This is a genomic window from Vreelandella neptunia (assembly GCF_000712975.1).
In the GTDB taxonomy this organism is placed as follows: domain Bacteria; phylum Pseudomonadota; class Gammaproteobacteria; order Pseudomonadales; family Halomonadaceae; genus Vreelandella; species Vreelandella qaidamensis.
Genome location: NZ_JHQL01000002.1, coordinates 230,072 through 345,414, shown reverse-complemented (window position 1 = coordinate 345,414; position 115,343 = coordinate 230,072). Strand labels below are relative to the sequence as shown.

99 protein-coding genes and 1 pseudogene (2 of these 100 running past the window's edge) are annotated in these 115,343 nt (G+C 52.6%); 33 read left to right on the top strand and 67 right to left on the bottom strand.

The window, feature by feature from the left end; all coding sequences use genetic code 11:
* From CR46_RS0106220 to CR46_RS0106180, 9 genes are all read right to left on the bottom strand, one after another.
* Positions 1-437, bottom strand: partial view of a hypothetical protein gene (locus CR46_RS0106220; RefSeq protein WP_030070993.1) — the 5' portion only. The gene continues 61 nt to the left of window position 1, outside the view; only the first 437 of its 498 coding nucleotides appear in the window; its start codon is at positions 435-437; the stop codon falls past the left edge of the window.
* 56 nt (positions 438-493) lie between these two features.
* A complete protein-coding gene (locus tag CR46_RS0106215) occupies positions 494-1,216 on the bottom strand; it encodes a hypothetical protein (protein ID WP_030070992.1) in 723 nt (240 codons plus the stop codon).
* 12 nt (positions 1,217-1,228) lie between these two features.
* Positions 1,229-2,047 carry a CsgG/HfaB family protein gene (locus CR46_RS0106210; RefSeq protein WP_030070990.1) on the bottom strand — a complete coding sequence of 273 codons (819 nt, stop codon included), beginning with the start codon at positions 2,045-2,047 and terminating at the stop codon, positions 1,229-1,231.
* Between the two features lie 649 nt (positions 2,048-2,696).
* A complete protein-coding gene (locus CR46_RS0106205) occupies positions 2,697-3,128 on the bottom strand; it encodes a response regulator (RefSeq protein WP_030070988.1) in 432 nt (143 codons plus the stop codon).
* Between the two features lie 6 nt (positions 3,129-3,134).
* Positions 3,135-4,412 (bottom strand): sensor histidine kinase, encoded by a 1,278-nt coding sequence (locus CR46_RS0106200; RefSeq protein WP_198023699.1) that lies wholly within the window; start codon positions 4,410-4,412, stop codon positions 3,135-3,137.
* A gap of 64 nt (positions 4,413-4,476) precedes the next feature.
* Positions 4,477-7,467: a PAS domain-containing protein gene (locus CR46_RS17940; RefSeq protein WP_051690131.1), complete on the bottom strand. Its 2,991-nt coding sequence runs from the start codon at positions 7,465-7,467 to the stop codon at positions 4,477-4,479.
* Positions 7,468-7,506: 39 nt separating this feature from the next.
* A complete protein-coding gene (locus CR46_RS17710; RefSeq protein ID WP_051690130.1) occupies positions 7,507-8,835 on the bottom strand; it encodes a GGDEF domain-containing response regulator in 1,329 nt (442 codons plus the stop codon).
* 774 nt (positions 8,836-9,609) lie between these two features.
* Complete coding sequence (locus tag CR46_RS0106185; protein WP_030070979.1) at positions 9,610-10,575, bottom strand: SLAC1 anion channel family protein; 966 nt, start codon at positions 10,573-10,575, stop codon at positions 9,610-9,612.
* Positions 10,576-10,764: 189 nt separating this feature from the next.
* A complete protein-coding gene (locus CR46_RS0106180; RefSeq protein WP_030070977.1) occupies positions 10,765-11,238 on the bottom strand; it encodes a Dps family protein in 474 nt (157 codons plus the stop codon).
* Positions 11,239-11,938: 700 nt separating this feature from the next.
* Here CR46_RS0106180 and CR46_RS0106175 point away from each other — a divergent pair.
* From CR46_RS0106175 to CR46_RS0106165, 3 genes are all read left to right on the top strand, one after another.
* The gene (locus CR46_RS0106175) at positions 11,939-12,586 is read left to right on the top strand and encodes a peroxiredoxin (protein WP_030070975.1); all 648 of its coding nucleotides are present in this window, start codon (positions 11,939-11,941) and stop codon (positions 12,584-12,586) included.
* Between the two features lie 79 nt (positions 12,587-12,665).
* On the top strand, positions 12,666-13,574 hold the full coding sequence (locus CR46_RS0106170) for an MBL fold metallo-hydrolase (protein WP_030070973.1): 909 nt from the start codon (positions 12,666-12,668) through the stop codon (positions 13,572-13,574).
* A gap of 170 nt (positions 13,575-13,744) precedes the next feature.
* On the top strand, positions 13,745-15,211 hold the full coding sequence (locus tag CR46_RS0106165) for a dihydrolipoyl dehydrogenase (protein ID WP_030070972.1): 1,467 nt from the start codon (positions 13,745-13,747) through the stop codon (positions 15,209-15,211).
* A gap of 46 nt (positions 15,212-15,257) precedes the next feature.
* Here CR46_RS0106165 and CR46_RS17705 read toward each other — a convergent pair whose 3' ends face one another.
* The 5 genes from CR46_RS17705 to CR46_RS17700 form a co-directional block, all read right to left on the bottom strand.
* Positions 15,258-16,151 carry an alpha/beta hydrolase gene (locus CR46_RS17705; protein WP_051690129.1) on the bottom strand — a complete coding sequence of 298 codons (894 nt, stop codon included), beginning with the start codon at positions 16,149-16,151 and terminating at the stop codon, positions 15,258-15,260.
* A gap of 25 nt (positions 16,152-16,176) precedes the next feature.
* Positions 16,177-16,788, bottom strand: coding sequence for an ankyrin repeat domain-containing protein (locus tag CR46_RS0106155; protein WP_051690128.1), 612 nt, complete (start codon positions 16,786-16,788; stop codon positions 16,177-16,179).
* Positions 16,789-16,821: 33 nt separating this feature from the next.
* Complete coding sequence (cydB, locus tag CR46_RS0106150) at positions 16,822-17,820, bottom strand: cytochrome d ubiquinol oxidase subunit II (protein ID WP_030070965.1); 999 nt, start codon at positions 17,818-17,820, stop codon at positions 16,822-16,824.
* Positions 17,817-19,241, bottom strand: a complete 1,425-nt coding sequence (locus CR46_RS0106145; protein ID WP_030070963.1) for a cytochrome ubiquinol oxidase subunit I — start codon at positions 19,239-19,241, stop codon at positions 17,817-17,819. The genes cydB and CR46_RS0106145 overlap by 4 nt, the downstream gene beginning before the upstream one ends.
* A 437-nt stretch (positions 19,242-19,678) precedes the next feature.
* Positions 19,679-21,160, bottom strand: a complete 1,482-nt coding sequence (locus tag CR46_RS17700) for a PAS domain S-box protein (RefSeq protein ID WP_084180386.1) — start codon at positions 21,158-21,160, stop codon at positions 19,679-19,681.
* Positions 21,161-21,365: 205 nt separating this feature from the next.
* Between CR46_RS17700 and CR46_RS0106135 the strand changes: the two genes are divergently transcribed.
* The 3 genes and pseudogenes from CR46_RS0106135 to CR46_RS18530 form a co-directional block, all read left to right on the top strand.
* On the top strand, positions 21,366-21,800 hold the full coding sequence (locus CR46_RS0106135) for a hypothetical protein (protein ID WP_051690126.1): 435 nt from the start codon (positions 21,366-21,368) through the stop codon (positions 21,798-21,800).
* Between the two features lie 87 nt (positions 21,801-21,887).
* Positions 21,888-22,331 carry a copper chaperone PCu(A)C gene (locus CR46_RS0106130; RefSeq protein WP_030070958.1) on the top strand — a complete coding sequence of 148 codons (444 nt, stop codon included), beginning with the start codon at positions 21,888-21,890 and terminating at the stop codon, positions 22,329-22,331.
* A 117-nt stretch (positions 22,332-22,448) separates the two neighbouring features.
* A pseudogene (locus CR46_RS18530) lies at positions 22,449-22,616 on the top strand (IS3 family transposase); the annotation flags it as partial.
* 1,071 nt (positions 22,617-23,687) lie between these two features.
* Here CR46_RS18530 and CR46_RS0106125 read toward each other — a convergent pair.
* Positions 23,688-25,313: a BCCT family transporter gene (locus tag CR46_RS0106125; RefSeq protein ID WP_030070956.1), complete on the bottom strand. Its 1,626-nt coding sequence runs from the start codon at positions 25,311-25,313 to the stop codon at positions 23,688-23,690.
* Positions 25,314-25,619: 306 nt separating this feature from the next.
* Here CR46_RS0106125 and CR46_RS0106120 point away from each other — a divergent pair, with 306 nt between their 5' ends.
* Together CR46_RS0106120 and CR46_RS0106115 are read left to right on the top strand one after the other, a co-directional pair.
* Positions 25,620-26,522 (top strand): cobyrinic acid a,c-diamide synthase, encoded by a 903-nt coding sequence (locus CR46_RS0106120; protein WP_232222349.1) that lies wholly within the window; start codon positions 25,620-25,622, stop codon positions 26,520-26,522.
* Positions 26,523-26,659: 137 nt separating this feature from the next.
* Positions 26,660-27,832, top strand: a complete 1,173-nt coding sequence (locus tag CR46_RS0106115; RefSeq protein ID WP_030070952.1) for a toxic anion resistance protein — start codon at positions 26,660-26,662, stop codon at positions 27,830-27,832.
* Positions 27,833-27,882: 50 nt separating this feature from the next.
* On the opposite strand, the gene CR46_RS0106110 is transcribed toward CR46_RS0106115, so the two are convergent.
* Both CR46_RS0106110 and hppD read right to left on the bottom strand, forming a co-directional pair.
* Positions 27,883-28,260 carry a Rieske (2Fe-2S) protein gene (locus CR46_RS0106110; RefSeq protein WP_030070950.1) on the bottom strand — a complete coding sequence of 126 codons (378 nt, stop codon included), beginning with the start codon at positions 28,258-28,260 and terminating at the stop codon, positions 27,883-27,885.
* 62 nt (positions 28,261-28,322) lie between these two features.
* Positions 28,323-29,429 carry a 4-hydroxyphenylpyruvate dioxygenase gene (gene hppD, locus CR46_RS0106105; protein WP_030070948.1) on the bottom strand — a complete coding sequence of 369 codons (1,107 nt, stop codon included), beginning with the start codon at positions 29,427-29,429 and terminating at the stop codon, positions 28,323-28,325.
* 129 nt (positions 29,430-29,558) lie between these two features.
* Here hppD and CR46_RS0106100 point away from each other — a divergent pair, with 129 nt between their 5' ends.
* The 3 genes from CR46_RS0106100 to CR46_RS0106090 all read left to right on the top strand — a co-directional run bounded on the left by CR46_RS0106100 (position 29,559) and on the right by CR46_RS0106090 (position 33,512).
* Positions 29,559-30,035: an Lrp/AsnC family transcriptional regulator gene (locus tag CR46_RS0106100; RefSeq protein ID WP_030070947.1), complete on the top strand. Its 477-nt coding sequence runs from the start codon at positions 29,559-29,561 to the stop codon at positions 30,033-30,035.
* 86 nt (positions 30,036-30,121) lie between these two features.
* Complete coding sequence (locus CR46_RS0106095) at positions 30,122-31,684, top strand: sigma-54-dependent transcriptional regulator (RefSeq protein ID WP_030070945.1); 1,563 nt, start codon at positions 30,122-30,124, stop codon at positions 31,682-31,684.
* Between the two features lie 367 nt (positions 31,685-32,051).
* Positions 32,052-33,512: a sodium-dependent transporter gene (locus CR46_RS0106090; RefSeq protein ID WP_030070944.1), complete on the top strand. Its 1,461-nt coding sequence runs from the start codon at positions 32,052-32,054 to the stop codon at positions 33,510-33,512.
* Positions 33,513-33,578: 66 nt separating this feature from the next.
* Here the strand turns inward: CR46_RS0106090 and CR46_RS0106085 are convergent, their stop codons facing one another.
* Complete coding sequence (locus CR46_RS0106085; protein ID WP_030070943.1) at positions 33,579-34,025, bottom strand: DUF6455 family protein; 447 nt, start codon at positions 34,023-34,025, stop codon at positions 33,579-33,581.
* A 150-nt stretch (positions 34,026-34,175) separates the two neighbouring features.
* On the bottom strand, positions 34,176-34,961 hold the full coding sequence (locus CR46_RS0106080) for a helix-turn-helix transcriptional regulator (RefSeq protein WP_030070941.1): 786 nt from the start codon (positions 34,959-34,961) through the stop codon (positions 34,176-34,178).
* Between the two features lie 163 nt (positions 34,962-35,124).
* Here CR46_RS0106080 and CR46_RS0106075 point away from each other — a divergent pair, with 163 nt between their 5' ends.
* Both CR46_RS0106075 and CR46_RS0106070 read left to right on the top strand, forming a co-directional pair.
* Positions 35,125-36,804, top strand: coding sequence for an FAD-dependent monooxygenase (locus CR46_RS0106075; RefSeq protein ID WP_030070940.1), 1,680 nt, complete (start codon positions 35,125-35,127; stop codon positions 36,802-36,804).
* 5 nt (positions 36,805-36,809) lie between these two features.
* Positions 36,810-37,046 carry a hypothetical protein gene (locus CR46_RS0106070; protein ID WP_030070939.1) on the top strand — a complete coding sequence of 79 codons (237 nt, stop codon included), beginning with the start codon at positions 36,810-36,812 and terminating at the stop codon, positions 37,044-37,046.
* Between the two features lie 130 nt (positions 37,047-37,176).
* Here the strand turns inward: CR46_RS0106070 and CR46_RS0106065 are convergent, their stop codons facing one another.
* Positions 37,177-37,659 carry an Lrp/AsnC family transcriptional regulator gene (locus CR46_RS0106065; protein ID WP_030070938.1) on the bottom strand — a complete coding sequence of 161 codons (483 nt, stop codon included), beginning with the start codon at positions 37,657-37,659 and terminating at the stop codon, positions 37,177-37,179.
* A 177-nt stretch (positions 37,660-37,836) separates the two neighbouring features.
* On the opposite strand from CR46_RS0106065, the gene CR46_RS0106055 reads away from it, so the two are divergent.
* Positions 37,837-41,382 (top strand): indolepyruvate ferredoxin oxidoreductase family protein, encoded by a 3,546-nt coding sequence (locus tag CR46_RS0106055; protein WP_030070937.1) that lies wholly within the window; start codon positions 37,837-37,839, stop codon positions 41,380-41,382.
* A gap of 203 nt (positions 41,383-41,585) precedes the next feature.
* Here CR46_RS0106055 and CR46_RS0106050 read toward each other — a convergent pair whose 3' ends face one another.
* The 7 genes from CR46_RS0106050 to CR46_RS0106020 form a co-directional block, all read right to left on the bottom strand.
* The gene (locus CR46_RS0106050; protein WP_030070936.1) at positions 41,586-42,776 is read right to left on the bottom strand and encodes a multidrug effflux MFS transporter; all 1,191 of its coding nucleotides are present in this window, start codon (positions 42,774-42,776) and stop codon (positions 41,586-41,588) included.
* A 116-nt stretch (positions 42,777-42,892) separates the two neighbouring features.
* Entirely contained in the window at positions 42,893-43,537 is a 645-nt protein-coding gene (gene maiA / locus CR46_RS0106045) for a maleylacetoacetate isomerase (protein ID WP_030070935.1), read from the bottom strand.
* Positions 43,538-43,570: 33 nt separating this feature from the next.
* Positions 43,571-44,590 carry a fumarylacetoacetate hydrolase family protein gene (locus CR46_RS0106040; RefSeq protein ID WP_030070933.1) on the bottom strand — a complete coding sequence of 340 codons (1,020 nt, stop codon included), beginning with the start codon at positions 44,588-44,590 and terminating at the stop codon, positions 43,571-43,573.
* Positions 44,591-44,696: 106 nt separating this feature from the next.
* Positions 44,697-46,007, bottom strand: coding sequence for a homogentisate 1,2-dioxygenase (hmgA, locus tag CR46_RS0106035; RefSeq protein ID WP_030070931.1), 1,311 nt, complete (start codon positions 46,005-46,007; stop codon positions 44,697-44,699).
* A gap of 81 nt (positions 46,008-46,088) precedes the next feature.
* Positions 46,089-46,289, bottom strand: coding sequence for a DUF2783 domain-containing protein (locus CR46_RS0106030; RefSeq protein WP_030070929.1), 201 nt, complete (start codon positions 46,287-46,289; stop codon positions 46,089-46,091).
* Positions 46,276-48,006, bottom strand: coding sequence for an FAD-dependent oxidoreductase (locus CR46_RS0106025; RefSeq protein WP_030070927.1), 1,731 nt, complete (start codon positions 48,004-48,006; stop codon positions 46,276-46,278). Before CR46_RS0106025 ends, CR46_RS0106030 begins: the two co-directional genes overlap by 14 nt.
* A 73-nt stretch (positions 48,007-48,079) precedes the next feature.
* Positions 48,080-49,048, bottom strand: a complete 969-nt coding sequence (locus tag CR46_RS0106020) for an MBL fold metallo-hydrolase (RefSeq protein WP_030070925.1) — start codon at positions 49,046-49,048, stop codon at positions 48,080-48,082.
* A gap of 454 nt (positions 49,049-49,502) precedes the next feature.
* Between CR46_RS0106020 and CR46_RS0106015 the strand changes: the two genes are divergently transcribed.
* The 4 genes from CR46_RS0106015 (at position 49,503) to CR46_RS0106000 (ending at position 53,287) form a co-directional block, all read left to right on the top strand.
* A complete protein-coding gene (locus CR46_RS0106015; protein WP_030070923.1) occupies positions 49,503-49,991 on the top strand; it encodes a MarR family winged helix-turn-helix transcriptional regulator in 489 nt (162 codons plus the stop codon).
* A 361-nt stretch (positions 49,992-50,352) separates the two neighbouring features.
* Positions 50,353-51,426 carry a TRAP transporter substrate-binding protein gene (locus CR46_RS0106010; RefSeq protein ID WP_030070921.1) on the top strand — a complete coding sequence of 358 codons (1,074 nt, stop codon included), beginning with the start codon at positions 50,353-50,355 and terminating at the stop codon, positions 51,424-51,426.
* Positions 51,427-51,456: 30 nt separating this feature from the next.
* The gene (locus CR46_RS0106005; RefSeq protein ID WP_030070919.1) at positions 51,457-51,999 is read left to right on the top strand and encodes a TRAP transporter small permease; all 543 of its coding nucleotides are present in this window, start codon (positions 51,457-51,459) and stop codon (positions 51,997-51,999) included.
* On the top strand, positions 51,992-53,287 hold the full coding sequence (locus CR46_RS0106000; protein ID WP_030070918.1) for a TRAP transporter large permease: 1,296 nt from the start codon (positions 51,992-51,994) through the stop codon (positions 53,285-53,287). The genes CR46_RS0106005 and CR46_RS0106000 overlap by 8 nt, the downstream gene beginning before the upstream one ends.
* A gap of 114 nt (positions 53,288-53,401) precedes the next feature.
* Here CR46_RS0106000 and paaZ read toward each other — a convergent pair whose 3' ends face one another.
* From paaZ to paaF, 12 genes are all read right to left on the bottom strand, one after another.
* Positions 53,402-55,444 (bottom strand): phenylacetic acid degradation bifunctional protein PaaZ, encoded by a 2,043-nt coding sequence (paaZ, locus tag CR46_RS0105995; protein ID WP_030070916.1) that lies wholly within the window; start codon positions 55,442-55,444, stop codon positions 53,402-53,404.
* 97 nt (positions 55,445-55,541) lie between these two features.
* A complete protein-coding gene (gene paaE / locus CR46_RS0105990; RefSeq protein ID WP_030070914.1) occupies positions 55,542-56,624 on the bottom strand; it encodes a 1,2-phenylacetyl-CoA epoxidase subunit PaaE in 1,083 nt (360 codons plus the stop codon).
* A gap of 46 nt (positions 56,625-56,670) precedes the next feature.
* Positions 56,671-57,285: a 1,2-phenylacetyl-CoA epoxidase subunit PaaD gene (gene paaD, locus CR46_RS0105985; protein ID WP_232222348.1), complete on the bottom strand. Its 615-nt coding sequence runs from the start codon at positions 57,283-57,285 to the stop codon at positions 56,671-56,673.
* Positions 57,269-58,099, bottom strand: coding sequence for a 1,2-phenylacetyl-CoA epoxidase subunit PaaC (gene paaC, locus CR46_RS0105980; protein WP_051690124.1), 831 nt, complete (start codon positions 58,097-58,099; stop codon positions 57,269-57,271). Before paaC ends, paaD begins: the two co-directional genes overlap by 17 nt.
* Positions 58,100-58,113: 14 nt before the next feature.
* On the bottom strand, positions 58,114-58,395 hold the full coding sequence (gene paaB / locus CR46_RS0105975) for a 1,2-phenylacetyl-CoA epoxidase subunit PaaB (RefSeq protein ID WP_009723077.1): 282 nt from the start codon (positions 58,393-58,395) through the stop codon (positions 58,114-58,116).
* Positions 58,396-58,516: 121 nt separating this feature from the next.
* Positions 58,517-59,503 (bottom strand): 1,2-phenylacetyl-CoA epoxidase subunit PaaA, encoded by a 987-nt coding sequence (paaA, locus tag CR46_RS0105970; protein WP_030070903.1) that lies wholly within the window; start codon positions 59,501-59,503, stop codon positions 58,517-58,519.
* Positions 59,504-59,810: 307 nt separating this feature from the next.
* Positions 59,811-61,124, bottom strand: a complete 1,314-nt coding sequence (gene paaK / locus CR46_RS0105965) for a phenylacetate--CoA ligase PaaK (protein ID WP_030070902.1) — start codon at positions 61,122-61,124, stop codon at positions 59,811-59,813.
* 96 nt (positions 61,125-61,220) lie between these two features.
* Positions 61,221-62,426 carry a 3-oxoadipyl-CoA thiolase gene (gene pcaF / locus CR46_RS0105960; RefSeq protein ID WP_030070901.1) on the bottom strand — a complete coding sequence of 402 codons (1,206 nt, stop codon included), beginning with the start codon at positions 62,424-62,426 and terminating at the stop codon, positions 61,221-61,223.
* On the bottom strand, positions 62,423-62,905 hold the full coding sequence (gene paaI, locus CR46_RS0105955) for a hydroxyphenylacetyl-CoA thioesterase PaaI (RefSeq protein ID WP_030070900.1): 483 nt from the start codon (positions 62,903-62,905) through the stop codon (positions 62,423-62,425). Before paaI ends, pcaF begins: the two co-directional genes overlap by 4 nt.
* Positions 62,898-64,433 carry a 3-hydroxyacyl-CoA dehydrogenase PaaH gene (paaH, locus tag CR46_RS0105950; RefSeq protein WP_030070899.1) on the bottom strand — a complete coding sequence of 512 codons (1,536 nt, stop codon included), beginning with the start codon at positions 64,431-64,433 and terminating at the stop codon, positions 62,898-62,900. The genes paaI and paaH overlap by 8 nt, the downstream gene beginning before the upstream one ends.
* Before the next feature lies 1 nt (position 64,434).
* Positions 64,435-65,226: a 2-(1,2-epoxy-1,2-dihydrophenyl)acetyl-CoA isomerase PaaG gene (gene paaG, locus CR46_RS0105945; protein WP_009723071.1), complete on the bottom strand. Its 792-nt coding sequence runs from the start codon at positions 65,224-65,226 to the stop codon at positions 64,435-64,437.
* A gap of 16 nt (positions 65,227-65,242) precedes the next feature.
* Entirely contained in the window at positions 65,243-66,016 is a 774-nt protein-coding gene (gene paaF / locus CR46_RS0105940; protein WP_030070897.1) for a 2,3-dehydroadipyl-CoA hydratase PaaF, read from the bottom strand.
* A 368-nt stretch (positions 66,017-66,384) separates the two neighbouring features.
* Between paaF and paaN the strand changes: the two genes are divergently transcribed.
* Both paaN and paaY read left to right on the top strand, forming a co-directional pair.
* On the top strand, positions 66,385-68,061 hold the full coding sequence (paaN, locus tag CR46_RS0105935) for a phenylacetic acid degradation protein PaaN (RefSeq protein WP_030070895.1): 1,677 nt from the start codon (positions 66,385-66,387) through the stop codon (positions 68,059-68,061).
* Positions 68,062-68,072: 11 nt separating this feature from the next.
* Positions 68,073-68,678: a phenylacetic acid degradation protein PaaY gene (gene paaY, locus CR46_RS0105930; protein WP_030070893.1), complete on the top strand. Its 606-nt coding sequence runs from the start codon at positions 68,073-68,075 to the stop codon at positions 68,676-68,678.
* A gap of 163 nt (positions 68,679-68,841) precedes the next feature.
* On the opposite strand, the gene paaX is transcribed toward paaY, so the two are convergent.
* The gene (gene paaX, locus CR46_RS0105925; protein WP_030070891.1) at positions 68,842-69,768 is read right to left on the bottom strand and encodes a phenylacetic acid degradation operon negative regulatory protein PaaX; all 927 of its coding nucleotides are present in this window, start codon (positions 69,766-69,768) and stop codon (positions 68,842-68,844) included.
* A gap of 520 nt (positions 69,769-70,288) precedes the next feature.
* On the opposite strand from paaX, the gene CR46_RS0105915 reads away from it, so the two are divergent.
* The 3 genes from CR46_RS0105915 (at position 70,289) to CR46_RS0105905 (ending at position 72,036) form a co-directional block, all read left to right on the top strand.
* Positions 70,289-70,816 (top strand): AmiS/UreI family transporter, encoded by a 528-nt coding sequence (locus CR46_RS0105915; RefSeq protein ID WP_232222347.1) that lies wholly within the window; start codon positions 70,289-70,291, stop codon positions 70,814-70,816.
* Positions 70,817-71,032: 216 nt separating this feature from the next.
* Positions 71,033-71,416, top strand: coding sequence for a histone-like nucleoid-structuring protein, MvaT/MvaU family (locus tag CR46_RS0105910; RefSeq protein ID WP_030070887.1), 384 nt, complete (start codon positions 71,033-71,035; stop codon positions 71,414-71,416).
* Between the two features lie 191 nt (positions 71,417-71,607).
* Positions 71,608-72,036 (top strand): DUF1090 domain-containing protein, encoded by a 429-nt coding sequence (locus tag CR46_RS0105905; protein WP_030070885.1) that lies wholly within the window; start codon positions 71,608-71,610, stop codon positions 72,034-72,036.
* A 38-nt stretch (positions 72,037-72,074) separates the two neighbouring features.
* Here the strand turns inward: CR46_RS0105905 and CR46_RS0105900 are convergent, their stop codons facing one another.
* The 9 genes from CR46_RS0105900 to CR46_RS0105860 form a co-directional block, all read right to left on the bottom strand.
* Complete coding sequence (locus tag CR46_RS0105900) at positions 72,075-72,422, bottom strand: carboxymuconolactone decarboxylase family protein (RefSeq protein WP_030070883.1); 348 nt, start codon at positions 72,420-72,422, stop codon at positions 72,075-72,077.
* Between the two features lie 163 nt (positions 72,423-72,585).
* Positions 72,586-75,696 carry an efflux RND transporter permease subunit gene (locus CR46_RS0105895; protein WP_030070881.1) on the bottom strand — a complete coding sequence of 1,037 codons (3,111 nt, stop codon included), beginning with the start codon at positions 75,694-75,696 and terminating at the stop codon, positions 72,586-72,588.
* Positions 75,693-76,940: an efflux RND transporter periplasmic adaptor subunit gene (locus tag CR46_RS0105890; RefSeq protein WP_030070879.1), complete on the bottom strand. Its 1,248-nt coding sequence runs from the start codon at positions 76,938-76,940 to the stop codon at positions 75,693-75,695. The genes CR46_RS0105895 and CR46_RS0105890 overlap by 4 nt, the downstream gene beginning before the upstream one ends.
* Positions 76,941-77,069: 129 nt before the next feature.
* The gene (locus CR46_RS0105885; protein ID WP_030070877.1) at positions 77,070-77,738 is read right to left on the bottom strand and encodes an aspartate/glutamate racemase family protein; all 669 of its coding nucleotides are present in this window, start codon (positions 77,736-77,738) and stop codon (positions 77,070-77,072) included.
* 18 nt (positions 77,739-77,756) lie between these two features.
* Entirely contained in the window at positions 77,757-79,043 is a 1,287-nt protein-coding gene (locus CR46_RS0105880) for a TRAP transporter large permease (RefSeq protein WP_030070875.1), read from the bottom strand.
* Positions 79,043-79,555 (bottom strand): TRAP transporter small permease, encoded by a 513-nt coding sequence (locus tag CR46_RS0105875; protein ID WP_030070873.1) that lies wholly within the window; start codon positions 79,553-79,555, stop codon positions 79,043-79,045. Before CR46_RS0105875 ends, CR46_RS0105880 begins: the two co-directional genes overlap by 1 nt.
* Before the next feature lie 10 nt (positions 79,556-79,565).
* A complete protein-coding gene (locus tag CR46_RS0105870; protein ID WP_030070871.1) occupies positions 79,566-80,576 on the bottom strand; it encodes a TRAP transporter substrate-binding protein in 1,011 nt (336 codons plus the stop codon).
* Between the two features lie 210 nt (positions 80,577-80,786).
* The gene (locus CR46_RS0105865) at positions 80,787-81,635 is read right to left on the bottom strand and encodes a MurR/RpiR family transcriptional regulator (RefSeq protein WP_030070869.1); all 849 of its coding nucleotides are present in this window, start codon (positions 81,633-81,635) and stop codon (positions 80,787-80,789) included.
* 385 nt (positions 81,636-82,020) lie between these two features.
* Positions 82,021-82,947, bottom strand: coding sequence for a YihY/virulence factor BrkB family protein (locus tag CR46_RS0105860; RefSeq protein WP_030070867.1), 927 nt, complete (start codon positions 82,945-82,947; stop codon positions 82,021-82,023).
* Between the two features lie 431 nt (positions 82,948-83,378).
* Here CR46_RS0105860 and CR46_RS0105855 point away from each other — a divergent pair, with 431 nt between their 5' ends.
* Positions 83,379-84,305, top strand: a complete 927-nt coding sequence (locus CR46_RS0105855; RefSeq protein ID WP_030070865.1) for a LysR family transcriptional regulator — start codon at positions 83,379-83,381, stop codon at positions 84,303-84,305.
* Here CR46_RS0105855 and CR46_RS0105850 read toward each other — a convergent pair.
* The 13 genes from CR46_RS0105850 to CR46_RS0105790 all read right to left on the bottom strand — a co-directional run bounded on the left by CR46_RS0105850 (position 84,298) and on the right by CR46_RS0105790 (position 97,907).
* The gene (locus tag CR46_RS0105850) at positions 84,298-85,068 is read right to left on the bottom strand and encodes a M15 family metallopeptidase (protein ID WP_084180384.1); all 771 of its coding nucleotides are present in this window, start codon (positions 85,066-85,068) and stop codon (positions 84,298-84,300) included. The two genes, CR46_RS0105855 and CR46_RS0105850, sit on opposite strands and share 8 nt — an antisense overlap.
* Before the next feature lie 5 nt (positions 85,069-85,073).
* Positions 85,074-86,351 carry a TRAP transporter large permease gene (locus CR46_RS0105845; RefSeq protein WP_030070860.1) on the bottom strand — a complete coding sequence of 426 codons (1,278 nt, stop codon included), beginning with the start codon at positions 86,349-86,351 and terminating at the stop codon, positions 85,074-85,076.
* Entirely contained in the window at positions 86,351-86,869 is a 519-nt protein-coding gene (locus tag CR46_RS0105840; protein WP_051690123.1) for a TRAP transporter small permease, read from the bottom strand. The genes CR46_RS0105845 and CR46_RS0105840 overlap by 1 nt, the downstream gene beginning before the upstream one ends.
* 95 nt (positions 86,870-86,964) lie before the next feature.
* Positions 86,965-87,996, bottom strand: coding sequence for a TRAP transporter substrate-binding protein DctP (dctP, locus tag CR46_RS0105835; protein WP_030070857.1), 1,032 nt, complete (start codon positions 87,994-87,996; stop codon positions 86,965-86,967).
* Between the two features lie 326 nt (positions 87,997-88,322).
* Entirely contained in the window at positions 88,323-90,398 is a 2,076-nt protein-coding gene (locus CR46_RS0105830) for a TonB-dependent siderophore receptor (RefSeq protein ID WP_030070854.1), read from the bottom strand.
* Between the two features lie 120 nt (positions 90,399-90,518).
* A complete protein-coding gene (locus CR46_RS0105825; RefSeq protein ID WP_030070852.1) occupies positions 90,519-91,463 on the bottom strand; it encodes a helix-turn-helix transcriptional regulator in 945 nt (314 codons plus the stop codon).
* A gap of 189 nt (positions 91,464-91,652) precedes the next feature.
* A complete protein-coding gene (speB, locus tag CR46_RS0105820; RefSeq protein ID WP_084180382.1) occupies positions 91,653-92,699 on the bottom strand; it encodes an agmatinase in 1,047 nt (348 codons plus the stop codon).
* A 12-nt stretch (positions 92,700-92,711) separates the two neighbouring features.
* Positions 92,712-94,001 carry a M20 family metallo-hydrolase gene (locus CR46_RS0105815; protein ID WP_030070848.1) on the bottom strand — a complete coding sequence of 430 codons (1,290 nt, stop codon included), beginning with the start codon at positions 93,999-94,001 and terminating at the stop codon, positions 92,712-92,714.
* 49 nt (positions 94,002-94,050) lie between these two features.
* Positions 94,051-94,770, bottom strand: a complete 720-nt coding sequence (locus tag CR46_RS0105810; RefSeq protein ID WP_051690122.1) for a DUF1989 domain-containing protein — start codon at positions 94,768-94,770, stop codon at positions 94,051-94,053.
* Positions 94,771-94,800: 30 nt separating this feature from the next.
* A complete protein-coding gene (locus CR46_RS0105805) occupies positions 94,801-95,619 on the bottom strand; it encodes an amino acid ABC transporter ATP-binding protein (RefSeq protein WP_084180380.1) in 819 nt (272 codons plus the stop codon).
* The gene (locus tag CR46_RS0105800) at positions 95,606-96,304 is read right to left on the bottom strand and encodes an amino acid ABC transporter permease (RefSeq protein ID WP_051690121.1); all 699 of its coding nucleotides are present in this window, start codon (positions 96,302-96,304) and stop codon (positions 95,606-95,608) included. Before CR46_RS0105800 ends, CR46_RS0105805 begins: the two co-directional genes overlap by 14 nt.
* Before the next feature lie 13 nt (positions 96,305-96,317).
* The gene (locus CR46_RS0105795) at positions 96,318-96,974 is read right to left on the bottom strand and encodes an amino acid ABC transporter permease (protein WP_030070840.1); all 657 of its coding nucleotides are present in this window, start codon (positions 96,972-96,974) and stop codon (positions 96,318-96,320) included.
* Between the two features lie 105 nt (positions 96,975-97,079).
* Complete coding sequence (locus tag CR46_RS0105790) at positions 97,080-97,907, bottom strand: transporter substrate-binding domain-containing protein (RefSeq protein ID WP_030070838.1); 828 nt, start codon at positions 97,905-97,907, stop codon at positions 97,080-97,082.
* A gap of 158 nt (positions 97,908-98,065) precedes the next feature.
* Here CR46_RS0105790 and CR46_RS0105785 point away from each other — a divergent pair, with 158 nt between their 5' ends.
* Complete coding sequence (locus CR46_RS0105785; protein WP_051690120.1) at positions 98,066-99,028, top strand: LysR family transcriptional regulator; 963 nt, start codon at positions 98,066-98,068, stop codon at positions 99,026-99,028.
* Positions 99,029-99,044: 16 nt separating this feature from the next.
* On the opposite strand, the gene CR46_RS0105780 is transcribed toward CR46_RS0105785, so the two are convergent.
* Complete coding sequence (locus CR46_RS0105780) at positions 99,045-101,048, bottom strand: M1 family metallopeptidase (protein WP_030070833.1); 2,004 nt, start codon at positions 101,046-101,048, stop codon at positions 99,045-99,047.
* A 172-nt stretch (positions 101,049-101,220) separates the two neighbouring features.
* On the opposite strand from CR46_RS0105780, the gene CR46_RS0105775 reads away from it, so the two are divergent.
* The 5 genes from CR46_RS0105775 to CR46_RS0105755 all read left to right on the top strand — a co-directional run bounded on the left by CR46_RS0105775 (position 101,221) and on the right by CR46_RS0105755 (position 106,524).
* Entirely contained in the window at positions 101,221-101,580 is a 360-nt protein-coding gene (locus CR46_RS0105775) for a hypothetical protein (protein WP_030070831.1), read from the top strand.
* A gap of 560 nt (positions 101,581-102,140) precedes the next feature.
* Positions 102,141-102,347: a cold-shock protein gene (locus CR46_RS0105770; RefSeq protein ID WP_030070829.1), complete on the top strand. Its 207-nt coding sequence runs from the start codon at positions 102,141-102,143 to the stop codon at positions 102,345-102,347.
* Positions 102,348-102,660: 313 nt separating this feature from the next.
* A complete protein-coding gene (locus tag CR46_RS0105765; RefSeq protein ID WP_030070826.1) occupies positions 102,661-103,971 on the top strand; it encodes an MFS transporter in 1,311 nt (436 codons plus the stop codon).
* A gap of 512 nt (positions 103,972-104,483) precedes the next feature.
* The gene (locus tag CR46_RS0105760) at positions 104,484-106,256 is read left to right on the top strand and encodes an ABC transporter transmembrane domain-containing protein (RefSeq protein WP_030070824.1); all 1,773 of its coding nucleotides are present in this window, start codon (positions 104,484-104,486) and stop codon (positions 106,254-106,256) included.
* Between the two features lie 37 nt (positions 106,257-106,293).
* A complete protein-coding gene (locus CR46_RS0105755; RefSeq protein WP_030070821.1) occupies positions 106,294-106,524 on the top strand; it encodes a hypothetical protein in 231 nt (76 codons plus the stop codon).
* 9 nt (positions 106,525-106,533) lie between these two features.
* Here CR46_RS0105755 and CR46_RS0105750 read toward each other — a convergent pair whose 3' ends face one another.
* Both CR46_RS0105750 and mapR read right to left on the bottom strand, forming a co-directional pair.
* Positions 106,534-107,385: a diguanylate cyclase domain-containing protein gene (locus CR46_RS0105750; protein ID WP_030070819.1), complete on the bottom strand. Its 852-nt coding sequence runs from the start codon at positions 107,383-107,385 to the stop codon at positions 106,534-106,536.
* 337 nt (positions 107,386-107,722) lie between these two features.
* The gene (gene mapR, locus CR46_RS0105745) at positions 107,723-109,132 is read right to left on the bottom strand and encodes a GntR family transcriptional regulator MpaR (RefSeq protein ID WP_030070817.1); all 1,410 of its coding nucleotides are present in this window, start codon (positions 109,130-109,132) and stop codon (positions 107,723-107,725) included.
* Positions 109,133-109,434: 302 nt separating this feature from the next.
* Here mapR and ccoG point away from each other — a divergent pair, with 302 nt between their 5' ends.
* The 3 genes from ccoG to CR46_RS0105730 all read left to right on the top strand — a co-directional run bounded on the left by ccoG (position 109,435) and on the right by CR46_RS0105730 (position 113,840).
* Entirely contained in the window at positions 109,435-110,931 is a 1,497-nt protein-coding gene (ccoG, locus tag CR46_RS0105740) for a cytochrome c oxidase accessory protein CcoG (protein WP_035536352.1), read from the top strand.
* A gap of 174 nt (positions 110,932-111,105) precedes the next feature.
* Positions 111,106-112,848, top strand: a complete 1,743-nt coding sequence (locus tag CR46_RS0105735; RefSeq protein WP_030070815.1) for a GGDEF and EAL domain-containing protein — start codon at positions 111,106-111,108, stop codon at positions 112,846-112,848.
* A gap of 182 nt (positions 112,849-113,030) precedes the next feature.
* On the top strand, positions 113,031-113,840 hold the full coding sequence (locus CR46_RS0105730) for an alpha/beta fold hydrolase (protein WP_030070813.1): 810 nt from the start codon (positions 113,031-113,033) through the stop codon (positions 113,838-113,840).
* Positions 113,841-113,862: 22 nt separating this feature from the next.
* Here the strand turns inward: CR46_RS0105730 and CR46_RS0105725 are convergent, their stop codons facing one another.
* Positions 113,863-115,236, bottom strand: a complete 1,374-nt coding sequence (locus CR46_RS0105725) for a heavy metal sensor histidine kinase (protein WP_030070811.1) — start codon at positions 115,234-115,236, stop codon at positions 113,863-113,865.
* On the bottom strand, positions 115,236-115,343 hold the 3' portion of the coding sequence (locus CR46_RS0105720; RefSeq protein WP_030070809.1) for a heavy metal response regulator transcription factor. Its footprint extends 564 nt past the window's final position; only the last 108 of its 672 coding nucleotides appear in the window; its start codon lies beyond the right edge, outside the window; its stop codon occupies positions 115,236-115,238. Before CR46_RS0105720 ends, CR46_RS0105725 begins: the two co-directional genes overlap by 1 nt.

Genomic DNA, 115,343 nt, shown 5'->3' with positions numbered 1-115,343 from the left:
AAGTTTCTTATTTTGGATAAAGAGTTTGCTTCTGCTTTGTTGGTTTGGTGATTTTCTGTCATGATTAATCCTTCTGCTCCATCGCCAAGAGTCATTTCAATCTGCTGCCAGTTACCCACAGCAATTGAGGTAGATGAATTTACAATAATAGTATCTTCCGAGGAATCAGCGGCCACTGGTTCAAGGCCTGCAACGGTATTCTGTCGGTTAGCGGCAGGCGCGTTGTTATTTCTTTCACGGGCTTGCCTCCAACGTGCCTCCTGTAAAATTAGCGAGCTTTGAGTATTGGCTCGCTCTGGAAAGTCATAGGGATATGGCCCTATCAGCGGGTCACGGTCTCTTGCTTCTAGTGAATGGCCAAACGCTAAGAGGAGCATTAGCCCAGCACTCAGCATAACCGCGGTCTGAGCTTGTTTTTTTCCAGAGAAACGTTGCATGATGTTGTCTCCTCGGCGCCCATGCGCGGCATAGGCGCCTTTGGTGGTGTTTAAGCTCAGAAGTTTCCATCCACTTTAACGGATAGGTTATTGCCCACAGAGGTGGCGGCCGAAGAGACCGAGGGCACCGTAGTGCCTGCCATGCCAGTGATGCCGCTAAATAGCACCGCGTCCACCGTTGACGTGCTGGTTACAAGGGCTACGGAGAGCTGTTCGTTGTTAGCAATGGCGAAAGCATCTTGGTCTGACGTGGTAGCTAGATCGAGGCTCAAGTTGTTGCCTACACCTGTGGCCGTGCTATCAACGGTGAGGTTAGTGGCGCCTAACACTGAAGACGTTGCTAAAATACTGCCAGGCACGAGGGCAGTGGTGATGAGGGGGTCTACACTCAGTCCGGCTCCTGCATACAGCTGGCTGCTATCCGTTTGCATTGAAACATCGGACTCGATCGAGGCATTGTTACCTACCGAGGTGGCCACGCTCTCAATTGACCCTAAGTCGTCAATGGCATTACCGCTGATGATGGGAACGATTAAGTTGTCAACAGCCGTGACTAAGCTGGTTGAGGTCATCGCGCCAAACCCAACCTGATCATTTTCAGTCTGCGTTAAGCCGGCTGGTGTCACATTTACATCCGAGAGCGCTGATGTATCTACCGTGCTGTTCACGGTGGCATCCCATACCCAGGTGACTGAGTCGAAGGCCTGGGCGTTTGAGATCACAGTGATGCCAGCAAAGGCGATGGCTACGGACAGTGCAGTTTTATTTAGAGTTTTCATGACGGCGTCCTCTTAGTAAGCCGCTGGATAATGCCCGTCTGCCACTTGACACTCTTCAGTGTCAGCAATGGGCAGGCCGAGACCTTCCGTCAGGATCTGGTAAGCAGCCATTTCCACGACGGATCGAACACCAAGTTGAAGAGGCTCATTCCTCACTGACCCGGCATCGAATTCAACAAGCTGATTGTCAAAGAAGCGGTAAATGCCGGCTTCTACTTGGTTGCCCACAATCTGCTTTTGTAAGCTGGTGACATAAACTGTTTGGAAAGTATTGGTGTCTATGACTCTGAGGTCTAAACCGACATTAATCACCGCTTCCCGAGTCCCTCCTCCTACTAAACCGACATAAAGGCGGGCTCCCTGGGTGAGAATGTTATAGTTAAGCTCCGTAAGCGCACCCAAAATGACAAAATTAACTGGTTGTACATTAAGAGGTGCAGTAGGTATTTGCATTGCCCCGGCATCTTGTAACTGACGCTCAGCCAGAGGAATACGAATATCTAGGCGCTCTGCCAGCCTAACTTTGCGTGTTTTATACAGCGCGCTAATCAGCATTTCTGATACGCCTTGCGTTAATGTGCGGCTATCGGTAATGGTTGAGTAGCTGACTTGACCTGTTTGATCGAGAATTTGCCCGACGCTGACAGTGGGGAGATTTGTGCCTGTTTGCTGGCTTAGGGCACTGAGGCAGCGACTATAAGGTGTGTGATTGGTCATTACAGGGGAGCCTTCGCGGGGTGCGATAGGAGCAGTCCCAATCGAAGCACAGCCGCTAATTGAAGCACTTAACGCGATGGCGGCGGTTATCTTTTGAGGTGATGGGAACTTCATGGTTTGTTCCTCCTGTTGTTGTATAGCTAATAGCAGGAGTAGTGCCATCTTTATATTTTTTTAATACTAACAATGGCTTAATTTTTTTTGATGGTGGTAATCTCTTTATAAGGCCTTTAAATCTAGGATTGTTTCGCGTTTTGCAAGTCTTTAATTGCAAAGTGCGATTTTCTTGCATTTTGCAACTCTGTATTGAATCTTAGGATAAAGTGGTTAACCACTCGGTATCTATATTCTGATAAAGGTACTTACTAGTTAGGCCCTGCAGGAACTCTTGCAAGAGATTTCTAATTGCTAGATAGAGGGCGTGGCTACTTGATGGCTTGGAGTAGACTTTCGCCTAGGCTAGTATCACTAAAGCATAGAAGCTCTCTAGAAGAGGTGATTATTTGAGAATATATAATAGACGGCAATTAATTGAGAGAGCGGCGATGTGAACCTGATGGTAACAGTCTCGCCGCACAACTATCTTTGCCCTGGGCAATAAGTTTTTAAGATAGGCATCGAAAAGATGTTATTGCTAAGCTTAAATAACTTTGTGATATAAGGTGAAAATAGTACGGCCTAAACTCAACATGGATGACTAACTAGTGTGGTTTGAACGGCATGATCAAGCTATCACTCGTCGATATTCTTGGAGCAAGTTCATTTAAGGCCGTTTAACCAGCGTCAGCCAATAATCTTCCACTTTCTGAATGGCCCTCAGAAATTGTGAAAGATCCATAGGCTTTGTTACGAAGCCAGAGCAACCAAGTTCGTAAGACTCCACAATGTCTGACTCCGCCTCTGAGGTGGTAAGGACTATCACAGGAATGCGCTTTAGCTTTTCGTCCTGCTTTAAGTGAGTAAGAAAAGTTTTGCCGTCCATCCGTGGCATATTGAGATCAAGCAGAATAATATCTGGCCATGGGGCGCTATGGTAATTTCCTTCACGCCGAAGAAAAGCTAACGCTTCAACGCCGTCACCAACATCGCATACGTTGACCAGTAGGCGACTCTGCTTGAAGGCCATTTTCGTTAAATGAACATCGGCTGCCTCGTCCTCAACAAGAAGAACGGTAAAATCACTTTTAATTTCCAAAACGCATCACCTTGCTAGTGGTAGATCAAAAATAATTGCTGTGCCGCCTGAGATACCTTCTTCGATAGCGATATGCCCTTCGATATTGCGTAGGGCTCTTACTACCAGGGCGAGCCCCATCCCAGTACCAGGATACTGTTTGCTGCTCGGTACCAAGCGCGTGAAGATCTCCATTACTTGTTCACGATACTCAGGCAAAATCCCGCTACCATTGTCCTCAACACGAAACTGAACGCGACCGGCCATCGTGCGTGCCGTAATACGAACTTTTAAATTGCGCTCTGGAGCACGATATAGCCAGGCGTTCTGTAAAAGCGCGTGAAAAATCATTTTGAGCTGACGCGCATCTGCACTTACTGACGGCAGTCGCTGAGGAATTTCTATTGCGCCCTTACGCCTTAGCTCTGCAAGCTCAGGGGTAGAGTGGCAGACCGCATCAATGAGGCAATCTGGTTCCACTGTTTCCAGCTTCGGCTGGAGGTCAAGACTAAGGTAGCGCTGAATATCATTCACCAGCTCTTTCAGCTTTTTGGCCTGACTCTCTATAAAGTCAACAGCCATTTGCATCTCTTTGTTATCTTCCTCTGTCACCGAGTGAGCACTCTTTTGGGACAGATGATGACGCTGTTTTTGGGCGAGCTGTTGAGATAACTGTTGGGCGAAGCTGACGAGTCGCCGACTAGGTTCCTGGAAGTGATGTGCCATAACGTGACTTAATCGCTCAAGCTCCCGATTACGAAAGGAGAGTTCGTTGATTAAGCGACGGTTGTCTTGTTGAGAACGACGTAAGCGATGCAAAATAATCACCAGAATGGCAATGACACAAAATTGCAGGAGGGTCGCCCCCATCGCTAGCCAAAGCGTACGTTGCTTTGAAGCTTGAATCTGCTGTGTCTGCAGATCAACTTGCTCTTCTACACGTTCGATATAGTGCCTTTCGGCAGAGCTTTCAAAGTCGCTGGTATCATAAAGCGAAGAGATGAGAACCTCGCGTCCATCCACTATGAAGCGACTGGTGTAGACACCCATTACCTTGATGTCGTTATTGGCTAGCCTATGTCGAAAGTACAAGTGGTTACGCTCGGTTTTGGCAGCGCGTTGGAGCTCGTCTTCTATTTGCTTTGGCGTGAGCATATTGATTTGGTTGATGTTCATGCCTGTTAGCGGCTCGAAGCCATAAAACTCCTCTGCGGCTCGGTTAGCGGCCAAAATTTCTCCCCGATCGACTGACAGCATCCACATAGGCGTCGAGTGATGCTCAAAAAACGCGTTAAAGTCTGGCATGGCCCACCCCGTTACTGGCAACCAAGAGAGGTAGAGGGCGCACAGAATACAGTGAAGGCGCACATTACACCGCATCATGTTTTCCTTCTGAGGTGTGGTGCGCTGGGAGTGTTAGCGTGAAACGACTTCCTTTGCCTTCCCCTTCGGATTCCACCCAAATTTGCCCGCCGTGGCGTTCAACAATTTTGCGGCATATGGCTAAACCCACGCCAGTGCCCTCGTACTGCTCTCGGGTATGTAGGCGTTGAAAAACCTTGAATAAGCGGTCTATTTGATCCGGGGCGATGCCAATGCCATTATCCGTTACGCTGATTTGCCATTGCTGGCTATCGATTAATGCTGCGCTATCGATTAATGCTGTGCTATCGATAGTGATTTTAACGGCTTCATTCTCTTTTAAGCGGTATTTCAGAGCGTTGCTGATTAGATTTTGGAATAGCCGTGTCATCTCGTCAGGACTTGCATAAACAGTGGGCCAGTCGCCTGTCACCTCGATTGCGGCATTGGCTTGCTTGATATCAGGAGTCAAAAAGTGCAGCGCTTCATCAAGGGCATTTCTCAACGACATCTCTTGCATTGGTTGTCCCTTGCGCCCAACGCGGGAGTAATCAAGCAGTGATAGCAGCATGTTGTCCATTCGCTTTGCGCCATCGCGCATATAGTGCAGCATCATCTCTCCATCTTCATCGAGCCCGCCAAGATGGTGTTCAAGCAGTTGCGCGTAGCTTGTCACCATGCGTAATGGCTGACGGAGGTCATGCGATGCGGCGTACGCAAAATGCTCAAGCTCCTTATTGGAGCGCTCAAGCGATTCGCGATACTGTTCAAGTTGCAACTGCGTTGTGTGCTCGTCGGTGACATCACGCAAGTACCCATGCCACATGGTGCTGCTATCTTCCAGCCGTTCAGGTGTAGCGATGCCTTCGACCCAGATTTGATGGCCGCCAGGATGGTTGATGCGATATGTTTGGCGCCACATCGTTAACTTGGCGGCCGAGGTAGAAATGCTATGAGCAACTGCTGGTAAGTCTTCGGGGGCGATAAAATTGAACACCTCACTAGCATCTTCTTGAACCTCTTCAGGCGAGACGCCGTAGATATCTTCAATGCCTGTGCTAGCGTAAGGGAAGGCGCTGTGACCATCTGGGTGGAGCCAAAACTGATATAACATGCCAGGCAGCAGCGCCGCATGCTTACGCGTTTGATCCATAGCCGATTTGGCCCTTGCTTCGGCCTCTTTGCGTGCAGTGATATCGCTATGGGTACCAGCGACCCATACCGGCTCGCCGAATTCATTGCGTGTGATAACGCGACCGCGATCCTGAACCCAGATCCAATGACCGTTACGGTGGCGCATGCGGGCTTCAAAATCGTAAGCGTCACGCTTGCCTTCAAAATGTTCAGTTAATAGTGTCTCTGAACGCTTGAGATCGTCTGGGTGACAGAAGGCCATCCACGTATCAATAGTGGTGGGTGTTAGCTCATCTAGGCGATACCCTACCATTTCAGCCCAGCGTTCGTTGAAACGTGTTTCACCCGTTTGGATATTCCACTCCCAAGTGCCAGCGGCAGTGCCCCAAAGGATGTTCTGCAGTGCGTTACGCTCTTCTTCTAGTCTTCTACGGGCGCTCTCCTGTTCGGTAATATCGTGCAGAGCAACTAAAAATATCGGTTTTTGCTGCAACGCAGCTAGTAATTTGCTGTTTGTAAACTTAATTAACGTTGCTTGAACAATAACGGAGGCGCCTTGCAAATCCGTATGTTCCCAGATGAACTGCTGACGTTCATCGCACGCAAGCGTCAGTAATTCCCTCGCACGAGTGGTGGAGAGTTGCCCGTCCGGCTGCGTCTTGGGCGAAAGGTCCACAATGTCCTTACCAATTAAATCGTCACTGCTGTGTGCTTTAAACAATGTGTGTGCGGCATAATTACTTTCTGCAATAACAAAATGTCCCCTCTCGTCGGTATGCAAAAGTAGCTTGGCACTGGGTGAGTAATAGAAAAGAGCGGTAAAGCGTTCAAAGAGGCGGGACTTGCGTATATAAAGCACAATAAAAAGTGCAAGCAACAGCACGAATGCTGCTGTCAGAGCGACCGGTAGCCAGATAGCATCGCCAAAGCGAGCGTTCAGCTGCTGCCAGAGAGATAGTTGCGTTGTTGCGAAAGGGGCAACACCTAACGTACGCGCTGCCAGCTCAACTGGTAAATAGTCCTGGGGTGGGTTAAACCCAATGGATTCGCTCTCCTTCGGCTCAGCATCTTCCAGGCTAAGCAGGGCCCGACTGACGTGCCGGATATCGTCTATGGAGACATGTGGCATAGCAGCAAACGCCCACTCTGGATAGAGTCGGGTGGAGTGAGCAAGTGGAAAGCCTGGATTCAAGTCGTGAGCTTGCACGACAGTGAGCGTATCTTGCGCTAAAAGTCCGCTTGCTATCCAGTCCTCCAAAATACCGCTGCGCACAAAGCCGGCGTCAACTTCGCCGTTCAGAAGTGCCTGCATAACAGCGTCGTGAGACCCTAATTCTTGATAGTTAGCAAATTGCTCAGGATCATATCCCTGCTGATGGATCTCATAAGCTTGAGCGAGAAATCCCCCAAGAAAGCGTTTGCCGGGTACGCCGATGACACGCCCCTCCAGTGCAGACAACGTTTCTATATTGTCCTCCGCTAGAGATAGAATAACTCCCGCGAGAGAGCTTAGGTGGTGCCCCCCCTGGTATGTCTGAAGTGTCGCCAACGCGCCGCTGACATTATAATGCTGGCGGACGGCCAAGAAATGGCGTGGATTAGTGAGGATGAAGTCTATGTCGCCCGCTTTAAGCGCTTCATCCAGCGCTTCAAGTGATAACACTTGCATGCGCACTTGATGGTGGGGAAGTGCGTTCTGTATTGCCTCTATAATGGGAGAGAACTGTTCGCGAACTGTCCCAACATCACGGTAGGCAAACACACCTAGCGTTGTTGAAGGGGCTGCGACAACAGCCTGTGAAAATATTAACGCTGCAGCCAACAACCACCTTATCAGCGAACAATGGCGAGCAGGTAAAGGCATGAGGTGTCCTTCGATGTGTCAAGGTGCAATATCAATGTGTTATGCCGGCGCTGTTGGCGCGTCAGTTGTACCTTCATCATGTTCAACGCGATTGCGGCCGCTCTGTTTGGCGCGATAAAGCGCCGCATCTGCACGGGCGATGGCGCCATCAGGCCGCTTGTCGTCAGTAGATAGCAGGGCGACACCAATGCTGGTAGTGACACCAATGACTTCTTCCCCTGACTGCACGCGCATGGCTTCAACGACGGCGCGTACTTTTTCTGCTACATGAGTGCCGCCGTCATAACCCGTATCGGGAAGTAAAATAGCAAATTCTTCACCACCTAAACGACCGAATACATCGTTTTCACGCAGCTTATCGGCGATTGTATGGGCAAAGGCTTTGAGAATGTCATCGCCTGCTGAATGGCCATAGGTGTCGTTAACGGACTTAAAGTAGTCAATATCCAGCATTAAAATAGTGGTGTGATAATTGGCACTCCGTTTGACACGGCCGTATTCGCTGTCCATGGCTTCCATGAAACTACGTCGGTTGAAAAGCCCTGTTAGTGGGTCATGCATAGCCAGGTTGCGCAGCTGTTCCTCCATGTCTTTACGTGAGGTGATATCTTGCTGGATACCGACCACACGCTCCGGATTCCCTCCTGCATCCCAGCTAATCAAATGACCAGATTCGAATACCCAGACCCAGTGTCCTAGCTTGTGTTTCACACGGAATTCGCTTTGGTAACGCTTCTCCTCTCCATTAACATGGCGTTCGAGTGCTAGGTTGATAGAGGCTGCATCATCAGGGTGCGCGCGTACCACCCACTGCGCTAACGTTTGCGGTACGGTTTCGTCGTCAGCATCGAACCCAAGATTATTCAGCAGTCGCTCGCTGGTATAGCAGGCATCTGTTTTTAAGTTCCACTCCCAAATGCCAAGGTTGCCGCCTTCAATAGCGGCCATCGTCAGCTGTTCAGATTCTTGTAAGCGCCGTTCTAGCTGGTGTCGCTCCATTGCGTAGCGTATAGCACGTACAAGGGCGGCTGCCGCTATGTCGTTTTTGATCAGATAGTCTTGGGCGCCGGCCTCTAAGGCTTGAAGAGAGAAATCCATATCATCGTGGCCAGTTAACACCACAATAGGGGTCTCGCGAGCCATTGCCTTGCAGCGTGAGACAGTAGCAAGCCCGCTTGAATCAGGTAAATTCAAGTCGAGGAGAATAACGTCAGGAGCAGCTGTCATTGCTCTAAGATGCGTGTCGAGTTCTTCGAGACTAGTGACCCAGTGGAAATCGTGCTCCCCACCGCTGAACTTTAGGTTATAGCGAATTAAGCCAGCGTCGCCTGGCTCATCCTCAACCAAGATGATGGAGAGCTTTTGCATAAAATGTAACCTAAGAAAAATTGCTATGATTGAGCCACTTTACCAAATTTAACAAGCATCCATGCAGCTGTTGCATGTAACGAGTAGCGTCAGCGATGTTGATCAACTTAACCGTATAGTCCGCCCAGCCCTCCTAAGTGGCTTATTACTATCAACATTTCCTTGTAAAGCTGATGCGGCTAATAACACTGCAGGAATCGATCGTAACATTTTGTGATTATTAGCTTGCTCAAAAAAGGCAAATTTATCCATTCTTGGTATATTGAGGTTAAGCAATATAAATTGGGTAGATGCGCATTTTCGGCACATTGCTAGCCACCCTAAAACGTTTTACCGGGGCGGATGCAAACTCTGATTGCAACACACATTATTAAATAGCGGGTGGATTGGACTTTCACGGTGCTTAGCCATTAGCTCGCTCTTCACTTCCATTGGATATTTCGGGTTCAAAGTATTTGTGGGTGCGTATATTCAGCTCGAAAGCAATCTCATCTAGCTCGCCCTAGGTTACACACAGAGATCAGTTCCTTTCGGTAAATATTGGCGAATAGAGCCATCAATACTCTCTTATGGGCTCCGTTGCCACGGTTTATGTGGATCGTAAAAACAAATGGCGAAGCCGGTTTTTTTGGGTGATTTCTACATGATGAGTCATTTCGCGTCTCATGATCATAGACCATGCTTTTGCAGGTGGGCGGGCGTCAGTATGTCAGTATTCGGCTCAAGACGGCGCTGAAGCCCGCTATCGCTAATATGGCTGTGATGTCGTTTATTTTAATCTTCAACACAGATTGACCGTATACGTACAGCTTGGAAAGTCTTTATTGTAAGCATGCTAATCAAAAGTGTTAATAACCCCAAAAGACTGAGACTTAGCACTTTAAAAAATGGTAGTTGTAGCTGTTCAAACATCAAAAAACTAGCAATGGTAATAGCTGCCATTGGGAATGAATAAGCCCACCAGGATAAGAAAAAATCAAGCTTTATAAATCGCGTTGTTTGAGTTAGTAGCATTAAGGTAAGAAATAGAGCGATATAATAGAGGATACGGCCAAATGCGTTGATTTCCCCTACCAGTTGAAACCACGACATGGATCCCACCGCTGGTGGTGCAATTAGGATGAATAACGTAGGCAGCAGCTTGGCGGGCAAGGGCTGGTGAAAGAACATTCGATAGAAAATGATGGTCAGAAGTACACCCCAGAAAATAAGCCCGATGCTGAAGAAAAACCATGAAAGTTCAAGTGATGCATGCTCTATGCCAGCAATAGGTACAAGAATGTTTCCCACGATAGGAATAAACCAAGCTGGGTTTATATGGGTAACTTCAAAATGGGTCTGATGCAACCAAGCTGATAGAACATACAGCGTGAAACCAAGATGAAGTACTACACCAACACACCATAAAATGAAGGAAGCTCGGTTGCTGTATGGCAAAAAAGCAATGCTTAATAATATTATTCCAATAGATATAGTTGGAAAAAAGTTAAGCTTTATGGGGTGAGAAAGTTCAGATTTAACCTGGCTTGGATACTTTGCTATTTTAGTAATATAAAGTGCTAGCAAGACAACAAAAATGACTAAAGTGGTGGTAAGAAGAATTGGGCTAATTTTTATTGTAATATTGAACAAGGATTCTGCTCGGTGCCAAGCAATAGTAAATCCTGTCATTCCCATAATAAGAGAAAACCATGAGATTGGAAAGTTTTGTAGTCGAGAAGCGTGAACGCTAGAATTCATTTTATTTCCCCATTGAAAAATTCACTCTAGTTTCCATTAATAGGTTAACAGCTATTTTTATAAATTAATAAAGGTTTCTAGCATGAGGTGATAATCCTCATTGCTTTTAATCTTACAGTCTTACCTTTCTTCGACCACAACCACGAAAAATATTGAGTCGGGCGTGGTTGTGATCAATTTTTACTTTTACTACGAGAGGTGAGAAGTAAGCATCCACACGGTCTTTTCCTGCTCGCGGATATAGTCACCGGCTTGGGCAGCTGTTCCTTCATCCTCAGCATTTGAAGCCAATGATAGAAGCTCACGCTGTAGCTCAATTAAGACCTGATAGCCCTGGAGTACCCCACGTACGCATGTCTCGCCGTCTTGGACATTTTTATCCTCTTGGATCTTGGCAATTTTGACGTAATCACTGTAGGCATGTACTGGTTGGTGGCCAAGAGTGAGAATGCGCTCAGCAACTTCATCGACCTTAGTTAGCAGGTCTGTGTAAAGCTCCTCAAATTTCTCATGAAGCTGAAAAAACTGACGACCTTTTACATTCCAATGATATCCACGCACGTTCATATAGAAAATTTGATAGTTAGCAAGTAGCTCGTTGAGCTTCTTGGCCACCTGACTAGCACTAGCTTTTTTCAGGCCAATAGTATTGTTACTGCTCATGCGATCATCTCCTTATCATAAAATAAGTACTAATGCTGAATTACGTTCTATTGATAGGGATAGAATAAGCAAGGCGTCTGCTTAGTCTCCCTAAAAAATAATAGCGACTCACTCTCTACAGCGCCGTACATATTATTCCTATCGAAAGCCAATCTGTGGGTTACTTGGTTACTTTGTAGGTATCTACGCCTACTATTAGCTCATGCTACTAAGAGCTAGCACGGCACTGAAAAAGAGATTTACTATCTCGACCATAGTGCTTTTCGTAAGACGTTCGATATTAAGGCCAAAATGACCTAAGGAAATAATATTATTTTCTCTTTAGGAAGCTTAGGGCATACATAAGTTTTTTGCATGAGGCATTTAGACACACCTTAGTATCGATTAATACCCACGCTAAAAGTCCCGCATCAGCATGCGCTAAATTTTTGTCTGTGGTAGGTATCGTTATGAGATGCTTCTCCAACCATCTTCACAGCAGCGTTATTTCTACTAAAAAAGCTATGTTAGCTCCATTTGACTAGGCTTTAGCAAGGCTGGATCTGTGCTGGCTGCATTTGATAGGTAAAAAGACGTTAGCCGTAGTGCATGCTGGAGACGAGCATCTCTATTGCAGCAATAGGGCGTGTCTATTCGCTATATATAACAAAATGAGCTATCGTTATTCCTGCAAATAGATTTGATCCTACAGGAATTGATGATGTCGAACGATACTATTCAGCCCGTTATGCCCCAGATTAACCGTCCGGCTCCGGATTTCACGGCTAAAACAACACACGGTGAAAAGTCGTTAAGTGACTATCGTGGGAAGTGGCTAGTTCTTTTTGCCCATCCGTCTGATTTTACGCCGGTATGCACCACAGAGTTTTCGGCCTTTGCAAACTACGCTGATCAGTTCAACGCGGTGAATACAGAGTTACTGGGTTTGTCTATCGACAGTATCCATTCGCATATCGCATGGACCCGCAGCATCAAGGAGAACTTTGGTGTTGAGATTACCTTCCCGATCATTGCTGATTTGAGCATGAAAGTGGCCAACGCCTACGGCATGATTCAGCCAGGCGCTAGTGATACAGCGGCGGTACGTGCCACCTTTGTAATTGATCCAGAAGGCGTTTTGCGGGCGATGCTGTACTACCCAATGAGTAATGGCCGCTCCGTAGAGGAAGTGCTTCGCTTGGTTAAGTCATTACAAACCAGTGACGAGCATGGCGTTGCAACGCCTGAAGCTTGGTTGCCGGGTCAACCCGTTATCGTGCCGCCTCCCCACACGACTCACGATGCTGAGGCTCGTCAATCAGAAGGCTACGAATACACCGACTGGTACTTCTGCAAGAAATCCGTTTAACCGCTGTTGATGATGAGCAAATGGCTGACTACGGTCAGTCATTACGCCGCTTTTCAGCCAATCTTAGGGAGAATAACGCATGAATATCTTTGCGCATTCTGATCATACCGCTATGGGGACGCCTGATGTTGCCGGTTTTTTTGATCCGCGCACCTTTAGCGTCCAGTACGTGGTCAGTGACCCCGTAACGAAGCAGTGTGCCATTATCGACCCTGTCTTAGATTTTGATGAGAAATCAGGGGCAACGGCGACCCACCATGCTGACGAATTGCTGGCCTATATCAATAAAAAAGGTTTATCAGTGGTGTGGATACTGGATACCCATCCTCATGCTGATCACTTCTCTGCAGCACAATATTTGAAAGAAAAAACCGGCGCTCCAACGGCGATTGGCCAGCACGTCACCAAGGTGCAGGCGCTGTGGAAAGAGATTTACCACTGGCCTGATATGCCCACCGATGGACGCCAGTGGGATACGTTGTTTGCCGAAGGCGATACATTCACAATTGGCGAGCTAAAGGCTCGAGTTATGTACTCCCCAGGCCATACGCTTGCGTCTATTACGTATGTGATCGGCGATGCGGCATTTGTTCACGATACGCTCTTTCAACCTGATTTCGGCACTGCACGAGCGGACTTTCCCGGCGGAGATGCCAGCGTGCTATGGGCGTCTATTCAGCAAATTCTGGCGCTTCCAGCCGCTACTCGCTTGTTTACCGGCCATGATTATATGCCCGATGGTCGAGAGCCTCAGTGGGAAAGTACGGTGGCGGAGCAACGCGATTGCAACCCGCATCTAGCAGGTGTCAGTGAAACGGACTATGTCGCTTTACGTCATAAACGTGATAGCGAATTACCGATGCCTAAGCTAATCCTACACTCTTTGCAGGTGAACGCCCGAGGTGGCCGATTGCCAGAGCCAGAGGCCAACGGTAAGCGTTATTTAAAAATTCCACTGGATGCGCTGGAGGGAGCTGCTTGGGATTAACGTTTCGAGATTCGTTCCCTTAAGTCGGCGAGTGGGGCGACTTGCTAGTTTACTGTGCGCGCCTAACACAGTGACTAATGATGTCTCTGTGAGTGTTTTTAATACCCCGTGTCGGCCGCCCTTTACCCGCCGCTTAAACATACTGTGCTGAAGGAAGAGGAACACGCGTTATGCAACAACAGCAAACGAAGGTCGCCATTATTGGTGCGGGCAGCGCTGGGCTTAGTGCTTGGCATGCTGCGCGTAAGCACACCGATGATGTTGTCTTAATAGAGTCCGGTGCGTATGGCACCACGTGTGCTCGGGTGGGGTGCATGCCCTCTAAGCTACTGATCGCAGCTGCAAACACGGCCCATAGCGCTCGAAATGCAGGAATGTTCGGTGTCACCATTAACGAGGTGGCGGTTGACGGGCATGCGGTGATGGCTCGGGTTAGAGGCGAGCGCGACCGCTTCGTTGGCAATGTGTTGTCCTCCATGAAGTCGATTCCCGAGTCACACCGCCTGCAGGGGCACGCGCGGTTTATCGACCCACACACGCTCGCCATTGGTGACCATACCCAACTGACAGCCAACGCCATTATCATTGCCACCGGCTCTCGACCAACGTGGCCACGTTTGCTGGAAGGGGCGGGAGACCGCTTAATCATCAATGATGATGTGTTTGATTGGGATGCGCTGCCAGCCTCCGTGGCGGTGGTGGGGCCGGGCGTTATTGGAATGGAGCTAGGGCAGGCGCTTAGTCGATTAGGTGTGCGCACACGTACCTTTGGTGTTGGCGGTGCTGTGGGGCCGTTTCAGTCTGACAAGCTTAGGCAACTGGCCGATGAAACATTCAATCGAGAGCTCTACCTAGACCCTGATGCCACCATTGAGCAGGTTGAGCACCAAGGCGATGGCGTCGCCATTACCTTCTATGAGCGGGACAGCGGACAAAAAATCACGGAAATATTTGACTACGTGCTAGCCGCAACAGGGCGTAAGCCTAACGTCGATCAGCTGGATATCGAGAAAGCAGGCATAGCGCTAGATGAGCGTGGTGTTCCTCGGTTTAATCGTTTCACCACGCAGTGTTTAGCTCAGGACAACACACATAGCCCTATCTTCATCGCGGGCGATGCCAACCAGTCCGTTCCGCTACTCCATGAAGCGATCACCGAAGGCAAAATTGCCGGACGCAATGCCGCCCGCCTAGATGATGTGCAAGTGGGGCAGCGTAATGTGCCGCTCGCGGTGGTGTTTACCGAGCCGCAAATGGCCATTGTGGGGGAGAGCCGTGCAGCGCTAGAGGCGCGCTACGGCGGGTGTGACTGTATTGCCGAAGGCGGCGTGTCGTTTGACGACCAAGGCAGGGCGCTCGTAATGGGTGAAAACCATGGCTATTTAGCGCTTTACGCAGAGCACGGCAGCGGGCTCTTTTTAGGGGCTGAAATGTTAGGGCCTCGCGCGGAGCATATTGCCCACTTGCTTGCCTGGGCCTTAGAGCAAAAGCTGACCGTTAGCCAAATGTTGGCAATGCCCTTTTATCATCCTGTTATTGAAGAAGGCGTAAGGTCGGGGCTGCGTGATTTGCAGGCTAATCTAAAGCAAGGGCCAAGCATTACTGAGCGTTGCATGGAATGTGGCCCAGGCGACTGATAATGGGTGTAGATAGTACGTTAGCAAGAAAGTGATGAACTGAAGGCTAACTTGCGAGGCACATCGCTTCCTTCGAAGCGACAGATGCCTGTAAAAATGCCACCAGTTCATCACTGTGCTGCGTCATGCTTGGTGTTAAGTCGTGCCCTCCACGCACTAAACGCAGAACAGCGTTACCCCCTTGGTTCGCCAATTTATAAGCGTCTGTTTGAGGTATTACGCAATCACTGTCGCCATGCACTAACAGTACAGGGCAAGAGATGTACGCTAATGTATGCAGTGGAGCAATAGCATCGAACCGATATCCAATCACTCGCTCCACATAGTGAAGTACGTACCAGCCTAGGGGAAAAAAGGGGATGCCTTTTTCTGCTAACCATCGCTTCATCATGTCTGCTGGATGAGCAAAGCTCGAAATACTAACAACAGCGGTTATATCGCTTCGGCGTGACGCAGCTAGCAGCGTGGCAGCAGCCCCTACTGAATGACCAATCAGTGCCGTAGCACGACGATCATAGTTGCTATGTAACCAGTCGAGTGCAGCGTCAATATCCTCTGCAAAACGAGGCATTGAGGAGAAGGTATCCTCATCACTATTGCCATGATTGCGCACGTCAAATGCCAATACATTCCATCCGGCCGCCAGCAATACGGGAACTAACGGTAGAAGGGCAGTACGATTAGAACCCCAGCCATGGGTTAATATCGCATGTCCCTTTTGCTCATGCGTCGTGGTAAACCACCATCCTTCTAATGTGAGCCCATTCATCGTCGTAAAACGTATGGTTTGTCGATTGGGAGAGTATGTATTCTCTCCATCAATCACGGCTTCATGGGCGGGGGTAAGCTGTTGGCGCAAGCGCTGATGAAAACAGTGAAAGAGTATAGCGACCAGTATGCTGGCGATGAAAATACTAGACGCCCATAGCCATAGATTCACGCTGTATCCTTATTTACTTAGGTCGTTAAAGCGTACTGCTGAGAAATAGGACCATATCGTCGTGCCCTTCCATTGCCGCCCAGTGCAGTGCACTTTGGCCTTTGTGGTCGGCCTGTAACGGGTTTGCGCCATGGTCTAAAAGTAGCTGCGCTGTGGGGTGGTCATTCTGCTTTGCAGCCCAAGTCAGCGCTGTCCAACCCAGCGTATCTTGCTGATCTACTTGAGCCCCCTGCGCTAACAAATATGCCGCTGCCGCTGTTTGGCGACTTACAACGGCTACCATTAACGCGGTGTAGTGACTGTCGTCGTGATGCTCTAAGTGGGCACCTGCCTGATAGAGCTGATCCAGGGCGGCAACGTTACCGAGCGAGGCGGCCTTCATCAGCGGCGACCAACCGCAGTTGTCTGACCTGTCCAGTGCTGCGCCTTGTCGTATGAGGCGCGCTATGCTGTCGTTATCGCTAATCTCTACTGCACGGAAAAGCTCAGTGCGGCCTAAGTGGTCGCGTTGGTCCATATCTTGTGTGAGCGACTGATACAAAGTGACAATCAGCAGGCCGACGACTAAGGGCAGCATGACACCACTGAGCATGGGAAAGCGCATAAACCATGCAGCAACGCGCGGACCTATTGTCATGTGTTTACGCCCTGCTGATTGAAGTAGCAAGCATCAATGATAGCCTTCTCCCACTTTGACCTTGCCGCGAAACACCCAGTAGGTCCAGGCGGTGTAGGCCAACACAATAGGGATCACAAACAAGAAGCCGATCAGTAAGAACAGCTGCGACTCTGGGGCAGAGGAAGCATCCCAAATGGTATAGTTAGGCGGCACAATCACTGGCCATTTGCTGGCAATCAGACCCAGGTAGGTAAACAGGAAGATACCTAACGCCATGACAAAAGGTAGCCCTTCATCTTGGCGCTTGACCGAACGGTACACCAAACCTGAACAGAGCAAGGCCAGTACAGGGAAGATCCAAATCAGCTGGAACGTATCCATCCAGCGGCTATACACCTCAGGGCTGACGAGCGGTGTCCAGATGCTCACAATGGCAAACACAGCCAAGACCGCCAGCAACAGCTTAGGCGTGATGGCATAGGCCCACTGCTGCACATGGCCCTCTGATTTCATAATCAGCCAAGTAGCGCCCAATAGCGCATAGCCGGCCATTAATCCTAATCCGGTTAACACGGTGAAGGGGGTTAACCAGTCGAGTGCGCCGCCGACGTAGCGAAAATCTTCAACGGCAAACCCTTGAATATAGGCCCCCACCACGGCGCCCTGAGCAAAGGCGGCGATAGCCGAGCCTAAGAAAAAAACGCGGTTCCACCAGCGGCGGTTTTTGTGCGACTTGAAGCGAAACTCAAAGGAAATGCCGCGGAAAATCAGCCCGGCAAGCATCAAAAACACGCCAATATAGAGCGCTGGTAAGAAGACCGAATAGACCAGCGGAAACGCGCCTAAAAGCCCAGCGCCACCGAGTACCAGCCAGGTTTCATTACCGTCCCAAACGGGGGCGACAGAGTTCATCATCACATCGCGTGAATCTTCATCAGGGGCAAAGGGGTATAGGATCCCCAGGCCCAAATCGAAGCCGTCCATAATGACGTACATAATCACGCCAAAGCCGATGATTACCGCCCAGATTAAGGCTAAGTCGATACTCATGATACGTTTGCTCCTGCGGTGCGATCGCCTAAGTCATCATCTAACGGGGTGTGCGCGGCAGAAAACGGACGCTTAGGACGCTCAACTTCTCCTTTAACTTCAATGGGGTCGTCGTGCATGCCGTTACGTACTACGCGGGTGAGGTAGTACACGCCGACGACAAACACCACGCTATACACGGCGACATACCCAATTAGCGTAAACAGCGCCATCGCGCCGGTGAGTGACGGCGTTAAGCCTTGTGCGTGGGTCATCACCCCATACACCAGCCATGGCGCGCGGCCTGCTTCCGTCACGATCCACCCTGCAAGCACGGCCACAAACGGCGTGATAATCATCGCCACCAGTGTTTTCAGGAACAGGGGACTCTCAAAAATGCGCCCTTTGCGCCGCAGTATTAGCCCCAGAAGGGCCACGCCAATCATTAAAAAGCCAATGCCAACCATCACGCGGAAAGACCAGAACACTAGCGCTACCGGTGGCTGTTCTTCAGGAGCTACCTCGGAAAGTCCTGGAATCACGCCATCAGCGCTGTGCTTGAGGATGATGCTCGCCATGTTGGGAATGCCAAGCTCAAACCGGTTGGTTTGATTTTCCTGATCAGGCAGTGCAAAAAGCAGCAGTGGTACGTTAGAGCGGGTTTCCCAGTTGCCTTCCATGGCCGCCACTTTGGTTGGCTGATGCTCCAGGGTATTTAGCCCGTGGAAATCACCGATTAATGCCTGCGCGGGTGTTAAAAAGAGCAGTAACCATAGGCACATGGAGAGCGCTTTCTTATTAGCCTCTACATCGCGGTTGCGCAACAGGTACCACGCGCTAACGCCAGCCACCACAAAACCACCGGTGAGAAACGATGCCATGCCCATGTGCGCGAAGCGGTACCAGAACGACGGGTTAAAAATGGCCTCAAGCCACGAGGTAATATGGAAGCGACCATCAATCAGCTCATAGCCTGCCGGCGTTTGCATCCAGCTGTTAGCGGAAAGAATCCAAAAAGACGAGATGAACGTACCGATAGCCACCATGATGGCGGCAAATAGGTGAACTCCCTGCGGCACCTTGTTGCGGCCAAAGAGAAGAACGCCTAAAAAGGCTGCCTCAAGGAAGAAGGCGGTGACCACCTCGTAGCTGAGGATAGGACCAAGGAAGTTCGATGTAGCGTACGAGAAGTTGCTCCAGTTAGTGCCAAACTGGAAGGACATCACAATACCCGACACGACGCCCATACCGAACACTACGGCAAACACCTTGGTCCAGAACTGAGCTAAACGATCCCATGCTTGGTTGGCTGTTTTATAAAATAAGCCATGTAAAACAGCAATATAAGATGCTAGGCCAATCGTAAACACAGGAAATATAGCGTGAAAGGAAACGACAAACGCGAATTGCAAGCGGGATAAAATTAGCGGATCGAGCTCCATGACGACCTCCGAGAGCATGACGCGATATCCGTACTTTGCGAGCGTTCACTCGGCAAAGCGCACGTGATAAAACACAAGCCTATATCGCTTTAAGTAATATTCTTATAACTTAATTATTGTACAGGCAATGAGGCTGAAGCCACAAACGGAAGTGGCGATATCAAGGATGACGGTTTGTCGCATCTAGTGCTTGATCAGAAGTTGTCTAGGGCAGCTGCGGTGGCGAGGAACTTAATCATCGCGTAGGGAAAAAGAGGTACACGCCAGTAAGGGCTAACGCTTCCTTACGCGAGGCCTGTCAAAACAGCACACTAAGCAGGTTGGAGGTATGACTCATTCGATGAACATATGAAAAATAGCGTGTAGAAGGATGCCAGTGCGCTACTGGCTAAAACTTAGGTAGGGTAGCGCACGCATTGGAGTATAAGTTGTTCACGCTATTTTTTTTCAGCTAGATGCTTCAGCGTTTCCTTTAATTCGCCAAGCAAACTACGCGTTATTTCAACGCTACTGCTGACCTTACGGGCAGCATTAGATGAGCTCTCTGCCAACCGGCGCACTTCTTGTGCAACAACTGCAAACCCTCGGCCGGCTTCTCCTGCCCTAGCGGCCTCGATAGCGGCATTGAGTGATAGTAAGTTTGTCTGGCTAGCAATGCCATCAATTGACGCGACCAAAGCGCTGATTTTTTGGCTCGCTTCATCTACTTTGCTCATTTTGTCATCCATCTCGCGGCGCAGATTGACATCGGCAGTCACATCGCGAAAGAAAGCTGTATAGTGAGTTTCTGTGCCAAGCTTTACTTTAGATAACGTAACGCTTCCCCAACGAATTTCGCCGTCTTTACGGGGAACTGGAACTTCTCGGGTGAAGCCCACGATCTTATTATCTCCACCCCCACGATTAGCATTTACATAAGCGTCATGATTCGGCTGAATTGACTGTGGTACTAGCATTTTAACGTTTTTCCCCAGTACTTCCTGGCGGCTATATCCCCACAGTTTTTCAGCTGCGCCATTGAAAAAGGTGACGTTATTTTGGTTATCGATACTAACAACAGCGTCTAAAGCCTGCTCCAATGTTTGGTTGAGGCGCTCTTTAAGAAGGCGCTGGTCAGTAATATCTTTAGCAAAAGCGGTATAACAAGTTTCACCCTCTACGATGACTTCAGAAAGAGAAATATTGACCCAGATAGTTTCGCCGTTGCGGCGACGCATCACCACATCACGACTGCTACCAACAATGCGGTTTTGCCTAGTACGACGATGACGTCCGATATATTCGTCATGCTGGTTGCGGTGCTCTTCCGGTACCAGTAGCTTGACGTTGTGGCCTAGTACTTCCTCACGTTGGTAACCCCATAGCTGTTGCGCGGCATCGTTAAAAAAAACAATGTGGTTCTTTGCATCAATGGTAACGACTGCATCTAGCGCTTTTTCTAACGCCTGTTGAGCGTGATTGGTAGGTAACGACGGCAGGCGTTGGGTGGTTGCTAGGAGCCCTTCCTTATAAGGCACTACGGTGACACTAACAGTGAAGCTTTGTCCTGTGACATCTACGCTTTCTAAAATTTGTTCAGCACTGGTGTCAGTTTTTAGGCCAGGAATTATGGGCCGACAATCACCTCTTACTAACGCTTCCTTACCCCACAGTTGCTGTGCAGAAGGATTGCTTTTCAGAACATTGCCGTAACGATCTAGTTGTAAGATGGCCACTGGCAATGCATCGAAGAGAGACGTAAAAGTATCTGTGTGCGAGAGTTCTGAAGAATCAGTAGGCTCGGAAGAAAATGCAACAGTAAGCCGCTGGAGCAAAGAAAACATAAACAGTCTCTCGCTAAAATAAACCAGCCACAGGCTATCGATACAAGGTTTGTACGTCAATTTAATTTTTGGATAATTATTGACGGCTTTTTGCATCCAATACAGTGAATGCGTCGACAGGGAGAATCGCCCCGATCTCGACCAGCCCACCTAGGACGAAGCATTATAAATAGCCAGTCTCGCTTCAGTGCACTGCCCATCAAATGGCAGTCGGCTAACTTGCAGGTGCGACAATCTCTCGCATTACGGAAAAGGCTACAGAGTCGTAAAGTGTTCTTTTATTCTCTATAGGAATAACATTATGCTTTTTATTAAATTTCTACTCGCAGCTACCTTCATTGTCCCCTTGGGAGTAAGTGTTGCTACTGCACAAACTGTCAGTGATTCTCGTGATGTTTCAGAGCTTTCTAGCCCTATTGTAATGTTGACCCCTGTAATCGCACGAAATGCTGACCACTTGCAGCTAGATAGTGAGCAGCGGTCTGCTTTGAAAGATTGGATGGCTAAGAGCCCTGCAGAACGAGAGGCATTGGAAGATCTTGTGGTTGCTCAGCGCAACGAGCTGCGCCAAATGATTCTCAGTGGTGCTAACACTGGAGTGCGTACTGAAAAGGCAGCGTTTATTGGTCAGCTGGAATCCGATTTGCTGATGATGCGCTCTAGCTGTGTGGAATATTGGCGTGAAACGTTGAATGAAGAGCAGTTCGCTCAAGCCCTCCAATTAGCTGATACCTAAGGCGCTAACGCATAAATACTGATCCCAGGCGTTTTTTTATATGGTTTCCACTGAGATGAAATAATAGCTCAATAGGGGGTATGAAATATGTTAAGCGTTCGTTCTACTGTACTAGCGTTAAGCGCAATAGTGTTTACTTCGTTTGTACAAGCTGATTCGCTGATCGTTGAAGATCCTTTTGTACGAGAGGTACCGCCCGGTTCACCTGCGACGGCTGCTTTTATGACGCTGTATAACCAAAGTGATGCGCCAGTACGCTTGATAGAGGCCCAAAATAGCATCACAGAATATACAGAGTTACATGATCATGTCGTGATAGATGAAGTCATGCAGATGCGTCAGGTGGAGGCGATTGAAATACCTGCTCAAGGGAAAGTAACGCTTGCCCCCGGAGGATTGCATTTGATGTTAATTGGCTTAAGTCAACCTGTTAATACAGGCGGTTCAGTCAGCTTAAATCTATTTTTTGATAACGGAGATGGTATAGAGGTGGTGGCACCTATCCGTTCAGTTATGCCAATGCATCAATAATCTTGCCGGGCTTTTTGAAGTTATTTAAAAATTTAAAGCCTCTTTTTATCGGGTATTGCTACTAACTCGTTGTCAGCTTAGTCGTGTTGTAACGTAAATCACGCCTAAGTGCGTTACATCACTAACCATAGTGATTGGGGAAGCCAGTATCTCTCGATCTTCTACGCAGAGCGTACGGCTGATGAGGGTATCGATGCCTCAGTCGGCACCACTGGCGGCTCCTACGACAGTGCGCTGGCTGAGACCATAATCGGCTTATTCAAAACGGAGGTATTTCACCTTCGGGTGAAGCTGTCTGACTCAAACAAACCAGTCCCTGGAATAACCGGGGCGATTCACTGCTCAACTCCCGAGGTTTGGTGGTCACCGACGGAACTATCTGCAGCGGGTAGGCTACTACCGCCTCAGTGCTACTCGTTTCAAGCTGTTCCTGCTGTTAGCTACAACACGCATGCTGGTGACGTCGATTTGTCCGAACACCCAGTGGCATAATCGGTTGGCTGAACACCTGGAACAGTTTCCATAGCAGCGCTCATCGAGGAAGCTGAATTTGAGCGGGATGAGGATTACGGAAGACTGGAAGGATTGGTGGTAGCCAGAAAATAAAAAAACCAGCGTAGGTTGCGAGCAACCAAGAGGCCAACGTCGTGTTACCAAAAATGATAGGCCGACCAAGGTGAGCTTGTGTCCACCCGAATTCCTGCAGCCACAAATAGAACCTCAGCGGTGTTGATGGCTGAGGCGCTGCCTCGGCACAAAGCTTTGGCTACAGGATCAATAAGAAGCCCCTAAGCAATAATGTGACTGCGTAGCAGTCTCACCGATAGGGGCCTTATTGGGGGCAACCATAGCCCCCTTGTGAGCTACTAGCAATGAGTTTTGTATAGCCATATAGAAAACCATGGCCATCGAAAAAGGCATCAGGAAACTGACTAGGGTTTCAATCTAGCACCACCCTCTTCGTTGAATAAATTTTGTACACGACGTTCCTGTTTGCGTAGAGGTTTGTGAAGCATCCATTGCTATTGGCCAGAGCCATTCATACAAAACCTAAGCCACTGGGAGTGATTCATCACGTCCCCAGTCTGCCCAAGAACCGTCGTACAGCGATAGCAGCAACAACGTCCCGCTTTTCGGCTAGCCACTGTGGCAGTCCCCCATCCAGAACAAAAATTGGGTCGTCACGAGGGGGGATGGCATGGAGTTCTCCGGTCATAGACTGGCAGTCTAAGTTATTCAGATGCTCAGTTGGTTTTGAATAATGATAGACAGCTTGATGAGGCCTTGGGAACTCAGGCTATTTACAACCGCCTGAATCGTAACACTACTTGATGGTGTCAAAAGGCACTGCATTACCTAGTCATCTGGCCGTAACTCCTTTGGGCTGGGTGGGGCACCGACACGAACTTCGCTAAGATCCTCATGGCCGAGACTACGGAATAAAGAGAACATCATGGCGAACACTAGAATAAACATCGGTAGGCCAACCACGGTAATCACTTCTTGCAAGGCGGTCAGTCCAGCATCGCCCGCTAGTACAATAAGCATGGCCGCTAGCATGCCTTCAGAGACGCCCCAAAATACCCGCTGGTGCCAAGGGCCAGGGTCGGAACTGCCGGTACACAGCATATCGACGACCAGAGATGCGGAGTCTGATGAGGTGGCAAAGAAGATGGCGACGATCACCACTGCCAAGCCCTGGATTAAGGTGGCGGCTGGGAAGTTCTCGAAAAATGCGAACATGGCGAGGGGAATGCTTTCGCCGACGGCAGCTGACAATGTGCCGGCTTGAGCTCCCAGGGCTGCGCGGGCTTCAGCGCCAATCCCATCGATTTCCATTGCTGACCAGCCAAAGATCGCAAACCAGATCAGCGTAAAGATGGAAGGTGCGAACAGCACCCCAAGGACAAACTCACGGATGGTTCGCCCACGGGAGATGCGTGCGACGAAGATCCCGATAAAAGGCGACCACGTTACTGTCCAGGCCCAATAAAACACTGTCCAACTGCCTTGCCATCCCCAGCCGCTGCCGTCATTGCTGGTATATCTGGCCAGCGTGTCGTTCCAGAACGCCATGGGAAGCAGATTCGTTATATAGAGACCAAAGGTCTCGACAACAGCACGCAACAGGAAAACGGTCGAGCCAGTAAACAGCACAAACATTAGCAGACCGACGGCCATACCGATATTGATATTGGAAAGCCGTTTCACGCCGGCATCTAGCCCCGCGACGATCGATCCCACGGCGACAGTCGTCAGAACGGCGATGATGATGACTTTCGTCGTCACTGCATCTGGCACGCCAAACAGTTCTGTCAGCCCTGCATTGATTTGCTGGGTACCAAGACCGATAGAAACCGCCACACCAAACAGGGTACCTAGAATGGCAAAAATATCGAGGACTTTGCCAACAGGGCCGTAAATGCGCTCACCTATCAGCGGGTAGAACACTGAGCTGAAGCGCATCGGCAGGTTGTAGCGGTAAATAAAGTACGCAAACGCCAGCCCCGGCATGGCGAAAATTGACCAGGTATGCAGCCCTAAATGGTAGATAGAAAAGCTCATGGCATCGTCGGCGGCGTCCACCGAGAAGGGCTCAACATCCGGCCGAGGGGGCGTTGCAAAGTGGGAGATAGGCTCTGCTACCCCCCAGAACATCAATACTGTGCCAATACCGCCAGCAAATAGCATGGTAAACCAGGAAATATTGGTATAGGCCGGCTTCGCATCATTGCCACCCAGGCGGATTACCCCATAACGGCTGAGCGCTACCCACAGCAAGAATGCTACCCAACTCGTTACCCCTAAAATAAAGAACCAGCCAAGGTTAGTAACTATCCACTGCCGCCCTGCGCCGAAAGCTTCACCTATCGCGTCTGGCGCAATCAAAAGCGCCGTCAGGAAAATGATCATGATCCCTGCAGAGGTGAAAAAAATGACGGGATCTGTCTTGAGGCCCAGCTTCCTCGCAAATGCATCCATCGCTACATCTCCCTGTGCCTTTATGGTCAGCTTTATTCGTCTATTTTTACAACCGTCCTTAAAACAACGTAGGAGTTAAGTGCCGATCACGCCAAGAGCGTTTGCTAAATAGAAGCAGTCTAGTGAGCAGATGTTTGGATCGTCATCTGTAACTTTTTCTAGCCTCCTAGTGATCAACGTCTCACCTTGGTTACCCTGTTTTAGTGGTACTATTCTGGGTATTTACGTCTTGTCATGTGCGTTCCACGAATATAGGTAGCCGAAGCAATGTTGGGATTCCTGCAGGGATTTTCTTATGGTCTTTTTATGACCTGCCTGCCCTGGTTGCTGGTAGGGCTCTTCAACCCTGGCCTAGCAGTTCCGGTGGCGGCACCAGGTCGGCTGCATGTCATTTTGCGCTATTGCCTGACAGTGCCTTTCATCAGCATGTTGCTGTGGCTGACCTCACTGTGGGGCGGTTTCAGTCCAAGCTTGCTGGGGTGGTTGGCGGGGATTGTCGCCATCCCGGTAGCACTGCCCATTGAGCGAACCTTGAGAGGCTGGCTAGCTCGCCGTCGCGCGCGCCGTCAGCAGGCCGAGATTAACGCCAAAGCGCAACAGCGCCGTGCTCAACAAGCGCGCAATGCTCATGAAGCTGGCGTGTTGGTGCTCGACCCGGCAGCGCCGCCCGAGGGAGCCGATGATTTGGTAATGGCAATGTGCCAAGCCAAACAGCGCTTGCTTGATGTTCATCGTTCTGATCTGGCGATCCTGGCTGACCGCCTCTATAGCCGTTACTACCATGTCATGGAGGTGCTCAGTGGCCGATTCCAACGTGGTGAGCTGGCCTTTGAGCGCTCGCAAAGCTTAGTCGCGCAAGTGTGCCTCGGTTCGGTGGATACGCTCACTACCATGGCTTCCCAAGCTCGCAGCGTGGCAAGTGTGGACGGTAATTATGTGCGTGACCGCCTGACCCGGGAAAGCCATCGATTGAGTACAGAAGAGCGGGCCGCCCTGATGCGGCGTCTGGATCTGCTTAGCGAGACTGAAAAGCGGCTTCAGGAGCTCTCTGCTCAGGTGGAGTCGGCATTGACCGTACTCGACGACACGGCCGTCTCTATGGCACGAATCGAAACCGCACGGCCTCAGGCAGCTGTCACTACCGAGAAAGCATTAGAGGACTTGCGCCATTTCGTCGAAGGTGCGGGTCGCTATGCGCGCAAGGAGTAATTCGTTCGCGGAGTTGTCATATGGTTCCAAGACGGGTGTTTAAGACCGTCTTCAAGAACGATTTTCAAGAACGATTTTTAAGAACGATTTTTAAGAATGATTTTTAAGAATGATTTTTAAGAACAGTGGAGATGCCAATGACTCAGCCATCCGATGACACAGGTCGTCTTTCTTTACCGCCAGTTGAGGAGATTGCTGACGCGGTCACCTCCAATGATTCTGGTGTCGATCCTGAACTTGAGGCCATGGCTGAGCGCTTTGTCACGGAAATTCTTGCCGAGGGTGACGAAGCGTCGGTGGTTAGCCAGCGCCGTGCCGTCGATGAGATGGGGCTTGAGCTGCAGCAGCAAGCGGCTCATCGCAGCGCCATGCTACAGACACCATTACGACAGCTGGCGCATCAAGGCGACGAAGGCGGGCCAGTCGCCAAGGCACTGACCGATCTTCGTGGGCGTATGGAAGGGCTTGACCCTGCCCGCCACCGCTTGGCACCCAGTGCCCTTGATCGCGTGATGGCGATTATTCCTGGCCTCGACAGCCGCCTGCAACGCTACTTCCGCAAATTTGAGAACGCTCAGCAGGCGCTTGATGCGATCATTGACGAGTTAGAGAGTGGTCGCGACATGCTGCATCGCGACAACCTCACCTTAAATGATGACCAGCAAGCCCTTAGGGATATTCTGAACCAATTGAACCGCCAAGTGACGTTGGGTCGTCTGATTGACCGTCGCTTGAAGGATGACATCGACACACGTGCTGTTGATGATCCACGGCGTCATTTCCTTGAAGAAGAACTGCTCTTTCCTCTCCGTCAGCGCATCGTCGACCTTCAGCAGCAGCTGGCCGTTAGCCAGCAAGGCGTGCTGGCGCTAGAAGTCATCATTCGCAACAACCGAGAGCTGATGCGTGGTGTGGATAGAGCCATTAACGTCACCGTCTCGGCGCTCACCGTTGCGGTCACTGTGGCTATGGGCATGGCCAACCAGCGCCTAGTGTTGGACCGCATTGAAGCCCTTAATACCACGACCTCACAGATGATTGGCGGTACCGCCAAGGCACTGCGTCAGCAGGGCGTGGATATTCAGAAACGGGCTTCTTCAGCGATGCTCGATATGCAAATGCTGGAAGACGCTTTCGGCGAGGTGATGGGTGCCATTGATGACCTCTCGACCTACCGCCAGGAAGCGCTGCCTCGGTTGGATGAGCAAATTGACCGCCTGGCGGCTTTATCTAAGCAGGGCAGTGCCTCTATCGAGCGCCTTCGTGAAGGCAGCGAGTCGCACCTAATGGATGACCACCAGCGTGGCTAGGGAGCTATTTTCTTCTAGTAAGTGGATTGGCCCCATAAGGCATTACTTACTCATGTAGGCAAAGGCCCGATACATACATTCCCTTGTTGGTCTTCAAAGACGGGTATTGCGTCAAGGTTATCGAATGCGCCTGTTAAGCAGTTGCCTGTTTTACTATCAAATGCTGCGCCATGGGCGCTGCATAGCAAACGGCTTTTATCTGATGAAATGATGCTGTTTGAGCGATAATTTAACGGTAAATACTGGTGGGGACAGGCATTAACGTAGCAATAAATCTCACCCTCTATGCGCGTTACAATGACAGGGAAAGGTTCATCTTTACTTATTATTTCTAAGCAGCGTGAAGTGCCCTCTTCTATAAGGTGAGAAGAGCAAACAGTAGCCCCCGCTTGGGGGGCATTCGCATAGTTACGCCAAGCGTCGTGCACAGTGGTTCCTTTTTGGCATCGCTAATGTTGTTATTGTGGCGGTTTATTATTCAGCATTACTGCTATTCAGTAGCGCCTTGCAACACGCCTCGGTTGATTTGATCCTCTTCGATGGATTCGAAAAGTGCTTTAAAATTGCCTTCTCCAAAACCGTCGTCGCCCTTACGTTGGATAAACTCGAAGAAGATCGGGCCAATCACCGTTTTTGAGAAAATCTGTAGCAAAATTCTGGTTTCGCCACCGCCCACGACACCTTCGCCATCAATCAAAATGCCGCGGTTACGCAGTTTATCGAGAGGCTCTTGGTGGTCTTTGACGCGCTCAAGCGATTTTTCGTAATAAATGCTCGGCGGGCCAGGCATAAATTCAAGCCCCGCGTCAGCGATTAAGTCAGTGCCGGTATAGATATCATCGGTTGCAATGGCAATATGCTGAATGCCTTCGCCGTTGTACTCGCGTAAGTACTCTTCAATTTGGCTGTGATCGTCGGCACTTTCATTAATCGGAATACGAATTTTGCCATCGGGCGAGGTTAATGCGCGGCTGGTAAGGCCGGTGACTTTACCAGTGATATCGAAGTAGCGAATTTCACGGAAGTTAAAGGTGTCGTGATAAAACTTATACCACGTGTCCATATTGCCGCGAATAACGTTATGAGTGAGGTGATCAAGATAGTAAAAACCAAAGCCTTTAGGCTTAGGATCTTCCTCATCTAACCACTCAAACTCGTTTGAGTAACAGCTGCCTTTCTCACCGTACGTATCAATAAAGTAAAGCAGCGATCCGCCAATACCAACAACTGCCGGTGCATCAATGGATTTATTACCGGTGAACTCTTCAGCCCCTAAATCAACAGCACGTTTTAGGGCATGCTGAGCATCAACAACACGCCAAGCCATTGCTGGTGCACAGGGGCCGTGCGCTTCAATAAACGCTGACGCATGGGAGTTAGGCTCGCTGTTAAGCAGGTAGTTGATATCACCCTGACGATAAACGGTAATTGACTTGCTACGGTGTTTTGCAACGGGGATGAAGCCCATTTGCCGAAATAGGCTGTCTAATTTTTCCGGCTCGGGATGGGCAAACTCAACAAATTCGAAGCCATCCGTACCTGCTGGGTTTGCATCGCTAATGGTTACTTTAGGGGCGTCATGAGGAAAAGGACCCATCGCTGTTTCTCCTATTATTGTCTTGTAGATTAACAAGCTCAGTATAGGGAAGAGGCGGTGCAATTAGGTTGCAAACTAACCCAAGATGCCGCCAAATAGCGCACAGCTTGTGCGCAATAGGAGCATTTTATGCATGGGATTTCTTTAGATCGTTATGATCTTGCAATTTTATCAGCGTTGCAAAAGAACTCAGCCCTCACCAATTCAGAACTGGGCGAGCATGTCAGCCTGTCACCCTCTCAATGTTCCCGACGCAAAGCGCGCTTAGAAGCTGAAGGGGTAATTAAAGGATATTCGGCTAGGCTTGATGCCAGCAGCCTGGGGTTTGGCTTACGTGCGATCACCAGAGTCAACCTTAAAGCGCACGGTGAAAGCATGGATGATGATTTTGTAGCGTTACTGACAAAGCATGCCATGGTTCGAGAGGCCTATTCTGTATCGGGGGATGCAGATTATGTACTGCACGTTATCGCCAAAGACCTCACCGAGTTTTCGGACTTTATTCATCATCATTTATTACCTCATCCTAATGTCACCCAGGTCCGCTCTGAAATCATACTGCGCAGTATGAAAGAGGAGCAGGGGCTGCCAGTGAGTGGTGGCTAGGCTATATCCGAAATCGCCGATTTTCCAGGTGGCGCCTAGTCAGAGAGGCTTCTTAAGTAAGTGGTTTTTTATGCCGTGAGGGTTCTATGCGTCTTAAATTTTACTGTCAGAATCGCATTGGTATTCTTCGCGATATAGTGGCCCAGTTTGCCGACTACCGAATTAATGTCGCACGGGGAGAAGTCGGTGGCGAGCAGGGCAATACCATCTATTTGCATGTTCCAAAGTTGCTTAATGCGCAGCTGAGTACGCTTAAGCCGGTATTGGAAGCAATACCAGGCGTATTTGGCGTCAAACGCGCGAGTTTAATGCCTAGCGAGCGTCGTCATTTGGAGTTGGATGCATTGCTGTCTTCGCTTTCTGACCCCGTGATGTCGATAGATATGCAGGGTCGCATTGTGGCGGCCAACCGTATCGCTGTTCAGGTGTTGGGGGTGCGCGTTCAAGAAGTGCCAGGGCTCTCACTGGATCGTTACCTTGACGAAGTCGACCTTCCCGAGGTGATTCGCCGCAACAACTCACGTATCAATGGGCTGCGGATCAAACTAAAAGGCGACACCTATCTTGCCGATATTGCGCCACTGCACACCGAAGACACCAAGGTGGACTCATTAGCCGGGGCGGTGGTGACGTTGCACCGTGCCGACCGTATCGGTGCACGGATTTACCAAGTGCAGCGCCAGGAACTGCGTGGCTTTGAGGCTATCTTTCAGTCGAGTGCGCGATTGGAGGCGGTGATTAACGAAGCGCGACGCATGGCACCGCTGGATGCACCGCTGCTGATTGTAGGGGAAACGGGGACTGGCAAAGAGCTGGTGGCTCGTGCCTGTCATTTGGCAAGCCCTCGCGGGCAAGCGCCGTTTGTGGTGCTTAACTGTGCCGGGTTGCCTGAATCAATGGCCGAGACAGAGCTTTTCGGTTACGCACCCGGTGCCTTTGAAGGCGCTCGGCCAGAAGGAAAGCTTGGCCTTCTGGAGCTTAATGAAGGTGGCACCGTCTTTCTCGATGAAGTAGGGGAAATGAGCCCACGGCTGCAGACGAAACTGCTGCGTTTTCTTCAAGATGGTGGCTTCCGGCGAGTGGGTAGCGAGGAGGAAACCTTTCTGGATGTCCGAGTGATCTGTGCCACTCAACAAAACCTGCCACAGCTGTGTAGTGAAGGGCTGTTTCGGCTGGATCTTTATCACCGGCTCAATGTACTTTCGCTACAGGTGCCACCTTTACGTGAATGCCTGGACGGCATCGAAGAGTTGGCGGCCTATGTGCTTGATCGTGCGGCGCGTCAGATAGGCTGCCCTCTGCCCGAACTTTCGCCTGCAGCGCTGGGAAAAATCACCCGTTACGATTGGCCGGGTAATGTGCGTCAACTGGAAAATGTGTTGTTCCAGGCGGTGTCGCTATGTGAAGAAAAAGCCATTCAGCCGGTGCATTTGCGTCTTCCCCATAGTGACGTATCGCCTGAGCTGGCGGGTATACCCTTAGAGGGAAGCTTGAGCGACATGTTAGGAGAGGTGGAAAGAAATATTTTAAGTACGCTGTATCAGCAATATCCGTCCAGCCGCCAATTAGGAAAGCGATTGGGTGTTTCTCACACCACTATTGCTAACAAACTCAAACGCTACGGCATTGGTGCTCAAGACGGCGCTTGAGACGGTACTTGAAACAGCACGTAAGAAAATTTTTTAACAATTTCTGATGGCAGGAAAATTAACTGTCACGATTTGTTTACGTCTTGTCAGTAAAATACAGCGGAAGACCCCCATCCTTCGGCATTTTTGTCTAAGTGTAACGTTTAGTTTACAGTTGCATGCTACTTCTACGGGTAACGCCTCATTCAATGTGAGGTAAACCCATTCCTGCCCTGTCGCTATCCCCATAGACTCGTTATAGATGGCTATTTATCACTAGTTAACCGCAGTTGGTTGGCTTTTATAGGCAGCTAATCGCGCTTAATTATCTGTTTTAACAGAACAAAATAAATAGCCTAAAAACAATATAAATTTATAAGGTTTCCCAATGACAACGACAAATACGCCCCCCAAAACGCTGTGGCTGGGCCGCTGGGGGTTTGTGCTGGCAGCCACTGGTTCTGCAGTGGGCCTGGGTAATATCTGGAAGTTTCCTTACATCACCGGCGAGTTTGGCGGTGGCGCTTTTGTGCTGGTCTATCTGGCCTGCATATTGGCGGTAGGTGTGCCTATCATGATGGCTGAAATCAGCTTTGGCCGCCGTGGCAGGGGCAGCCCGATTGATGCTATCCGCCGAGTGGTACACGAGTCGGGACGTGGCAGTTTCTGGTCTATCTTCGGTTGGATGGCCATGCTGTGTGGTTTCATGATTCTGTCGTTCTACGTTGTTGTTGCTGGCTGGTCATTTTCCTATCTGTGGAAAATGCTAAGCGGCGGACTGGCGGGCAACAGCGTCGATGACATGGCGGCGATTTTCGCCGCTAATAATGCCAACCCTTTCACGCTAGGCGCTTGGAGTACGCTGGTAACGGTGTTGACCATGCTCATCGTGGGCAAGGGCGTACAAGCAGGCATTGAAAAGAGTGTCAGCTGGATGATGCCGGGCATGGTTATCATGCTGGGCATACTGATTGGCTACGGTGCTTTCTCTGGTGGCTTTGCTGATGCTTGGTCGTTTCTGTTTTCTTTCAATACTGAAGGGCTAAGCAGTGAAGGACTCTTAGCGGCACTGGGGCATGCCTTCTTTACCTTGTCGCTCGCATCTGGTGCCATTCTTACTTATGGTTCTTATCTGCCAGAAGGTCACTCTATTGCGCGCACAACGTTCAGTGTGGCTATTGCTGATACCGTTGTCGCGCTGATGGCTGGCTTGGCTATCTTCCCGATTATTTTCGCTAACGGAATGAATCCCGGCCAAGGGCCAGGGTTGATCTTTATGAGCTTGCCCTTGGCCTTCCAGGCAATGCCTTTTGGTACGCTGTTTGGTGTCCTGTTTTTTGTGATGCTGTCGATGGCCGCGCTTACATCGTCAATTTCGATGATCGAAGCGACCGTGGCTTGGCTCGTTGCAAGCAAAGGGATGACGCGTAAACGGGCATCCTGGGGTGTGGGCATCGTGCTGTGGCTGGTGAGCACCTTGGCAATGCTGTCGTTCAATATGGGCGCGGATTGGACGTTGGCAGGCCGCACTTTCTTCGATTGGCTGGATTATCTGACCTCCCGCTGGATGATGCCGTTGGGCGGTCTGGGCATGGCACTGATGGCGGGCTTCTTACTGCGTACTGAAATATTCAGAGAAGAACTAGGCCTCTCCCGTACCCAGCACACGCTGTGGCTGTTTATGGTGCGTTATGTCAGCCCGTTAGGCATCGTGTTGATTTTCATCGATGCGCTGGGCCTTGCTACTCTCCAGGTCGGTACTCAGTGGCCGTGGTTGCTGGCCCTGCTGGTGATTATTACCGTGGTGGGAGAACTGGCTAGCCCACGGCTGCGCCACCAAGCTTCCTGAAGCCATTGCTGAAACAAGACTAAGGTAAAAAGCGCTCCCATCCACTGTTGATGGGAGCGCTTTGCGTTAGCGTGCTGCTAAAGCATCAAAGGCGTTTGCATTGGGGCATAGGTGACGGCACTCATCTAGCTCGGCATTGGCTCGCATCGCTTTCCAGCACTCGCCAACGACTGCACAAGCGTTGCAGTTGTCACGTAGTGCAACATAGTCGGCATGATTGATCAGACCGCTCTCTTCCAGACTTTTCTCCTGAAGACCAAAGCGCTGCATCATCACGGGCATCAAGGTGTTGGCTGGGCTGAAATGAGCAGGTTGGTCGGTTGCTAGCTGCTTTGCCAGTTCTCGCTCGAAGTGAGGTTCTAGCGGTCTTTCTAGATCACTAATAAGCGCATCATAGCTAGCGCCTGCTTCCTGTTTTACGTTGCGAGCGAGCGTTGCGGTCGACGTTGCGTAGCAGCGCTCAGTTAGGCGTTCCCACCAAGAGGTGGTCTCTGTTTTTTTAGCAGTAGCCATGATGATTCTCCCTCAGGTGTTGTTGACGATGACGCCAGTATCAACCGCTAAGCGCAGAATTATCTTGATGCGGATCAAATTGGTTTCAAATGAAACAAATTTAGAGACGGTATTGCTTGTCGTTAAGCAGCAATGAGCGGGTTAATAACGCTACCTTGAAGCTTTACAAAGCGCGACCAAGCCAGCTTTTGACGCGATACCTAACTTGGCATAGGCACGCTTGCGGTAGGTTTCTATCGTTGAAAAAGCGACATCGAGTTTGGCCGCCGCGGTTTTGAGCGTGTGGCCACGCAGTAAATAGAGACACAGCTGACGCTCGCGCTCAGATAACGGGGCCAGCGCGGCTGCTTCGCGGGCGCTAAGTTGTTCAGGCCTTGCAGGGGCGTTGCTGTAGTGGCGCCGAAGTAAACTTGTTAACAGCGGCGCTATGCTATTTAAGCAATCCAGGTTAGCGGCAGTGAAGGGGCCCCTCTGAGGGCCGCGGTAGAGATTAAGGTAATAAGCCCCCTCTTTTGCAGCAACGTTGAGTGATACTTTGTCGATAAGATCTGGAAAAGCAAACAGATGACTACGATATGCTGGTGACATTGCCTCAACCTGCATGGTGGTCAATGCGTCGGTAGTTATAGGTTCTTGCTTGCCTGCCAGTTGGCTTAGCTGCCGGTAATTAGGGTCTTGTCGGAACAGGCCGCTCACATAGAGATGGGCTAAGCGATCAGCCACCCGCGGAAGCTGATGATTAGCGGCCAGCAAACAGTCGATGTCGCCGCTCGTTGAGCAGCCAAAAATCATACATTGCTCGATACCCACGGCTTGATGCAATAACGCAAGCAGTTGGCTTTCGAAGTTGTCTCTTTCCACTGCCTCGATGCAGGCTGCCACGCTTGGCAGTAAAGCTCCCCATTCGATTAGCTGGGTGTTAGCCGCTTTGTTCACTTGTGCCCCGCCATCATGAAATGAGTTAACGCTGATGGGCTATAAATGTCCCGCTTTTTACGGGACAACCCCCTTGAAACCTTCAGTGTAGGCTATCGCTATACGGCCTATACACCTTTCCGTACCGCTTCCATTTTAAAAATAACAGTCACAGGAGAGTGCTATGCGACCAGCAGGCAAGGGTGAGCTTGACTCGCTGTATTTCGATTATCCGCATTTCCCCTTTGTATGTCCCGGTGAATTAAAAGGTGAGAAAAAACAGCACCGGGTCGCCATTGTGGGGGCAGGGCCCGTCGGCGTCGCCGCCGCGCTGGAACTCGCGCGTCAAGGTGTTCAGTCAGTCTTGCTTGATGATAAGGCGACGCTCAATGATGGTTCCAGGGCGATCTGTCTTTCCCGCCACAGCTTGGAAATTCTTCAACAATTAGGCGTCGAGCAGCAATTTATCGACAAAGCGCTTGGCTGGACGCGAGGGCGCTCCTATTTCCATGATCAGGAAGTCTATCGTTTTGAGATGCCGCATTCAGAGCACGAGCGCTTTCTGCCAATGTATAACCTGCAACAGCAGTATATTGAGCAGTTTCTGGTCGATAAGGCGATGGAAAGCCCGTTAATTGAAATGCGCTGGCAGCAGGCCGTTAGCGACGTCACGCAAAGTGATACCGGCGTAACTCTGCGTGTGACTACCCCAGAGGGCGAATATCAGTTAGAAGCCGCCTATTTGTTGGCGGCGGATGGTGGGCGTAGTGTTGTGCGCAAGTCGTTTGACCTGCCGTTGCACGGTGAGTCCTATGAAGGGCGCTATGTGATTGCTGATGTACGCATGACGTCTGACTTTCCGACCGAGCGCAGGGCGTTTTTCAGCCCTTCAGTAATGCCTGAATCTACCCTGCTAGTGCATAAACAGCCTGATGATATTTGGCGCATCGACTATCAACTGTTGCCGAATGAAAGCCCCGAGCAGGCTGTAACCGAGAGCGCTATTCGTGAACGCGTTGGCATGATTATTGAGATGCTAGGTGAAGAGGGGGAGTGGCAGCTTGAGTGGTGGAGCCTTTACAAAGCCTACACGCTAGCCCTCGACGATTACCGCCATGGCCGTGTGTTGTTTATTGGCGACAGTGCCCATTTAGTACCCATTTTTGGGGTGCGTGGGCTGAATAACGGGCTGGCCGATGCGGTTAACGCCGCCTGGAAGCTAGCTTGGGTGCTGAACAACAAGGCTTCTGAGAAGCTATTGGATAGCTATAGCCCAGAACGGCGTGGTGCCACACTAGAAGTCTTTGCGAATGCCGGTAAGAGCACCCGCTTTATGACCCCACCCAGTCAAGGCTATCGGTTGATGCGAGATGCCGCGTTATCGTTGGCTCTACGTAACGACTACGCAAGCCGTTTTGCCGACCCACGGCAAGTCACGCCCTACACCTATGCTGAAAGCCCTGTGACGGCAGAGGATGACATCGGTTTTAGCGCTGGCCCGATACCTGGCGCACCATTAATCAATCGCCGATTAGGCGAAAACAGCTTCTTGCTCGACCACCTGGGAACGGGGTTTAACCTGCTGGTGTTTAGTGAGGATGGTAGCGTCACGCCTGAACTACAGGCCGCCTTAGTTGACCTTCAGAAACACGACAGCGGTCTGGATGTGTTGGTAATTGCCCGTTATGCCAGCCCGGCGTTTTTTACCACCTTGATTGATCAACAGGGTGCTTGCTTTGAGGGTTATGACGCCAGTTCTGGAAGTGCTTACTTAGTACGACCTGATCGTCATATCACCGCACGCTGGAAAGCACTGGAAGCGGCTTCCCTTAGCCGCGCCTTCAAGACAGCACTGGGAGAATAATGCGCATGACCGCGATATCGACACCCACAGTCTCTTCACAAGCCGCTTTACCGTTTGCCGACCTTGAACAGGTTTATGAACAGCTGGCTGTCACGCTAGATTCGGTACCTGAGACACAGCACACACTCTTGCTTGCCCAGCTGGCCCTGGCACTTGCCCACCGAATACCCGATATCGATCAAGTAATAGCGGCGATTAATGAGGCGCGCGAGGGCATTCAAATTGACGAAGAGGGCAGTTAGAGGCAAGTGAAGGCGAGTTAAGAGAGGGAAAGTGAAGAGGGGAAGGTGAAGAGGGGAAAGCGCTTCCCCTCTGTCATCTAGAACGGCTGAGCTATCGCTATTATGTCAACGCTACGGTGCTCGTCTGGTTTCAACGAATCGGGATAGCGGTCTCTTCTTTGATATTACGCAGTACGAAATTGGAGCTGACCTGGGAGATACCGTCCAAGGTGAAGAGTTTTTCATTCAGAAAACGGTCATAGGCCGCCATGTCTTCGATCACCACCCGTAGTACGAAATCGGCGTTGCCGGTGGTGGCATAGCACTGCAGCACTTCTGGATATTGCAGAATGCGTTTTTCGAACTCGACGGTATTGTCGATGTGGTGGCGAACTAGCGTCACCATGACCAGCGCTGATAGTGGCTGGCCCACTAGGCTGGGCTCCACCAACGCTGCAAAACGGCGGATAACGCCACTCTCTTCCAAGGCCTTTACGCGTCTCCAGCAGGCAGCGGGGGAAAGCCCGATCTGTTCGGCAAGCTCATTATTGGTAATGCGTCCTTGCTGCTGAAGCAGGGTAAGGATGCGCTGATCATGCCTGTCTAAGGTGATTTCTTTGGTCGTTTCTTTCATAGGGGTATTTCATTTATTTGTGGTTTGTTGAATATCATTGCGTCAAAACTAAAAAAATGAAAGTAATGATTAATAATCAGGCTTTTGAAGAGTGAATTAGCAAGCACCTTTAGTGCGCTCTTGGCTAGACTCAAGCGTATTACAACCATAACTCTTCAACCGTACTGGTGATCTCTCATGACAACCCCCTCAATTGCTGAGCAGGCGGGTTCTATTACCCCACCTCTCGATAACGCACTCGATGACAATCCTCTCAATGACAATCGTCTTGATGACTATCAGCTGGCCGACCGCTATAGCCGTGGTGAAGGCCGTATCTTTCTAACCGGCACCCAGGCGTTGGTGCGTATCGCCTTACGCCAAGCGGAGCTTGATCGCCGCGATGGTCGCCATACGGCAGGGCTTATCAGCGGCTATCGTGGCTCGCCCTTGGGCGGTGTAGACCAAGAGATCTGGCGGGCAAAAGCCGCTATGGAAGCGCATCACATCGATTTTGTCCCTGCGATTAACGAAGACTTGGCAGCCACCATGATGCTTGGCTGCCAGCAGGTAGAAACGGATCCTGAGCGGCAGGTCGATGGTGTCTTCGGCATGTGGTACGGCAAAGGGCCTGGCGTTGATCGCGCGGGCGATGCGTTAAAGCACGGTAATGCCTACGGCAGCTCACCGACTGGCGGTGTGCTGGTGGTCGCGGGTGATGACCATGGGTGTGTGTCGTCCTCAATGCCACACCAGTCGGATGTCGCCTTTATGGCGTGGTTTATGCCGGTAGTGAGCCCCGCGTCATTGGCGGAATATGAACGCTTCGGGCTGTGGGGCTATGCACTGTCACGCTTCTCAGGTTGCTGGGTAGGGTTCAAAGCTGTTTCTGAAACCGTAGAGAGCGGCGCGTCGGTGGAGGTGCCACCTTTGCCTGAGTATGTAACGCCGGATTTCGACATGCCGGAAGGCGGGCTGCACTATCGCTGGCCTGACTTGCCAGGGCCGCAGCTTGAAACCCGCCTTGAGCACAAGCTGGCCGCTGTTCAGGCGTTTGCCACGGCCAACCCGATTGATCAGTACTTATTTCGCCAAGAACAGGCAACGTTTGGGCTGGTGACCACAGGCAAGGGGCACCTGGATTTACTTGAGGCGCTGCGTTTATTAGGGCTGGATGAAGCGAAACTGCGTGACTTGGGGGTGGAAATATACAAAGTCGGGATGGTGTGGCCGCTCCATCGACCCGGCATTCTTGAGTTTATTCATGGCAAGCGCGAAGTGCTGGTCATTGAAGAGAAGCGCGGCATTATTGAAAGCCAGCTGAAAGAGTACATGTCGGAACCCGACCATCCAGGCGAGGTTATCGTTACCGGTAAGCAGGATGAAACTGGTAAGCCCTTGATTCCCTTCGTGGGAGAGCTAGGCCCGCGCCTCTTGGCAGGCTTTGTCGCCGAGCGTTTAGCGCGCTTTTTCAACATTGATTTTAGCGACAAGTTGGCAACCGTTGATGCCTGCCAAGCAGGCGTGAAAGAGCTTGGCGGTGTACGCCGCATGCCGTATTTCTGCTCCGGTTGCCCACACAATAGCTCGACCAAGGTGCCTGAAGGCAGTAAAGCCCTGGCGGGGATCGGTTGCCACTTTATGGCCTCGTGGATGGACCGTAGCACCGAATCGTTAATTCAGATGGGTGGCGAAGGCGTTAACTGGGTGGGCAAGAGCCGCTTTACCGGTAATGGTCATATCTTCCAGAACTTAGGCGAAGGCACCTGGTTTCACTCGGGCTCCATGGCGGTGCGCCAAGCCGTGGCTGCCAACGTTAATATTACCTACAAAATTTTGTTCAACGACGCGGTTGCCATGACGGGCGGCCAACCCGTGGATGGACAAATCAACGTGCCGATGATTGCTCGGCAGTCGCTGGATGAAGGCGTTCGTCGGGTAGTGGTGGTCAGTGACGAACCTGAAAAATACCGGGGGCATGAAAAAGAATTTCCTAAGCAGGTAACCTTTCACGGACGCGAAGAGATGGACACGCTACAGCGTGAACTGCGCGAAATTCCTGGCTGCACCGTGTTGATTTATGACCAGGCATGCGCGGCTGAAAAACGCCGTCGGCGCAAGCGTGGTTTGATGGAAGACCCAGCCCGCCGAGTGTTCATTAACCATCATGTTTGCGAAGGCTGTGGTGATTGTTCCGTACAGTCCAACTGCTTATCGGTAGTGCCTCGCGAGACCGAGCTAGGCCGTAAGCGCAAGATCGATCAATCATCCTGCAACAAGGATATGTCCTGCGTCAGTGGTTTTTGCCCCAGTTTTGTCACTGTTGAAGGTGGCGGGCTGCGTAAGGGGCAAGGCGTCACGGCAGATAACGCCTTTTGGAAGCGTATATCACATTTGCCTAACCCCTCCGTTGCCACTTTGGCTGCCCCTTATGACCTGTTAGTGGGTGGCGTTGGCGGCACGGGCGTGGTGACTGTCGGCCAGCTGATCACCATGGCAGCACACCTGGAAGGCAAGGGCAGCAGCGTGCTCGACTTTATGGGGTTTGCGCAAAAAGGTGGGGCAGTCCTTAGCTATGTGCGTCTGGCATCACAGCCCAGCGAATTGAATCAGGTACGTATCGAAGCGGGTCAGGCCGATGCAATGATCGCTTGCGATATGGTCGTAGCCAGTTCGCAGAAAGCGCTGAATGTGCTGCAGCCGACCACCCGTATCGTGGCGAATCTTGCTGAGCTAGCCACGGCAGATTATGTCCTTTATCGCGATGCGGATATGCAGCCCAGCAAGCGCCTTAACATGTTGCGTGAAGCGGTAGGAGATGAACGCTTTGCTTCTCTGGATGCCAATCGCCTAGCCGAACAGCTGCTAGGGGATACGGTCTTTTCCAATATGATGATGCTGGGATTTGCCTGGCAGCAGGGGCTGGTGCCGCTTTCTGAACCTGCGCTACAGCGTGCGCTAGAGCTTAATGGCGTCGCCGTTGAGAAGAACCGTCAGGCATTTGCCTGGGGGCGTCTGGCAGCGGTAGAACCCGACTACCTTCAGCAGCATCTGGACACGATGCCACTGTCTGCCAACGCCACACTGGACGACGTGGTAGCGCGTAATAGTCGCCACCTGGAGCGCTATCAGAACCGTGCCTGGGCTGAGCGTTACGTTACCCAGGTAGCGAAAGTGCGCGAAGCAGAAGCCGCGCTAGGCGGTGGTCAATCATTGAGTGAGGCTGTCGCCCATCAGCTGTATCGCTTGATGGCGTATAAAGATGAGTATGAAGTAGCGCGTCTTTACACCCAGAGCGATTTTCTGGATGAGGTTAAAGCCACGTTCTCGGGTGATTACCAGTTAACTTTCCATTTGGCACCGCCGCTATTGGGTGGTCGTAAAGATGCGCAAGGGCGTCCGGTGAAGCGTCGCTTCGGCCCCTGGGTGCTGAAGGCAATGGGTGTGCTGGCCAAGATGCGCGGTTTGCGCAATACGGCGCTTGATCCTTTCCGCTTCAGCGCTGATCGTAAGCTCGACCGCACCTTGTTGGCTGACTACGAGCAGTTGATGGATGAGTTAGTGGCTCGCCTTGATGGCACGAATCACGCCACGGCCTTAGCGCTTGCTAAGCTGCCGGAAGAAATTCGTGGTTTCGGGCCCGTTCGCGAAGCTGCCGCTGAGAAAGCCAACGAGCGCCGCGAGACGTTGTTGAAGGAGCTACGTGAAGGTCGCTCGAAGACCATCGCTGTCGAAGCTGCTTGAGGCAACTCAATATAGGTAAAAAAAGGCCACGCAATGAGTATAATGCCAGTCAGTTAAGGCTGACTGGCATTAGCCGATGGGCTGGGTTTTCGGGCTGCTGAAGGCTAAGGTCAAGGTGGATTCCCGATAACCCCCCTCGGGAATGACAGTGCGGTGTCTCGGGAATAACGGGGGTGTGGTGGCTGGGAATGACAGTGATTCAGCTACGCCTCTTTTTGGCGGCGTACCAGCAGCCAGTGGCTTGTCAGGGCGAGCAGCCCCATCAGCCCGATCGTCAATGCCATGGTGCGCGAGCTGCCGTCGTGGAATTGCCCGACTAAGCCACCTACCACAGCGGCAATCGTCATTTGCAGGAAACCAAATAAAGAAGACGCCGCGCCTGCACACTGAGGGTTGGGCGCCAGTGCACCGGCCATTGTTTGCGGCATCAGAATGCCTACCCCCAGCATGAACACCATATGCGGCCCCACTACCGCCCACGGGTGATGGATACCAACGGCAGCCAAGCCGGCCATGATCACGCCCCCTGCCGCACAGACTACCGTTCCCCGGGTGATAAGACGATCACGACCCAAGCGGTGGCTATAGCGGCCGCTGACCAGCGTGCCGACAAAGAAGCCCGCGACAATCAGCGTAAACAGCACGCCATACAGGGTAGGGGCGACGCCCATGTACTCGATGAGCACAAAGGATGAGCCAGAAAGGTACGCGAACAGCCCCGAAAAAGCGGCCGCATTCACCAAGGTGTAGCCAAGAAAGGCGCGTTGGCTTAGCAGTAGGCGAAAGTTTGCCAATATTGTTCTTGGGTGGATCGACTGCCGCTGCTCTATCGCCAAGGGTTCGGGCAGCATGAAAATGAGCACCGCCAGCATCACTGCCGCGTAGAGCGCTAGCACCACGAACACCGATTCCCAGCCAAAAAACAGCAGTAACCCCGCGCCCACCACTGGCGCTAAGGCCGGGGCGAGTGCCATGGTGCTGGCCATATACGAGAGAATGCGTCCAGCTTCGATGGGGCCATGGATATCTCGCACCGCAGCGCGTGCTAGCACGGGGCCGGCTGCCCCGCCAAAGGCCTGCAAAAAGCGGCCTACTAGTAACCATTCGACGTTAGGTGCCCAGGCGCACAGTAGGCTTGCCGCAAGAAATAGTGATAACCCTGCGATCATCACCGGCCGGCGTCCAAAGCGATCAGAGATCGGGCCACACAGCAGTTGGGCCAGGGCGAATCCAGCCATGTAGAGGCTAAGGGTGAGCTGTATTCGGTCTGGGCCAGTATTCAGCGCGTCTGCCATGGCGGGCATGGCTGGCAAGTACATATCCGTTGCCAGCGGGCCAAGTGCAGTCACCGCGGCTAGTGCCAAGACGGTGGCGGTAGAGGGCAGCTTTAGCACCGCTTAACTCCTTATGGTTTGACGTGATGCCCCTTCGGACACGAGACGGGCGCCTTTCCGAATGGAAAGACGCCCGCTTATGTTAGCCTGCTTAGTATAACTTGTTTTTGCTTGGTTTAGTTGGCGTCAGGCTGCGTCTCGGGTGCGGCTTTTTCGAACGCTGGCAGCGACCGACAGTGGGCAGTGATACGCTGGATCGTCGGGTAGGCTGACAAATCGCACTCGAAGCGCTCTGCGTTATACACCTGGGGAATCAGGCAGATATCCGCAAGCGTCGGGGTGTCGCCATGGCAAAAATCACCGGTATTCGAGTCAGCGGAAAGCATTGCTTCCAATGCTGTGAAGCCCTCGGTAATCCAGTGGCGATACCAGGCTAGCTTCGCCGCCTCATCCACCCCCAGCTCCCTGACGAGATACTTGAGCACCCGCAGGTTGTTGAGCGGATGAATCTCGCAAGCGACTGACTGAGCAAGCGCACGAACTCTTGCGCGCGCTAACGCGTCAACCGGCAGCAGCGCGGGCTCGGGGTGTGTCTCATCGAGGTACTCACAGATTGCCAGCGACTGGTTAATCACTGAGCTATCATCTAGCACTAGACTAGGCACCATCCCCTGGGGGTTGCGCGCCAGCTGTTCGCCGCCACGCTGGTCGCCTTTCACCAGGTTAACTGGGACCTGGTCATAGTCCAGGCCCTTGAGGTTTAAGGCGATCCGCACCCGGTAAGCAGCCGACGAGCGAAAATAGCCGTAAAGCGTCGTCATGTTGCCTTCCTTATGTTGTCTTTCTGGTCTTGCTTATTTGGGCTGGTACTTTACGACTTGCTGATCGATAGTACCAAACAGGTTATTGCCATCGCGGTCAAACATCTCGATGCGCACTCGGTCGCCAAAGCGCATAAAGGGAGTTTTTACCTGGCCGTACAGTATCTGCTCGACCATGCGTACTTCGGCCAAACAGCTATAGCCCACGCCGCCGTCAGCCACTGGTTTTCCAGGGCCGCCATCCGGGTCTGGGTTGGAAACAGTGCCCGAACCAATGACCGCGCCCGCGCCGAGATAGCGGGTCTTGGCCGCATGGGCAACCAGCTGCGGGAAGCTGAAAATCATATCGGGACCCGCTTCTGGCTCGCCAAACTTCTCGCCATTCAGGTGCACGGTCAGCGGTAGGTGTACCTTGCCATCCTGCCAGGCATCGCCCAGCTCATCGGGGGTCACCGCGATGGGCGAAAAAGAAGAGGCAGGCTTGGCTTGGAAAAAGCCGAAGCCTTTAGCGAGTTCGCCTGGAATGAGGCCGCGCAGGCTGACATCGTTAACCAGCATCACTAGCTTAATATGCTTGGCGGCTTCCTCGGGCGTTACAGCCATCGGCACGTCATCGGTAATGACGGCGATTTCGCCCTCAAAATCGATGCCATGCTCTTCGCTCACCGCTTCGATATCTTCGGTAGGTGCCAGGAAGCAGTCGCTACCGCCCTGGTACATGAGCGGATCAGTCCAAAAGGTTTCGGGCATTTCGGCATTACGTGCCTGGCGTACCAGTTGGACATGGTTTAGATAGGCGGAGCCATCAGCCCACTGGTAGGCGCGCGGTAACGGGGAGTGCAGGGCACTCTGGTCAAGCGCAAAAGCACCTTCAGCGTCGCCACTGTTTAGTTGCGCATAGCGTGCTTCAAGCTGCGGGCTAACGGCTTCCCAGCTTTCAAGAGCCGACTGAAGTGTGGGCGCAATATCAGCAGCGCTTACCGCACGGGAAAGGTCGCGAGAAACAATGATGAGTTCTCCGTCGCGGCCATTGTTAAGTGTTGCAAGTTTCATGGTGATTCAATCCTTGTCGTCAGGGCGGGGCAGGCAAACCCCACCCGTCATAATAGTATTAGGGCTTGATAGTATTAGGGCTTGATAGTATTAGGGCTTGATAGTGTTAGGGCTTGCTTGGGTCGAAGTGCGAGCGCAGCGTCGACCAAACATCCACATAGTCACGTTGGCGGAAGTCAGCCTCTAGTGCCGCGGGGGTTGGATGGAATAAGTAGCGGCTTTCGAACATGAAGGCCAACGTATCCCCTAGGAACTGAGGCTTAAGCTCAGCGTTGGAGGCTTTTTCAAAGGTTTCAGCATCCGGGCCATGGGGCGACATTGAGTTGTGCAGGCTGGCACCGCCGGGGGTGAAGCCTTCCGCTTTTGCATCGTACTCACCGTGGATAAGCCCCATAAACTCGCTCATCAGGTTGCGATGGAACCAGGGTGGCCTAAAGGTATTCTCGGCAACCATCCAGCGCGGTGGGAAGATTACAAAATCCAGATTTGCCATTCCCGCTGTATCGGAAGGTGACGTCAATACGGTAAAGATTGAAGGATCTGGATGGTCGAAGCTCACCGTGTTAATGGTGTTAAAATTAGCGAGGTTATATTTATACGGCGCGCAGTTACCGTGCCACGCCACTACGTCTAACGGCGAATGGTTTAGTTTAGTTTCCCAGAAACGACCAGAGAACTTAGCCACTAAGCGGTAATCACCCTCTAGATCTTCATAAGCCGCTACTGGGCTTTGGAAGTCGCGCGGGTTTGCCAAGCCGTTAGCCCCAATAGGCCCAAGGCCGGGTAGCTCTAACGGGCTGCCGTAGTTCTCGCAAATATATCCTCGCGCAGCATCGACACCTTGCGCTCTGCGCACTTGGAATTTCACACCGCGCGGAATAACGGCAATTTCACCGTTATCAATCTCAAGTTCACCAAATTCGGTGCGCAGGCGTATAGCACCCAACTGCGGAACGAAGAGCAGTTCGCCATCTGCGTTGTAGAAAAAACGCTCGGTCATGTCTTCATTGAACGTATAAACATGTACGCCCACGCCAGCCTGGGTGCCTGCATCCCCGTTGACTGCAATGGTGAATAAACCATCAATAAAGTCAGTCGGGGCATCTGGTATCGCAACGGGGTCCCAACGCATTTGGTTAGGGTCGGCTGCTGGGCGTTCTAATGGGGCGGTGTGTACGTCTTTGTTATTTTCTAGTGGTTGGTAAGCACTTTGAACCACTGAAGGGCGAATGCGGTAAAGCCAGCTACGAAAGTTTTGATGACGTGGTGCTGTAAATGCGGAGCCAGTGAGCTGTTCTGCATATAAGCCGTAAGCGCACTTTTGCGGTGAGTTTTGCCCAATCGGCAGTGCACCTGGCAGCGCTTCGGTTGAAAAGTGGTTATGAAAGCCGTTTTGATACTTTAATTGTTCAGTCATTGTTTAGTCCTGCTTTATTTGAACGTTATTTTGCTAAACCTATCTTTTATAAACCTGCCTTTTTATAAACTTAAGGCGCGGCTATTGATCGCCATCAGCCACCGCATGGGACATCGCTTCTTCAAGCACCGCTTGGTCGCCGATGTGGTTAGCCAGTAGCAAAATCAAGCGTGCATTGATGCGTTCGCTGTCGGCTTCGCTGCGGTCGCGGTGTAGTGCGGTGAGTGCCGCGTAAAACGCATCCGGGTCAGTGAAGTTGGGATTCAATTCAAGCCTTGGCATGGCAACGCTCCTGAAAGGTAGTGTCAGCGGTACCCGCAAGATGCACGCCCAGCGCGCGGTCTAAGGCATCTTCAACCTGGTGGGCAGTGATGGCGTGCCAGCGAGCAGCAACGTGTTGGTCGGGACGGATAAGGTACCCGGCACCTGCTTTCAGGCCGTATCGCTGGGTGACTAGTCCTTCAGCATCATCCACCACGGTGGTGCGCGGTAGCGTGCTGAGCGCCTGCGGCGTGGGGCCAACGATCACTAGGCTGACATCGGGGCGTCGCTCTAGCAGAGTATCTAGGTCTTTCAACACAGTAGCGTCGTGTTGATCATCAGCACGGCCGTCGAGCAGCAACACAAAGCCATCGCCAAACTGATTGAGTAGCCAGGCGTTCTCTTCGCCTACTCGAATAGGGGCATCTTTAATGGGGCTGCCGGGGCGCAACTCACTTGGGCCGCCATCCACATCGGGCGTATTGAGCGGCGAGTGGTCATAGCGACACGGCATAGAGAGTCGGCCGCTGTTGACCAGACTACGTGCGAAGGGGTGCTTCTCAGCCAGCTCCAACGTCACATCGCGGAACACGTGGCTAATATGGCTCTTCGGGGTAATAAAGTCGGTGGCGCGGGTAGAGTTAAGGAGGTTTTCTGCCGCGCCGTGCTGGCGCTCAGTGTTGTATGTGGACAGTAGCGTTTTAGGTGCCTGCTGTTTGAGCACTCGAGCAAGCTTCCAGACTAAGTTGTCTACGCCCTGCAGGGCACCGTTGGCTCCCCTGGCACCGAAGGGGGAAACCTGATGAGCCGCGTCGCCCATGAATATCACGCTGTTATGAATAAAGTTATCCATTTTACGGCAGCGGAAAGTGTAGACACTGGCCCACTCAAGCTCGAACTCCACGTCTGGTCCAAGCATGGCTTGTACCCGTGGGCGAATGTTCTCTTCTTTCTTCTCTTCTTCCGGGTCAGCGTCCCAGCCTAGCTGGAAGTCGATACGCCACACATTGTCGGGTTCTTTGTGTAGCAGTACTGATTGATTGGGGTGGAAGGGCGGATCAAACCAGAACCAGCGTTCTGTCGGGAAGTCGGCCTTCATCACCACATCAGCAATCAGGAAGCGGTCTTGGAATACCTGGCCTTTGCACTCAAGGCCCAGCATGTCGCGAATTCGGCTGTTAGCGCCATCCGCGACAAGAAGGTAGTCACAGGTCAGTTGATAATCACCATCCTGAGTAGAGACGTTGAGGGTGGTGCTGTCAGGCTGAGCATCGACATTAATGACCTTGTGTTTCCAACGCAGATCAATCTGTTCAGCAAAGTCGTGAGCGCGGTTGACCAGAAACTCTTCAAAGTAATACTGCTGCAAGTTAATAAAGGCCGGGATGCGATGGCCGTCTTCGGGCAGCAGGTTAAAGTCGTACACTTCGCGGTCTTGGAAAAAGACGCGACCGTGCTGCCAAGTGACGCCTTTTTCAAGCATCGGCTCGACACAGCCCAAACGGTCGACAATTTCCAGTGAACGCTTGGCAAAGCACAGCGCCCGGGAACCCACGCTAACGGTGTTGTTATCGTCGAGGACAATGGAGTGAATGCCCTGCTTAGCTAAATCAATAGCGGCGGCGAGGCCGCTGGGTCCGGCACCAACAATCACCACCGGGCAATGGCGAACGTTTTGACTATCGAGTTCGGGCGGGCGTCGGTAAGGATAGACAGGATTTTTATAGGTAGTTGGCATCTATTGCTCCCCTGCAGCGTCGGGGAATAGCTCCCGACGCTGGGCGTGATCAGTGGGTGTCTCTAGTAAGCACTTACTGATTTTCGACAGCGTCCTGCAGCGAGTGCCACATAGCGGTATCGCGCTCTGCTGTCCAAATGCGGGGATCTGGGTATTCGCCGCCTGCTTCGTCATAGCAGCGCGTGATGTCGAAAGGCACACAGTGGTCGAAGATGACCCAATGGCCATACTTTGGTTTCAGCAATGCGTAGGTGTCGGCGTAGCACTCGGAGAGCGATTTGCCCGCCGCCTTGCCTGCTTTGACACTTCCATACATATCATTCAAAAAGTCGCGGGTGCCTTGGATAGCTTCCTGGCACTGCTCGGCAGTCTGTAGCGCGTCGCCACGGCCGGGCACCAGCTTTTGAGGCTGCATGGCCTGGAGGCGATCAAGCGTGGCCGGCCAGTCCTCGTGGTAAGCGTCACCGGTATAAGGAGTGGCACCATACTCAACGAGGTCACCGGCAAACATGATTTTTTCTTTCGGTAACCAGACGATGGTGTCGCCCTTGGTGTGTCCGCGGCCCAAGTGGATGATCTGTACCTCGCGCTCACCCATGAAGACGGTCAGTTTTTCCTGGAAGACAATGGTTGGCCAAGTTAAACCAGGGACAGAATCGACGCCTTTGAACAGGCGCGGGAAACGGCCAACTTCTGATTCATAGTCTTGCTGTCCACGCTCGACAATTAGGTCATAAGTGTTCTGGCTTGCGTAGATGTTCTCAGCGTTATACGCGGAAGCCCCCAGTACACGGACGGCGTGATAGTGAGACATGACCACATGCTTAATTGGTAGATCAGTCACTTCGCGGATACGGCGGATAACGTCCTGGGCCATGATGGGCGTGGCCTGGGTGTCGATGACCATCACGCTGTCATCGCCAATCACGATGCCGGTATTGGGGTCACCTTCAGCCGTGTAAGCGTAAAGCCCTTCTGCCAGCTTGATGAAACTGATCTGTTTTTCTTCGGTGTCGGCATGGGATGCAAACTTCTTGCTCATGGTATCTCCGGTGCTATCAGGGTGATTCAGATCTTTGTATGCCAGGAGGATAGTTTCTTATGAAACTAAATGTCCAGTATGCTACGTGGTTACTAGCCATGTTTTTGCAAGATAAAGGCAATAATGCCTAAAAAATCAGCTGTTTGTTGCATTTTAATACCTAAGTCTAATAATCATAATACGCAAATTAGTTGCATAAGAGATCATCTAGCGGCAGTGTTCCTCCTAGGGTTAGTTTCATTAAAGGTCTGCTAATTTAACAATTAGTGATGCCAGTAACGCTGGTAATGCGTCTGCTGCTATGACGCTACTATATCGCCACGTGGGAAACGGCTGGAGAGCAGTAGAGGATAAGTGAGGGGTGAGTAGGTGCATTGCTGGTGCCGATATTCCCAGCTATCGTGCTGTTTTTTTTCACTCCCCACCGATAAATGGCGGCGCTAGGAGAAACACCATGACGATGGATAAAGCAGACAACGAAACACCTTTGGAATCTTCAGCCAGGGCAGAGTTAGACCTAAATCAGTTTTTACCCTATCAGCTGAACCGCCTCGCTGACCGTATCAGCCAAGCGCTTGAAGCACTTTATGCTGAGTCTTATCAGCTCAATATCGCGCAATGGCGCGTGCTGGCGTGGCTTAGCCACTGCGATGATTTAACCGCCAAGAAGGTCTGTGCCTATACCAATATGGACAAGGCGCGCGTGTCTCGGGCTATTCAGTCGTTGGAAGAGCGTGGTTTGATCAGCCGCACTCCTTCGCAGCAGGATCAGCGGCTACATGATTTGCAGCTAACAGAAGCCGGGCAAGCGCTACTTAATAAGTTAGTGCCTGAAGCTCAGACGTGGGAAGCCGATCTGGTGTCGACTCTGAGCGTTGGTGAATATCGTGACTTGCTTAACACCATGCGCAAGCTTGAACGGCAGTTGGAGAGGATTGGATAAAGCACTCGTGAAATACCTCTCTCGGCTTTCTGTGCCAGTTATCACGCTTTTTTTTGGTTATGGCGTGTCGCTTATGGGCTTTCAGAAACAAATTGTGTAACAAAAATGGTGAGCTAGAAAAGTAATTGAAAACAGCAGCTTTGAAACGCTCAAAGGCAAATCAATGTGATTTAAGTGGTTGTAATTTAAAATAATAATTTATCACTATACTTAAGTATTATCATCTATTAGTCGATGGATCGTTGCGCGATCCATGTATCTGCAGGCATTGTGATAATAAACGTGATTCGAATATTTTTTTTATTACAAAAATAAGGTATCACGTTTGGCTCCCAGTTCGTGACGACCAGAGGAAAGAAAAATGAACAAAACAACAAACCTGATGATTGGCGCTATCGCTGCCGCAACATTGAGCACGCCCGCCTTAGCACAAACAACCATCACCGTGAGTACCTGGGCTGGCCCTAACCACGGTATCAACACCATCGTATGGCCAACGTGGAAAGCGTGGATTGAAGAAGCCACGGAAGGACGCGTCACGGTAGACGTGATACATGATATGGGGCCCCCTGTTTCCCAAATGGAAATGGTTGCCGATGGTATCGCTGATGCAACCTGGGTTTTCCACGGCTATAACACGGGCCGCTTTCAACTAACCAAACTTCCGGAATTCCCCACCTTTCAGGAGTTCTCATCAGAAAACGCGTCTAGCGCTTACTGGCGCACTCATCAAGAATACTTAGCATCTGCTGGCGAACACCGTGGTGTTGATGTAGTCGCTGCCGGTGTTCATGGCCCGGGTTGGATCTTCAGCAGCGAGCAGTACGACACCTTAGAAGACCTTAAAGGCAAACGTATTCGCGTTGGCGGCGGCGTAATGGGGGATCTCTCCAATGCCCTAGAACTGACCGGTGTTGCACTGCCGCCTACTGGCGTTTATGAAGCAGGCTCACAAGGCGTTATCGACGGTGCCATGCTAGTGCCTGAAGGGCTGCGCAGCTTCCGTGTCGCAGAAATTTTCCCCTACACCCTTAAAGTTGATGGCGGCTTCTACCGCGGCAGTTTCACCATTGTTGTTAACCCAATGATCTGGGATGAAATGTCGCCTGAAGATCGTGAAGCTGTCGAATCTGTTTCTGGTGAGCGTTTATCTCGCCTGTTCGGTTACATGATGGACGTATCCGATGTGCGGGGCGTCGACTTTGCAGAAGAGCTTGGCCACACCTTTACTGAGCTAGGTGATGACGACCTCAATACGCTGAAAAGTATGAGTGACAACATGATTGCTGAGTGGGCTGAGTCTGTCTCAGAAAACCGTAACGTGGATGCGATGGCCGCTATCGAGTTCTATCGCGAACAGCTGGTCGCTGCAGCGGAAGAAGAGAGCGTTAGCAGCTTAGTGCCAGATGAACTAGTACCAGACAACGCAGAGTAAGTTTCCACTGGCGCTGGACGGAGAGCAATCATGCAAACCCAAATGGCACGTGCTACGCGCGTTAGTCGGGTTCTGCAGCTGATGTTGGAGGGGGTGGCAGGCGCTACCCTCTTTGGCATGATGCTGTTGACCACTGCTGACGTAGGCGGCCGCTACTTTTTTAATTCCCCTATTCTTGGTGCTGTGGAGCTAACTCAACTGATGCTGGCGGCGTTGGTGTTTCTATCGCTGCCGGTCGTCTGTTGGCGCCAAGAGCATGTCAGCGTCGATCTGCTTGATGCGGTTTTCCCAGTAAAGCTTATCTGGATACGTGAAGTGATCGTCAACCTGATCGTGACTGCTGCCCTCTGGGTGATGGCACAACGGGTATGGTCGCTCGCAGAGCGCGCGTTTTCCTGGGGAGATGTGACCGAGTTTTTACGTATACCCCATGGCTATCTGATCGGATTGATCGCCATCATGCTAGCGCTTTCAGCACTGCTTACCCTCATACGAGCTGTTTTCTATTTGCTTGAGGGATTCAAGGTAATTGAACACGGTGGCCCATTAAGCAAAGGAGAGCCCCATGACTGAAGCGCTGTACGGTTTCGCAGTACTGTTGATATTAGTGTTTCTGCGTGTGCCCCTGGCGTTTGCAATGGGCATTGTCGGTTTTGCGGGGTTCTACTTACTGACCGGTAATTGGAATGCGGCTGAGGCAATGGCGGCGCGCCGGGTGGTAGACACGGCCATGGATTACGGCCTGTCGGTCATACCCTTGTTCATACTAATGGGCAACTTTGTTTCTCATGCGGGATTATCCGATGCCTTATTTCGAGCATCGAATGGTTTTCTAGGTCATCGCAAGGGCGGCCAGGCGATGGCGACGATCGTTGCCTGCGGTGGTTTTAGCGCGATATGTGGATCAAGTCTAGCGACGTGCGCCACCATGGGCCGAGTTGCCATGCCGCAAATGCGTAAATATGGCTATAAGGATTCGCTGGCTGCCGCTTCCATTGCGGCGGGTGGCACGCTGGGTATCTTGATTCCACCAAGCGTCATGCTAGTAATTTACGGAATCCTGACAGAAACCAGCATTCGTGAGTTGTTTGCGGCTGGCTTTATCCCCGGTATTCTTGGCATCTTTCTCTACATTGGTGCCATTAAGTGGGTGCTCTGGCGCGACCCCAGTGCAGGTCCAGCGGCAGAGAAAGTGCCATGGCCAGAGCGCATTCAAGCACTGAAAAGCGTAGGCAGTACGCTGGCGCTATTTGTACTGGTGATTGGCGGTATTTATCTTGGTGTGTTTACGCCGACCGAAGCGGCCGGTATCGGTGCGATGGGCGCATTTCTGATTGCGCTGATGCATCGAGCGTTAACGCCCACGGTGTTAATGAATGTGCTAATGGATACGGTGCGTACCACGGCGATGTTGTTTGCCGTGGTATTAACGGCGCTGATCTTTGCTAACTTCATTAATCGAGCTGGGTTGCCTGGTGACCTGCTGGCGCTAGTTAATGGCTTGAATGTGGCACCTTTTGTGGTCATTTTAGTGATTATAGCGATCTATGTGGTGCTGGGCTGCGTGTTTGAAAGCATGTCGATGTTGCTGCTCACCGTGCCGGTATTTTTCCCAGTAGTGGCGGGGCTGGGTTACGACTTGGTGTGGTTTGGCATACTGGTGGTCATCGTTATTGAGATTAGCTTGATAACACCCCCTGTCGGTATGAACGTGTTTGTATTGCGAGCCGTCCTGCCGGACGTATCCACAGGCACGATCTTCCGTGGTGTCACCCCCTTCTGGGTTGCGGGTACCATACGTGCGTTGTTGGTACTTATTTTCCCCGCCATTGTGCTGTTCCTGCCACGACTGCTGTATTAAAACGGTTTTATTAACTTTCGTACGATACAAAAAGATGACAGGGCGTTTGCCCTGTCATTTTTTTGCCTTGCTTTTATGTCTGGCTATTTATGTCTAGTTATACAGACTGAGCCGTTACTGGCGCTTTGCGACCAGCGTTAGAATGTCGTAGCTGGCAACTAACTCGTCATGTTGATTGGTCACCGCCACGTCCCACATCACCACACCTTGCGGGTGCCCATCTGGAGAAGCCCGGCCTTGATCAATTTTACGCTTACAGGTGAGGCGGGCACGAATGGTATCGCCAACCAGCACCGGCGTAATAAAGCGCAGCGTATCCAGGCCGTAGTTTGCTAGTACCGGGCCTTCGCCTGGGTAAACGAACAAGCCAGCGGCGGCCGACAGTACAAAATAGCCGTGGGCAATGCGTTGGCCAAACTGGGTTTCTTTGGCGGCAATATCGTCGAAGTGCATGTAGAAGTGGTCGCCGGAAAGACAGCCAAAATTGACGATATCAGCTTCGGTGACGGTGCGGCGATGGGTTAGTAGTGACTCGCCCACCTGCAGGTCATCGAAATGGCGACGGAACGGGTGAACGTCAGTTTCGAGCACCTTCGCACCACGCACATACTCCCCGGTAACTGCCGCCACCATGGTCGGAGATCCCTGGATAGCAGTGCGCTGTAGATAGTGGTGAACCGCACGAATGCCACCAAGCTCTTCGCCACCACCTGCGCGGCCTGGGCCACCATGCTTGAGCATCGGTAGCGGAGAGCCGTGGCCAGTCGATTCTTTGGCTGCCTGGGCATCAAGGATCTGCAGGCGGCCATGCTGGGCGGCCAGCACAGGAATCATTTCGGCAGCAATGGCGGGAGTTTTGGTGGTCAGCGTGGTCACCAGGCTGCCCTTGCCCTTGGCGGCAATTGCCAGTGCTTCGTCGATACCGTTGTAGGGCATCAGGGTCGCGACTGGGCCAAAGGCTTCAATGTCGTGAGCGCCGCCATCGTTTAGCGGGTGACGGTTGATCAGCAGATGAGGAGAGATAAACGCACCGTTTTCTACACCCTGGCCGACAGCTTTGAAGCTGCCGTCTCTGCCGAAAACACACTCACTGGTTTCCAGCAGTTGATCGATAGCCTCGTTTACGTCACGCAGCTGGTCGCTGGAAGAGAGCGCGCCCATGCGTACGCCTTCTTCATGAGGGTCGCCCACCACGATATTTGAGAGGCGTTCTTTAATCATGCCTGCCAATGTATCCAGATGCTCAGCGGGAACCAGTACTCGACGGATCGCCGTACATTTTTGGCCTGCTTTAGCGGTCATTTCCTTGACCACTTCTTTGGCAAAGATCGCGAACTCTTCATCTTCCGGGCTGATATCGGGTGCCATGATCGCGCTGTTGAGCGAGTCCGCCTCGGCGTTGAACGGAATGCTCTTGGCCATAATGTTGGGGTGGCTTTTTAGCATTAAGGCGGTGTTTGCCGAACCGGTAAAGGTAACAAAGTCCTGCTCTTCTAGGTGATCCAATAAGTCACCGGCCCCACCGACGACCAGCTGCAGTGCGCCTTCCGGCAGCAGGCCTGAATCGTTGATCACGCGCACCGCGGCCTCGGTCAAATAACTCGTCGCGGTGGCTGGCTTGAAGATACACGGCATGCCAGCCAGAAAAGCGGGTGCGAACTTCTCTAGCATGCCCCAGATAGGAAAGTTGAAGGCATTAATATGCACTGAGACACCGCGACGAGGCACCAGGATGTGGGTGCCATTGAAATGGTTCTCTTTACCTAATTGCGTCACTGGGCCTTCATGGGCCACGTTACCAGAAGGCAGTTCTTTGCGGCCCGTAGAGGCGTAGGTGAACAGCGTGCCAAAACCGCCGTCAATGTCGATCCAAGAGTCGGCTTTGGTACAGCCGGTGTGGTGAGAGATAGCATACAGCTCACGCTTACGCTCTTGGATATAGGCGGCCAGCGCCTTAAGAATGGCAGCGCGCTGTTGGAAATCGAGCGCTAAGATATTTTTTACGCCGGTGTGGCGGGCGTATGCCACCGCTTCGCGGAAATCGATCTCTTCTTGGTGAGTATGTGCAACGGTGGTGCCGTTGATGGCACTGATCAGCGCTTTAGACTCGGTGTTGCCAAACCACTGGCCGGCAATGTAACTCTGTAAAACTGGCATTGAGCGTTCTCCCGCAAATATTGTTGGAATCAGGCGTTGGTATCAAGATCAACAAAGCCGACACGATCGTCGGCTTTGGAAGTCGATGGTGACGGGGCTACACCTCGTCAAAGTCGAGCACCACCTTGTCGCTGATCGGATAGCACTGGCAGGACAGCACGTAACCGGCATCTATTTCGTAATCTTCCAAGGCGTAATTGGCGTCCATTTCCACCTCACCTTCGATGACTTTAGACTTACAGGTAGAGCACACGCCCGCCTTGCATGAGAACGGCAGATCGGCACCGTGCTCGTTGCCCGCGTCAAGAATGTTCTGGGTATTGCGGGGCAGCTTATATTCGATGGTGCGGCCGTCGATGATCACTTGAATAAGCGATGAGTCGGCTTCCGTCTGGTTCGCTTGCGCTGCTTGGCGACGTTTGGCACCTGCCGTTGGCAGGCTTGCAGTGAACAATTCAAAATGAACGTTGTTCTTGGGCAGCCCATGGTTAATCAGAACGTCGCGGACGGTCTCGGTCATTTCTTGTGGGCCACACAGGAAAGCCGCATCGAGTTTGGATACCTCTACCCAGCGGTCAAACAACGCATTGCACTTGTCGGCAGTGATGCGACCGTTGTAAAGATCAATTTCCTGCTGCTCGCGACTGAATACGTAAATAATGTTGAGACGCTCTAGGTAGCGATCCTTAAGGTCTTGCAGGCGATCACGAAACAGCGTTCCCGTGGTAGAGCGGTTGCCATAAATCACCGTAAAGCGGCTTTTCGGCTCGCTTTCCAGCGTGGTAGAGACAATCGACATAATGGGCGTGACGCCGCTGCCAGCGGTTACCGCCAGATAGTGTCCTTCACGGCTAGGGTCAAGCGGCACAAAGAACTTGCCTTGAGGCGGCATGACATCCAGGCGGTCGCCGGGCTGCAGCTGCTGGTTGGCAAAGGTCGAAAAACTGCCACCGGGCACCAATTTAACCGCAACTCTCAACTCATGCTCGTGAACGCCGGTGCAGATCGAGTAAGAGCGGCGGACATCTTCGCCGTCGATATCGTGGCGCAGCGTTAGGTACTGCCCTTGGGTGAAGCGAAAGGCGTCCTGCAGATCGTCGGGAATGTCAAAGGCAATGGAAACGGCATCATGGGTTTCCTTGCGTACATCCTTGACGGTCAAGGCGTGAAATCGGCTCATGGGAAATGGTCTCGTCAATCGTAGTGCGCTGCATTTATCGTTGAAGTTACAGGCACTTGAAATAATCGAAAGGCTCCAGGCAATCGCGACAGCGGTAGAGCGCCTTGCAAGCCGTAGAACCGAATTCGCTGACGCGTTCGGTCGCTTCGCTGCCACACAGCGGGCAGGGCACTACCGGGTCAGACTGGCCGGTCAAACTCCGCTTGCTGGCACTTCCCACTGGCGGAGCGATGCCGTAAGCGCGTAGTTTTTCCCGACCGGCGTCGGTCAGCCAGTCGGTGGTCCAGGCGGGTGACAGGCGGCGCTGGATTAGCGGATTTGAATAACCCGAGGCCACCAGCGCTTCAACAATATGCTGCTCAATCGCTTCGGTGGCCGGGCAGCCAGAGTAGGTTGGCGTTACGCTGACCACCAGCCGTCCATCCTGCCAATCGATATCGCGCACAATGCCTAGCTCAACCACGCTGACGACCGGGACTTCCGGGTCTGGCACTTCCTGTAAAACGGCCAGCACAGCGTCAACATCACCTGTTTCACCGGCTGGCGGCAGCCCGCTACGGTCGCTGCCGATCAAGTCTTTGGAAGGCCAGTCATCGGTAGACAAGCTATCGGTCGACAAGTGATCGGTAGGCGTCGACGGAGAGTTACCAGACGGTAGCATCAGGATACGTCCTCGGCAGATATTGCATTTCCGCCAATAGAAAGCCCAAGTGCTCAGTGTGATGACCGACTTTACCGCCGGTATACATCCACGCATCGTAGGAGGGGCGCACTAGCGTGGCTTCTTTTAGCACTTCGTCCACGGTTGCTTTCCAACGGCTAACCAGGGTCTCCGGGTCGGGCGCGATGCCAGCTTCAAACATGGCCTGATCAATCTCGTCGAACTGCACTAACTCACCGGTAAATTGCCAGAGATTGTCTAGCGCGCGCTGCATACGGGCGTGGCTCTCTTCAGTGCCGTCGCCAAGGCGAATCACCCATTCAGAGGAGCGGCGTAGGTGATAGGTGGCTTCTTTAAGTGACTTAGCCGCCACTTCAGCAATGCGTGGGTCGCTGGATTCGGCCAAGCCGTCAAGAAGATGAACGTGCCATGCATCGAACAGGAACTGCCGTCCCATGGTATCGGCGAAGTCGCCGTTGGGTTGTTCAACCAGCAGCAGGTTGCGAAAGTCCTGGGCATCGCGGCGAAAAGCTAGCTGGTCGGCATCAATGTTGGCCTGACTGTCATCGCCTTCGGCAACCATTAGTTCAGCTGCATAGCTCAGCCAGTTGCGTGCCTGACCGAACAGATCAAGCCCCACATTCATTAGCGCCATTTCTTCTTCTAGCGCTGGGGCTTTGCCACATAGCTGTGCGTGACGTTGGCCGAGTACCAAGGCCGTGTCGCCAAGGCGCAGCAGGTAATCGATCAACGGAGCTTGTGTTTTTTGTGCGCTGTTTTTCTTAGCCGTGTTTCTTTGAGCAACGTTCTGCATGACAGCCTCCCTCCTCACATGTGGCCGACTTCTTTCGGCAGTTTGTAGAAGGATGCGTGGCGATAGACCTTGTCGTTAGACGGGTCAAACAGCGGCTCTTTCTCGTCGGGAGAAGACGCGGTGATTTCGCTGGCGGGAACCACCCAAATGCTTACCCCTTCGTTACGGCGGGTGTAAAGCTCGCGGGCATTTTCGATTGCCATGCTGCGGTCGGCGGCATGTACGCTGCCAACGTGCTTGTGGTTAAGGCCGTGTTTGCTGCGTATAAAAACTTCGAAGAGGGGCCAGTCAGCCATGAGAGAAACCTCAAGTGGTCAGAGGAGCCCCGTAACGTGGGGCTCTCTATTGTTTTAAATTTTAAAAGCCAGATTTTCAAAACCAGATTTTAAAAGCCAGGTTTAAAATCAGCGGTGGGTGTTAGGCAGCTTTGCGTTGACGCTTGGCGGCATGAGCCACGGCGGCTTCACGTACCCAGGCACCGTTATCAATAGCGCTACGGCGTGCTTCGATACGCTCGCGGTTGCAAGGGCCGTTGCCTTTAACCACATCAAAGAATTCCTGCCAGTCGATTTCGCCAAACTCGTAGTGGCCGGTCTCTTCGTTATATTTGAGATCCGGGTCGGGTGCGGTGCAGCCGAGCAGCTCTAGCTGCGGTACGGTTTGGTCGAGAAAGCGCTGGCGCAGTTCATCGTTGCTGTGGCGCTTAATCTTCCAGGCCATCGACTGGGCGCTGTTGGGGGAGTTCTCGTCGGACGGGCCAAACATCATTAGTGCAGGCCACCAGAAGCGATTAATCGAGTCCTGCACCATCGCTTTTTGGTCATCAGTGCCTTCTTGCATCATGGTCAACAGAATCTGATAACCCTGGCGCTGGTGAAAGCTCTCTTCTTTGCACACACGAATCATCGCGCGCGCGTAAGGGCCATATGAGGTGCGCTGTAGCGGTACCTGATTAACGATGGCTGCGCCATCAACTAACCAGCCGACCGTACCCATGTCTGCCCAGTTGAGCGTTGGGTAGTTGAAGATGCTGGAGTACTTGGCGCGCCCGTCATGAAGCTTGTCGATCTCTTCGTCGCGGTCGGCGCCCAGGGTTTCCATGGCGCTATAAAGGTATAGGCCGTGACCCGCTTCATCCTGAATCTTGGCCATCAATTGCAGCTTGCGCTTAAGGGTCGGCGCACGTGTCAGCCAGTTACCTTCCGGCAGCATACCGACGATCTCGGAGTGTGCGTGTTGCGAGATCTGACGGATCAGTGTCTTGCGGTAGGCATCCGGCATCCAATTCTTAGGTTCAATTTTGATTTCATCATTGATGCGCTCCTGGAACTGGCGTTCCTCAGGACCCATCTCATCAAGCGTTTTAAGTTTTTTAGAACCGGTTTCAACGAGCTGCGCGTACATAGAGACCTCCGCGGCGTCGGACTATCAGGGGGTTTGGCTTATCTTGTTTAAAGTATAGTGACACAAAATATTTTATCAACAAGTATTTTTGTGTGTCACTTTAAGACTTTATGATTACGGATAAAGCCAATGTGTTTGGTTTATAAAGGAAAAGTGGCTCAACATAAGTGATTCTTAATGTGGCGTTTTTTATTATCAAAGTTGGCTGTGTGGGTATAAAAAGGCCCTTGCAGGGTTGCCTGCAAGGGCGTCGTTCTAACGTCTCAGTGTATGGCTAAACCAGCCGGCTAAGGTGCTAAGGAGTGAATTAGCGAAGGTCCTTGACGCGTCTGGCCTTACCCAGCGAACGCATCACGCTCTCTACCTGACACACTTCAACCTGGGTGCTAATGCCAATGTACGTCTTAATGGCATGCTGCAGCTGTTTTGCTGCTTGCTCACAGGCTACTGGATCACGGGCGATGTCATGATGGCTCGCCTCGACACGCACACGTACCATATCCATATTGCCTTGGCGGCTAACTTCGATCTCGTAGTGGGGCGAAAGCGTCGCAATCTTGAGCAGTTGCTCTTCGATCTGGGTGGGGAACACATTCACACCGCGAATGATCAGCATGTCGTCGCTGCGGCCAGTGATCTTGTCGATGCGGCGCATAGGGCGCGCGGTGCCCGGCAGCAGGCGGGTCAGGTCGCGGGTGCGGTAGCGAATCACCGGCAGGCCTTCTTTGGTTAGAGTAGTGAACACCAGCTCGCCGTATTCGCCGTCGGGTAGCACCTCCCCACTGACTGGGTCGATAATCTCGGGGTAGAAATGGTCTTCCCAGATAGTCGGGCCATCTTTGGTTTCCAGACACTCCATGCCCACGCCGGGCCCCATTACTTCAGAGAGGCCATAAATATCGAGGGCGTCGATGCCTAAGCGTTGTTCTAGGGCCGTGCGCATGCTGTCGGTCCAGGGTTCTGCACCGAAAATGCCGGTCCGCAGGGGCAGCGTGCGCGGGTCGATACCTTGGCGCTCCATCTCGTCGGCGATGTTGAGCATATAAGACGGCGTGACCATGATGATGTCTGGCTGGAAATCACGGATCAGCTGAACCTGTTTCTCAGTCTGGCCGCCCGACATGGGGATGACCGCGCAGCCCAGACGCTCGGCACCGTAGTGCGCGCCCAGTCCGCCAGTGAACAGGCCGTAGCCATATGCCACATGCACCTTGTCGTTGCGGCTACCGCCAGCGGCGCGGATCGAGCGCGCCACTACATCGGACCACACATCAATATCCTTCTGGGTGTAGCCCACCACCGTGGGTTGGCCGGTAGTGCCGCTGGAGGCATGGATGCGAACAATCTCACTCATCGGCGTGGCCAACATGCCAAACGGGTAGTTGTCGCGCAAATCAGCCTTAGTGGTGAACGGCAGCTTAGCGAGATCTGCCAGCGTGTGGATATCGTCGGGATGCACCCCAGCCTTGTCGAAAGACTGGCGATAGAACGGCACGTTGTCGTAAGCGTGCTTTAGGCTCCACTTCAGGCGCTTGACCTGAGTGGCGCGCAGCTCGTCGACGCTGGCGGTTTCCAAGGGGTCGAGAGTCGCAGTGTCGATACGCGTAGCGGGCTGATTCATCAGGAGTCTCCGGTCAAGCAAATTGTTATTGGGCTAACGTTTTATGAGCAAGCCATGGTCAGGGTAACGATTTGATTAGTGGTTTGAAGAATGGACTTATAAGCGCTCGATGATCAGAGCAATGCCCTGTCCGACACCGATACACATGGTGCATAGCGCAAAGCGTCCTTGCCGACGTTCGAGCTCATGCAGTGCCGTGGTGACCAACCGAGCGCCGCTCATACCCAGCGGGTGGCCGAGTGCAATGGCGCCCCCATTGGGATTAACGTGTTCGGCATCATCACTAAGGCCCAGGTCGCGCATGACTGCCAAGGCCTGAGCCGCGAAGGCTTCGTTAAGTTCGATAACGTCCATTTGGTCAAGGGTAAGCCCAGTTTGGGCGAGTACTTTACGGGTAGCGGGAGAGGGGCCAAACCCCATAATGCGCGGCTCCACCCCGGCGGTGGCCATGCCTACCACACGAGCGCGAGCCTTGAGTTCGAAACGTTCAGCCTGCTCGGCAGAAGCCATCAGTAGCGCACAGGCACCATCGTTAACCCCAGAAGCATTACCCGCGGTGACACTGCCGCCTTCACGGAAGGGCGTGGGAAGCTTGGCAAGCTGCTCGGCGGTCGTGTTGGCGCGCGGGTGCTCATCGGTATCCACCACCAGTGGGTCTTGTTTACGGCGGGGTATTTCGACAGGAATGATCTCTTCAGCAAGGCGGCCAGCCTCGATAGCGGCGGCGGTGCGCTGCTGGCTGCGTAGGGCGAAGGCGTCCTGGTCTTCCCGGGAAATGCCAAATTGTTCAGCCACGTTTTCAGCGGTTTCGGGCATGGAGTCCACGCCAAACTGAGCTTTCATGGCGCGGTTGATAAAGCGCCAGCCGATGGTGGTGTCGAAAATATCGGCTTGGCGTGAGAAGGCTTGTTCGGCCTTACCCATCACAAAAGGCGCGCGAGACATTGATTCCACCCCGCCGGCGATCATTAGTCCTGCTTCGCCGGTCTTGATGGTGCGGGCGGCGTTGCCGATCGCATCCATGCCTGAACCACAAAGGCGGTTAATGGTAGTGCCGGGCACCTCGACCGGAAGCCCGGCAAGCAGTGCAGACATACGCGCTACGTTGCGGTTGTCTTCGCCCGCCTGGTTGGCGCAGCCGTAAAAGATGTCGTCGATCAGCGACCAGTCGACGCCTGGATTGCGTTCCATCAGGGTGCGCATGGGAATGGCCCCCAGGTCATCGGCACGCATACTCGAAAGCGCGCCGCCGTAGCGACCTATTGGGGTGCGAATGGCATCAATAATCAGCGCGTCTTTCATCGGTTATCTCCAGCAGCAGTATTTTCTGCGTCAGTATCTTCCAAGCGGCGTACGCTGCCGCGAATTTTGTAGGAACGCCCGCGGAACAAGGCAACGGTATCGCCGTGCTGATTGCGCAGCGTGATGTCATAAATACCGGTGCGCCCACGGCGGCTGCGCTCTTCGGCGGTGGCGGTCAGTTCGTCGCCTAGCTGGCCAGGGCCGAGGTAGTCGATGCTGCAGCCTGAGGCTACCGTGGCCTCATCGTAGCTGTTGCAGGCAAACGCAAAGGCGGAATCGGCCAGGGCAAACAGAAACCCGCCATGGCAGTTGCCGTGACCCTGCACCATATCCTGGCGCACGGTCATGGTCAGTTCTGCAAAGCCGGGGGCGACACGGGTAATGCGCATGCCCAGCCCTTGGCTGGCATGGTCACGGGCCAACATTGCCTCGGCACAGGCGTCCGCCAGCTGCTGTGGGGTCAGTTGGGAATCACTCATGAAAGCTTTCCTCGCTCAGGGCGTTGCGACGCAGCAGGAACGAGCTGCGATAACGTTCTTCGCCGTAACTCTGCTGTAGATGCGTAAGGGTGCGGTGAACGAAGGGTAGGCCCAGTGAATCTGCCCAGGCCAACGGGCCGCGGGGGTAGTTGACGCCAGCTTGCATGGCTAGGTCGCCATCCTGGGCGCTGCAAACACCTTGCAGTACGGCATCGGCAGCTTCATTGGCGAGCATGGCTACGGTGCGCAGTACCACCAGCCCCGGGGTATCGGTTAGCCAGGCCACGTCCATTCCCATGTGCTGGAAGAACGCCGTTGCAAGTTGGCGGGCCTCGGGCGATGCCGTATGGCTGGCAGCAAGCGCGATGGCGCTAGCGTTGCGGTAGTCCAAACACAGGTCGAACAGTACCAGAGCATCGAGCCCTTCATTGACCGCTCGTTCGGCGGCACAACGCCCGTCGCTGATGGCCAGTACCAGGTCGCCTAGGTATAGGCGAGGGGAGCCGTCTTGCTGTAGCGATTCGCGGTACACCACATTGAGACCAGCTTCTTGAGCGCGTTCAAGCAGTGGCGCGAGAGTGCTGTTGGCACCCTGTACGACAAGTGCTGGTAGCTCCATATTTGCTGGTTCGGCAAAGGTAGGCTGTGGCTTAGCAGCGCTTTCAGCGTAGTCAAAGAAGCCCTTGCCAGATTTACGTCCCAGGCGCCCGGCTTCAACCAATGCTTGCTGTACTAAGGAGGGCTCGAAACGGGTATCGCCGTAGTAGGCGTCAAACACCGAGCGAGTCACCGCGTAGTTAACGTCATGACCGATCAGGTCCATCAGCTCGAAAGGCCCCATGCGGAACCCACCAGCTTGACGCAGCAATGCATCGATAGTGGCGGCATCGCTGGCACCTTCCTGCAACAGGCGTAGGCCTTCGGCATAGAATGGCCGTGCCACGCGATTAACAATGAACCCAGGGGTGGAGCTGGCGTGCACCGCGACCTTGCCCCAGGCAACGGCGGTGTCATAAAGGGTGTCGGCAACGTCGGTGGTGGTGGCTAGGCCAGATACCACTTCCACCAGCTTCATGACCGGTGCGGGGTTAAAGAAGTGCAGCCCCGCCATGCGCTCAGGACGCTCAAGATTCGCAGCAATAGAAGTGATCGACAGTGACGAAGTGTTGCTGGCGAGCAAGGTGTCCGGCGAACACAAAGCTTCTAGCTGGGCGAACACCTGACGTTTGATCTCAAGGTTCTCGACAATAGCTTCGATAACCAAATGACTGTCGGCCAAGGCATCGATCGCATCGGCAGGTTGTAGGCGAGCAATAATGTTATCCACATCCCCTTGGATCATCTTGCCCTTGGCAACACGCTTTTCCAGCTGACGGCGAATGTTATCAATGCCCGCTTTGGCAGCGCCGGGTTGATTGTCATGAAGAATGACCGAGTGGCCAGCCTGGGCGGCAACCTGAGCAATACCGGCGCCCATGGCACCTGCGCCAATCACACCAATAACGGCAGACGTTGGAAGGGCTGACATATCACTCTCCCTTGAAGGTGGGGCGACGTTTCTCGATAAAAGCGCTGACGCCTTCGCGGTAATCTTCCGTGCGTCCGGCAAGGCGCTGTAGGTCGCGTTCCAGGTCGAGCTGCTCGTTGAAGCTGTTATCGCTGCTGGCGTGCAGGGCACGTTTGATAAGCGCCAAGCCGCGCGTTGGTTGAGTGGCCAAGTGGCGAGCCATGTTCATGGCTTCTTCCTGAAGCGCCTCATCATCGACGCAGCGCCAGATCATGCCCCACTGTTCGGCAGTCTCGGCGGGCAGCTTGTCGCCAAGCATGGCTAGGCCCTTAGCCCGCGCCATGCCGACTAAGTTAGGCAGGGTCCAGGTGCCGCCGGAGTCGGGAATTAATCCAATCTTGCAGAAAGCCTGGATAAAACTTGCCGAACGAGCAGCCAATACGATGTCGCAGGCCAGGGCGATGTTGGCACCCGCACCTGCGGCCACACCATTCACCGCACAAATGGTCGGGAACGGCATATCTTTAAGGGCGCGCAACATAGGGTTGTAGCGTTTTTCAAGCGACTCGCCGAGGTCGGGGGCTTGCTCGCCGGGCGCGACGCTACGGTCGGAAAGGTCCTGCCCTGCGCAGAAGCCGCGGCCGTTACCGGTCAATAACAAAGCGCGAACGCTTGAGTCTTGGCGCACGGCTTTTAGCGCCTTGCGCATTTCGGCATGCATCTCGGTATTGAAGCTGTTCAGGCTGTCGGGGCGGTTCAACGTGATACAGGCGACGCCATCTTCCACGGTGTAAAGCAGGGGCGCTTGGCTCATGGGTAATATCCTTGTGTCAGTGCCCTTGAAAAGTGGCAGGTCGTTTTTCTTGGAAGGCGCGAATGCCCTCTTCGCGGTCGGCGGTGCCCGCCAATAAGGTGAACGCATGGCGTTCAAAGCGCAGGCCAGTGGCTAGGTCGGTATCCATCGCCTTGTGTAACGACTCCCTTGCTAAGCGCACGGCCAGCGGTGCCTTGGCGGCAATACGCGTTGCAATGGTCATGGCGCGCTCAAGGGTTAATTCGGGCTGGGTAATCTCGCTAATTAGGCCTGCTTCAAGGGCGCGGCGAGCAGAAATTGGCTCGCCAGTTAGCACCATTTGGGTAGCCAGTGATTTACCCACCGCTCTAAGCAGACGCTGGGTACCACCAGCACCGGGCATGATGCCCAGATTGATTTCAGGCTGGCCGAACAGGGCACTTTCACCGGCAATAATGATGTCGGCATGCATGGCTAGCTCGCAGCCACCGCCCAAGGCGTAGCCGTTAACGGCAGCAATGATTGGTTTGCGAAAACGCGTAATGGTGGCCCAGTGGTGCTGGCGAGGATCTTCCAACATGCCGACTAGGTCGCGCTCAGCCATTTCATTAATATCCGCACCAGCGGCGAATGCTTTCGCACTGCCGGTGATCACCACGGCGCGAACGTTGTCATCACAATCGGCGCTGTTCAGGGTGTCGGCGAGTTCGCCAAGCAGCTGGGTATTCAGCGCATTCAGTGCTTCAGGGCGATTCAGCGTGATGCATAAAACGCCTTCCAGGGGCGGAGTTATTTTTAGAGTAGTGGGCATTGTTACCTCAGTTCGGCCTGTGGCGCACAGGATGAATATCTGCCGAGTATAGATTTATTTTGATACACATCAATATTGTTTGATTGTTATTAGTGTGTCGCTTATCAGCATTTTTGATGATTTATGCCCTGTTAACAACGGTTTGTATGTATTTATAGCGGGGGAATGTTAGTTATTAGACCATGGTATGAAAGGTGGAAAATTGGCTCGAAAAGTGATCTTTAGCCCGTATATATCGAGTTTATTGATCGTGGTGGGCTAATTGTTAAACAAGCGGTGCCAGGGAAAGCGTTTGATGTTTTGTTACGGGAAAGATAGTCTTCTTGTCTATAACGTATCAAAAAAATAAGTGAGTGCAGGAGCGCCCCATGACGCAATCAGCGCAGCAGATGTTCGATTCTCATCGCCAGACCCTAGAGCAGGCCGTCGAAGCAATTGCCAGCCGTACTTTCTGGACGCCTTATCCAGAAAGCATGCGCAAATACTCCGAAGATGCTGTTAAAGCGGCCCCTGCTAACTTCGAGGCACTGCTTAATCAGCCATTTACACTTAATAGTGTGGGCAGTACACAGCAAGTGGGTGGTGAAATATCACCTTATGGCTTTGAGCTTGGCATTACTTATGAGCAGCCAAACCCCGACGAACTGATAGCGGCCATGCAAGTGGCAATTCGTGATTGGCGGGAGGCTGGGGCGCAAGCACGTGTGGGTGTCTGTCTGGAAATTCTGTCGCGCCTTAATGCCATGAGCCCGGAGATCGCCCAGGCGGTGATGCATACTAGTGGTCAGGGGCCGTTGATGGCGTTTCAGGCAGGTGGGCCGCATGCTCAGGATCGCGGCCTTGAAGCCGTGGCCTATGCCTGGCAAGCGATGGCGCAGATTCCTGCTACCGCACAGTGGGTTAAGCCCCAAGGCAAGCATGATCCCATTGTCATGGATAAGCGTTTCCACATTGTGCCGCGGGGTATCTCGTTGGTGGTGGCCTGTTCAACTTTCCCCACTTGGAATACTTATCCTGGGCTGTTCGCCAGTTTAGCAACCGGCAACCCGGTGATGCTTAAACCGCACCCCGGCGCTATTCTGCCAGTAGCGATGACCACCCGCGTTGCACAGGAAGTGTTGGAAGAAGCAGGCTTTGACCCCTGCCTGGTGAGTTTGGTACCCGACACGGCAGATGCCCCGCTGACCAAAACCCTGGCGCTAGAACCTGCGGTCAAACTGATCGATTTCACCGGTTCCAATGCCTTCGGTGACTGGCTAATAGAGAATGCCACTCAGGCCCAGGTATTTGCCGAGAAAGCCGGTATCAATACGGTGATTATTGACAGCCTAGATAACCTTAAAGCGGTCACGGCGAACCTGGCTTTCTCGCTGAGCCTTTATTCTGGTCAGATGTGTACGACCCCTCAAGCGATTTATGTGCCCAAGAGCGGTATTGCCACAGCGGATGGCCATGTCAGTTTTGACGACGTGGCGGCAGCGCTTGCGAAAGCTGTTCAGGCGTTTCTGAGTGACAATGACCGCGCCTGCACGGTGTTAGGTGCCCTGCAGTCAGTAGACACGCAAGCACGGATTGATGAGTGCCGTGGTTTGGGCGAAATAGTCCTGGATAGCGAGTCACGAAAACACGCCCAATACTCTGACGCCCGCATTCACACGCCCCTTATCCTCAAGGTGGATGCAGCGCAAAAGGCTGCCTATAGTGAGGAGCGCTTTGGCCCGATAAGCTTTATCGTCGCAACCGACAGCACCGCGCATAGCATCGAACTGGCGCGTGAGGTGATTCGCGCAAAGGGCGCAATCACCCTCGGAGCCTACACCACCGATGAGGCCGTGGCCGACCAGCTTGAAGAGCTGGCGATGGATGTGGCCGCTCCGCTTTCTCTGAACCTGGACGGGGGCATATTCGTCAACCAGTCGGCTGCTTTCAGTGACTTTCACGCCACTGGCGGTAATCCAGCGGCGAATGCCTCTTTATGTAACCAAGCTTTTGTTGCCAGCCGCTTTGTGGTGGTGCAAAGCCGTCGCCACGGCCAATCAAACTAACGGAGAAGGTTATGCCTTACTATCGACTTGAAGGGGTGACACCGGTGGTGCATCCGACGGCTTATGTCCACCCAACCGCAGTATTGATTGGGGATGTGATTGTTGGCCCCAATTGTTACGTTGGCCCCGGCGCGGTGATGCGCGGTGACTTCGGACGCCTAGTGCTGGAAGAGGGTGCAAACCTTCAAGATACCTGTGTCATGCACGGCTTTCCTGGCTGCGTCACTAAAGTGGAAAAAGATGGCCATATCGGCCACGGTGCGGTTTTGCATGGCTGTGTAATTGGGCGTGATGCCATGGTGGGTATGAACGCCGTGGTGATGGACGGTGCTCATATTGCTGAGCGCTCTATTGTTGCGGCAGCAGCGTTCGTTAAGGCGGGGTTTGAGTGTGAGCCACAGTCGTTAGTGATGGGAGCGCCAGCAAAAGTGAAGCGCCCCCTGAGCGACGAAGAGTTTGCTTGGAAGCAGCAGGGCACCCAAGAGTACCAGCGCTTAGTGACCCGTTGCCGAGACAGCTTGGAACCTTGTGAACCGCTGGCAGAAATAGATGCAGACCGCCCAACGTTGTTAGCCGGTGACACCCAGCCTAAGCAGCAGACCTTAGATAAGAAATAGAGCTTATATAAGCAGTAAGTCTTTGATCAGTCGTCACCATCATGCACTTTATACGATATGACGACTGATGATGTGACGACTGATAAAGCGCTCTCGCTAGCGCTCTCGCTAGCGCTCTCGCTAGCGCTCTCGCTAGCGCTCTCGCTAGTGCTCTCGCTAGTGCTTACTCCAACCCGCCAAAGCGCTGGTAGAAGCTAGGGCCGGGGGCTGGTAATGGGCCTTCGGCAGTTTCTAGGTGCCTGTCTAACCAGCGCTCAGCGCGTTCGTAGAGCAACCGATAGAGGTTACGGCAGAGCTGATGGGCGTAGCGACCTTCCCATGCGGTAGGGAGTAGTTCGTCAGGTAGCAGGGGATCACGCAACTGAACCTTGCGATACTCATGAATCAGCAGAGTGCGGGCAATAAAGCACTCCTCCTGACCCAAATGATTTTCTGCGTTGAGCGCATTCCACAATGGGCGAAACTTAACCAGAAACCGCTGATACAGCTCGGCGAGTTCGTCGAGGTTCCAGCTTTCTCTTACCTGTAGGCGCAGTGGTTTACTGGTCATGGGCTCCATGGCCTGTGTTTGCATCACAATTGTATCATCTGCCGCATCAAGCTCTTGCAAGGCCGCCGTCGTTTCCGCGCATGACAGCGTGGGGTGTGCCAGCACGCCTTGGGCAAAACTACCAAAGCCTAGCCATTCCAGTTCATCACGAATCTGCTGGCGTCGGTCTGCAGGCAATTGTGTTAGCAATGCCAGCGTCCACTGGCCAGACCAAGGGGGTTGAACACCGTGATAGACACGCTTAAAGGCCTGTTCAAAACGCCGCCGCCCAGGGCCACTTAACCGATAGTAGCTGCGACGCCCTACCTTTTCACCGCGTAGCCAAGTTTCATGGGTTAGCCGGTAAACAGAGGTGCGTACCAATCGTTCATTGATACCGATGGGCTCCACCAGTTTTGACAGACTGCCCAACCACACAGTGCCGCCCCGGGGAACGATAGAGTCGCCATAGACGGTAATGATCAGTGAACCGGCGCGAATTGGCCGACGCTTCTGGAAGTCATCAATAAGCGTAGCGACGCAGTCTGTAGCTGACGACATGGTGAACGTTGTTTCCCTTTATGATGAAGTTGTCGTAAAAACGACAGAAAATATAGCTTTTATAGAAGATTATCGTATCACGTTTTTTTATGCTTTGGCCTGCGTCATTGTTAGTGAATTATTCAGTATTGCCAAGGTAGTGAGAGTTGCATTTCGTTGCGAATTCTTATGAGGTTATAACCCTAATTTCAATGGCTAGGTGTGATCCCCCTGCTATACTCCTTCGGCTTTAAAATAGGGTTTTTGGGTGCCACTGCGGTTCTTCTTAGCCAGCATGGTGCGCTGTTGGGTTATGTCTACTGTGTTAAGAAAACGCGGCGTGCTTTGTAAGAATAAAAATAAAAGTAGATGGGCTTTGATGTCGACAAAAGTGTTCGCTGTGACTGTGCTTTTGGAAGCTAAACGAGCTGATCTAGACGAAGAGGAGGGCTATTGATTTTTATTAAACGCACAATGGAGTAGTGAAGTAGAAAAAAGAAATATCGAAAGCGCCAGAACACTCAAAAAAATAAAGACAGGAATGGTTGAAATGATTTTAGGGCTTACACTGCTATATGTCGGTGCTGTGCTGTTTGTGAACGGCATATGGCTGCTAGGAAAAGTAGGTGATAAAGAAGTGTCAGTTATCAATATATTGGTTGGTGTGTTGAGCTTTTTCATTGCTATCTATCTGATTTTTAGAGAGCCTAATAATTCTGCCGCTATCAGCGCTGGGGCATTTACGCTGCTCTTTGCGTTTACTTACCTTTGGGTGGGTGCCAACCAGTTTTTAAAAGCAGATGGAATAGGGCTTGGGTGGTTCTGCTTTTTTGTAAGTATTACAGCTGCATTTGTGGGGATCAACTCTATTGAAGACATCGGCCTTAACTTTGAGCTGTGGAATACACTTAGCTGGTTTGCATGGTCTGCTTTGTGGTTCAGCTTTTTTTGCTTATTAGCATTAGCGAAGAAAATACAGCGATCAGTCGCTATTTACACGCTATTTTGCGCTGTTTTTACAGGTTGGATTCCTGGCGTCATGATACTGTTGGGTATAATAACTACTTAGTAATTCGTCATTAAATGTAAATAATGCTAAAAATATGTTCAGATTGCCTACATTGGCAAATAACGCAGTATATAATGGTCAAATAGGCTAAGCCTATTTATAAGCATGTTTGCCATGCTGACGTAGCGCTCTTGACATGTGGAAGCCACCCTTTGGCATGTTCTATCGGGCCATCAGATTATGGCAGTAAAATCAAAAGATTATGGAGATTGAAACATGGCATCCGTATTGAGCGATTACATCAAAAAAGAGCAGATGTTAAAGCAGCTACAGGAAGAGCTGCAAGCACTTGAAAATAATAGTGAGTTGAAGAAAGAGCTGGAATTCAAGGAAAAATTACAAGCACTCATGGCAGAGCATGGCAAGTTAGCCCGCGATGTATGTGAAATGCTTGACCCTTCATATCGCTCCTCATCAGTTAAAGGTTCCAAAATAAGCAGTACCGACGGTCGTAAACAGCGCCCTTTAAAAGTATATAAAAATCCACACACAGGGGAAGTCGTTGAAACGCGTGGTGGTAACCATAAAGTGATTAAAGAGTGGAAGGCTGAATTTGGTAACGACGCCGTGGTAGGTTGGGTGATAGAAGAGCGCGCCTGATTTTTCATTCATCGCTCACTTGATTAGTGAGCGGTGAATAATTTTGCGTTATTGGTTTGGCTGGTCAGCCTAAAAATCTGATAATAAATGAGTTTATTGGTCTTTCGATAGCTTGCCTGTGTTTAATATCCTTGCCTATAACCTCTGCCTTTTCTATACCGAAAGCACCTACAGCGCATTAGGAGTGAGTCATGAAAAAATTATGGTTAAGGAGTTTAAGCTTAGCGGTCACGGGTGGTCTTTTATTGCTGCCGGTAGCGTATATATCAGAAAGAGCGCACGCAGCAGATCGGTTGTGCGAGGATAAAATGCGGGGCTTACGTCAACAGCTTGAACACGCCCAAGCACACGATAATCACCACCGTGTTCGAGGTTTACAGCGTGCCTTGCACGCTATTGAAGAGAATTGTACGAATGAGCAAGTCCTTGCAGAGCTTGAAGAAGACATCCAGGAAAGTCAGCAAGAAGTGCGTGAGCGCGAGTTAGCTCTTGAGCAGGCGCTTAAAGAGGGTGATGAAGATGATATTCAAAAACGGCGTGAAAAATTAGCAGAAGAGCGCCGTGAGCTTGAAGAGCACACCCAGGAACTGAATGCGCTGCGCCGCCGTATTAATGAATAACTAATAACCTATCTACCACCCTCTTCACATCCTCTTTTTTAGTCTGTTTTTGAGAAACTATCGAAGGCCTCAAGCGCCTGAGCGGCATAGGTAAATGCAGGGCCGCCGCCCATATACATACACACACCAAGCATCTCCATTACTTCTTCTCGAGTTGCGCCTAATTCAGCGGCAGCCTTGGAATGAAAAGCAATGCACCCGTCGCAGCGTACGCTAATGCCTATCGCTAACGCCATTAACTCTTTGTGCTTATGAGAAAGCGCGCCGTCTTTGTTAGCTCCCTTTGCCATTTGGGTGAAGCCTTTGGCAACGTCAGGAATATTTTTGCCAATATCCTGCATAAGCGCTGAGAGGTCTTGGGTCGTTTTTTGCCAATCTTTATGCACGGAGCTCTCCTAAAGAAATAGGTTCATAGCAATGTGTTCATAGCCACGTCTCCATAACGACGTGGCTGTCAGCAAAGTATAGATCTTTATATTCTTTTTGAGTATTAGTATATTCTTTTTTTATGATTTTGGTCAGATTTCAGTCGATAAACCACGCTAACTTTTAACGCGACGTTGCCCACCGTTGGCGGCCGTGCTCCACCCACGAAAGCAGCGCAGGGATAATAAACAGCACCAGCAGCGTAGAGCCACCCAGACCGAACGCGATAGAAGTGGCCATAGGGATCAAGAATTGGGCCTGCAGCGATGTTTCAAACAGCAGCGGCAACAGGCCGCCAATCGTGGTCAGTGATGTGAGCAGCACGGCCCTGATTCGTTGTACAACGGCTTCATTGAGCGCGTCGTTAATGCCTAAGCCTTTTTCGCGCTGTTGGCGATAGAAGCTGACCAGAATAATGGCGTTATTAACCACGATGCCGGACAGCCCAAACAGGCCGAAGAGCGACAAAATGGTTAAATTAATCCCCAACGCCCAGTGCCCCAGCAGGGCACCTACCAGGGAAAAGGGGATAATTGCCATCACGATCAGTGGCAGGGTCCAGGACGCAAATACCCAGGTTAAAACGCCGTACATCAAGCCCAAGCCAATCATCAAGCCCGTGCGCATATCCGCCATGGTTTCACGCTGGTCAGCAGCACGCCCCTCAAAACTGGTGGTCAGAAAGTATTCACGCTCTAAACGAGGCAGTAGTTCGGCGGAGAGGCTTTCTAGCACCTGTTCTGCTGACGTGGTTTGACTGTCAATCTCAGCGGTCACTTCAACGGCCAGCTGACCTTCAGCATGGCGTAAGGTCTCGAACCCTTGGCGGTGGGATAAATCCATCACTTGAGAGAGCGGTACCTGACGCCCATCCGCTAGCGTCACCGCTAGGCTGGAAAGGGTAGATAAGCGCTCGCGTTGGTGCCTGGGCAGTTGAACGCGCACTTCGATTTCATCGGCTCCGGATTGATGTATCTGCACAATCTGGCCATCAAAAGCGGTACGTAGCTGGCTACCCAGGTCCTCAGTGGTCAGGCCGAGCGCTTGGCCATAGGCGTTAACGCGGTAGATCAGCTGCTCGCGCCCCCAGGGCATATCATTTTCCGTGCTGAGTACGCCGGGCAATCCAGCCATGGCCTCGCCGAGAATATCGGCGGCATGGCGCAGGCCCTCGGCGTCTTCACCGGTCAGACGGATATTGACATCCTTGCCCGGTGGGCCAGCGGCACGTTCGGTGATATTCAGATTATCTAACCCGGCCGGTGTTTGTATCCGTTCGCGCCAGGCGCGAATAAATTCCACATTGCGGACGTCGCGGGCATCAGGCGAGGTCAGCTCGACCATCACTGAACCAACGCCATCGCCGGTGCGTGCCGGTGCCCCGCCAGCCTGGGTGCTGCCGTAATGGGCAACCGCTGTGCGCACTAAGCCGCCGCCCATGGCGTCATCGGTTTCTTGTAAGGTGGTTTGCAGGTGATCGACAAAATCCGCCACTTGGCCACGGTGGGTGCCTGCCACAAAACTGGCGTTGGCATACACAATGCTGGATTCCGGCGAAGGAAAGAAGTTGAAGCCTATGCGGCCACCGGCCAGCAGCCCGGCAGTGACCAGCGTGATGGCCAGCGCGGTGGTTAGCGTAACGCCACGGTAGCGTAGCGAGCGTTGGGAAAAGCGCCGGAAGCGGCCTTCGCGGAACTGATCAAAACGCGCTTCAAACCCTTGGCGCAGCCGCTCAATACCACGGGCAGGACGCTTGGCCTTGTTAGCGGGTATAAACGCATTGCGTAGGTGTGCAGGCAGCACCACAAAACATTCCAATAGCGAGGCGATGAGCACGCAGATCATAATAATGGGAATATCGCCGAGGATATTACCAATCACCCCACCGACCATTAATAGCGGCATGAAAGCCGCCACCGTGGTGAGTGACGAGGCGACCACTGGCCAAAGCATGCGGCGGGCTGCGCCGACAGAGGCCAGTTTGGGGTCTTCGCCCATGCGATGGTGGGCGTCTGCGTCTTCGCCCACCACAATCGCATCATCGACAATCACCCCCAGTGCCATAATGAGAGCAAACAGCGACATCATGTTAATCGAGCCGCCAATGCCCCAGAAAACCCCTAAAGAAGCGAGAAACGCGGTAGGAATGCCGATGGCGACCCACAGTGCTACCCGGGCTGGAAGAAAGAAATAGAGCAGAATCACCACCAGCAGCAGACCGGTTAGGCCGTTGCCCAGCAGCAATGAAATACGCTCGTCGATCAGTTGCCAGGACTCATCGTAAACTGCTAACTCGACACTAGGCGGCAGGGTGGGGCGCGTTGCTGCCAGCCAGCGCTCCAAGTGCTGTGCGGCTTGAAGCGAGTCGCCGCTTTCCGCGCGTTGCAAAATCATCTCAACGGCGGGCTGGCCACGGTAAGTCAGTTCGACTTCCCCATCTCTTGCTTCCTGATGAATGAACGCGATGTCACCCAGGCGCAGCTGCAGGCGGTCATTACTGAGAACCGGCATGTCCTCGAAGGCAAGCGCATCACGGTGTTGTTCAAGCGAGCGCAGTTCCCGTGTGCTGTCTTGTTGCCCCAATAAGCCCGCCGGTAAGTCCCGAGACATGCCCTGCACCTGGGCGGCCACTTCCCCAAGCGATAATCCGAGCGCTTGCAGGCGTTCGGTAGGCACTTCGATACTAATTTGTTGAGCAGGAAGCCCGTTGAGCTGAATACGATCAATCCCTGCCATTAGCAGCGAGTCTTCAAAACGATGGGTTAGCTGGCGCAGTTCATGGGGGGCAAGATCGCCATACACCAACAGGCGCGCGACGGGTTCGTAACGCGCTTGGCGAGAGATCTCCGGCGGGTCAGCGCTGGCAGGAAGGTTCGTAAAACTATCGACTTGCTGGCGAATATCATCTAGCGCTAGTACCGGGTCGCTGCCTTCTTCCAGTTCCAGGGTGATATTGGCAATGCCCTGGGCCGAGGTGGAAGTCATGCGCTTCAAGCCATCTAGGCTGCGTAGCCGCTGTTCAAGCGGGTTGGTAATGCCCTGTTCAATGTCCTCGGCAGACGCACCGCTCCACATCACGCGCACGTTAACTACATCGAGCGCGAAGGTGGGGAAAAACTGGATATTCATGCGCGCAATACCTAGCGCACCGCCCAGTAGCATCACCAGCATGACTAGGTTGGCCGCCACCTTGTGGCGAACAAAAAAGCCGATAAAATCGCCGCGCTGGGTCATGGGTTGGCCTCAGCGCCAGCCAAGGGTTGGATGACCTCTACCGGCAGCCCGTGAACAGCGTTGGGCAGGTGGGTCGACATGATGCGGTCGCCTGCTTCCAACGTTTCAGCGCGCACTAATAGCCAACGCTCTCCGTCTTGCTGGGCTACTTCCCCCAACCGTTCGACGCGCTGACGCTCCAGGCGGTTATCGTGATTAATGCGATAAAGTAGATCAGCCCCGTGCAAGGCAGAGTAGGGCACGGCAAAGGCATTTTTCACCCCAGGACGGCGAAGCTGAACGGCCACCATGGCCCCTGGGCGCAACCCATGGTGTTGGCCCTGCACTGAGAGAATGGCTTCGGTGCCAGTTGGGTCGCTTTCCCCCGCTAAGCGCTCTAGTACGAAGCGCTGGCTGCCATTCGTGGCGGTGGCTTCAAGTGGTACACCGCTTGGCAGGTGCGCTTCAAGTTCCGCGTGATACGGTTGGGGAATTCGGGCGCGTAGTTCCAGGCCATCTAACGGATAAAGCGATAGCAAGGCGGCGCGCGGGGCCACATCGTCGCCTTCAGCGACTTGCACCCGCGTCACGCTGCCAGCGAAGGGCGCGTGAACACGGCCACGCTCCAGATTGCGCCGCGCATCGGCCGCTTGCACCTGAACCCTGGCCAGGCGGGCTTCCAAACTGGCTAGCCGAGAAGGATATTCGGCAATAGCGCTTTCCCGCGCTGACACATTCAGCTGGGCACGAGCGACGGCGTCGCGGGCCGTATCGACGTCTGTTTGAGACGTCAGGTTACGTCCTTCCAGCGAACGGTTGCGTTCCAATTGGCGGTTAGCGCTGGCAAGAAGAGTGCGCTCTTGGGCTAATACCTGGCGGTTATTCTCATGGCGGATGCGCTCGTTTTCCAGCTGAGCCTGAAGGTCAGCAAGTTCAGCCTCGGCTTGGCGCAGCGGCGATGATAGGTCGTCTTCATCCAGTGCTACGAGCAGCTCACCCTGGGCTACCCGCTGGCCGTCGCTTACCGGCCGCTGAGCCACCCGCGCTTGAACCGGCGCTACTAGGGTGACCATGTCCGGCGCGACCACTTCCCCGAACAGCGAAAGCAGTGGTACATGTTCACCAAGAGAAACGGTCAACGCCTCAACGGGCCAGCGGCGCTCTTGAGCCTCCACGGGAGCTGGTTCAGGGCGTGTGTAACGCAACGCCATAAAGCTGGCAATGCCAAGAATGAGAATCACCAGAGGGAGAAAGCGCTTTAGCATAAGGATATCTGCATAGAGAATAAGGCGTGCTCATCATAACTTGCTAAGGCGCTTAAACGTACCGATAGAGAAGAATATTGCGACAATACAGCGCAGGCGAATGGAATATAAATAGCATGTGCTGTCGCGCTATTTGTCAGCCCTTCCACCAAAGAGCTGCAGCGAACGTTGCAGCTGCATAGCCGCCATGGTCGCATCAATGATGGGTAGCGGCAGCGCGGGAGCAATACGCAGCGCCAGCCCTGCTAACGGCCCCCCTGCAAGAATAATGCTGCGGCAGCTCCCTTGCTGAGCCACCTGCTGGCAAAGAGCCTGCAGCGCATCGGCTGTGGTGGCCTGGATCTCGCCGGGGTCATCAGGTAGCGGTGTGTTGATAACGTGAATACCGCTGAGTAAATGCTGCATTTGGTAATGTTCCACCATCGCTTGCATTGAAGGTACTACCGCCGGGGCGAAGGAGACGATCGCAAAGGGCCCGCCCAATGCGGCGGCAGTCAATAGTGATGCGTGCCCAATGCCCACCACTGGGCAGGGCAGAAAGGCCCTTAGAGCATCTGCGCCGGTGTCACCGAACGACGCAACAATAACGCCATCCAGAGGCGACGCTATGCTGCGCACTGTGTTGACTACTGCTTGCTCAGCGAGCCGGGAATCCGCCTCACTGACGATAAGAGGTGGCGCACCGCTAGCCTCGACGGCGAGTATTTCATCATTCGCGTTGGCAGCCATACGAGCTGCCGCAGCGATATGTTGCGTCACGCTGGTCGACGAGTTCGGGTTGATGACCAGAAGTCGCATAGAGCTATCCTTATCCGTTTAAAGAATGACTGATGGCAGCCACAGTGAGAGCGCTGGAAACACGTTGATAAGCGCAAGCACCACGAGCATGGCGCCGAGGAACCACATCAAGGCCGGAATGATCGCGCCGATACTGATACGCGCAATTGAGCAGGTCACCAGTACCACTGAGGCCACCGGCGGTGTCTGTTGGCCGATACCCAGGTTAATCGTGACGATTAGGCCAAAGTGGACGCGGTCGATACCTAGTTGGTCGGCCAGCGGTAGGAAGATGGGCACCAGCATAAGGATGGCCGGTGTACCGTGAACGATAGTGCCTGCCAGCAAGAAGAAGACATTAATCGCCAGTAACACAACCCAGTAGTTATCAGAGATGCCGAGAATTCCTTCGGCAATTTCTTGGGGGATTCCCTGGTTAGTCATGTACCAGCCAAGCAGCGTCGACGTGGCGACAATGAACATCAGCATGGCGCTGCGCTTGCCCGCTACCCGCAGGGTATCGAGCAGCGAGCGGAAAGTTAACGAGCGGTAATAGAGCGTGGCCAGAATGATCGCCCATAGTGCTGCCACGGCACCCGCCTCGGTGGGCGTAAAAATGCCGCCTAAGATGCCACCCAGAATAAGGATCGGCAGGGTGATGGGAATAATGGCTTCACGGCCGGTGCTGAGCACGTTCTTAATATCGAATTTGCCTTCGATAGGGTAGCCTTTGCGTACCGAGATGAGGTAAGCCGTTAACATCAGTGCAAAGCAAACCACGAACCCTGGAATAATCCCCGCCGCGAAGAGCTGAGCAATAGAGGTATCAGAGACGTAAGCATAGAGGATCAGATTAAGGCTCGGCGGAACGATGATCGCCATGGTCGCCGAGGTGGCGGTAACCGCTGCGGCAAACGCAACGTCGTAGCCACGCTTCTTCATCTGCGGAATCATTACCGAGCCGATTGCCGCCGCATCTGAGGTGGCGGTGCCGGAAATCTCGGAGAAGAACAGCGACGTCAGTATATTGACGTGGGCCAGGCCACCGCGAATATGGCCCACCAACGAACCTGCAAAATTGATGAGGCGTTCCGCGATACGCCCTTGGTTCATCACTTCCCCTGCAATCATAAACAGCAGCGCTGCCACCAACAGATAGTTGTTGGCCCCGCCGAACGGAACCATCCCCATAATCTGTGGCATTACGTTGGGGTCGAGCATGATCATGATCATCGCGGCCACACCCAACACAAAAGCGATCGGCATGCCGGTGAAGAGAAAGATGACCAGCATCGTCAAAATGAGATAGGCGGGATCCATAGGCATCAGTCGGTCTCCGGGTACAGGTCAGTAGGATGGACTCTGCCGTTGATGAGGCCGATTAACCGCCAGGCCGAGATGATGGCGATCAGCGCAAAGCCCACTGGCATCGCCCAGCGGAAAAGCGCCAAAGGCAGGTCGATGGAGATCAACGAACGCCCATGAAAGCCCTGGCTTGCCAATGAGCCGTAGTAGAAAACAACCACCGCGAAGGCCAGCATGAAAGCGTGGTTAATACTTAGCACAATGCGCTGCCAGAGCATTGGCATCAGCCGCAGTACGCTGTCAAAACCGAGATGTTCATTGATTTTTGTTAGATAAGCAGCGCCAATGAACGTAAGCACTGCCAGTACATTGGCTGGCAGTTCTTCACCCCATGACACCGACGAGTTGAGCACGAAGCGTGCGAACACGGCGTAGTTGAGCAGTACCAGCAACACACCTGCCAGCAGGATCACTAGCGCATCCAGCAACCGTAGCACCCACTGTTCGATAAGCGTAAAAATGGACGGTGTCATGATGGCGTCCTCAGCGGTTGCGCATGGTAGTCAACGTGGCATCGATCATGTCCTGGCCGATGGCATCAACGAATACCGGGTCCTCATAAAGCGGCAGGGCGGCTTCTTGGAAGGCAGCAAAATCGACGTCGTTGATCTCAAGGTACTGTTCCAGTTCAGCTAATACGGACGCATCGGCTTCATCGCCCCAGGCGAAAGTCCAGGATGTCATCTCAGTGGCCACTCGTTCGAGCACCTCAAGATCTTCGTCGGCAAGACGGTTAAGGAAGGGTTCGCCGAAGACAAGGAAGGTCGGTAAATAGATATGATTGGAAACCGATAGGTACTCTTGCACTTCATAGAGCCGAGATGACATGGCCACGTGAGCGGGGTTCTCTTGCCCATCAATAACCCCCTGATCAAGTGCGGAGTACACTTCGCCAAAGGCGAGCGGCGTGGCATTGGCGCCAAGCGCATTGAACATTGCCACACGCTGACGGCTGTTGGGGGTGCGAATGCGCAGACCGTCGAGATCCTCGGGGGTAATAATTGGCCGCTGTTTGTTGGTGATGACGCGGAAGCCGTTGTCCCACATTGCCAGTAAGCGCATGCCGGTGCCATCGAAGCCCTCACGCAGCATGTCGCCGGCTTCGCTATCAATAAAGAGAGCCACATCTTCGCGGTTCTCGAAAAGATAGGGCAGGTCGAAGATCGAGGTGCGGGCATTGAACTGTGTAACGGCTGACGCTGCTAAGGAAGCATGGTGAGTTCCCATACCAAGCCCTTGCAGAACATCTTCCTCAGTGCCCAGAGTGCCGCCCATAAACAAACGAACATTGAAGCGCCCTGGAGCCTCGTCTTCCAAGCGCTCACTGAACTCTTCCAGGAAGGTATGAGCGAACGAGCCGGTGGGTAATGTGTTATTAATTTGGATCTCGATAGGATTGGCAGCGGCCAAAGGGGCATTTGCAAGTGCTGCCAGCGCAGTGGCTGCCACCAACTGCTTTAAGGTAAAACGAGAAGAGTAGCGAAGTGTCGGCATGGGAATATCCTTTATAGGTGTCGGAGATAACGGCGTAACACCAAAAGAAATCCATATTTCATGCCATGTTGATATGAAAAATATTTTTCATATCATATTACAATTGGTTACCGGCGGCTGGGCATGTTAGCCCGCCACGTAAAGCCATCTCGTAAGACAATTAGTTGCACAAAAAGTGGGCGGTTTTTAGCTTACTTGCACCACGCAAGCTCACTGGAGCTCATCAAGCGCCTCATGAATCGCCTCAATACTGGTCATGCGATGACGCCCCTCGGCACCCGATAGCTCAATAACCCGTGTGGCTAGAAAATGACACATCGACAGCACCGCCACATGGTTGAACAGCGGCCCTGGCGCCGCCGTGCGACACACGGCGTGCCAGCTAACCTGGTTGTTCTCGGGGGCGCTTTCATCGGTGATGTACAGCACGTTAGCGTGGCTGCTGGCGATTTGGGTCAGTAACGTATCCAGGTCTGCTGTGCGGCGTTTGAGGCCAAACAGGATCACACAGTCGTCTGACGTCATACTGACCAGGCTTTCCGCCAGGGTTTCCCCGGCTCGTGGCAACAAAGCTGTATTCTCAATTACTTGCATGATCTGCCAATTGAGATATTCAGCGAAGGGATGGCTGCTACGAAACCCTACCACCCATACCTTGCGAGCGGACAGCATCGCGTTGGCCACCTCATCCAACATTGACTGAGAGAAATGCTGGCTAGCATGCTCCAGGTTTTTGATACCTTGATGGATATGGCGATAAAGCAGGCTATCACTACGGTCGTCTTCGTGACCTTCTACCCTTAGCAATGCCGCACCCTCTTCGCGATTGTCGCGGACGTGCTGGCGCGCCTCTTCAAACGAGCGATAACCAAGTTTTTTAACAAAGCGCGTAATAGTGGCATTGGAAACGCCAGCCAGATTAGCAAGCTCCGTTGCGGTATAGCTGGCCAACTCACCAGGAAAATTAAGGATGAATTCAGCCAGACGCCGCTCAGTAGGATGCAGCGTCGGCAGCGCCGCCTTTACCAGGGTCACAAACGATGTTTTTTTTGCATTCATGCGCTATTTCCAGCACCAAAACCACGTTAGGTATGATCGTCTAACCCTTATAGCGTCCGCTTGCCAGTAACACTAGACGCTAGTTCTCAACAAGTCGCGTATAGATGAACTATTGAAAGCGGTTTCCAACTTAAACGCCACTATCTGCCGTTCAACACTGGAAAACTCTACGCCAATTAGGTGAATGGGTTGGCTACTGGAGTCGACGCTCATGATAATGCCAGTCTACCATGCCGGTAAGGTGAGGTGACGGCCCCCAGCCTTGGCGCTTAAGGTTTGTAACAAGCTCAACTTTCATGGGCTCACCCTTAACCAGACTAATAGTGACGCTATAGTGTCACTTTTCGAGCGGGGCCATCACGCTCGCCATCACTGGTGGCTAGGGTTAATCAACGTGGGTAATAGGTTGGCGGTCGGGGTCTATATACCAGGGCAGGCCAAGGCGTGTGTTGCGCTCTAACTCGGCAATCACCTGGGCACCCAACAATAAAATGATGGCACCGACTTCCAGGCTGAGCAGCACGATCACCAGCGTGGCGAGCGAGCCGTAAACGGCATTGACGAAGGAGAGGTGGGTGAAGTAGTAGACCAGTAGCAGCCGTACGCCTTCCCATAGCAGTGCCGCTACGAAGCCACCAATGACCGCGCGGCGTAACGCGATACGCACTACCGGCAGCACCTTATAGATAGCACTGAAGAGTAAGAAAACCCCAGCAAAACTGAATATGTTAAGTACCGGTTCGGAAAGTCCTGCAAACGGTAGCTCGCGTTCAAAAAGTGCCATCACCAGCGTATTAAGCGAGCTGGCTAAGGTAACCACCAGCGTTAAGGCTAGTAACCCCGCGCCAAGCACCAGCATAAAAGCGTAAGGCAGCATCACCGATACCCAAGCGCTGCGCTTGATATGGGGGCTGTCTGGGGAGTGGAAAATAATCGCTAACGCATCTTCGAGCATGCGAAAGGCAAAGGAGCTGAAAAGCAGCAGAATGGGAAAGCTAAGAATGCCGATAACGTCGCGGGACTCCAGTAGGCCACGAACGGCGTCCATCAAAACCTCGGCATGGGCCGGTGCTAAGTGGCGGGCTTGTACGGCAAGAACGTTAAGTAAATGCTGCTGGTCTACCACTTGCGTTAACAGCACGACCAGTACTGCAAACAGCGGCACGATGGAGAGCAAAATATTGTAGCCCACCCCGCCAGCCAGCAAGATGCCGCGATTTCTTAGGAAATGGCACACTACTCGCCAACTAAATTGGGTCAGCCGAGGCAGCAAGAGGAGTATGGCATTGAGTACTGTTTGGTTACGACCCATTGCTTGCTGTTCTCCTTGTTTGCCAGTGCTATGGCGGTTTGATTGTTAATCAACAATCAGTGCTTGGTGATAGCCTGACGCACGCGCCAGCAAAATGACAGACAATGATAAGGCCGACCCGCCAGAATGAATTGCCCGATGGCTCAATAATTGATGAGTAATCCCCCATTTAGAGAGGACGCATTCAGTCGGTCACGACAACACGTCTGTTAGATTATCGGCAGGTCTGTCTAAGCCAGGCGTTTTGCTGACCCAGTTGCCATAACGACGTTAAGCTCGGTGCCATCTACGTGAGCGGCTAATAGTAGGAAAGGCGTTAAGGATTAACTTGCCGCTCTTGGCTTCTCGTCTAACGAGCCATTATTCTATTTTGGTGGTGTCTAATAAGTAGCTAGAAACACCGCTTTTTCCCTAACGGAGACCGTTAACACATGCTTAGCCAACGTGCCTTGGCATATCTCAACGAGGTCATTCGTCGTGGCTCATTACGCCGGGCAGCCGCCCATATCCATGTGGATGCTTCCGCGATTAGCCGTCAGCTAAAGGCCTTGGAAGAGGAGGTAGGCGTGCTGCTTTGCGAGCGGCATGGCAGTGGAATGCGTGCCACTGAGGCGGGGCGGCTGCTGATACAGCACTACCACGCGCAGAGAACGTCTGAAGAGGCGGTGATTTCCCAGCTAATGGCCATTCAAGAAATGGCACGGGGCGAAGTGCGTATTGCTGTTGGCGAGGGGTTTGTCGCGGATTTAATTGCGGCACCCCTTGAGGCGTTTATGTCGCGTTTTTCCGGCATCAATGTTGAAATTCGGATGGCTGGGGTGAACGAAGCTATGACGCTGGTTAAGGAGATGGAGGTTGATTTAGCATTGCTTTATGCCCCGCCGGTCGACCCGCAGATTCACTGCCATGTGGAGACGCGACAACCATTAGACTTAATTGTGCCGCCTGGGCATACCCTTAGCCGCCTTTCCCGTGCGGCTACCTTGAAAGATATTGAGCAGTGGCCACTGGCTTTGATGGATAACCCTTTTGGCATGCGTCAGATGGTTAACATGGTGGCGCATCAAGAACGCCGCTACCTGAAAGCTCGTTTACACACTAATTCAGTGGCAGTGCTTAAGAACTTTGTGCGCTCTGGCATTGGTGTGACCTTTATGCCGGAACTAACGGTAGCGGATGAGATAAGCCGCCAAGAAATTATTGCATTACCTATGAGTTACCCGGTGATGAGCGGTGCCAGAGCGCAAATCGTTAGTTTAGAAGGGCGCAAGTTGACGGTGGCCGCAACCACCTGCGTTGAGCACTTGCGCCAGGGGATGCGCTTTTTTTCCTCAGATGCACCGAGGCTTGTTAGCTAATTTGCCGCCGCCAGCGGTTTTCAATCGTATCCAACTCTGCGGGTCCGTAGCAGGCTTGGCGATGCCCGCCGTAATGGGCCCACAGCTGGTCGCCGAGGTCGAAATGCCACCACTCGCTGGGAAGGTTGGTAAACCCTTGTTGCTGCATTGCGTGATATAGCAAACGGCGGTTATCTCTCACTTGTTGCTGAGAGGGTGGTAATTCGCCTAACTGCTCAAAATGATCGGTATGTGAGGCAGGAATCGCTTCATCAAAGAGGGTTCCCATATCAAGCGGCAAGCCATCGGCATCACACAGGGTCACGTCGACTGCTCCGCCCGTTAAATGTGGGCTAGGGGCCGCAGGGTCACGGCTAGGAAGCGACACAAATTCCCGCGTGCGGGCTAATAGCTCATCTTCTGAGGCGTTAGGGTGGTTATGGTGAATGGCTTCATGCAGCGTATCAAACAGGTATTGCTGAACACGCCATGGACGCCAACCATCCAGTACCAATAGGTGTACTCCTGGGGGTAAGCTTCTTGCTGCCGCCAGTAGCGCACGATATACCCCTTCGCGCACAAAGCATTCCGGTATCGCGCCAGGAATCCCTAAGCGCGCGTAGGCAGGGAATACCTTAATCGGTGAAGGCGCTAGGCTCATAGGTAGCAGGCGTTCGCCGCACTCTTGAATAGCAATGTGGCTAACATGCGGCCACTCCGGCCCTGACAGGCTCGGAATGGGCGCTAGGTCGGCACTGTAAGCGTTAGTAGAAATGGTGTGCATCTTAATTATCCAAGGAGCTGGGGCAGCCAAAGAGTCAACGGGGGAAAGAAAATTAGCATCAATAAGACGGCAATGGCGGTTAGCACGAAAGGCCAAATCGTTTTGAATAAAGAGACAATCTCTATTCGGCTAACGGCGGCAGCAACAAACACGCAGGCACCCATGGGGGGCGTAATAAGAGCAATCGTAATGTTAAGGGTAATAATGACCCCTAGGTGGATAGGGTCTATACCTGCCATCATTGCTACCGGTGCAAAAATCGGCGTCAGCAGCATAAGGGCGGAGACTTCCTCCATGAACATGCCTGTCAGAAAGGTAATCAAACTTAATAGTAATAAGATGATGACAGCATTATCCGCATAAGGCGCCAATAAGGTGACAAATTGCTGGGGAACCTGGGCATAGGAAAGCAACCAGCTAATGGTGGCAGACGCCGCCATGATTAAAAAAATTGCTGACGTTAGTTGAGCCGTGTCTTTTATGGCTTGCCAGAACTGCGGCAGTTGCAATCCACCTAGCAGCACGCCACATAGGGCGACATAAAGCGCCGTAAGTGCACCGGACTCCGTGGGTGTTACAAAGCCCAGAACAATACCCGCCACAATGATGACCGGCGCTATTAGTGCAGGAAGCGCCACCAGGGCTGCAATGCTGAGCGCTTTCAGGCTAGGGAGCTCACCTTGCTTAGGCATGCGTTTTTTCCAGGCATACCACGCATTCATGCCCATAAACGCAACCCCTAACAGTAGGCCCGGTACCACGCCCGCAAGGAAGAGGTCGCCCACTGAGGTGTTAGTGAGGGAGGCATACAAAATCATAAAGATACTGGGAGGAATGATGGGCCCAATCAATGAGCTACCGGCGGTTAAGCCTGCGGCAAAGGCGCGCGAGTAGCCCTCTTTTTCCATCGCCGGAACCAGCAATGAGCCAAGAGCCGAGGTATCCGCAACGGCTGAACCGTTAACCCCGGCGAAGAAAACACTCGACACAACGTTTACATGCCCCATGCCGCCACGCATATGCCCCACCAGCAAGCGCGCTAAACCCATTAACCGTTCGGTTAGGCCACTTACGTTCATTAAGTTACCGGCCAAGATAAATAGTGGAATTGCCATTAAAGAAAAGGAGTTGATGCCACTAAAAAACTGTTGCGGCATCATGCGAGGGATCATGGAGGGGTCAACAAATATAAAGCCGACAATGGCAGTGGTTAACAGCGCAATAAAGAGCGGCAGTCCCAAGAGAACATGGACAAGGAAAACGCCTAACATCGTGATAATCATTAAGGACGCTCCTGATTATTCTCTACTGTGGTGTTTTGATCGGTTAGCACGGGTAACGGTGCCGGACCATGCCAAAGCACATGCCAGGCAAGCAGAGCGAACCCGATAGGTACAGACATAAGTGGAATCGTGCGGCTAATTCCCAACCCCGAAGTGGTAAACATGCCAACCGAAAGTGCATAGCGGTAACTTACCCAAGCGCCACCCACCGCGATACTGAGTGTTAACAGCCATTGATACAGATTAAGTACGCGCACTAAAGGGGTAGGAAGTAAACGCTCTATTAAGGCCACGCGCATGTGGCTTCCTTCTACCCACACGGCCCCTGCCGCCACCATCACAGTGCCAATAATTAGAAAGCGCGATAGTTCATCGGTCCAAATAGGCGCGCCACCGACGAAATAGCGCATAAAAACGCCATATAAAATGATCGATAAATTGGTAAACAAGAGTACTGAGGCCACACTAATGGAAAGCGGCCGACTGATCGCTAGCATGCAATGTCGTAGTGCGTGCATGGAGAATCCTACCCGCAAAGAGTCACAAAAGATGAAAAGGACCGGTAAATACCGGCCCTTTAACTACCGTTGATGCAGATTAATGACACTCTTAATTAATCGAGCAGGTCACTCATACCAGCATCTTCCAGTGCCATGTCGATCCAGCGCTGGTCGATATTGCGCTCGCTTAGCCACTCAAGATAAGCAGGCTGGCCAATTTCCCGGAATGCAGTAAGGTCATCCTCAGAAGGGCGGATAACTTCCATACCTTGCTCCTCTAGGTAGGCGATGCGCTCATCAACTTTGGATTCGTTATGCTCACGCGCCTGCTGATTCGCTTCGGCCACTGCTTCCATAAAGGCGTTGCGGGTTTCTTCTTCCCAGCTTTCAATCATTTGGCTATTGCCGACTAAAAACTGGTTGGAGTACTGAATATTCGCAAGTGTTAAGTAGTCCTGCACTTCGTGAAGGCTGCCTAAAATGATGTACATCGGCGGGTTCATCTGCCCATCAGCCACTCCGGTGCGCAGCGACATATAGACTTCAGTCCACGGGATGGGGGTGCCTGATGCGCCGAAGGCCTCGTAGAGAGCTACTTGGCTTGGGTCCATGGCGCGAAAGCGTAAACCTTCAAAATCATCAGGGTGTGAAATGGGCTTTTTATTGTTGGTGAATGCGAGGAAACCGCCTTCTTCAACGACAGCGAGCATGTCGATACCCGCACGCTCTTGAAGGGCTTTTTCTACCTCCTGCCAGTAGCTGCCCTCATCAAAGAAGCTACGCGCTGCGTCAAAGTCATCGAATAGAAACGGGATGGCACTCACGAAAATTTCATCGACTAGCGGCGAGACGCCCGCGAAGGAGGCAACATTGAACATGGGTGAACTCATTGCCTGCTCCATACGCTCTTGCTCTTCACCTAGCATGCTGTTCGGGTAAAGCTGTAGCTGAATCTCTCCGTCGGTTTTTTCTTCGACAAGCGTTTTCAGATTAGCAGCAAAGACATGTACTGCGTTTTTATCAGCATCTGGGGCGCCGTTGTAGCCTAGATTAATCGTTGTCTGTGCTATCGCCTGACTAGCAACCAGCGAGCTCCCTAATAGGCAGGCTGTGGCGAGTGTTGTCATCGAAAAGTAGGGTTTCATTGTAGTCTCCTGTGTCCTCTTTAACGCCCATAGGGCGTTGTGCCCATAAAGTTGCTTTTTTTATTCATTGCGTTATGCCGATCTTAGCAAGGCGTTGCTCGTAGCAAACTAGAAACGCCTTTATATACTGAACCGGCTTCATTAGCAGACTAGAGGTTGATATGTTGACTATGCAATCCTCTATCTGTTGTTTTTATTGCAACGCTTAGGGAGACGACTGCTGCCAACATGGTTAGGTTTACTGGTGCAGGTGCGGCATCAGCCACAGTAGCAGTGGGGCACCCAGTGCTACTGTGGCTAATTGGTTGTTAGCATGTAACGGGTTATCAGAAAGCATAATGAAATGAAGCGGTGACGCCGCGTTCGGCACCGAAGTAGCAGAAGTTCAGGTCGTAGCAGGAAGCCACGTACTCTTTGTCCAGCAGGTTGGTGACGTTGAGTCGTGCCGACATGTCCGTGAGGCCCAGGCGACCCAAGTCATAGCCTAGGGTAGCATCGACCAGGGTGTAGTCTGGCACCGTTTCGGTGTTGGCGTCATCGGCTTGGATATCAGCGTGATAGCGAATGCCAAGCCCCGTATCTAAGCCAGCAAGTGCGCCGGATTGAAAGGCATAGCTGCCCCACACGGCGAGCTGGTGGCGTGGTATCTGGTTGTTGCGGTTGCCTTCATTGGCATCGCCGGTTTTCTCCAGGGTCACGTCGGTGTAGCTGTAGGCGGTTTGCAGGGAGATAGCATCGGTCAACTGATGATGCGCTTCCACTTCGACCCCTCGGGACTCTATCTTGCCGGTGGCGCGGTGGAAGGTTTCGTTGGGCAGCTTGGTGGAAACATTCTCCTGGGTGATATCGAACAGGGCTACGTTGTAACGATCTTGTGTGCCGGGTGGCTGATACTTCAAACCAAGCTCTACCTGTTCGCCTTCAGATGGCGCCAGTAGGTCGCCGTTTTGGTCGGTGGTGCTATTGGGGCTGAAGGAGGTGGTATAGCTGAGATAAGGCGCTAGGCCGTTGTCAAAGTGATAGAGCAAACCGGCGCGTCCGCTAAGCTGTGTGTCATCCAGTGTGCTGGCGGAACCGCTATCCGGGTCGGTATTGGTGATATCTACCCAGTCGTGGCGCAGGCCTAGGTTGGCGTGCCAATTGCCAAAGGCCATTTGGTCTTGCAGATAGAGACCGGTCTGTTCAAGCTCTCGGTGCTGGCGTGTTGCCGGGTACATCGCACTGGGGTCATCGCCATAGTGGGGGTTGAAGGCATCAATGGTCGGGAAAGCGCCCGAGGTCCAGGTGACGTCATTGTCGCGCTGCTGATAATCAAGGCCTAACAACAGGGTATGGTCGACACCGCCGGTGGAAACACGAGCCTCTAGCTGGTTGTCGACGGTTAGTGCATCAAGCGACTCGTCGCCGCCAGAGTAGTAGCGGTTGAGCTCGGTGGCCGAGGCCCAGCCAAAAGCATAAACCTGATCTAGTTCGACACTGGTTTCGGTGTAGCGCAGCCGTTGGCGAGCACTCACCGCATCATTGAAGTGATGTTCTACTTCATAGCCCACCATGACCTGATCACGTTGGAATTTTTCAAAGGCTTCTTCACCTTCAAAGAAGCTATTTGAGATGCGTCGGCCGTTGCGATCAATCACAGTGCCTTCATAAGGAAGACCTGCGTGATAACCCCCTTCGGGTTCATGCTGCAAATAGGCATGCAGGTTTAGGATAGTGGTATCGGTTATGTCCCAGGTTAGCTGGGGAGCAATGGCGTAACGCTGCTCTTCTGCTGGACCGAACTGAGTGTCGGCGGCTCGCGCCAGACCCGTGAGGCGGAAAGCGAGGCGGCGCTCGGCATCCAGCGGGCCGGTAACATCGAACGCGGCGCTGCGATTGGCGTGGTTGCCGAGGCGTAGGCGCAGCTCGCCGCCAGGTTCAAATTCTGGGCGGCGACTGGTCTGTGCGACCAAACCACCGGGAGAGGCGCGCCCATAAAGCACGGAAGCGGGGCCCTTGACGACCTCGATGGATTCTAGGAACCAGGGGTCGACCGAAAGTGAACTGAAGGAGCCTCCATCGCTCATGACTTTGAGACCATCGAGGAAGGTGTTGTTGATGCTGCCGTCGGCGAAGCCGCGCAGCACTAGGTAGTCATAGCGGTTGGAAGCGCCCAGCTGGTTGGTGAACACCCCCGGCGTATAGTCGGCGGCGCGCTGAACACTTTCGGCTCCACGGGATTCCCACTGGCTCCGCTCGACCACTGAGACGGCCTGAGGCGTCTCTATGAAGGGCGTCGTGGATTTGGTGGCAGCGCTGGCGGTCACCGTTAGGGTTTCGAGTGGCTCGTCGGCGAGTAGTGGCATGGAAAGTGGCGCAGAGGCCAGCGCGATGGCCAGGGTTAGGCGATTTAGCTGTGGCATGGATGCTTCTCAGTGTGAATACTTTTGGTAATGAGAATTTTTCCATTTTGTTGGCGTGCTGAGTTATGCGCGCTGGGCGATTTGCTATGTGTAGGACGCAGGTTGGGGTTGTTAATGGTGTTAATGGCGTTTCGTCAGGCTGCTGGGCTTCGTTAGACTGCTGGGAGAAACACCAAAGGCCCGACGGAAAGCGGTCGTAAAATTGCTGGCATGACGATAACCGCTCAGGTGGGCGGCTTGTTGAATGCTATGCCCATCAAGCAGTAACTCTCGGGCTAGCGTTAGGCGGATGCGACGCAGGTAGTCGATAGGCGAACAGCCGTAGGCAGTTTTGAAGCGACGCACCAGGGTGCTCGGGCTCATCGCGGCGCGCGCCGCTAGCACCTCTAAGCAATGCTCCCGTTCGGGGGCTTCCTCAAGCAGGCGGCGAACCAACTCCAGGCGGCTGGGTGACGCCGTTGCCTGAATGCTTTCGCGGGGCGGTGCCAGCCCCTGAGCCAGTAACTGCAGCGCTAACCCCTGGAAGAGCAGCCGTCGGGGTAGGTCCGTCAAAGGCGAGCGAAAACTCTGCTCTATAGACAGGGTCAATGGTGGGGTAAGTGGCCATGTACGAGATGGCGCCGTCGGAAACGTTTCGCCGCACCACTGGCGCATCGCCGCTTCGTCTAGTGATAGGCAAAGGGTGCGCAGTCGCTGGCCCTCGGGCTGGTAGGCGTCAAGAACTTGCCGTTCATCCAGGCGCACCGTATAGGCCTGTCCTGCCGTCAGCCAGTGCTGTTTTGTGCCCGAACCTAGCCGTACGCGTCCCTCTATGACTACTACGATCAGCCGCGCTGCCGTGCCCAGTGAGTGCGAAGCATAAGGGTGAACCACTTCGATATCAGAGAGCACCAGTTCGACCCCAGGAAAGAGCACCATCTCTTCCACCCGGCCTTGGGCAACGGGTAGCTGGGCCACCCGCTCTGGTGGGCATGACGCGGCAGGAAAGCAATACTCAATGCGGTAGCGGTGGCCGTAATTGAGAAAATCCGCAACGGTCATCCGATAAATGCCAGCCCTTGCCATCCCCTCATCCTCTAGACGTTAGCGATAGACAGTAGCGATAGACAGTAGCGATAGACAGTAGCGATACATGCCCTGGTGTCAGTGGCCTACTGCTGTCTTTCAGAATCGGCAGGGTATAAAGACCGAGGAGGCGTTGCATCACCGCAAAGGTCATAGCGCACCACGAAGAATAATAACCAGATAGTAATATTAATAAGAACCATTATCAATACTGCTGTTCTTAGCACGATGATGCGCTGACGCTGTTTGCAGTTGATGGTTGGCGTCTACCTGTTCTGCTATTAAGCAGAGCAGCTCGTACATTAGCGTGGCTCCCAGCAGTGCGGTATTGCCGCTGGCATCAAACGGCGGGGATACCTCCACGACGTCAGCACCGATCAGCGGCAGGCCACGAAAACCACGCACTAGCTGAAGGGCTTGCAGGCTAGTGAGGCCACCTACTTCAGGCGTACCGGTGCCAGGAGCGAAGGCGGGGTCAATGCTATCAATATCGAAAGATAGGTATACGGGGCCGCTGCCTACAATACGCCGCGCTTCGGCGACTACCGCCTCGATACCTAGGGCATCGACCTCCTCCATAAACATAACCCGCATGCCGGTAGCGGCCGAGTAGTCCCAGCCCTGGGGAGTATTTTGGGCTCCACGAATACCGATTTGCACCGTGCGTTTTGGGTCAATAAGCCCATGCTCACAGGCAAGCCGAAAGGGGCCTCCGTGGTGAAATTTCGAGCCTTGAAACTCGTCCCAAGTATCGGTGTGGGCGTCAATATGGATTAACCCCACCGGACCATTGGTGGCTAAGCCACGCAGAATAGGGTAGGTGATGGAGTGGTCGCCACCGGCGCTAAGGGGGATAACCCCTGCCTTGGCAATCGCCACGTAATAAGCGGCAATATCATCAGAGACGTGTTCAAGATCGTAGATCGATGAAAACCGTACGTCGCCAATATCGGCAATGCGTGCCTGGGCAAACGGGTCAGTTTGGGTAACGTGATGCAGGCTACGCATCATGCTCGATTGGTTGCGAATTTCACGAGGGCCGTGGCGGGTGCCAGGGCGATTGCTCACCCCGCCATCAAACGGAATGCCGATCAGTGCAATATCAAGTGCTTCTAACGAATCGGCTAGCGGTGCCCGTAAGAAACTGGCGATTTCTCGATAGCGTGGTTCCTGGTGCGCGGGGTAACGTTCGCCGGTGGCTGCATTGCGGCGAGTCCCGTCTGTGCCCTTGGTCATTACGTGCCCTCCTTATCGGGTGAGGTTTGCCAGGCTGGCGGCTAATAGTTGGGTGCCCGCCACGGCATCACTGAGCGTGATGTGCTCGTCCGGGTGGTGGCTAAGGCCATGGCGGCAGGGCACAAAAAGCATGGCCGTTGGGCAGTGTTTAGCAAGATGAATCGCATCGTGAAAAGCACCTGATACTAAGCGTGTTGTGGTGATCTCGAGCGTATGTGCAGTGTCGTCAAGCAGGCGGGTAAGTGAGTTAGGAAAATCCACCGGCTCAACGTGGGCCAATGGTGTCAGCGTTGCTTGGCAGTCCGCCCAGCGTTGCTGGGCAAGTTGAGTAAAGGTGGCTTCCAGCGCTTTTAAGGTGGCAGCGTCGGGATGGCGTACATCAATACTGAAAGTGACATGGTCAGGGATGGTATTCACCGAGCCAGGGCTAACGACAAATTTACCAATGGTGAAACGCACTCGGTCTTCACTATCGCAGGCGGCTTCCCGTAGGGCGGTTGCCAACGCGCACGCGCCTTCGAAGGCATCACGGCGCAACGCCCGTGGGGTAGTGCCCGCATGGTTAGCACTGCCTGTTACCGTGACTTCAAACCAGCTAACACCTTGAATACCCTCGACGACGCCCACCGGTACCTGATCGCGCTCTAAGATAGGCCCTTGCTCAATATGCAGTTCAATAAAGGCGTGCATGGGGGTGGCCAGTGGGCGGCGAGGCACGCCTGCAGCATCCAATTCAGCTAAACAAACATCCAATGCGCTGCCTAGGCTGATGTCGTCGCTATCTGTCAGCTGTCGGGTGTCTTCCAGGCTTCGTACGCCGCAAAAAACGGCTGAGCCAGACGTGCCTGGCGAAAAGCGCGCGCCCTCTTCATTGGTCCAGCTGACCAGCGATAGGGGGCGACGCGGTGTAAAGCCTGCCTGCTTAAGCGCACGTAGCGCCTCAAGGCCAGCCAGCACGCCCAACGCGCCGTCGTACTTACCACCTGCTGGTTGGCTATCCAAATGGCTACCTGTGACAACCGGTGCTAGCGAGGGCTGGCTACCGGGGACGTCAAGAAATACGTTTCCGATAGCATCAACGCTCGCCTTGGCACCCAGGAAGCTGGCCTGTTCGACCAGCCACCGCCGCGCCTGGGTATCGTTATCGTCCAGTGCCAAACGCGCCACGCCGCCATCTGAACGGCCGCCAAACGTGGCAAGCGTTGCCAGGTCATGAGCAAGACGGTCTGGGTTTACCGCCGCCGCGATGGCCTTCAGGTCCATCATGGTGTTGTCGGCTGTGTCATTTAGGTGGCTTTCCATCAGGCATGTCCTAGTGGGTACTCATACAAGCGGTGATTTACACAGGCGGTTATTCATACACTTCAAAATGTACCTCGACAGGCACACAGTCAGCGCCGTTGATTGGGATGATGTCTTGTGGGCAGGCAGACATGGCCACAATACAGTCCATCTCGGCGCGTAGTTCGACATAGTCACCAGGGGCGGAAACTGGCGGGCACCAATCCACCTTCATTTGCGCATTAACGGGAATGTTCATCCATAGATTCAGTGGTTGGGGTACTTCAGGGGTATCAACACCAATGGCTTTCAGGGCCAAGCGCAGGTTGTCGGCACAGCTATCATGGTAGCCTTCGACGCCCAGCGTCATGTAGCGGAACAAGTCGCAGGCCGCCATGAGCGTGTCGTGAATACCGGGCGAAGTATCGGCTGTCAGGGTCATGATTGGACGCCGCCGGTTACTTATTAACGGATCGCCGACATCAGGAATCAGCGCGCTCAGCCAGGCGCGCCCATGTTCCCAGGACATAAATTCGTTGATGTTATCGGCGCTAAACGCCCAGGTATCACATACTTGAGTGCCGTGGGTATTGATGATGCGGATGGTTTGCCCCGCTTTTAAACGTACCGCCCGACCACCACGGGCGGCAACTTCATAGCGCTCACCCAGTATCGGCGTGCCATCGGGGGAGATGGGGTTTTCCAAACTGTGATTATGGCCGCAAGGCTCACTGTTGCTGCGCGGTAGTTGCTCGATACGAGCATGGTTAAAACGTGGGTCAGAGCTCATTATATTCTCCAAGTGTCGTCATAATGCGAGCTAGTCGATATGGCGCTCGCGCCAGGTATTAAGAAACTGCTGGAGCCGCTGGCTTTTAGGTTGACGAAACAGCGTGGCAGGCGGTCCGCTCTCTACGACGCGGCCTTGATCCATAAAAATCACGCGGTCGGCAACCTTGGCGGCAAAGCCCATTTCGTGGGTCACAATCACCATGGTCATACCTTCGGCGGCCAGGGCTTTCATGACATCCAGCACTTCACCTACCAGCTCGGGGTCAAGGGCTGAGGTAGGTTCATCGAAGAACATCACCCTGGGTTTCATAGCCAGCGCCCGAGCAATCGCCACGCGCTGCTTTTGGCCACCAGAAAGGCTTTCGGGGAAATGGCCTGCCCGATCGGCAAGGCCAACTTGTGCTAATAGGGTCATGCCTTCGGCTTCGGCATCACGGCGTGACAGGCCGTTGACCAGACGCAGGGCTTCGGTGACGTTCTCCAGCGCCGTGCGATGGGGCCATAAATGGAAGTGTTGGAAGACCATGCCCACGGGGGTTCGCACTTCATCCACGCGCTTTTCGCTAGTGCGCACCCGTTTACCGTTGCGATCCTCAAAGCCCAGCAGCTGACCGTCGATATAGACGCTGCCGTGGTCATAGGGCTCTAAAAAGGCCAGACAGCGCAGCAGAGTTGACTTACCTGAGCCGGAGGGGCCAATCACACAGACCACTTCAGATGGAGCGAGGCTAAAGTCGATGTTGGTCAGCACTTCCAAATCACCAAACTGCTTACTGATGCCGTGTGCCTCGACAATCGCTTTTTGTCGAGCCGGTGAAGACGGCGAGCGCATTTCAGCCATTGGCATGGGCGTTGGCTCCTTGTTGCGCCACAGGGCGCGGTTGTCGATTGGCTAAACGCTTTTCCAGCGCATAGCCACCCCGGGCAACCAGTTCAATCATCAGCCAGTAGAGCAGGGCAACCGCTAAATAGGGCTCAATGACCTGGAACGTCTGGTTAACAAGTGTGGTGGCGTTTTTGGTCAGGTCATCCACCGAAATAATCGAGATCAGTGCCGACTCCTTGACCAAAATAATCAGCTGATTAGTGCCGGGCGGTACGATAAGGCGTGCCATTTGAGGGATTTGAATGCGAATCAGCGTTTGCCAGGGTGAAATGCCGAGCATGCGCGCCGCTTCCAGCTGGCCTTTAGGAATTGATTTGAAACCGCCGCGATAAATTTCTGCAAAGTACCCTGCGCCATACAGGCCAATGCCGGTGACACCGGCGATCTCGGCGTCCAGCCGCAGGCCAATACTGGGGCCACCGTAATAGAGTAAAAACAGCAGGATGAGCAGTGGCGTGCCGCGGCATAGTTCCACATAGCAGGCCACCGGATACCCAAAGAGGCGTGGGTTAGCAAGCCGTAGAGCTGCCAGCACTAAGCCCAATGAAAGTGCCAGTAAGCAGCCTAAAAAGCAGATCCATAGCGTGTTCCACAACCCTTGCAGAATCAGCGCGCGGGCTTCCCATAGCAGGGTAATATCGAACATAACGGACACTTCCCTAGTCGGTGGCGAGGCCGCCGCTCATACGGCGTTCTAAGTAAGCGCTGATTCGTGCCAGCACCAAGTTAACCGCGAGGTAGAGCAGCGCAGCGGCAAGGTAGGTTTCCAGCGGCTGAAAGGTGCGCGAGGCAATTTGTTCGCTCACCCGCATCAGCTCTGTGACGGCAATTACCGAAATCAGCGATGAGTTTTTAACAATGGTGATGATTTCATTCGTCAGTGGCGGCAGAGTGAGGCGAAATACCTGAGGCATAATGATGCGCCTGCGGGTTTGCCACGCGGAGATACCCGCCATGCGCGCTGCTTCTATTTGTCCGGCAGGAATATGGGTAATGCCGCTGCGAAATATTTCCGCCTGAAACGCCCCGGTATTCAGCGTTAAGGTCAGAATGGCAGCCGAAATGGGAGCTATCTCTATGCCCATTTCGGGCAACAGATAGTAGACCAACAGTAGTTGCAGCAAGATGGGAGTGCCGCGCCAGAAGCTGCGGTAAAGCCCGCAGGGCCAGCGCACCAGGCGATAACGGCTGGTTAAACCAAACGCCAGCAAAACGCCCAGTACTAACCCCAATGCGATGGCGGAAAGCGAGACCACCAAGGTGGTGGTCAAGCCTTTGAGCAGCACAGGGTAGTGGTTGAGCAGAATCTCAAACATGTAGCACTCCTGTCATGTAGCACCCCCATGTAGCGCCCCTGTCGGTTAGCACCACGTCACAGTTAAACGGCAAGCAAGGAAATGGAACACTCACTGTGTGCCGTTTTACTCAGCCGATGGCAGTTCTAACGGGAGATCCATCGGGCCACCGAACCACTTCTCTTGCAGTTCATTCAGGGTGCCGTCTTCGTTGAGACGCTGAATCTGCTCGTCCATAAAGGCATTCAGCGAGGCGCTCTCTTCGTCATCACGTCCTGCCCAGGAGAAGTACACCGGGTCACCGAAAGTGCCAACCACTTCAAAGACATCTGGGCGGGTGCGTTCTGCTTCGAGCAAATTAGGCAGGCTATTAATCACCACATCTACGCGGCCGGTACCCAGCTCGGCGTAGGCTTCGTCAACGCCGGTATAAGTGCGGATATCGGCAACAGGCGTGCCTGCCTCTTCTAGCTGTGCGGCCAATGCTTCGAGTGCTTCCAGCTGGGCAGACCCTGCCTGGGCAGCGGCTACTTTGCCGGCGATATCTTCAGGGGTGCTGATGTCTTCTTCGCCAGCGCGTTTGAGAATCGCCATTGTGGCATCGGCAATCGGTGCGCTTAGGTGGTAGCGCTGCATGCGTTCGGGCGTGGCGGTAACAGAGGTAATGACGTAGTCAAAACGCTCGCGCTCAAGCCCCGGCAAAATGCCTTGCCAGGGTAGGTCCATACGAATTAACTCGACCCCCTCAAGCTCGGTCATGATGTGTTCCATGATATCGGCGGAGTAGCCGACAATTTCGCCATCTTCAATGTATTCAAAGGGGGCGAAACGCGCTTCCGTACCTACCGTGAAGGTGCCTTCGGAACGGATATCGTCTAATAGGTCGCCGTGGGCGGTAGTGGCGAAGCCGATGCCAAGTAGGAGGCCAGCGGTAATAGTCTGAATGCGTTGCATGGGGATGCTCCTCGGATGGTGAGACTAGAATCAGCGGCGAAGGCCAGCTGAGCAAGAACACCTTGAGTTAAGCAGGAGTTATGCAACAATAAAATTGTTATCTCTTGATGTTTATACCCGATTTATTGATGTTAATTGCACCAACGTAGAGCACGCCAATGAAGCTGTCCGCTGCTGACCTTAAAAGCCTCTCTGTTTTCCTTGCTGTGGCTGAGCACCGTGGTTTTGCCGGTGCGCAAACGGCGCTCCATATGAGCCAGTCCGCCGTCAGTTTTCATATCCGCGCGCTTGAAGAACGGGTGGGGTTTATCGTTTGTCGCCGTGGAAGGCAGGGGTTTGAGCTAACCGAGCGGGGCGCCATTGTGTATGAGCGGGCCAAGCTGCTGCTCTCTTCGGTAGATGATTTCGATAGCGAAATGAGCGAGCTGCGTAGCTCTGTGTATGGCACGCTGCGCTTGGGTGTGGTGGATAACACCATTATGGATGTGGATCTTGACTTGCAGGGGGTGATTGGTGAGTTTTTGCGTAAGAACCCGAAAGCGCGGCTGAATATTACGGTGGGAAGTCCTGACCGACTGATTGGAGAGATCGCCAATGGTGAACTACAGCTTGGTATTTTGCCGGAAACCGCGCAAATGGAAGGGTTGCAGCACCGCCAGATCTATACTGAAGTCCACGGCATTTATTGCGCGAAACGGCATCCGCTGTTCGCTCGTGATAGCGCCCAATTAACGATTGAAGAAGTCATTAATCATCCATTTGTGGTGCGCCCTTACGCGAACCTACAAGAACTTAAAAGTTTTCCTAATGCCCAGGTAGGTGCCCATGCTTCGAATATGGAAGCCCAGGCGCTGCTGATACTCAGCGGTCACTTTATCGGCAATTTGCCGCGTTATTATGCTAACCACTGGGTTGAGCGGGGCGAGCTCAAAGCGCTGCTGCCTGATCAGGTTGAAATTGCCTCGCCTTTCTGTGTGGTGACGCGGGTGGGGCGACGCCCCTCGCTGATTGTGCGTACTTTTATCCAAGAACTCGTGGCTCGACTGTGGCAGCAGTCACATCGGCTCGATACTGATAAGAGCACCGCTAAGGGTGATCTACCCAATGATGAGCAGCGATAATGATGGCTGAATGCTGTTATTTGAAATCGCTGGCGGTAAAGGTCACGCTGAGCGGAGACGCGTCGGCTGGCCAGCTGCCCGCTTGTGAGGTGTCAGCGTTTTGTCCGCGTACGACATAGCTTTGCTGTCCGTGGTGGCGCAGCGAGGCGGCGAGTTGGGTGATGGCAGCGACATTATTGCCGCTCAGCAAACCGATGCGCGTGCCTGGTGCCATCCAAAAGCGTGCTTCCCCTGCATTCGCTATTGGCTGTGGCGGTGCGGGTAGCGGGTTGCCGTGACGCCACTCATTCAGCGCCTCAGTGGTACCAATCACTAACAGCGGTGGCTGTGTCTCATCCTGCACGTTAACTGGCGTAGCAAGCGCTTCGGCATCTCGCCCTAACACTTGTCGTGCCAAGGGGAGGAGGGTTTCGTCCAGGGCGAGCACCTGCGTGGTTGGGTCAAGCATCAGCTGGCGTAGAATGGCCGGGGTTGGGCCAGGGTGGCGTAGCAGGTCAGCCGCGGGGTCTACCTCAAGGGACAGGGGGCGAGCTGTCAAATGCAGCTCGAAGGATTGGTGCTTGTCATGCATGGCTTGGCGTACATTCACTGGGCCCTCTTCGGTGTTGACCACCACCGGAATTTCCATTGGCCAAGGTGCATGTTGGCCGCGCTGGATCAGCGTACCGCTGATGCGGTAGCCCTCGTCATGGGCTTCTGTTTGTATGGACTCTACATGTAGCGTGGGGCGTCCCGGACGGGTAAGCCAGGCAGTTAAGAAGGCTTGTTGTGACTCGCCAGAGGCCAGGCTGAAGGCGTCAATTAGTGCCTGCCAATCCGCCGTGCGGTGCATCCATTCCTCGGCAAGGTGGCGTAGGCCGTTGTCAAACGCCTCATCGCCAATGCGCTGGCGTAGCATATGAAAAAGCATCGCGCCGTGCTGGTAGCCAATAAGGCGGCCCGCTGGGTCGGGGGCTCCACGAAAATCTTGCAAGGCGATTTCTTGGTTGTTGGGCAACGCCGCTAGGTCGGCCAGCCAGCGACGTCGCATAGCATCGGCGTTGTCGCGCTGCTCCGCTAAGGCGTAATCGGCTAGATAGGTGGTGAGCGCTTCGGCCCAATTGCCGCTGGAGTAGTCAACATTGACCCCTGCCCCCCACCAAGCGTGCATCAGTTCATGAGGCAGCGAAGTGCTAGGAATAAAGGGTAGCGGGATGACCCGCTCGCCAAGCAGCGTAAAACCAGGAAAGGCAAGACCGATAGGCGCGGGAGATGCTGCGATAGAGAAGCTTTTATAAGGTAGCGGCCCCAGGCGTGCTTGAAAGAGTGCCAATTGTTTGGTGGCGTGTTGCAAATACGTCTCTCCGAAGGCGGTATCCAGCGCTTCGGGAAAGAGCGTGCGCAGAGTTACCCCGTCAACCTCACGTTCGCGAAGCTGCCAGGGGCCAGTAGCAATTTCTACATCACGAGTGTGCGGATGATAAAAGTGCGCCACATAGTGATCGCGTGTGCGTTGCTCTTCTACCAATGAGCCGGTGGCGACGGCGAGCTGCCCATTGGGCACGCTAACGGTTAACCCTAGAGGCATGGCGGAATCGCTTAGGTCGGGGTACCAGCCGGCACGGCTAGGTAGCAAGCTACCATCCGTTGCTACTTGGAGACGGCTGTTGGAACTGGCGTCTGGCAGCGTGCCTTCCCAGCGAAGTGTAATGGGTGTCGTGTTGTCTGCTGCATTGGTAACTGTGGGTAGCTGCCAGTGCCCATCAGTATCTTGAATAATCGTCAGTTCTTCATCGCCACGCTGCGCCGAGGTCAGCGTTAAGCCCTCAAGTAAGCGAAAGCGGCTTGAAGTAGAGAGAGGTTGACGCAGTTCGCCTTGAAGCGTCCGAGTGGTGGGGTCGAGCTGAATGAACAGAGTGCGCTGCTCAGCTGGTGCCGTGGTGGGTTCTCCCCAGACGTGCCCTGCTGTCAACAGCCATAAAAGAACACTTAGGGAACTAAGCCATAATAACGGGCTGCGATAGCGGCGGCATGGGAACATTCGATACCCCTAGGCAAAAATAGAAGATTTACACTCTTGCGTGGCGTTAAGATGAGCAAAGTCACACAACGCCTTGTACAACTATCCGTAAACACTATCCGTAAACAACCATCTGTAAACAACCATCCGTAAACAATCATCAGTCATAAGCGATTATCAGTGGGGGGACGCAATGAGGCCACTTCGAAAACGTATCGGTCTAATGGCTGTTACTCTGCTGCTTGTAACCCTTATCACTGGATGTCGTGGCCAGTTAACCGTAACGGTGCCGTTGACTATCTTAGCGAATAACCCCACTGCCTTTGACGACAACCAAATAGTGACCCATGGCGTGGTACGGCATTTTAATGATCCACTTCACTATTGGATTGAAGACGAACACCTCAATCGTGTTGAGGTTTTTCCTCATCAGCAAATAGCCCCATTTCTAGGTGACGTCGTAGAGGTAGAAGGCCGGTTTCAGTTTTCACCGCATGAAGGGCGACGACTAACCTTGGCCCGTGTAGAGCGGGACGTTTCAAGCACTGAATAAAGGTAGTCTTCCTGGTAATCGTTTCACTTTGTAGAGTGTCACGTCATGTTATAGAGTGGGATTTGTTGTTCGCTCTGTGTTTGTTTGTACAGCTAATGTATAAAAAATTATGGCCGTTGGCCAGAAGAACCGCAACCTAGCGCTATTTTCTGGCTTGCCCCCTATCGTTGATTAGAGACTTCTTGGTCATTTTTTCTCATTTGAAATATTTTCTTATAAATTATTTATTATTAGTGACTGAAAAGAATAAGCGGCTCCCGATCACAGGTAATTACTAATATTAACCATTAATGTGAAGAAGCTTGTATGCATGTAAGCTTATGCATAAGCACTTATTGAAATATTTATGGAAGCCGTTTTTTCTTATTTAAATCTTTTTTATGACTATGGTTGACGGGAGTGCTATAGAAGCGCAGACTGATTGCAGTTGGTTAGCAAGTCGAACGTTGTCAGCAGTATCGAAGCATTTTAGCGTTGAGCCTGGTGAAAGTTTCTTGTTCTGCCCTCTGTAACTCGGGTATTTCCCCGGCATTAATTTCGCTAAATCGAGGATTTCGATCATGGCAACTGGTACCGTAAAGTGGTTTAACGACACTAAAGGCTTCGGCTTTATTTCTCCTGAAGTTAGCGGCGACGACTTGTTCGCGCACTTCTCTGAAATTCAAGCAGAAGGCTTTAAGTCCCTGCAAGACGGTCAGAAGGTTTCTTTTGACGTCACACAGGGCCAAAAAGGCCTTCAAGCTTCTAATATCAAGGTTATGGAATAAACTCCATACTGCGATATTAGCTACCGACTAGTTCGGTAAGCTTTAAAACCCCGCCAAGTGCGGGGTTTTTGCATTTTTAACTATTTATTTTTTACGTTGTTTTTAGCCTGTCTCTATAAAAAAGTCCTTTTATTTGTATAGCCGGCCCAGGTTATAAGGAGTTGATCTGCCTGTTCTTTATTTTCGTTGGAAATGATTGGCTGCTATTACATCGTTGAGCAATTATGTCTCTGCATTGCTCATCTTGGATGTTGCTACGACAATAACCTAATTGGACTTGCATTCACGCAGCATGTGACAGCGGAGACCCAGGATGAAGACCTTATCGAACATGGGGTTTGCTCTATTTGGGGCAGCCCTGGTCGCGATTAGCTATGGGCTTGCACGCTTTGCGTTTGGCTTATTCGTGCCTTCCATTAGCGCAGAACTGGAACTAACAGCGTACTTAGTCGGTATTATTGGGGCTCTGCCGTTTATTAGTTTCGTGTTGGCGACCCTGTTTGCTCCGCTCGCCGCGGATCGGCTAGGGGCGCGGAACCTGGCGGTACTCTCTGGTGGGTTCGGTGTGGCAGGTCTGGTCGTTATCAGTCAGTCGTCAAATGCCTTATCGCTTGGTGTTGGGGTGTTTATTTGTGGCATCTGCACGGGGTTGATGATGCCTGCGTTGACCGCTGCGATGCAGGCGTTGGTTAGCCGAACGATGCATGGCCGTGTTAGCTCCATTATGAATGCGGGCACGAGTGTCGGGATTATTGTGGCGGTGCCGACCGTTATATTTCTAGCTGATGCCTGGCGCTTTACTTACTCAACGTTTGCCGTGTTAGCAGGCCTGGGGGTGGTGGCAGCGTGGTACTTTATCCCCTCGGTTTCACGTGTAATACCCGCCAATGCAGCTCCGCCACCGCCAATTACGCGGTTGCAATGGTCACGTCTTATCCGGCTTTCACTCTTTGCGTTCGCAATGGGCGTTGTGTCTGCACCGTTCTGGCTGTTCGCCCCTGATTTGGTCGTCACCCTTGGCGCGTTGCCTGCTAATCAAACCGGTTGGCTTTGGTTTGCCGTGGGGCTTGCTGGGCTTGGGGGAGCCATGGTGAGTGATTTAGCTGACCGCAATAACCCGCCTATCACACAAGCATTAATGCTGATGATGCTCTCTTCAAGCCTAGTATTGCTGGCTGCTAATCCAGATCAATTAGGGCTGGCGATGTTTGCAGCGCTAGTATTTGGCCTTGCCTATATGAGTTTAACGGGTCTGTATTTAATGACGGGCATACGGCTATTGCCAGGACGGCTTTCTATGGGGCCTGTGCTGCCATTTATGGCGTGCGCATTGGGGCAGGCAGCGGGGTCCCCGGTGGTGGGTATGCTGGTAGATAGTTCTGGCTATGCCTACGCGTTTTCGGTGTTTTCTGCTATTGGCATTGTGGTGGCGATCTTATCGCCTATTTATCCAGGCCATATTGATTACTGGGCAGACTGGACGGAGGAAACAGCAGAAGAAGCGCAAGAAGAGCAGCCATCTGCTGAAGATACTGGCCTTCAGGCAGCCTACGACCACCAGCTGCTTGACGAGAACGGCGAACCCATTGAGCCTGTCGGTGAAGAAGAATCCACTACCCTCTAAATCAGTAAAAAACTAATCAATGCAGCCCCCTCATCCATTACTACCCTAAGGGGACTGCAAGCGGTTGGCTGTAATAGCAGATGCTGTAAAAGAGGGTGGTTGTAAAAGAAGATGGCTATAGAAAGTGAGCCTGTCGCAATAAACGAAGCACAGTAACGGCGGCCCTCGTGGTCTTAAGAGGGGCGAGTGACTTTTCGCCAAGGCTTGCCTTCGCAGGTCGCATAATTTATGCAGTCGGCTAGGCAGCCACGGCAAGGTAATCGCGTTGGCGTTGTTGCTGGCGTCGGTTTTGTTGGCGCTGTCATTGTCATCGTTTTGGGCCTTTTTAGAGGATGGTACGGTTAATCTGGGCGCCATGGACTAATAGGGTGTGGGCGCTATTAGTTACTTTAACACCCCCTTACCCGGTAACCCAGCAGTGGCGAAAGCGCACACTACGCAATTGTTGGCTGCAGGCCGCCTTAGAGCCTGCTATGGTCGAAAACCGCTTTTCTTAGCGAGTATCTATCTATATGAGCCAGCGCCCCAATCGTCGTGTCCTGCTTCGGTTATTAGCACTCTTGCGTCCTTATCGTTTACGTCTTGCCTTAGCGGGCTTCGCCCTGCTGCTAGCGTCTGGCAGCGTGCTGTTGCTGGGCAACGGCTTACGTTTAGTCATCGATAATGGCTTTTTGGCGGCGGATTCCCAGGCGTTGGCCAAAACGCTGGGGTTAATGCTTGGCGTGGTAGCGCTATTAGCGATGGCATCAGCACTGCGTTACTACCAAGTCACCTGGATTGGAGAGCGTTTGGCGGCGGATCTACGCCAACGTGTTTTTGACCATTTGCTCACTCTGGAGCCGAGCTTTTTCGAGAGTGCTAGCGATGGCCGTGCAGCGGGGGAAGTCGCGTCGCGGCTGACTGCCGACACCAGTGTGTTGCAAAGCCTATTTGGGTCATCGATTTCACTGGCATTGCGTAATCTGGTCATGTTGGTGGGGGCGATAGTGTTGATGCTGGTGACCCAGCCGTGGCTTTCAGCGATGGTGCTTTTGGGTATTCCTGCCACGCTGCTGCCGATTGTGTGGTACGGCCGGCGTGTGCGGCGGCTTTCGCGCACCAGCCAAGATCGTATTGCGGAGCTTGGTCGTTATGCCGAAGAGGCACTTAGCGGGCTCCAAACCCTCCAGGCGTTTAATCACGAAGCCGTTGATAAACGTCGCTACGGCCAGCGGGTAGAGCAGGCATTTAGTAGCGCGGTGGCGCGAACCCAGCAGCGTGCCTGGTTAACCGGTGTCGCGTTGCTGGTGGTTTTTAGCGGCGTTGGGTTAATGCTTTGGCAAGGTGGGCAGGCGGTGCTGGCGGGCACCATGAGTGCTGGTGAGTTGTCGGCATTTATTTTCTACGCGCTACTTGCGGCAGGTGCGGTGGCTACCTTAGCGGAAGTAGCTGGAGATGTGCAGCGCGCCGCGGGTGCGGCTGAACGGCTGCTGGAGCTATTGGATACCCACCCCACCATACAGTCGCCGGCCAACGCCGTGGCATTGCCGCCCGCCCGTGGTGAAATAACCCTAGAAGATATTCGCTTCACCTATCCGGGGAGAGAAACACCCGCCCTTAGTGGTTTTAATGTGAGCATTCAGGCCGGAGAGCGGGTGGCCGTTGTTGGGCCCTCTGGGGCTGGCAAAAGCACCTTGCTGGGGTTGCTGCTACGCTTTTACGACCCAGACCAAGGGCGCGTTACGCTGGATGGTCTTGATATTCGCACGATAGATATTGCTGAGTTGCGTGGGGCCATGGGATTAGTTGCTCAAGAGCCGGTACTGTTTAGTGGCTCGGTGGCTGACAACCTTCGCTATGGCTGCCCTGAAGCAAGCGATGAAAGGCTGCGTGCAGCTGCTGTTGATGCCAGCGCCAGCGACTTTATCGACGCGCTTCCCCAAGGGTATGACACGCCTCTTGGCCCAGGTGGTGTACAGCTTTCCGGTGGCCAGCGCCAGCGGTTGGCGATTGCCCGTGCGCTGCTTAAAAATCCGGCGGTACTACTGCTGGATGAAGCGACCAGTGCGCTAGATGCGGAAAGCGAGCGCCTTGTACAACAGGCGCTGGATAGGCTAATGCGCGGACGCACCAGCATTGTGATTGCTCACCGCTTAGCGACGGTGATTAATGCCGATCGCCTGTTGGTGCTGAAAGATGGCCGGCTTGTGGCCTCGGGCAGCCATGCTGAATTAATGACCACTAGTCCGCTTTATCGTCACTTAGCGGCGTTGCAGTTTGGCGCAGAGGCGTCGTTCGCCATATAGCAGTAAGCGCGATGAAATGATAAGGGGGATTTAACATATGTCATCACGACTGGGTGATCGTAACGTATGGTTTGGACTGCTGCTTGGCATGCTGGGGCTTATCTATATTCGGAGCATGGCTGCGAGTGGTTTGGCTGAGGTGCCACACATAATGGCGTCGCTGACCATTTTAATCCCAATGACCCTGTTTGGAGTGGTACTACGCAGCCCTTGGCCTGCAATCGTGGCGCTCGTTGCTTTAATGGTTATTAACATGACACTCAGCTAATGCTACCTATTAGCGGCACTTTTTTACTTTATACATAGCATTATCGGCATGCTTGAGCAGCGTATCGGCATCCTCCCCATCGGCAGGGTAGCAGGCCACACCGATACTACAGGATGGCATGCTGATCTCTCCAAATTCTGCGCCTAGTGGTTTCGCCATGACGGTGAGAATCTGATCTATCTTTTGTGAAACGCTCTTAATTGACTGGATGTCCGTCAGTAGTACCGTAAATTCATCACCGCCCATCCGCGCGACGGTATCCGTTTCGCGTAGGCAGCTTTCTAACCGTCGAGCCACCGTACAGAGCACCCCATCGCCCACGGCATGTCCATAGGTATCGTTAATTAACTTGAAGTCATTAATATCCAGGAAGAGCAGGGCGAGGCGATTCTGATGGCGCCGAGCTGCGCTGATACTGGTGGTCAAGCGATCATAGAAGAGCGACCGATTTGTTAGCTTAGTGAGTGGGTCGTGATGAGCAAGAAAGCGCAACTCCTCTTCGGCTTGCACTAGGGCGGTTACGTCCCGTGCTACACCTATCCGAACCTCCTCTTCTTTATACCAGCGGGCAGACCATAAAATGTGTACGGTGCTACCATCCTTGCGGAGATAGCGGTTGCGGAAATCGACATGGTGCTGGCCATTCATAACCCGGACAATAGATGCTCGCGTAGCCGATAGGTCATCAGGATGCATATAGTTAGTGATTAGAGAGCCAACCAGCTCATCGGCACGGTAACCAAGCAATGACTCACAAGCATCGCTCACAAAGAGGATGTGATTGTCTCCATCGACCACGAAGACCGTGTCCAGCATCAAATGAACCAGCTTTGGATAGAGCGCTTGTAGGTCGACAGTCATAGGTTAAGGTCTATTATATCGCTCGAGTAGCAGTGAGGTTTAATTTTTATTAACGTCACTATCATTAATAGGACACAATGACTCAAAAACCAAATAATTATTTACCAGCCTATGTATTTCGCGGGTGGGCGTGAATTATTTTTAAGAGTAGTTTGTAAAAGTCGCTTTTAAGAGCCGCTTTTAAGAGCCGCTTTTAAGAGCTGCTTTTAAGAGTAGTTGTAAGAGCACTTTTTAAGAGTACTTGAACAGAACTTCTTTTAAGAATTGTTGTGAAGAATTGCTTTAGCGCTGCTTTGTCGTTGCTAGGTGGTGCTGTTCCATAACGTAGCTTGGGCGATTAAAACAGATTTAGCAGCTGTCCAAGGGTTTCCATGCCCCGTTCGCTCCGCGCTGTCCATGGATGGCCGTAGCTTAAGCGTACGCAGTGCCGGAACTGTTGGGTGGCCGAAAAGATGGGGCCTGGGGCTAAGCTAACGCCATGGTCGCGCGCCATGTTAAATAAGCGCAGCGAATCCACCTGCTCAGGAAACTCTACCCACAAAAAATAGCCGCCAGCAGGGCGGGTAATACGCGTTTGGGTGGGGAAGTGGCGATCTGCAGACGCTAGCATACTGCCTTGTTGGGCTTCTAGCGCATGGCGGAGCTTACGTAAGTGGCGGTCATAACCACCGTGCTGTAAATAATCGGCAATGGCTGCTTGGGCGGGAATGGAAGGCGAGATAGTCGTCATTAACTTCAGTCGTGAAATGGCTTCTGCGTAGCGTCCGCCTGCTACCCAGCCAACACGATAGCCAGGCGCCAAGCATTTCGAGAAAGAGCTACAGTGGATAACTAGCCCCTCCTCATCAAACGCTTTTACCGGAGCAGGAGGGGAGCTACCAAAGGTCAGCTCGGCATACACATCATCTTCTAACATGGGAACTTGATGCTGCTTTAATAGCTGATACAGCGCCTGTTTTCGTTCCTTGCTTAGACTGGCACCGAGTGGGTTTTGCAGATGGCTCATAAACCAGCAGGCTTTAATAGGCAATGCTTCCAGGCGTTCTGCCAATATCTCTAGATCAATGCCCTCCCGTGGGTGAACCGGAATTTCCACCGCTCGCAGCTTCAGCCGTTCCAACACTTGTAAGCTGGCATAAAACGCCGGTGACTCAATCGCTACAAGGTCTCCCGGCTGGGTTACGCACTGTAGGGCTAAGTTAAGGGCCTCCATTGCGCCATTGGTAATCACCAGCTCTTCCATCGGTAGTTGAATACCGCCTAGCATGTAGCGCAAGGCAATCTGTCGACACAGATCGATATGCCCAGTGGTCATATCAGCCACCACTTGCTGAGGCGAAAGTGCTCGTAGCCCCCGTGTCATGCTGGTGCTAAGACGCGAAAGCGGGAAAAGTTCGGGGCTTGGAAAGGCGGACCCAAAGGGCACCGTTCGGTCATCCTGCAGTGAGTCGAGTACCGAAAATACGAGCTCACTGACCTCTACTTCCGCTGGGTCGGTGGGTTGCAACGTCATCCGTGGTTCACCCAGCAGGCGCCGAGCATGTTCACGAACAAAATAGCCTGAGCGCGCCCGCGCTGTGATGAGGCCGCGATTTTCCAGTAGGTAGTAAGCCTGAAACACCGTCGACGGGCTGATCCCGTGGCGGTGGCTGGCCTGGCGAACAGACGGGATCCGCTCGCCAGGGCCAAGCACGCCCTGGCGGATCAGCGTGGCTATCTCATCAGCAAATTGTTCATAACGTTTCATGGTGTAAACCATCGTCGATGCGTTGAGTAGAGCAGAGCGTCAATATACGCCATTACAGTGAGGCTCTCTGCCGTTGGGGGAGGCCACTGTGGCGCATGTAAGAAACTTAAAACAGGCTCACGTCTATTAAAAAAAAGCATATCAGCAGCGGGGTTGCTAGTGGGCAATCCTTAAACTGATACGCACTATTTCTCTAAAACTGCGCCTGTTTGTAGTGCCGCTTAGTGGGGATAGTAGTGGTGAATCATCGGCGACGCCCCTCGATCGTATAGACCTCTATTCTCTCCTTTTTGGATATCGGTATGACGCAACGCATTCCACTGCAAAACCTGACCACAGACCCTTCGGTTAGTCACCATACGCCATCCTCTCAGCCATCTCATGCTCAGCCATCTAGCTATCAGCCACCTCATCATAGTAAGCCCCCTAAGCTTGGGCATGTGTACGTGCGAGAGATAGGTGGTTTTTTTCAGCGCATTCGGCGTCGCTCGAATTGGTTGCTAATGGCGCTGTATTTTGGCTTGCCATGGGTCAGCTGGGGGGATCGGCCGCTGGTATGGTTCGATCTTTCTGCACAAGAGTTTCATCTGTTTGCGGCGACGTTTTATCCACAAGACTTTATCTTACTCACCTGGATCTTAGTGCTGTGCGCGTTTGGCCTGTTTTTGATCACAGTAGCGGCTGGCCGAGTGTGGTGTGGCTATAGCTGCCCGCAAAGTGTTTGGACCTTTTTGTTTATTTGGTTTGAGCATCGCTTGGAAGGGCCGCGGCACCGGCGCATACGCCGTGATAAGGCACCACGTACGCTGGATACGCTGTGGCGTAAGACAGCTAAACATACCGCTTGGCTGCTAATTGCTTTGGCAACAGGGGTCACCTTCGTCGGTTATTTCACGCCGATTAGAGCGTTGGTGGTGGATTTTATCAGCCTAAATGCGCACCCCTGGACGCTATTTTGGATCGGCTTCTTCACGGTTTTTACGTACTTAAATGCTGGCTGGCTGCGCCATCAAGTATGTCTTCATATGTGTCCTTACTCGCGCTTTCAGTCAGCGATGTTCGACGCTAATACGCTGATCGTGTCTTATGATGCTGCCCGTGGTGAGCCGCGTCGCAATCATCTCCAGGGCAATCATCTTAAGAACAATCATCTCCATAAGAGTATTGAAACAACCCGGGTTGGCGACTGCATCGACTGTGAGCTGTGTGTTCAGGTATGCCCAACAGGTATCGATATTCGTGATGGGTTGCAGTATGAATGCATTGGCTGTGCCGCGTGTATTGATGCCTGTGACAGCGTAATGGCACGTATTAATAAACCGCTTGGCCTTGTGCGATATACCACAGAACGGGCGTTGTCAGGTAAAACCACCCGTTTTTGGCGTCCGCAGCTAATTGCTTACGCGGTAGCACTGCTCTCCATGGTGGTACTGCTCGTTAGTTTCTTGAACGCGCGAGTACCTATCGACGTGGACATTGTGCGGGATCGGCAAACGCTGTTTGAAGGCACGGCAGATGGGCGGGTCATTAATTATTACAACGTAACGCTACGTAATCACGATAGCCGGCCGCATCGTTATGCGCTATCAGCCGCGGGTCTGCCAGGCTTGCGTTTACAAGGAGTGGAAACCATTGAGGTAGAAGCTAACAAAACCCGCCACTTACGCATTGCACTGACCGTAGAAGAGGACACCCTTAGGCTGCCCAGCCACTCTATTGAGCTACATTTTGTCGCTTTAGACGACCCGTCGATAACAAGCTCCAACGAAACACGCTTCCTAGGGCCTCAAAGAGAATAACTGTTTCCTGAGAACGCTCCCTCTGGGGGGCTTTTCATGTGGATATTGAAAATTCTTATCTTTGTATCAAATAGTTACGCTTTAAAAATGGCAACTTATTTCATTATCAGAGACTATACGCATATGTAAAATACTTTTACTCATAAATCATCGTGACTTTACTCAAGGCAGATCATGGTTATAGCTAACTTATATGCGCTTAATGATTTCCCTGTAGGGTGCATGGTGACCGACTATAAACGTCGGATTCTCTATAGTAATCGCTATCTTGAGCAATATCACGGTTATTCAACGGATGAAGTAGTGGATATTGATCTGTTTACGCTATTAAGCAGAGCGTCACAGATTATGTATGACACTTATATAGTGCCTATTTTGGTACGTGAAAAACGGTGCGAAGAAATCCGTCTTTCTATGGTGACCCGCTCTAATAGCGTACTACCCATTGTGGTTAGTGTACGTTGTGGCGATAGCGACAATGAACGACTTTTTTGGAGTATTAGTAGTGCTAGCCGCTCTGAACAACTGTTTGAAGAGCTGACAGAAACCAAACAACTGCTAGAGCAAAAAGTTTCTTTGCTGCGTACCATATCAGACACTGACCAGTTGACAGGTCTACCTAATCGCACTGCCTTGACCAAACACCTTGACCAGAAAATCGTTGATTCCAAGAAAGATGGCTTGGCATTTGCGCTTGCGTTTGTTGATCTTGATGGATTCAAAGAGGTTAATGATCGCTACGGTCACCATATGGGCGATAAAATACTCCAGCTAGTCGCTAAGCGATTGGCCAGTAACCTCAGAAGTGATGACTTAATTGCCCGCTTTGGTGGTGATGAGTTTGTGATTTTTTTAAATAGCAGCTTTAGTGCCAGTTTAGTAGAAGAAGCACTTTCTCGGCTGATCAGTAAGTTAGCAGAACCTTTTGATATCGATTCTGTGCTTTTACAGCTCTCGGCCAGTATTGGCGTTACGCTATATCCACAGTCGAAAGACGTTGAGCCAGACCAGCTAATCCGTCAGGCTGACCAAGCGATGTATCAAGCAAAGCTTGCTGGTAAGAATCAGATATGTCTATTCAATGTCGACAATGAGCAAGTGCAAAAAGGCAAGCAATCAGAGCTATCTGCCATTAGGGAGGCGATGGAAGATGGCCAGTTTGAGCTTTACTATCAACCAAAAATCAATATGTTGACGGGTAAGGTGCTGGGAGCAGAAGCTCTCATACGTTGGAACCATCCTGATGAGGGGTTAAAAGCACCGGCTACTTTTTTACCTGTGCTTACTAATACGGCTACCGGGATAGAGCTGGGACGCTGGGTAATTAATAGCGCGCTTTGCCAGCTTCAGGCGTGGCTTCAGCAGGGTTTGAATTTCCATGTGAGTGTTAATATTGATGGGTATCACTTACAGCATTCCCAGTTTCTTCACGATTTAAGCAGCCTACTAGCAGGCTTCCCCAACTTACCTAAACAGCGGCTTGAGCTTGAAGTGCTGGAAACAAGCACTATCGAGGACGTCAGTCATGTTTACTCGGTGTTGACTGCCTGTCGTATGATGGGAATTCGTATCTCATTAGATGACTTTGGGACCGGTTACTCCTCATTAAGCCACCTAAGAGACCTATCGGTCGATACACTTAAAATCGATCGTAGTTTTGTACAAAACATGCTGACTAGCGTTGGCGACCTTGCCATTCTAAAGGGCGTTATTGGTTTTGCAGGCGCGTTCGAATGTGACTTGGTCGCAGAAGGTGTTGAAACTCTTCAACATAGTCAGCAGCTTATTGAACTAGGCTGTGAATGTGGACAAGGATATTTTATTGCCCGCCCGATGACAGCGACCGCTTTTAAAAAATGGATCGAAGAGTGGGAGAATGGGGGGTTTCAACGAAAGTTTAAACATTCAGGTGTTTGAGTTCGATAGCATGAGATTAATTTTTTGAGATAGTTTAGTGAAGTATTTTAATCTAAAATTAGCGATAATTTTATTAAGCGATGTTGCTAAAAGATGTTAAAGGTTCTTGGAAGGTTTTTTGAAGATTTTTGGAAGGTTTTTAAAAAACAGTAGATTTGTTAGAAGAAAGTAGAGGCATTTACGTGTTGACGAAAGAAAGAGTCATTGAAAGAAATAATGTAAAAATTATTGGGTCTGGCAGTAAAACACTAATGTTAGCCCATGGTTTTGGCTGTGATCAAAATGTGTGGCAGCACCTCATTCCACAATTACAAGAGCACTATACGCTAGTGCTTTTTGATTATGTGGGATCAGGCCAATCGCAAATTTCGGCCTTCAGCGAATCGCGCTACTGTGCCCTGGAAGGCTATGCACACGATGTGACCGACATCTGTGAAGCTCTAGATCTGACTGAGGTGCATTTTGTTGGTCATTCAGTTAGTTGCAACATTGGCCTATTAGCGACCATTGCTCAGCCAGAACGATTCTCCAGTCAGATTATGATCTGCCCTTCACCGTGTTTTCTAAATATGCCGCCAGATTACTATGGCGGCTTTGAGCGAGCAGATCTTGAAGAGCTTATTGAACTGATGGATCGAAATTATATGGGCTGGGCCAATTATCTGGCGCCTCTCATTATGGGGGCCGAGAGCTCTCAGCAATTAATTGGAGAGCTTTCCAGTAGTTTCTGCTCTACCGACCCGGTGGTGGCTAAATCGTTTGCGCGCGCCACTTTTTTCTCAGACTATCGCCATTTACTGTCTCAAACGGCACACCCCTCTTTAGTGCTGCAAAGTGAGATAGACTCCTTGGCAAATCCAGAGGTTGGTCATTACCTACATGCCCATTTACCTGATAGCACGCTGCGGATAATGGCAAGCGAAGGGCATTGCATTCACATGACCCATCCAGACCGCGTCGTTCGAGAAATTAACGCTTGGCTAGGTGGATGATGTTACTTAATCGTCGTTACTCTTATGCTTCGTCGTTACTCTTGAGCGTTAACGTAAAGGTAGTACCTTCTTGGTTATTACTTTCAACCTGGACGTCGCCTTGATGCCACTGTGCAATAGAGCGAACAATGGCTAGCCCTAAGCCGCCTGAACCTGCCACGCCGCTTCGCGCTGGGTCGCAGCGATAGAACCGCTCAAACACTCTTGGCAAATCTTCCGGTGGTATAGCGGGGCCATGATTATGAATGCGTAACTCGATTTGGCCTTCAACGCTGGTGGTAGAGATGCTGATAGGGGTTCCTGAACGCCCATAGCGCAGGGCATTAGCGATTAGATTGGCTAAGGCTGTGCGCAGTAGGTCACGGTTGGCAACCACGCTACCGTGGCTGTGGTTCACTAGTGTGCGATCATCGTCCTCTGCCATGCCCTCGAAGTAATCACATAGCTGAGTGACTAACTCACCGAGGTCGACATGCTCACAGGGTAGGGTATGTGAAGGGCTTTCGGTACGTGCTAGGAACAGCAGGCTATCGATCATTCTTGATAAGCGCTCATACTCTTCGATATTCGATTCCAGCACCTGACGATACTCCGCATCACTTCTGTCCCGGCGCAGGGTATGTTGTGTCTGTCCTAGCAAGTTGGTTAAGGGGGTTCGCAGTTCGTGTGCCATATCTGCAGAGTGGCGTGAGAGCTGCGAAAACCCTTCTTCTAATCGATCGAGCATTCGATTCAGGCCTTGGCTGAGACGGCTGATTTCCTCGGTTTCGCCAGCCACACTTAGGCGATGATTCAGTTGGCGAATGTCAATGCGTGCCGCCTGTTCAGCTAAGCGTCGCAGCGGTTGAAGCCCCTGTCGGCTGACGCCCCAGCCAAGTAAAAATGCCAGTAAGGCGCCGACGATTAATGCAATCCATAGCTTGAACTGGTAGGCAGCGAGCATCTGATTACGCTCATTAAGTAACTTACCTGCGACCAGTGTTAATGGCTGGCCATTTTGTTCAAGGGTGTGCCATGCCAGTCTTGCTGGTATTGACCCGGACGTATCATTAAAGCGGACGGTCGTCGTCATCGGTAGATCCGGCACAGGCAGATTGCTTGGGTTAACCTCAATCAATACCTGTCCCTCGTTATCAATTACCCACAGTAAGCTGTCGTGATTGCCCAGCATGTTGGCATAGAGTTGAGGGCGTTGGTGAAGCATCGCAATACTTTCACCATCGTAGAGCAGCGCTTCCATGCGCTCTAGGCGGCCATGCAGCATTTGGTCATCACGCCAGGCAATCTCACGAGTCAGCGAATGGTAGAGATAAGTGCCGATACTGCCCAGCAGTAGCACGCTGACCAGGGCAAAAAGTAGCGATAAGCGCGTTGCTAACGAGTTCAGCGTTGGCATTAAGAACGCTCCTCAAGCACATAACCCATGCCGCGCTCGGTGTGGATGAGTTTAGTGGGAAAGGGGTCATCGAGTTTAGCGCGAAGTCGCCGGATAGCCACTTCGAC

What these genes read in the sequence shown, in the direction of transcription:
- paaB (WP_009723077.1), bottom strand. Translation starts at nt 58,395, where the DNA reads ATGGCTGACTGGCCCCTCTTCGAAGTTTTTATACGCAGCAAACACGGC.
- CR46_RS0106120 (WP_232222349.1), top strand. Translation starts at nt 25,620, where the DNA reads ATGACCTGCCTGCCCTGGTTGCTGGTAGGGCTCTTCAACCCTGGCCTA.
- CR46_RS0105885 (WP_030070877.1), bottom strand. Translation starts at nt 77,738, where the DNA reads ATGCGACTTCTGGTCATCAACCCGAACTCGTCGACCAGCGTGACGCAA.
- maiA (WP_030070935.1), bottom strand. Translation starts at nt 43,537, where the DNA reads ATGACGACGCTTTACGGCTATTTTCGCTCGTCGGCTGCTTACCGGGTG.
- CR46_RS0106030 (WP_030070929.1), bottom strand. Translation starts at nt 46,289, where the DNA reads ATGCCAAGGCTTGAATTGAATCCCAACTTCACTGACCCGGATGCGTTT.
- dctP (WP_030070857.1), bottom strand. Translation starts at nt 87,996, where the DNA reads ATGAAACCCTACTTTTCGATGACAACACTCGCCACAGCCTGCCTATTA.
- CR46_RS0106025 (WP_030070927.1), bottom strand. Translation starts at nt 48,006, where the DNA reads ATGCCAACTACCTATAAAAATCCTGTCTATCCTTACCGACGCCCGCCC.
- CR46_RS0105830 (WP_030070854.1), bottom strand. Translation starts at nt 90,398, where the DNA reads ATGCCACAGCTAAATCGCCTAACCCTGGCCATCGCGCTGGCCTCTGCG.
- CR46_RS0106000 (WP_030070918.1), top strand. Translation starts at nt 51,992, where the DNA reads ATGACTGAAGCGCTGTACGGTTTCGCAGTACTGTTGATATTAGTGTTT.
- CR46_RS0105870 (WP_030070871.1), bottom strand. Translation starts at nt 80,576, where the DNA reads ATGCCGACACTTCGCTACTCTTCTCGTTTTACCTTAAAGCAGTTGGTG.
- CR46_RS0106125 (WP_030070956.1), bottom strand. Translation starts at nt 25,313, where the DNA reads ATGGATGCATTTGCGAGGAAGCTGGGCCTCAAGACAGATCCCGTCATT.
- CR46_RS0105825 (WP_030070852.1), bottom strand. Translation starts at nt 91,463, where the DNA reads ATGGCAAGGGCTGGCATTTATCGGATGACCGTTGCGGATTTTCTCAAT.
- CR46_RS0106020 (WP_030070925.1), bottom strand. Translation starts at nt 49,048, where the DNA reads ATGAGCAAGAAGTTTGCATCCCATGCCGACACCGAAGAAAAACAGATC.
- paaG (WP_009723071.1), bottom strand. Translation starts at nt 65,226, where the DNA reads ATGAGCCAAGCGCCCCTGCTTTACACCGTGGAAGATGGCGTCGCCTGT.
- CR46_RS0106165 (WP_030070972.1), top strand. Translation starts at nt 13,745, where the DNA reads ATGCAACAACAGCAAACGAAGGTCGCCATTATTGGTGCGGGCAGCGCT.
- CR46_RS0105760 (WP_030070824.1), top strand. Translation starts at nt 104,484, where the DNA reads ATGAGCCAGCGCCCCAATCGTCGTGTCCTGCTTCGGTTATTAGCACTC.
- hppD (WP_030070948.1), bottom strand. Translation starts at nt 29,429, where the DNA reads ATGGGTCCTTTTCCTCATGACGCCCCTAAAGTAACCATTAGCGATGCA.
- pcaF (WP_030070901.1), bottom strand. Translation starts at nt 62,426, where the DNA reads ATGAAAGACGCGCTGATTATTGATGCCATTCGCACCCCAATAGGTCGC.
- CR46_RS0105800 (WP_051690121.1), bottom strand. Translation starts at nt 96,304, where the DNA reads ATGTTCGATATTACCCTGCTATGGGAAGCCCGCGCGCTGATTCTGCAA.
- CR46_RS0105905 (WP_030070885.1), top strand. Translation starts at nt 71,608, where the DNA reads ATGAAAAAATTATGGTTAAGGAGTTTAAGCTTAGCGGTCACGGGTGGT.
- CR46_RS0106135 (WP_051690126.1), top strand. Translation starts at nt 21,366, where the DNA reads ATGCTTTTTATTAAATTTCTACTCGCAGCTACCTTCATTGTCCCCTTG.
- CR46_RS0105880 (WP_030070875.1), bottom strand. Translation starts at nt 79,043, where the DNA reads ATGCCTATGGATCCCGCCTATCTCATTTTGACGATGCTGGTCATCTTT.
- CR46_RS0106090 (WP_030070944.1), top strand. Translation starts at nt 32,052, where the DNA reads ATGACAACGACAAATACGCCCCCCAAAACGCTGTGGCTGGGCCGCTGG.
- CR46_RS0105845 (WP_030070860.1), bottom strand. Translation starts at nt 86,351, where the DNA reads ATGATTATCACGATGTTAGGCGTTTTCCTTGTCCATGTTCTCTTGGGA.
- CR46_RS0105775 (WP_030070831.1), top strand. Translation starts at nt 101,221, where the DNA reads ATGAGGCCACTTCGAAAACGTATCGGTCTAATGGCTGTTACTCTGCTG.
- CR46_RS0106065 (WP_030070938.1), bottom strand. Translation starts at nt 37,659, where the DNA reads ATGAAAGAAACGACCAAAGAAATCACCTTAGACAGGCATGATCAGCGC.
- CR46_RS0106015 (WP_030070923.1), top strand. Translation starts at nt 49,503, where the DNA reads ATGACGATGGATAAAGCAGACAACGAAACACCTTTGGAATCTTCAGCC.
- CR46_RS0106100 (WP_030070947.1), top strand. Translation starts at nt 29,559, where the DNA reads ATGCATGGGATTTCTTTAGATCGTTATGATCTTGCAATTTTATCAGCG.
- paaN (WP_030070895.1), top strand. Translation starts at nt 66,385, where the DNA reads ATGACGCAATCAGCGCAGCAGATGTTCGATTCTCATCGCCAGACCCTA.
- paaH (WP_030070899.1), bottom strand. Translation starts at nt 64,433, where the DNA reads ATGTCAGCCCTTCCAACGTCTGCCGTTATTGGTGTGATTGGCGCAGGT.
- CR46_RS0105840 (WP_051690123.1), bottom strand. Translation starts at nt 86,869, where the DNA reads ATGCACGCACTACGACATTGCATGCTAGCGATCAGTCGGCCGCTTTCC.
- CR46_RS0106095 (WP_030070945.1), top strand. Translation starts at nt 30,122, where the DNA reads ATGCGTCTTAAATTTTACTGTCAGAATCGCATTGGTATTCTTCGCGAT.
- ccoG (WP_035536352.1), top strand. Translation starts at nt 109,435, where the DNA reads ATGACGCAACGCATTCCACTGCAAAACCTGACCACAGACCCTTCGGTT.
- CR46_RS0106155 (WP_051690128.1), bottom strand. Translation starts at nt 16,788, where the DNA reads ATGACAATAGGTCCGCGCGTTGCTGCATGGTTTATGCGCTTTCCCATG.
- CR46_RS0105810 (WP_051690122.1), bottom strand. Translation starts at nt 94,770, where the DNA reads ATGAGCTCTGACCCACGTTTTAACCATGCTCGTATCGAGCAACTACCG.
- CR46_RS0106180 (WP_030070977.1), bottom strand. Translation starts at nt 11,238, where the DNA reads ATGAGCAGTAACAATACTATTGGCCTGAAAAAAGCTAGTGCTAGTCAG.
- CR46_RS17710 (WP_051690130.1), bottom strand. Translation starts at nt 8,835, where the DNA reads ATGCAAAAGCTCTCCATCATCTTGGTTGAGGATGAGCCAGGCGACGCT.
- CR46_RS0106175 (WP_030070975.1), top strand. Translation starts at nt 11,939, where the DNA reads ATGTCGAACGATACTATTCAGCCCGTTATGCCCCAGATTAACCGTCCG.
- mapR (WP_030070817.1), bottom strand. Translation starts at nt 109,132, where the DNA reads ATGAAACGTTATGAACAATTTGCTGATGAGATAGCCACGCTGATCCGC.
- CR46_RS0105915 (WP_232222347.1), top strand. Translation starts at nt 70,289, where the DNA reads ATGGTTGAAATGATTTTAGGGCTTACACTGCTATATGTCGGTGCTGTG.
- CR46_RS0106170 (WP_030070973.1), top strand. Translation starts at nt 12,666, where the DNA reads ATGAATATCTTTGCGCATTCTGATCATACCGCTATGGGGACGCCTGAT.
- paaX (WP_030070891.1), bottom strand. Translation starts at nt 69,768, where the DNA reads ATGTCGTCAGCTACAGACTGCGTCGCTACGCTTATTGATGACTTCCAG.
- paaA (WP_030070903.1), bottom strand. Translation starts at nt 59,503, where the DNA reads ATGTACGCGCAGCTCGTTGAAACCGGTTCTAAAAAACTTAAAACGCTT.
- CR46_RS0106040 (WP_030070933.1), bottom strand. Translation starts at nt 44,590, where the DNA reads ATGAAACTTGCAACACTTAACAATGGCCGCGACGGAGAACTCATCATT.
- CR46_RS0105735 (WP_030070815.1), top strand. Translation starts at nt 111,106, where the DNA reads ATGGTTATAGCTAACTTATATGCGCTTAATGATTTCCCTGTAGGGTGC.
- CR46_RS0105910 (WP_030070887.1), top strand. Translation starts at nt 71,033, where the DNA reads ATGGCATCCGTATTGAGCGATTACATCAAAAAAGAGCAGATGTTAAAG.
- CR46_RS0105805 (WP_084180380.1), bottom strand. Translation starts at nt 95,619, where the DNA reads ATGCCAATGGCTGAAATGCGCTCGCCGTCTTCACCGGCTCGACAAAAA.
- CR46_RS0105895 (WP_030070881.1), bottom strand. Translation starts at nt 75,696, where the DNA reads ATGACCCAGCGCGGCGATTTTATCGGCTTTTTTGTTCGCCACAAGGTG.
- CR46_RS0105850 (WP_084180384.1), bottom strand. Translation starts at nt 85,068, where the DNA reads ATGCACACCATTTCTACTAACGCTTACAGTGCCGACCTAGCGCCCATT.
- CR46_RS0106085 (WP_030070943.1), bottom strand. Translation starts at nt 34,025, where the DNA reads ATGGCTACTGCTAAAAAAACAGAGACCACCTCTTGGTGGGAACGCCTA.
- CR46_RS0106005 (WP_030070919.1), top strand. Translation starts at nt 51,457, where the DNA reads ATGCAAACCCAAATGGCACGTGCTACGCGCGTTAGTCGGGTTCTGCAG.
- CR46_RS0106115 (WP_030070952.1), top strand. Translation starts at nt 26,660, where the DNA reads ATGACTCAGCCATCCGATGACACAGGTCGTCTTTCTTTACCGCCAGTT.
- CR46_RS0105795 (WP_030070840.1), bottom strand. Translation starts at nt 96,974, where the DNA reads ATGTTTGAGATTCTGCTCAACCACTACCCTGTGCTGCTCAAAGGCTTG.
- CR46_RS0106130 (WP_030070958.1), top strand. Translation starts at nt 21,888, where the DNA reads ATGTTAAGCGTTCGTTCTACTGTACTAGCGTTAAGCGCAATAGTGTTT.
- speB (WP_084180382.1), bottom strand. Translation starts at nt 92,699, where the DNA reads ATGACCAAGGGCACAGACGGGACTCGCCGCAATGCAGCCACCGGCGAA.
- CR46_RS0105875 (WP_030070873.1), bottom strand. Translation starts at nt 79,555, where the DNA reads ATGACACCGTCCATTTTTACGCTTATCGAACAGTGGGTGCTACGGTTG.
- CR46_RS0105755 (WP_030070821.1), top strand. Translation starts at nt 106,294, where the DNA reads ATGTCATCACGACTGGGTGATCGTAACGTATGGTTTGGACTGCTGCTT.
- hmgA (WP_030070931.1), bottom strand. Translation starts at nt 46,007, where the DNA reads ATGACTGAACAATTAAAGTATCAAAACGGCTTTCATAACCACTTTTCA.
- CR46_RS0105750 (WP_030070819.1), bottom strand. Translation starts at nt 107,385, where the DNA reads ATGACTGTCGACCTACAAGCGCTCTATCCAAAGCTGGTTCATTTGATG.
- CR46_RS0105790 (WP_030070838.1), bottom strand. Translation starts at nt 97,907, where the DNA reads ATGCAACGCATTCAGACTATTACCGCTGGCCTCCTACTTGGCATCGGC.
- CR46_RS0105785 (WP_051690120.1), top strand. Translation starts at nt 98,066, where the DNA reads ATGAAGCTGTCCGCTGCTGACCTTAAAAGCCTCTCTGTTTTCCTTGCT.
- CR46_RS0106010 (WP_030070921.1), top strand. Translation starts at nt 50,353, where the DNA reads ATGAACAAAACAACAAACCTGATGATTGGCGCTATCGCTGCCGCAACA.
- CR46_RS0105865 (WP_030070869.1), bottom strand. Translation starts at nt 81,635, where the DNA reads ATGAATGCAAAAAAAACATCGTTTGTGACCCTGGTAAAGGCGGCGCTG.
- CR46_RS0105770 (WP_030070829.1), top strand. Translation starts at nt 102,141, where the DNA reads ATGGCAACTGGTACCGTAAAGTGGTTTAACGACACTAAAGGCTTCGGC.
- CR46_RS0105860 (WP_030070867.1), bottom strand. Translation starts at nt 82,947, where the DNA reads ATGGGTCGTAACCAAACAGTACTCAATGCCATACTCCTCTTGCTGCCT.
- CR46_RS0106145 (WP_030070963.1), bottom strand. Translation starts at nt 19,241, where the DNA reads ATGGAGCTCGATCCGCTAATTTTATCCCGCTTGCAATTCGCGTTTGTC.
- paaI (WP_030070900.1), bottom strand. Translation starts at nt 62,905, where the DNA reads ATGAGTGATTCCCAACTGACCCCACAGCAGCTGGCGGACGCCTGTGCC.
- CR46_RS0106070 (WP_030070939.1), top strand. Translation starts at nt 36,810, where the DNA reads ATGACCGCGATATCGACACCCACAGTCTCTTCACAAGCCGCTTTACCG.
- CR46_RS0106055 (WP_030070937.1), top strand. Translation starts at nt 37,837, where the DNA reads ATGACAACCCCCTCAATTGCTGAGCAGGCGGGTTCTATTACCCCACCT.
- CR46_RS0105765 (WP_030070826.1), top strand. Translation starts at nt 102,661, where the DNA reads ATGAAGACCTTATCGAACATGGGGTTTGCTCTATTTGGGGCAGCCCTG.
- CR46_RS0105725 (WP_030070811.1), bottom strand. Translation starts at nt 115,236, where the DNA reads ATGCCAACGCTGAACTCGTTAGCAACGCGCTTATCGCTACTTTTTGCC.
- CR46_RS0105815 (WP_030070848.1), bottom strand. Translation starts at nt 94,001, where the DNA reads ATGGAAAGCCACCTAAATGACACAGCCGACAACACCATGATGGACCTG.
- CR46_RS0105780 (WP_030070833.1), bottom strand. Translation starts at nt 101,048, where the DNA reads ATGTTCCCATGCCGCCGCTATCGCAGCCCGTTATTATGGCTTAGTTCC.
- CR46_RS0106210 (WP_030070990.1), bottom strand. Translation starts at nt 2,047, where the DNA reads ATGAAGTTCCCATCACCTCAAAAGATAACCGCCGCCATCGCGTTAAGT.
- paaD (WP_232222348.1), bottom strand. Translation starts at nt 57,285, where the DNA reads ATGCTACCGTCTGGTAACTCTCCGTCGACGCCTACCGATCACTTGTCG.
- CR46_RS0106075 (WP_030070940.1), top strand. Translation starts at nt 35,125, where the DNA reads ATGCGACCAGCAGGCAAGGGTGAGCTTGACTCGCTGTATTTCGATTAT.
- paaE (WP_030070914.1), bottom strand. Translation starts at nt 56,624, where the DNA reads ATGAGCCGATTTCACGCCTTGACCGTCAAGGATGTACGCAAGGAAACC.
- CR46_RS0106200 (WP_198023699.1), bottom strand. Translation starts at nt 4,412, where the DNA reads ATGCCAGACTTTAACGCGTTTTTTGAGCATCACTCGACGCCTATGTGG.
- paaK (WP_030070902.1), bottom strand. Translation starts at nt 61,124, where the DNA reads ATGAATCAGCCCGCTACGCGTATCGACACTGCGACTCTCGACCCCTTG.
- CR46_RS0106215 (WP_030070992.1), bottom strand. Translation starts at nt 1,216, where the DNA reads ATGAAAACTCTAAATAAAACTGCACTGTCCGTAGCCATCGCCTTTGCT.
- paaC (WP_051690124.1), bottom strand. Translation starts at nt 58,099, where the DNA reads ATGCAGAACGTTGCTCAAAGAAACACGGCTAAGAAAAACAGCGCACAA.
- CR46_RS17940 (WP_051690131.1), bottom strand. Translation starts at nt 7,467, where the DNA reads ATGCCTTTACCTGCTCGCCATTGTTCGCTGATAAGGTGGTTGTTGGCT.
- CR46_RS0105890 (WP_030070879.1), bottom strand. Translation starts at nt 76,940, where the DNA reads ATGCTAAAGCGCTTTCTCCCTCTGGTGATTCTCATTCTTGGCATTGCC.
- CR46_RS0105855 (WP_030070865.1), top strand. Translation starts at nt 83,379, where the DNA reads ATGCTTAGCCAACGTGCCTTGGCATATCTCAACGAGGTCATTCGTCGT.
- paaZ (WP_030070916.1), bottom strand. Translation starts at nt 55,444, where the DNA reads ATGCCAGTTTTACAGAGTTACATTGCCGGCCAGTGGTTTGGCAACACC.
- cydB (WP_030070965.1), bottom strand. Translation starts at nt 17,820, where the DNA reads ATGAGTATCGACTTAGCCTTAATCTGGGCGGTAATCATCGGCTTTGGC.
- CR46_RS0106185 (WP_030070979.1), bottom strand. Translation starts at nt 10,575, where the DNA reads ATGAATTCTAGCGTTCACGCTTCTCGACTACAAAACTTTCCAATCTCA.
- CR46_RS17700 (WP_084180386.1), bottom strand. Translation starts at nt 21,160, where the DNA reads ATGCAAAAAGCCGTCAATAATTATCCAAAAATTAAATTGACGTACAAA.
- paaY (WP_030070893.1), top strand. Translation starts at nt 68,073, where the DNA reads ATGCCTTACTATCGACTTGAAGGGGTGACACCGGTGGTGCATCCGACG.
- paaF (WP_030070897.1), bottom strand. Translation starts at nt 66,016, where the DNA reads ATGCCCACTACTCTAAAAATAACTCCGCCCCTGGAAGGCGTTTTATGC.